The following is a 114,834-nucleotide window of genomic DNA, read 5'->3' as shown; positions in this document are numbered from 1 at the left end:
ATCTACCGGTCTTTCAGCCCGGCTACCGCTCAGCAGGACGCGCTGTCCAGCAACGTCAAGATCAACGGGATCGCCCGCAAGGTCGCGTCGTTCTCGACGGCCGATCTGGTCATCGTGGGTCAGGCTGGGACGACTATCACCAACGGCATCGCGAAGGACGCGAACGGCATCCAGTGGGCGCTTCCGGCGTCGGTTGTCATCCCGCCGGAAGGTCAGATCACCGTTACCGCGACCTGCCTGACCATCGGTGCTGTGTCCGCTGCTGCGGGCACGATCAACCAGATCGGAACGCCAACGCGCGGCTGGCAGACAGTCACGAACCCGGCTGCGGCGGCAGAAGGCGCGCCGGTCGAGAGCGATGCGGCCCTGCGCCAGCGTCAGACTGTATCGACTGCGCTGCCGTCGCGCACCGTGCTGGACGGAATCATCGGCGCCGTGTCGAACATCACCGGTGTGGCGCGCCTCGTGGCCTACGAGAACGACACGAGTGTGACAGACGCCAACGGCATCCCGTCGCACTCGATCTCGCTGGTGGTCGACGGCGGCGATGCAGACGCGATCGCCAACGCCATTGCCGTGAAGAAGACGCCAGGCTCGGGTACCTACGGGACGACCGCGGTTGTCACGACGGACGTCTACGGACGACCGATCACGATCCGATTCTTCCGGCCGACCGACGCGCCGATCACTGTCACGGTCAACGTGAAAGCGCTGGCCGGCTACACGAGCCAGACAGGCGACGGGATCAAGCAAGCGATCGCCGACTACATCAATGGCGTGGCCATCGGCGGCGGATTGTCGGGCAGCGTGGAATGGGCGGATGCCATCACCGCGGCGAACAGCGTCGGCGGAGGGGTGACGTTCAAGCTGACCGGCCTCTCGATGACAGGGCCGCGCGGTGCAGGCAACCCGGATGTCGCACTGCTGTTTAACGAGGCGGCGTCTTGCACGCCGGCAAGCGTGACCCTCAATGTGAGCTGACGCAATGGCAGAGCTGACGGATTACACCGGCCTTATCACGTCGGAGCACAATCAGCGGCCAAAGTTCATGGCGGTAGTCGCGGCGCTGGCGCAGCCGATGGTCGACCTGATGAACGTGCTTGGCAGCATGCCGGGCAAATTCGACCTGGACAAAGCAGTCGGAGTGCAACTGGATGACGTCGGCCGCTGGGTCGGCATTTCGCGGATCATCCGCACGCCGCTGACCGATGTCTACTTCTCACTGGACATAGACGGGCTCGGCTTCGATCAGGGCATCTGGAAAGGGCCGTTTGACCCGGACACGGGCCTCACGACGCTGGACGACGACACCTACCGCCTCGTGATCCGGGCCAAGATCGGCGCGAACCATTGGGACGGAACGATGGAGGGGTCCGTCGCCATCCTGAACAGCATATTCGGGGACGACACGCACGTCTTTATCCAGGACAACCAGGACATGACGATGACGATCGGCATTGCCGGTCAGCAGCCGTCGGCAGTGTTTCTGGCACTGGTGGCTGAGGGATACATCCCTCTCAAGCCGGAAGGCGTCCGGGTCAACCTGATCATCGTTAGCACCGACAACGCGCCGATCTTCGGATTCGACGTGCAGAACAACTTCATATCCGGCTTCGATTCAGGGGCCTGGGGCAAACCACTGTAAGGACAATCGATGGCAACGAGTGACTTTCTTCCCTTCGCCACGGGCGCCGGCGCCAATGTCATGTCCCAGGCCGACTGGGAAGCCCTGGCGCAGCGTCTGTCCGGCTTCCAGTCCGGCGTTGCGCAGTCGGCGCAGCTTAATAAGGCCTGGCGTCAGGCCAGCATCATGGCGGCCGTGCTGGCCCAGTTTATTGCCGACCAGTCCGGTGAAGATGCGGTCGACGACGGCACTACGGCAACGTTGCTCGCCAACCTGAAGGCTGCCGCCGGCGCATCCTCAGTCGGCGTCGTTGGCTCGATGCGCAACGGTCGAATGTCCGTGGCGGCGGCCAGTTCGACTGCCACGTTCACGGCGGACGAGATCATCGTCGAGACCGCGCTGGGCGGCCTGACCTATCGCCTTCCGAGCTTCAGTAAGACGATCAACCTGGCCACCACGGGCGCCGGCGGCATGGATACGGGCACAGCGCCGGCCAATGGGTACGTCGCGCTGTACGCGATCTACAACCCAACGACCGGCGCAAGCGCATTGCTGGCACGCAATGCCACTAGCTCTGCTCAGCCGGAGGTGTATGGGGGCGCCAACATGCCGGCTGGTTACACGGCGTCGGCGCTAGTGTCTGTATGGCCGACGAATGCCAGCGGACAGTTAGTCATCGGTATTCAAGACGGTCGTGAAATTGCACTTGCGCCGGTGACAGTAATCGCCTCCGACACCACGGCCTCCAGCATGACGCCGACCAATATATCGGTTGCATCGGTCGTACCGCGCAATGCGAAACATGTTTCTGGCAGCATCTCGATCACGGGTAGCGCTATTGGCGATTACCATTTGGATCTGTACTCCACCACCTATGGGGCTGGCCAGCGTCGCTTTTCTTGGAATAGCGGCGCAGCGGGTGGTCAGTTGCAGAACTTCTATGGACTGCTCATGGGTTCCGCCCAGAATATCGTCTACGCCGCTTTCGTTACATCTGGATCGACACTTTCGTATCAAATCATCATCTCCTCCTATGGGTTCTGATATGACGCTGTTGCACGTGCAATTCATAAACGAGAACCAGACTGAAATTCTGTCTTATCTGGCCTGCATCCAAGATGCTGCGACGTTCCCCAACCAAGGCGACCTCGAAGCGTCCGATCCCCGCTGGGCGGAGTATTTCAATGCTCGATCTCCATCCGATCGGATGAATCTACCGGCGCCAGAGCGTGAGCATGAGTAGGGCATTCGCTGTGCTAGAGTCTGCACTAGCGGCCACTCTATCAAGCAAGACATGGACCTGTTCAAACGTTTTCCCGAGGATCAACTCTTCGCAAATCTGTCTCTGTACGAGCCGTACACGCAGAACACGAAGGATCTAAGTCCGCGAGCTTTCCCTGGGCGAGCTGTCTATATCGTGACGGATCAGCACATCCCGCACGAGACGATCTCGTCCATGGGCGCGACAGTGGTATCGTCCCTCGATGGGCTTTCGTATGAAGAGGTTCGAGCTGGGGTCTTCTACCTGTACTTCGGGTGCGATTCAGACTCGTTGCCGACCCTTCGCAGAATAAAGGAGTGCGGTGGAGCATATGTTCCGCACCCCAATTTCGACAAGACGTCGTACCGATTCGTTAATCGGAAGGCCAATGATGCGCTGAAGGCAACATGGGCCCTTGAGGAACGCGTATCGCATCTCAATACATCCATTCACGAGAATATCTGCGAGGCACTAGAAATCACTTCGCATCTCGAAGGCGACTATGTAGAGATCGGTGTATTTCGTGGCGGGTCTGCCCTGACGGCCCTAAACTACCTCGAGCAGTTGAAGAAGGGAGGCGGTGCGCCAGCGCGAAGGGCATGGCTGCTCGACACTTTCGAAGGCTTTAACTACGAGCAGGCCAGGAAGAGCTCGGATGCTCTTTGGTCGGACACTCACAAGCTCTATGGTCGCAACGAGACCATGGCGCATTTGCGAGAGACGTTTGCTCACCTGTCGGTGCAAAACGAACTTGTCGTGAACAATATTTGCCAGGACGACCTTCCTGAAGCGATCAAATGCATCTCGGTGGCCAACATCGATGTCGATATGTACGAGCCTACGCTCGCTGCATACACAAAGGTGTCTCCTCTTGTCCAGGTTGGCGGGATCATCATCGCAGAAGACCCGACGTCGACGCCTGGCTTATATGGGGCTTTCATGACCATGGAAGAGTTCCTTGGAACCGAGGAGGGGAGGCGTTATTACAAGCTTTTCAAAAGCGGCCAATACTTCCTGATCAAAATGCGGTAAGCATATCTACTGCTGTTGGCAGCCGGCGGATATCTCAATGCCGGCGCCTTCTCCTAGAACCGATACCCCAGCGTCACCATGTGCGCGCCCTAGTGGCCGATCGCGATGTTCTTTGATGTTTGGATAGGTGATAGACGCGCCAGTCACGCGCGTCTGTTCCCCATTGGTTCAACGCCCGCCGCAGAGCGGGCTTTTTCTTTTCCGGGGTCTACATGCGACAACTCCATCCCGTCGAAGCCACGAGCTACGCCGGCGCGATCACCTCGATCGGCGCTTCCCTGACGCTGGCCGACATCGGCGTCATCGTCGGTATCGTGACGGCGCTCCTGACGTTCGGGCTCAATGCCTGGTACACGCGCCTGAAATACAAGCTTGAGGCGCAAGAGCGTGCGGCGCGCGACGAGCGCGAGCGGGAAGAACATGCCGCGCGCATGCGGGTCCTGGAGGCGCGCGATGAGCCCTGATCTCCGCCGCCGCGTCATCGCCGTTGGCATTGCAGCAGCGGTCCCGCTCGTGGCCGCATTCGAGGGTCTGCGCCAGACGGCATACCTTGATCCTGTCGGCATCCCGACGGCTTGCTTCGGCGCCACCAAGGGCGTTCGACTCGGCCAGGTCTACACCCGCGAGCAGTGCGACACCCTGCTGGCGCGAGATCTGTTGGCGGCCAATGCTGACGTCGATGCCTGCGTTCGTGTGCCGCTGACGGAAGGCCAGCGCACCGCGCTGGTGTCGTTCACCTACAACGTCGGTCGCGGCAATTTCTGCGGCTCGACGCTTGTGCGCAAGCTCAATGCCGGCGACTACGTGGGCGCGTGCAATGAGCTGCCGCGTTGGGTTTATGCAAAGGGCGTGAAGCTGCCGGGGCTGGTGAACCGTCGGGAGCAGGAGAGGGCGCTATGCCTGGGATGAGGATCGGAGCGGCCGATGTGCCGTGGCGCGCGGTCGCTGCAGTGGTGCTGGCCGGCGCGGCGTTCGGTGCCGGCTGGACGGCCAATGGCTGGCGCAAGGACGCCGAGATCGCGGAGCTGACCGCGGCTCGCGCGCGGGCGGACTTGACAACGGCGAATCAGGCGATCGGCGAGCTGCGGGCAGCTAGCGCCGACATCCGAGCCCGGGCCGACGAATACCGGGGGATCTCGACCCAGCTGGACGCCGCTGCCAGCGCCATCAGGAAGGAACTGAAGAATGCGAAGCCTCTGCCTGCTGATTGTCGCCCTGACGATTTCCGGGTGCGCAAGCTGTCCGACGCCGTCGACGCCGCCAAGCAAGCCGCCGCCGCTCGATAGCGCGCTGGCCGCGCCGTGCGTGGTGCCGGACGCGCCGGCGGTGGCCGACTATGACGTTTGGCAGGACTGGGCGGTGACAGTGCTGACTTCGCTAGGGGACTGTGCGTCCCGCCATCGGAAAACGGTGGAGGCGTGGCCTAAAGATTCTCAATAATTTCGCGCGTCACGCGTATCAGTTCGCCAACGTCCCGGATGTCAATATCAGCCCATTGGGCATGCATTGCCTTGTTTCTGATGCTAGCACCGGCCTTCCATCGCTTTGCTTTAATCTGGGTGATAGCAGTAACCTTCACTAGGCCGTCAATAATAGCTTCCAGGCTGACTCCGGCTTGTGCAACCTCATGCTTGTCGGCAGTGCGACGGACGGCGTCCTCGAACACGGCACTCACCAGAACGGATGATTCGGTTACCTTGCCGCTCCCGTGGTATACCTCAGCATGGTCGAGGAACTCGTCAAATGTCGTCGCGGTATAGTAGTACTCGGCTCGGCGCAAGAAACCACGTTGCAATTCATCCATAAGGGACTTGAGCAAGCCTGTTGCTGCGTCAATCGAGTGTACCGGAACCCCGTCCCCCCTAAGGTTCTCGTGCGCCATAATCGCGTCCATCTGACTCGAAAAATGTGAGTCCAAGGGCGCAGCAATGCGGACCAGGTTCTGGACAGATGAGAGGAATGCCCTGCCGTCCACGATGTCTCTTGTGTCGATCCAGTGCTTTCGGCGCCCCTGGGACCATCCAACGGAAGAAGCAAGCGCTTCACCTCGCCGCACGAGTTCTTGACAGCGCTCCTGTATTTCTTCAGCCTTCATTGTTCTCCTCGATCAGTTGCGGCGCCGTGTTGGTCTTTCTATCGATGGGCGCCGGCTCTGCTTCCATTCCATCCGCCGGACAACCCCAAGAAGCTCCTCGCCATCTCGGTGTCTCGGCACCGGGTTCGAGGTTCCCACACATGCCGCGGCCGCACAAAAACGCTAACCGCCGAGCGGGAGTCCTGGTTCCATATACTGACCGCGCGGATCGCCGGGAAAGCCTGTGAGCGGGCATACGGTGCGTTGACGATTGGCAGTCCAATCAACGAACAATGAAATCGCCTTGGTCAGTCGTGCAGCCGGAGATTGCAAGCGGCATGTTTGTCAGCGCCATAAGGTTCCGTTCCGATTTTTTGTCGAGGACCGTCGCAGAGGCCGGTTCTTGCCGCCCTGGGCCGGGGTCGTCCGCCGGCGCCGGAATTAGGCGAGGTTCACGATATAGGAAGGGGGTGAACCCGGCGTAGCCTCCGAAGCCGTTTTTTCCATTGACCTCACCACAGTACGCCCCTGGAACCTTTGATCGGCGAATATTCCGGAACTGCGCGGACGTTGGATCACGGAGTTCATATGAAACGGTGGCTACCATTCGGCCAAGTATGGCTCTGTCGATCCCTGCCCCGGACCCGTCAAGGACCGTCTGGCCGATCGCCAAACCGGCACTCATCAAAACTAATGCACAAAGCGCACGTTTTACGGCCATACGATCCTTCCTTGGCTCGCTTATTGGAACAACGTCAGTTCGACGTTGTCGGGCTTGAGCCTCAAAATCAGCATGTCGTAGTACCAGGCCAGCGCCCCGAACCCAACCGAAAATGCGAGGATCGTGAGCTTCTGACCAAGGCCGATGCGGTCCCCTGCGAAAAGGGTAACGATGAACCCCAGCAGGAATAGGCCAGACAGAAGCTTGCAGCCAAAGAGAAAGAGCCCGCGGAAGGTGCGCAGAAGGTGAAAGAGGACAGTCTTAATTGCTCTCATACGGATGTCGATAGTGTTGTGCGCCGAGAGTGGCGCTCATCTTTATCGGTCTGCCGTCATGAGGTCTCAACCCTCCCAAAGTGGGGCTTCCGACCCTCGTTTTGCCGCGGCTCGCCAAATCCAAAAAAAGTGCGCCTGCTGGGGGCAGACGCACAATGAGCCTGTTGGGGCAGGCCCAGCGCCATCGGTTGGGACCTTAGGCCACGTAATCGTAACCCGGTCGGGCCATGGCCCTCAACGGCGCCGCCGGCGCTTCCGTTCATTGATCCGCTCGCGCGCCTCCCGGTGCATCGCCTCGAACAGCTGGAGCTCTTCATCGGTCGGAATTTCCCCGCGCCACTTGCGCGAGCCGGGCGTGCCGCTGCTGTAGTCCGCCTCGATCTCCTCGAGCACGCATGGCTCCGCGGCAAAGTTGGCCAGGTAGGTGTGCGCCATCAACTGCGCGCCCGGCTGGCCGACCTCAACGAGCGCGATGAAGTAGTGCGCCGAGCTAACGCGCTGACGCAGGCGGGCGATTTCCCATAGCAGGTCGCGGACATCCGGCACGCGATTTCGCTCCCAGATGTCTCGCAGCTCTTCGGCCGTGAGCGCGGGCAGATCGGCCGGGCAATACCGATTGGTCATTGATCATGTCGCCGCGGCGCCTCACAGGAGAGGAAAGCGGGCGGACTCCTGGTCGAGCACTACTGGCCGGCCGACCGGAAAGCGGTGATGGCGTTCGTAGGCCTGGAAGGACAGGGCGTCCGGGATCCACCGGATGGCGTGCAGGTGGCGGGTCTCGACGCCGCGCACGAGGATGGCGCCGCGATCGACCGTCACGGCTTGGCAGGGCAGCAGCAGTTCGTCGCGGTCGTCACCGAAGAACTCGACTTCCAGGAAGATGGACTTGGCGGGGTAGGTGGCTGGCATCGTTGGGCTGGCTGACTACTGTATGGATGTACAGTATAGCGACCTTCTAACTAAGAACGCCAGTCCGGCCGGAAACCCGCATGCTGCCGTGCCTAAGATTTGAGCATGAAGTTAGAAGCAATCGCCGCGAAGCCTTGTACCATAACGGTTTGCGGGTGATTTAATAGCTGCATGGGGTGCAGGTGGTCGGAGGTTCAAATCCTCTCGCCCCGACCAAATTGAAGCCCGCGTAATCGGAAGATTACGCGGGCTTTTGCCTTTTGGCGGGGTAGCCCCTTCAAGCCGGCCGCGTCCCGACCCTGTCTACCCCTTGATGTCGCGCGGATGGTTGCCGAAGCTGTTTCGCTCGCGGATCTGGCCGTCGCGGCCGTGGATGATCAGCTCGACCTTTGCCTGCTGTGCTGCTTCGGTGCCGGATGCAATGGCATCCTGTTGGGTTTCGTAAGTCGGGCCGGTGCCGTCAGTGCCTTCAATCCGGACCGCCCATTTGCCGTCGGCTTCCGGCACGACGTGGACATTTCCTGCCATGGTTGCCTCCTTTGGGATGTTGTTCGAGTTGTACGCGAGGGCATCGGGGACCGGTATCGGGCCACGTCCGACACGGGGAAGCGAGCGGGCGAATGGCAAGGTGGCCATCGACTGTTGGCTTATTGATCGCCGCTCGTCATCGTCCATGGCCGTCGGAGGGTTGCAGCTCGTCCTCCGCCGAGGTCGTTGCGCACCGCTTCGGAGGCGTCGGCGTGCCACTGCCACGCCTCATGGATGGAGCAGACCCGAAGACGTGCACTGCAAACCTTCGATTTCCGCCCCAGTATCGACGATTCCCGTCACCGCCCGCTTCTTTGTTCGCGATCGGCTTGGCACCATGACAGCTCCCCAACCCCTGAAGGGAGGAACGTATGGACGAAAGCCATTCGCAAGAGCTGGTCAAGCATCTGAGAGAGATCGTCGAACGTCTCGACGACATGTCGTACTACGCTGCCTCGTCGACAAGTCAGCGCGTGCATTTCGCCGCGATGGCGATGCAGGGACTGGTCACCAGCATGTCGGGAGAAATGGAAGTGGAGGCTGCCGCGAAGCGGGCCGTTCAGTACGCGGACGCCTTGATTGCGGCATTGGAAGACGAGTAGAAGCGCGGCGAGGCAGTGCAAGAAAGCCCGCGTGGTCGCAGCCACGCGGGCTTTTTGTTGTGTAGGCGCGGGAGGCTTTCGCGAGGATCGGACGATCATGGCTTCGCGCTTGCGATGCGCTCGTCGGTTGTCTACAGAACCGCGCCCGTTTTCAGTATGAGAGGTGCCCGCCTCGAACTAATGTATCGGCAGGCAAGGGCGGGATGTGTAGGCCGGCAACAATGCCGCTGCCCCCATCAGCGGCAATGCGCCGGTCGCCGCGTCCCGCCCGAGCCTATTTCCTAGTCGGTTGCATTTGCCCGATACCTTCATTGGTATCGGGCTTTTTTCATTGGGCGTGCGCCATCCGAGGAAGGCGGTGCCTGGTGCCCGCCATCCCCCAGCGCCGCCCTGGCGTGGCGCCAAGACAAAACGCCCGATGAAATTCATCGGGCGTTCTCGGTACCGGCCTGACGGTCAACCCAAAGCGGGCATCGGGGTTACGGGTGCGTCGTTCTCGCGATCAGCCGCCAGCGAATGTGTCCCTGCAGTGCCCCATGAACATGGTGGTTCTGCGGCGGCAAGGGATGTTCGCGGGTTGAGATGGCGCTGGAACCGCAGCCCTCACATCGGTAGATGCCCGAGTACGGGGCTTGCGCGCCGGGCGCGAGGACGAGCTCGTAGGCGGGGTCTTCCTCTTGCGTGAAATAGCGTGTGTCGTTGCAGAACGGCATATCTCCTCCTTGGAAAGGGCCGGGCAGCCATTACGCCATCAGTCGGAGGAGCTTCTGTCGGATTCGAGTTTCCTTCTTTCACATTCGAATGCTGAGCCCTCGGCTTCGGAGAGCGGGCGCGCTCGCCGGGCTCACCGATACGCGTTCGGGCTCTCTGAGCGAATTCGGACGGCGGCCAAGGATGACGAATGGCAGCACAACAGGGCAACAAGGACGAGCCGCGTTGCGCGGCCTGGACACGTCCTTTTCGCGATGATCGGGTCTTCATCGCTTTCCGCTTCTGCCAGTGCCGACGCTTGTCTACAGAACCGAGCCCGTTTTCAGTGTGAGGTGTGACGCGCCGCTACTAAGGTATCGCGAGGCGAGGACGAGGTGCGTAGGCCGGCAACAGCGCCGCTGCCCCCAATCAGCGGCAATGCGCCGGTCGCCGTGTCCCGTCCGAGCCTATTTCCTGGTCGGTTGCATTTGCCCGATGCCTTCATGGCGTCGGGCTTTTTTATTGTTCGCTTCCACAGGCCGCGTTGCGAACACGGCGGCGCCGGACCCGCAGCATTATTTCCGCCCCTCGAACGTCGCCTCGAACGTCGTGGCCCGCGCCGTTTGCGGATCGAGCCGGCAGGTGAAGGTGAAATTGCGCCAACCGCTGCGGCCGCGTGCCTGGCCGTTTCCTTCGAGTACGGTATTGCCTTTCAAGCTCAGGCTTTGCGGCGTGTCGTCGCCGAGGAATACGCGATCGACCTTGGCATCGGTGCGCTTCAGTTCCTGCAGGGCCAGCGGGCGGCACATGACTTCGGCGACTTTCCTGGCGTCGCTCCATTGACTGGCGACATTGCGGTCCGCGGGCGTGCGCAAGGTGCCGATGGCGCGGTCGAGCGCCTGTCGTTGCGAGTCCGTCAATGGGCTGCTGTCCTGGGCGGCGGTGGGGTAAGCGGCCGTCGCGACGAGGGCGGCCAGCAGGGCGCGATGCAGTCGGTTCGAGCGTGCCATACGAAGTCCCATCGGTTTCGAATATCGGCGATTCTACGGCGATGCCGGCGGGGCGGCATCATTGCCGGTGTGGCACGCATCCAGCGTCAGTCGCATCCAGCGTGAGCCGCATCGCGCAGCGCAGATGCACCGGCAAGCCAAGTTCGCGTTCTTGCTCGAGCACGGCGGTGAGCCGTTCATCGAGGGCATCGCCTTCGATCGCGTCGAATCCCAGCCGGCCGTAGAACGGCCCGTTCCACGGGAGGTCGCGAAATGTGGTCAGCGTGACGGCCGCCAGTCGTTGCCGACGTGCATGCGCAATGGCCTGCGAGACCAGGGCGCGGCCGTAGCCCTGGCCCTGGCAATCGCGATGAACGGCGAGTTCCCAGATATGCAGCGCTTGCCCGAATCGCTCGGCGCTGATAAAGCCGCGCACTTTGCCGTTCTCGTCCTCCGCGACCCATTCAGTGCCCGCCGCAATGAAGCGAAGGTGGACTTCCGGGGACAGGACGTCGTCGTCCGCGATCCATGCCAATGCCGGGACGGTCCTGAACAGCTCGGCGGCGGAGCGTTCGATGTCCGGCAGCGATGACGCGTCGCCGCCGGTCGCAGCCCGGATCAGCGGCGTCATTGCTGGCGCATGCTGTTAGTAGTGTTCGACGGCATCATGCCTCGGCGCCGTCGTTCGGCGGCTGCGCGATCTCGCGGATCACGCGCGCCGGATTGCCTGCCGCGACCACATTCGGCGGAATATCGCGCGTGACCACCGCGCCTGCGCCGATCACGCTGTTCTCGCCGATCGTGACGCCCGCCAGCACGATGGCGCCGCCGCCGAGCCAGACGTTGTTGCCGATCACGATGGGTTTGGCGGCTTCGTATTTCTGCCGGCGCAATTCCGGATCCACCGGGTGTGTCGGCGTCAGCAATTGCACATTGGGCCCGATCTGCACGTCTTCACCGATCGTGATCGGCGCGACGTCCAGTGCCATCAATCCGTAATTGGCGAAGGTACGCGCGCCGACCGTAATGTACTTGCCGTAGTCGACGTAAAGCGGTGGCTTGATATTGACGTCCGGACCGACGGCGCCGAGCATTTCATGCAGGACCTGTTGGGCGCTGTCGAGGTCGACGGCATAGCGCGTCTCGTATTCGCGCGACAGGCGATACGCGCGGCGCGATGCGGCCTGCAATTCCGGGTCTTCGGCGATATAGAGATCGCCGGCAAGCATTCTTTCCTTCTGGCTGCGATGGTCGATGTGCTCGGTGTGCTCGGTGTTATCGGTGTCGGTACTCGACATGGGTAGGCTGAGGGTTCGTTGTCGCGCGGCCGATCATAGCAGGACGTTGTTGCGGACTTGGCCGAGAGGCATTCGATCAGGCAGGTTCGCCTGCGGCCTGCACGCCCGCCCGTCAATCGCCGCCATCGCCACCGCCGTCGGCACCACCGTCGCCCGCATCGTCCGCATCGCCCTCATGGCCACGGCCATCGCCGCCGTCATAGCGCGTGCGCTGCTGGACCTGTCCATCCGGCCCGTGAATGACCAGTTCGACCTGGTCCTTGCTGGCCTTTTCGCGTCCGGCCGCGATGGCTTCTTCCTGCGAAGGGTAGTGCGAGGTGGCGCCGTCGGTGTCTTCGACGGTCACCGCCCAGCCGCGGTCGGCGGGCAGCACGTGGACGGTACGGTTCATGGTCGTGTTCCATTGCCGGCAGCGGGCGGGGGCATGGCGGCCCTGGCCACCGCGCTGCCGGGGGTCAAGCCGCCAGGCTTTCCTGTTCGGTCAGGCGGCGGATTTCGCCGTCGGCCTCCTGGACCAGCAGGCCCACGCCGCGCCGCCGGGCGGCGGCCATGGCGAGCTGCAGGGCGTCATCGCGGCCGTCGTAGCGCAGGATCGATTGCGCCTGGCCTTCGACGGTCAATTCCCATCCGGTATGGGTGGCTTTCAATACGAAGTTGCGAGGCATGGTCTTCGGTCGAGAGCGGAGGGAACTTGCATCGTAGTGCATCGGGATGCCGCTCAGTATGCGAGTTCGTCCTACGTCATCCCTTGGACGCCGCCGGATCGTGGCCGAAGCTGTTGCGCATGCGGATCTGCCCGTCGCGCCCATGCACCAGCAATTCGACACGGTCGCGCCGCGCGGCGTCGGTGGCGACCTCGATGGCTTCTTCCTGGGTCTCGTGATGCGAGCTGGCGACGGGTTCGCCTTCGCGGCTGACATTCCAGCCGCTGCCATGCGGCGTCACATGGATATTGCGTCCTGCCATGGTGGCACCTCTTGATCGGAACTTTCTTCCTTTCTAGAGCGGGGGCGGGGCGCCTGGTATCGGTGGCTGTCCGACAGTAAGCGGACGCGGGATGGCGCGCGCGCCAAAGGCCGCGGAGGCGGCGCGTGGCGCAGCGGGGCTTCAGCCGTGCCACCACCGCCATGCAAGCAGCGCCGCCCCCAGCCACAGGGCCACCACCATCGCGGCGCCCCAGTAGCTGCGGGGCTTGCCACGCCGCTCGTCGAGCCACCGGCGGGCCTGCTCGCGGCAGGAGTCGGCCAGGGGCGCAGGCAGCGTGCGCAGCGCGCACCAGATCAGCGCGGGCAGCAGGACGATCTCGTCGAGGTAGCCGAGCACCGGCACGAAGTCGGGAATCAGATCGATGGGGCTGAACGCATAGGCGACGATCAACGCGCACAGGCCGCGGGTCAGCCAGGGCGTCGCGGGATGGCGGCAGGCGAACCACAGCGTCAGCACGTCGCGCCGCAGTCGTCCGGCCCACGCGCGCAAGGTCTCGAGCATGACGGGGATGGCACGGATGGCGGGAGAAAGAAGGGGCTGGAGCGGATAGCGCACGTTGGCGCGGCAGCGCGCATGCTAGCATGGCCCGATCGAGGTCACGGGAGAGAACATCATGGCCAAGCGCGAACGGCCCGCACGTGCGCTGCAGGACGAAGTAAGCCGGCGTATCCAGCGACTGGACGAGATCGTCGACGAGGGATTGAAGGTGCGGGTGCCCGTGCCGCAGCCGCATCCGCGCGATGCGCGCGGGCGCAATTGGGATATGCAGGGCTTCGGCCATGTGCGCGGCCATGAGCGCGCGATTCGCGCCGTGGTCGACAAGGTGCGCGACGAGTTCGATCTGTCCGACAACCCCGCCGCGCCAACGGATCCATTCGCGCCGGCATCGTGACAGGCGTCACGATCTGCGGACCCTGAGCGCAACCCGGGCGCAACTTCAGCGCAACCTCGGCGCAACCTCGGCGCACTTCCAAGCGCCGCCGCTCAAGCGCCCCCAAAGCGACCCCAAGCGCAGCCGAAGCGCAAATTCACCCTCTCATGCCGGCTCGTGTTCCGGCATATCGGTGCAGGGCCCGTTGCGGCAAGGGCGGGGCGAACCGCCGCCCAGAATGGTGGGCGCCAGCGCGGGCCCGCGCTCGCCCAGCGCGCGATACCGGTCCAGCAGCGACAGGTTCTCGCGGATATGCTGCTCGGAAAACATCGAGGTGATGACGATGCCGTGCTCGCCGGCGAGGCTCAGCGCGAAGTGCATCGCCAGCTCCTGTTCGGTCAGTTCCTCCAGCCCGAGCTTGCTGACGGCGTCCCGCACCGGCCGGCTGGCGGCGCTGGCCGCCAGGCTGTCGGGCCCGCCGCCATAGGGCCGCGACAGGAAACGCTGTCGCCCTGCGCCCATGCCGGCATGCAGCCGGTCGAGCACGTTCAGATTGGCCTCGAACAGCCACGCCGGCGCCTGCTGCGCCATCGGTGTGGCACTGATCTCCGGCGAATCGATGGTCACGCCCCACTGGCCGATCTTGCCGTCGCGCTGGGCCTCGTCGAGGAAGCGCTGCAGCTCGTCGGTCAGCACCTCCGGCGAAAGCGGTTCGTGAACCAGGTAGTAATCGATGCGCTCGCTGCGCAACTGGCGCAGCGATTGCTCCAGGCACGCGCGCGCATAGCCGACCTCATAGTTGCGCTGCGACAGCGCGGCACGCGAGGCGGCATGGACCATGCGGCGGCCCCCGGGCATGCGCTTGATCCAGCCGCGCGCCAGGCTCTTGGCCAGGCTCAGCGCGCGCGTATTGCGCGGGGGCACCACGCCGAACTTGCTGGTGACGGTGACGTGCTGGCGCTTGCCGGCGAGGAACTCGCCGAGCAGCGCCTCGGCTTCCCCAAAACCGTAGGACCGCGCGACGTCGAAATGACGGATGCCGTTGTCATACGCGACCGCCAGCGCCCGCAGCGATTCCTTCCTGCCCACCCGGCCCAGCATGGGAGCACAACCGAAACCCAATCGGCCCGACAATTCCTGGGAATGCTCACTCACCTTGGCGCTCCTGCGGTCGCTACGGCAACGGGCTCGTCGATCGGTTCGACGGACGGGGGATTCCGATCCGCCACGGGCGTCGCGTCGGTCGGCATGTCGTTAGGCATGCGGGCGTCGTTTCGGTTCTCGGTATCGTTTGCGGTATCGCTTGCCGCATCGCTCGCGTTCGGTCTGGCGAGCTGTGCCGCGATGTCGTCGGCGATACGCGCCGACAGCGCGACGATGGTCAGCGTCGGATTGGCCTGTCCGGACGACGGAAATACCGCGCTGCTGGCGACGTACAGATTGTCGGTGCCGAACACGCGGCAACGCGGGTCCACCACGCCGTCGCGCCAGTGCGCCGCCATGCGCGCGGTGCCGATCTGGTGGAAGCCGTCGGCGGCCTGCGCCAGCACCGCGTCGACGCGCTCGGCCTCCGGCATCCAGTATTCGAGCCGGCCGGCACCGGTCTTGCGCAGATGCCGGTCCAGCAACGCATGGCAGCGCACCACCGAATCGGCGTCCGCGTGCTGATAGCGCAGATCGATCCGCAGCCGCCGCATGCCGTGGCAGTCGGCGGTGTCGGCCAGCGTCACGCGGCTCTCGCGCGAGGGCAACTGCTCGGCATGGTAGTGCAGCGCATAGACATTGTTCGGGCTCGGCAGGAAGAAGCCGGGCAGCCGCGGCCGCGCGAAGTAGCGCCGATAGACGAAGGGCGGCACGAAGGTCGCGATCTTGGCGAGGTCCTTGCAGACGTTGCGGACATGGGCGCCGCGGTCCTTGCGCGCGCTGGCGTTGGCGACCAGCTTGGCGATCGCCGGCGGCGCCAGATAGCGGCTGATCACCGGCGTGCACAGCGCCAGGTAAGCGAACGACAGGATGCCGTTGCCGTGCGCGGGGTCCGCAGGAGGATGGTTGTCCAGCCACATCGCGGTATTCAGCAACTGCTGCTCGCGCTGCACGCGGGCCGGCACGGTGAAGCGCCGCCGCGCATAGAAGCCCTGCGCATCGCGCTCGAAATGGTAGATGGTGCGCGCCGCCTCCGAATCGAACCGCACGCTGGCGATCTTGCCGGAGATGTGGCCCATGTAGTGCCGGCCCAGCAGGCCGCTGCGATTGCCGAGGCGATCGCCGTGCCGCGCATTGACGTTCAGCAGCAGGCGCGTCGCTTCCAGCCCGCCGCAGGCCAGCACGAAATGGTCGGCGACGATGCGCGTGCGCGCGGCGCCGCGGGCCACCACGATGCTCGCGATATGCTCGCGGTCCGCGCTGGGTTCGATATCGACACAGGTGGCGCCGAGCAGCAGCTGCACGGTGGGCTCGCGCTCGAACCAGTCGCGATAGCGGCGCGCGAAGTTGGGTTCGCCGCTCCAGCGCTCCAGATCGGAGGCGATCACGTCGCCAGGCTGGAAGCGCGCGGTGATGGGCCGGCTCGCCGATTCGGCGGCGAGGCGAGCGAGCGTGAAGGCGGGCTGGCCGCAGTTGGTGTACTCGCAGGCGCGCGCATAGTACGGCGACAGTTCTTCGTAGCGGATCGGCCAGGCGGTGCCGGGCGCGTAGTCGCGCGGCTCGAAGTCGATCGGATCGAAGGGGATGCAGCGCCCGCCCCAGAGCCACGACGTACCGCCGAACGCGCGCCGCACGGCATCCTGCATCGTCGCATGGCGGCGCGCATCGGCGAGCTCGGCGTCGCACATCGCCTGCGCTTCGTCCTGGAAGGTTTCGCCGCCGCTTTCGACCAGCATCACGGCGATGCCGCGGCGGGCGAGCTCCATCGCGCAGGTGATGCCGGCAGGCCCTGAGCCGACCACGCAGACGGTCGTACGCAAGCTCGCTTGGTGCGAGGGGGGACGCAGTACCATGGGAGGTTCTCCGGCAGCCTGGCGATCGCGGGATGACGCGGCACGGCCTGCCGCGCGCCCGGGTGGGGCGCGAGAGGCATGGGCCGGTTCGACACGCACAATCTATGGGCCAGGGTGGCCAGCGTCCGTACGTTGCCACACGCAGTGTTGCGCTGCGCAAGAGCGCGTGCCAGCGTAGTGCGTGCGCGAGGGCCTGTGCGAAGGGGCATGCGATGGCCTTCGCGATTGTCTTGGCGATTGTCTTGGCGACTTTCTGCGCAAATGTTTTGGCGATTGTCTTCGCGATAGCCTGCGCAAAAGCCCGCGTAATTGTCTTTGCGATCTTATTCGCGATGGCCTGCGCGACGCCGCGCGCGATTCCCTCGTTGCAGGCGCTGCCGCTGCCCGACGCCTCAGGCCGCGTGCTCGAGCATGCCGATCTCGCGCGTGGCCACCGACAGCATCGACAGCCCGGTGGCACCGGCGGCGCGTTGGTCCGCCAGCATGCGGCCGAAGCGTTCCAGCGGTGCATGACGGGCCTGGCGCCAGCGCTCGATCAGGCCGTCGGCGCCTTCCTCGCGCGCGCTGGGGCCGGCCTGCTGCAGCACGCTGACGGTCAGCGCGCGCTTGAGGCGGTCCAGATCGTCGAGCGTGGTGGTGCGGGCCAGCAGATCCCAGTGCGTATCCGCGGGCAGCGCCTGTGCGCGTTCGCGCAGCCAGCCGAAGCTCAGATGCCGGTCCAGCGCGAAATACACGTCGGCGACCTGCGCCAGGCTGCGCTCGCAGCCCGAGGCCACCTCGGCGATATCGAGCGCGGCGACCGCGATATCGCCGGCGGCGACCTGCAGGGCCAGCGCGTCGTCGATGCCGAGCGCGGTCAGCGCCTCGCGCCGCTGGGTCAGCGCGGCGGCCTCGTGCTCGGCCAGCAGCGTCGGCAGCCGCGGCGTCAGCCAGACCGCGGCGGCGGCGTAGTCGGGACGCGTGCCCGCCGCCGCACCGTTGGTCGGGCGGCGCCGCAGCAGCCATAGCGTCGCGCCTTCGAGCAAGCGCGCGAGGCCGGCGAACATGCCGGCCTGCACCTCGTCGGCGACGCGGTTGTCGAGCGCATCGATGGCCTGCCACAGCCCCGTCAGCCCGAACACATCGCGGGCGGTCAGGCAGGCGCGCACGATATCGGCAGGCCGCGCGTCGGTCTCCTCCATCATCCGATGCACGAAGGTCGGGCCGACGCGGTTGACCAGCGTGTTGGTCAGATAGGTGGCAAGGATCTCGCGCCGCAGCGGGTGCCGCTGCATCGTGTCGGCGTAGCGCACGCGCAGCGGCTGCGGGAAGTAGTCGGACAGCAGGCCGGCCACCGTCGGGTCTTCCGGCACGTCGGAGGCGAGCAGCGCGTCGTACAGCCACATCTTGCTGTACGCAAGCAGCACCGCGCGCTCGGGCGAGGTCAGCCCGAGCCCGGCGGCCTTGCGCTCGACGATCTCCTCGTCGGGCGGCAGGAATTCGAGCGCGCGATTGAGCCGGCCCGCGCGCTCGAGCGCGCGCATCAGCCGGGCCTCGATATCGAGCAGTTCGGCGGCGCGGCGGTTGGCGATCGACAGCGCCTGGGTCTGGTAGTAGTTGTCGTGCAGCACCAGCGCCGCGACTTCGTCGGTCATCTCGGCCAGCAGCTTGTTGCGCTGCTTGTCGGTCATCTCGCCGTCGGCGACCACCAGCCCGAGCAGGATCTTGATGTTGACCTCGTGATCCGAGCAGTCGACGCCGGCCGAATTGTCGATCGCATCGGTATGGATGCGGCCGCCGGCGCGCGCGTATTCGATGCGGCCGAGCTGCGTGAAGCCCAGGTTGCCGCCTTCGCCGACGACCTTGCAGCGCAGGGCCGCGCCATTGACGCGCACGGCGTCGTTGGCGCGGTCGCCGACCTGCTGGTGGGTCTCGTCGGTGGCCTTGACGTAGGTGCCGATGCCGCCGTTGTACAGCAGGTCGACCGGCGCGGTCAGGATTGCCTGGATCAGCTCGGCCGGCGTCAGCGCGGTGGCGTCGATGCCGAGCGCGGCGCGCACCTGCGGCGTCAGCGCGATGGTCTTGGCGCTGCGCGGATGCACGCCGCCGCCGGCCGAGATCTTGCCCGCATCGTAGTCGGCCCAGCTCGAGCGCGGCAGCGCAAACAGCCGGCGCCGCTCTTCCAGGCTGACGGCCGGGTTCGGGTCCGGGTCCAGGAAGATATGGCGGTGGTCGAACGCGGCCATCAGCCGGATATGCGGCGACAGCAGCATGCCGTTGCCGAACACGTCGCCCGACATGTCGCCGATGCCGACGACGGTGAAGTCGGTCGTCTGGATGTCGGTGCCGAGCTCGCGGAAATGCCGCTTGACCGATTCCCAGGCGCCGCGCGCGGTGATCGCCATCTTCTTGTGGTCGTAGCCGACCGAGCCGCCCGAGGCGAAGGCATCGCCGAGCCAGAAGCCGTATTCCCCGGAGATCGCATTGGCATAGTCGGAGAAGCTGGCGGTGCCCTTGTCGGCCGCGACCACGAGATAGGGGTCGTCGTCATCGTGGCGCACCACCTGCGGTGGCGGCACCACCGCGCCGCCGGCGAGGTTGTCGGTGACATCGAGCAGGCCGCGCAGGAAGGTCTGATAGCAGGCCACCCCTTCGGCCATCCACGCATCGCGATCGGTGGGCGAGGGCGGGCGCTTGACGACGAAGCCGCCCTTGGAGCCGACCGGCACGATCACCGTGTTCTTGACCATCTGCGCCTTCATCAGCCCCAGCACCTCGGTGCGGAAGTCCTCGCGCCGATCGGACCAGCGCAGTCCGCCGCGCGCGACGCGGCCGCCGCGCAGATGCACGCCCTCGACGCGCGGCGAGTAGACCCAGATCTCGAACATCGGCCGCGGTTCGGGCAGGCCGGCGATGCGGGCCGGATCGAGCTTGAACGACAGGCACGGGCGGGGCGTGCCGTCGGCGCTCTGGCGGAAGCAATTGGTGCGCGTGGTGGCCTGGATCACGCCGAGGAACTGCCGCAGGATGCGGTCCTCGTCGAGATTGGGCACCTGGTCGAGCGCGGCGCCGATCGCCTCCAGCAACTGCGCGCAGCGCGCCTCACGCGCCGGCTCGGAACCTGGGTCGATGGCCGGATCGAAACGGGCGGCGAACAGCGCCACCAGCAGCGCCGCGATGCGCGGATTGCCGGTCAGCGCGCGCTCGATATAGGCGTCGCTGAAGGTCGAACCGACCTGCCGCAGATACTTGGCGTAGGCGCGCAGGATCGTGACTTCGCGTGCCGGCATCTCGGCCAGCAGCACCAGCCGGTTCAGGTCGTCGTTCTCGATCGCGCCATCCCAGGCGCGCGCGAAGGCGTCCTCGAACAGGTCCTTGGCGCGCGCCATGTCCAGTTCGGCGCCGCCGACCAGTTCGAGGCCGAAGTCATGGATCCACAGCGGCGCGCCCTCGTCGGGCTCGATCCGGTAGGGGCGCTCCTCATGCACGCGCACGCCCAGATGCTCGAGCATCGGCAGGCTGTGCGACAGCGCGATCGGCTCGCCGGCGCGATAGACCTTGAAGCGGAACGCGCGCGGCGGTGCCTCGATCGGCCGGTACAGGTTCATCGACAGGCCGCCGCGCCGGCGCGCCTGTTCCATCAGCTCGATATCGCGCACCGCGGTGCGCGCGGGGTAGTCCTCGCGATAGCCGGCCGGAAAGGAGTCGCCATAGCGGCGCAGCAGCCGATTGCCCTGTTCCTCGCCGGCCTTGTCGAGCAGCGCCACCGCGAGGTCGTCCTGCCAGCGGCGCGTCGCCGCGACGATGCGTTCCTCCAGCGCGCGCGTATCGACCTCCGGCATCGTGCCCGGCTCGCCGCGCACGGTCAGATGAATGCGCGCCAGCGGGGACTCGGACAGCTGCGGCGTGAACTCGCAGCTGGTGCCGCCGAACGCCTGCATCAGCAGCTTCTGGATGCGCTGGCGCAGGTCGGTGTTGTACTTGTCGCGCGGCACGAACACCAGGCAGGAGACGAAGCGGTCGAAGCGGTCGCGCCGCACGAACAGCCGGATGCGTTGATGCTCCTGCAGCCGCAGGATGCCCAGCGCGATCTCGAACAGCTCATCCTCGCTGGCCTGGAACAGTTCGTCGCGAGGATATTGCTCGAGGATCGTGACCAGCGACTTGTACAGATGGCCGCGCTGCAGGAAGCCTGCGCGCGCCAGGATATGGGCGCACTTGCGGCGCACCAGCGGGATCTCGCTGGTCGACACCATGTAGGTCGTCGAGGTGTAGAGCCCGAGAAAGCGCCGTTCGCCGAACAGCTTGCCTTCGGCGTCGAGCAGCTTGATGCCGATGTAGTCCAGATAGCCCGGCCGATGCACGGTCGAGCGCGAGTTGGCCTTGGTCAGGAAGATCGGCGCCTCGCCCTGGATGATGCTGGTGGCGGCGGGCGGCAGCGGCGTCAGCTCTTCGGCCGTGGGCGCACGGCGGCTCTCGCGCAGGATGCCCGCGCCCGAGCCCGCCACGCCGCGCAGCCAGAAGCGGCCATCCTGTTCGACCAGCTGGTAGTCGCGATGGCCCAGGAAGCAGAAGTGGTCGTCGACCATCCATTGCAGCAGCGCGCAGGCTTCGGCCGTATCGCCCTCGTTGCCGCCGGGCAGCCGCTGCAGGTCGGCGATGCTGGCGCGCGCGATGTCCAGCATCTTGGGCCAGTCCTCGACCGCCGCGCGCACATCGCCGAGGATGCGCGTGATGCCGGCTCGCAGCGCTTCCAGCTGGGCCGGTTCGCTGCAGCGATCGACCTCGAAGTGGATGAACGATTCGAGCCGCGATTCGGGGTCGGGCGCCTTGTCGCCGCCGAGCGCGATGCGCGCGATGCCGCCGTCCTGCCCGCGCCAGACGCGGAACACCGGATGGAAGGCCGAATGCAGCGTCAAGCCATGCCGGTTGATCTCCATCGTCACCGAGTCGACCAGGAAGGGCATGTCGTCGTTGACCATCTCGATCACGGTGTGGTCGGAATGCCAGCCGTGCTGCTCGAGATTGGGGTTGTAGACGCGGACCTGCGCGCGGCCCGGCACAAAGCGCTGGGCGGTCTGCCAGTGGGCCATCGCGGCGCCGTAGAGGTCGGCGATATCGCGTTCGGCCAGGTCCTCGGCGTCGGACACGTCGTAGTAGTGCCGCAGCAGCGGTTCGGCGATGGCGAAGGTGGCCTCGGGCAGCCGGGCCCGCGCGAACTCCACCAGGTCGGCCAGTCGTTGTTCGACGCGTTCTTCGCTGTCCGCTTGCATGATCTCTCCTTGGGGAAAGCCGCCGCCGGTCGCATCGGCGCGATGCGCTGCACCGCGTCCGGGCAGGCGAGTGCCGGTGCCTGCTCTTAATGTAGAGCAAAAACACAGAGGTGGCGGGAAAGGGGGGAGCGGAGGGAGGGCGTCAGGCCGGCGCTGCGAGCGGGCTGCGGAGAAGATGGGGGGAAGCCGGCCGGGGACGTCACGTCAGTCGGGGGAGGCCAGCGGAGGAGGTCATCCGGGAGAAGCCAGCGAGGGAGGCCAGCGTGATGCGACGGCGGGAAGACCAACCGTGGGCGGACCGCCGCCGACTGGGGCGGTCCGCCGATCCGTACAGGTACGGAAATTACTCGAGCGTGATCTTCTGCTCCTGCGCGATCTTCTTGCGCAGTTCCAGTTCGCGCTTGATCTGCGCGGCGAACTGCTGCGGCGTGTTGCCGTCCGGATAGGCGCCGCTCTCGGTCAGGCGGCGCTTGGCGGCCGGGTCCTGCAGGGCCTTGACCGCGGCGTCGTGCAGGCGCGCGACGATCGCGGGCGGCGTGCCGGCCGGCGCGACCAGCCCGTACCAGGCCATATTGTTGTTGTCCTTCATGCCTTCCTCGGCGAAGGTCGGCACATCGGGCAGGCCCTCGACGCGCTTGGGCGCCGCCACCGCCAGCGCGCGCAGCTTGCCGGCCTGGATATGCGGCATCGACGACGGCAGGTTGTCGAACTGACCGCTGACCTGGCCGGCCAGCGTGTCGTTCAGCGCCGGACCCGAGCCGCGGTACGGCACGTGGACCATGTCGGTCTTGGTGGTCAGCTTGAACAGCTCGCCGTCCAGATGCGAGATGCTGCCCTTGCCGGCCGACGCGTAGCTGTACTTGCCGGGCTCGGCGCGCAGCAGCGCGATGAATTCCTTCAGGTTCTTGGCCGGCACCTTCGGGTTGACCGTCAGCACGTTCGGCACGTTGACGAGGTTGGTGATCGGCGCGAAGTCCTTCAGCGGGTCGTACGGGTTCTTCGGATTGGTGGCCGGGTTGGTCGCCATCGTGCTGACCGTGGCGATGCCGATCGTGTAGCCGTCGGGGGCCGACTTGGCCAGCGCGTCGGCGCCGATCGCGCCGCCGCCGCCGCCACGGTTCTCCACCACCACGGGCTGGCCCAGCGCGCGGCCCAGCGCATCGGAAACCGCGCGGGCGACGATATCGGTGGTGCCGCCGGCGGCGAACGGAACGATCAGCCGCACCGGCTTGTTGGGATAGGCCTGGGCGTGCGCAACGCCGTGGGTCAGGCCGAATGCGGCCAGGCAGGCTGCCACGCTGGCGGTCAATGCGGATTTCAAGAATGCCTCCATCTGTTGCGTTGGCCGGCGCGTCGCGAAGGGCCAGGGCGCCGGTCGGGGTCGGGCGCGGTTCCGTAGTGCGGAACTTGGTTTCGTAATATGCCCGGACCGGCATTCAACCCGGAAAGGCGCGGCGGGGATATCCGTAACAACCCGTAACAGACGTCGGGTCACAGCCGCACGGAAAGAGGCAAACAGCAGGCAAACAAAAAGGCCGGGCTGCGATGCAGTCCGGCCTTTCGGGAATTCGCTGGTGGGGCGTGAGTGACTCGAACACTCGACCTACGGATTAAGAGTCCGCTGCTCTACCAACTGAGCTAACGCCCCAACGAAGTCCGCTATTCTAGCGTGGACTTTTTGGGTTTGCAAGTACCGAAGCGATCTCGGGGACGCTCGGCTGGGTCGCCGGGACGGCGGTCAACGTCCGCGCGGCTACAATGCCCCGCTGTCCGCGCGGCCCGCCGCCGCGCCGCCGTTCTCCGGAGACCTGGTCCGATGCATGCCCGCGTGTTGCGCTATCTGGATGAAGTGGTCCGCCGCGGTTCGATCCGCAAGGCGGCCGAAGCGCTGCACGTCGCGCCGACCGCCATCAACCGGCAGATCCTCGATCTGGAAGCCGAACTGGGCGCGCCGCTGTTCGAGCGCATCCAGCGCCGGTTGCGGCTGACGCCGCTGGGCGAGATGGTGCTGGCCCACGTGCGGCAGACGCTGCGCGAGCACGACGCGCTGCGCGAGCGCATCGCCGCCTACAACGCGGGGCAGCAGGGCATCGTCACGGTGGCCACCACCGCCGGGTTGGCGGGTTCCCTGTTGCCCGCGCTGGTTCACGACTTTCGCCGCCGCCACCCCGGCATCGCGGTGCGCGTGCTGGATCTCCCGGTGGCCGAGATCGTCGCCGCGCTGGCCGAGGGCGACGCAGAGCTCGGGCTCGGCTACGACCTGGCGCCGACGCCGGCCTTCGTCACGCTGGCGGCCGGCGAATGGCCGATTGGCGCGGTGGTCGCGCCCGGCCATCCGCTGGCCGAGCAATCGCCGGCGCTGCTGGCCGAATGCGTCGGCTATCCGCTGATCCTGCCCGTGGCGACGATGTCGATCCGCGGCCTGCTCGACGATGCCTTCGTCCGCGCGGCGATTCCGGTGCCCGCGGCGGTCGAGGCCGGCTCCACCGTGCTGATGCGCCGGCTCGTGATGCTGGGCGCCGGCATCGCGCTGCTCAATCCGCTCGATGCCATCGAGGAACTGGAGGCGGGCACGCTGGTGTTCGTGCCGTTGCGCGATCCGGCCTTGCCGCTGCAGCGGCTGACGCTGTTCGCGCGGGCGCGCGGCCCGCTGGATTCGGCGGCCTCGCTGATGGCCGAGCGGATCGGGGCCGCGCTGAAGGCGCTGTCCGGCGGCGGCGCGGGACATTAGCGTCGGCGTGGTCGTCAGGTGTGCGCGCGATGTGCACACCGTGGGCGCAAATCGGCGCTATCGCGCGTCCGGCCCCGCGCCGTAGACTGGCGCCCGCTATCTGACCCACCACGGAGACCGGAGACCACAAGATGACGCTGATCCTGACCCACGCCGACGTCCTGGTGACGATGGACGCGAACCGCCGCGAGATCGCCGACGGCGCGCTGGTCGCCGAAGGGCCGGCGATCCAGTGGGTCGGTGCGACCGCCGACCTGCCGGCCGCCTGGCGCGCGCGCATCGACGACGGCAGCGCGCAGGCGCTGGACATGCGCGGCCATGTGGTGCTGCCGGGCCTCGTCAACACGCACCATCACATGTACCAGAGCCTGACGCGCGCGGTGCCGGCCGCGCAGGACGCCGAACTGTTCGGCTGGCTCGGCGAGCTGTACATGCTGTGGGCCAACCTGACGCCGCGCATGATCGCCGCCTCGACCCGCACCGCGATGGCCGAGCTGATGCTGTCGGGCTGCACCACCACCAGCGACCATCTCTATCTGTATCCCAACGGCTCGCGGCTGGACGACGCGATCGAGGCCGCCGCGCAGATGGGCATGCGCTTTCATGCGGCGCGCGGCTCGATGAGCGTGGGACGCAGCAAGGGCGGGCTGCCTCCCGACGCGGTGGTCGAGCAGGAGGAGGCGATCCTGCGCGACAGCCAGCGGCTGATCGAGCAGTACCACGATGCCTCGCGCCACGCGATGCTGCGCGTGGTGCTGGCGCCATGCTCGCCGTTCTCGGTGTCGCGCGAGCTGATGCGGGAGTCGGCGGCGATGGCGCGCCACTATGGCGTCTCGCTGCATACCCATCTGGCCGAGAACGACAACGATGTCGCCTATTCGCTGGAGCGCTTCGGCATGACGCCGGCGCAGTATGCCGAGAACCTGGGCTGGGTCGGCCACGATGTCTGGCACGCGCACTGCGTCAAGCTGGACGCAGACGGCATCGCGCTGTTCGCGCGCACCGGCACCGGCATCGCCCACTGTCCCTGCTCGAACATGCGGCTGGCTTCGGGCATTGCGCCGGTGCGCGCGATGCGCGATGCCGGCGTGCCGGTCGGCCTCGGCGTCGATGGCAGCGCCTCCAACGATGGCGCGCACATGCTGGGCGAGGCGCGTCAGGCCATGCTGCTGCAACGGGTGGGCTATGGACCGGCGGCGATGGGCGCGCGCGAGGCGCTGGAGATCGCCACGCTGGGCGGGGCGCGGGTGCTGAACCGCGACGACATCGGCGCGCTGGCGCCGGGCATGTCGGCGGACTTCGTCGCGTTCGACATGTCGGCGGTCGGCTATGCCGGCGCCGGTCACGATCCGGTCGCCGCGCTGGTGTTCTGCACGCCGGGCACGGTGTCGACCAGCGTGATCAACGGCAGGGTGGTGGTGCGCGACGGCGTGCTGCTGAGCGCGGATCTGCCGGCGGTACTGGCGGAGCATCGCCGCCTGGCGCGGGAGCTGGCCGCGGCGCGGCGTTGAATCGGGTTGAATGTCCCACGCTGCCGTCCGGGATTGCGGTGTGGTTCACCGTCCGGCGGTACCGCCGGACGGTGGCGTCCGGAGCCATCGTCCAGGGCTGCCAATCGCTGCCCGAGGCGGGCCCAAACGGGGCCAAACGATTCGGGCCCAAACAAAAAGGCCGGCGCTGCGAAGCAGCCCGGCCTTTTCTACAATATTCGCTGGTGGGGCGTGAGTGACTCGAACACTCGACCTACGGATTAAGAGTCCGCTGCTCTACCAACTGAGCTAACGCCCCAACGAAGTCCGAGATTCTAGCATTATTTGCAAAGTTGTCAAATCCCGGCACGCTGAAACGCATCGGCGGCCGTGACAAAATTTGCGCTCGCCGATGGAACTCGGAATGGCCGCGGCAGTCTCGGCAGATGACCGATCTTCGCAAAGGACTTTTGTGCGACGTCGGCGGGACCCATGTTAGGATGCCCACTCACTTGCAATGGAGGGCTGTACCGATGGAGATCAAATTCCAGGAGCAAGATCGTTATGACATCAATAACGAGGGCTTGCTGTTTCACGCCATTGTCGACGGCCAGAAGGTGACCTGCGTGGTCACGCGCGAGGCATTGTGGGAAGGGTTCAGCGCCGACCAGGTGCTGTCGCTCGAAGAAGCATTCCGCGCCGGCCGCGATACCATCGAACGCGCCGCTGTCGTGTTGATCGAACAGGGCGTGCCGCAGCCCATCGTGGTCAAGCGCGCGCACGTGGCGCCCGTCTGAGCAGGGGCGCCCGCACCGGGCCGCTACGGTCCGGGCAACAGGGCGCGCTGCGGCTGGACCCAGTCTGGCGCCGGTTTCATACCGGCGTTTTTCATTTCCGCTTCGCGCATTCACGCCGCGCTTGTTTCCGCCGCGTTCATTCCCCCCGCGCTTGTTTCCGCTTCACGGCTTCGATCTCACCAGCCGCCGCTTCCGGCCCGGCCACGCCGTCCGCTGCGTCCGCTGCGTCCGCCTTCGTCACCTGTGCGGCCCGCACCGGTTGACCCGGAATTCCCGGGGCCGCCGCCTCATGCGGACACTCCTCGAACACCCGCACGGTACACGTGGCGCAGATCTTCGGATCCAGCGTGGGCACGATGCTGTGCAGGGCGTGCCGCTTGGTGGCGAAGATATGGTCGTCGCCCAGCTTGGTGATGAAGCCCGTCTGCGCCCAGGTCTGCAGCACCTGCGTGCGCGGGCGGTGGAAATAGAGATCGCCGCCCAGCGCGCGGCGCTCGGCCAGCTCCGCCTCCCACATTTCCGCGCCGGCCAGGTCGATGAAGTTCATGCTCTTGGTCATCGCCAGCAGCCGCGTCTGCGTCGGCATCTGCGCGCGCGCCTCGTGCAGCCTGTCGGTGACGTACTGCACGGCGCCGAAGAAGATCGCGCCCTCCATCCGGATCAGCTTCAGCTGCGGACATTCGGGCTGCGGGCGGCGTAGTTCGTCCAGCGGCGTGAAGCGGCGGTCGGGATCGTCGGCGTCGGGCACCAGCGTCCGCACCGCCGGGCGCGAGGTGCGATATAGATAAGCGACCAGCGACAGCACCGTACCCAGCAGCACCGCCATTTCGAGCCGGATCACCAGCGTGGCGGCGAAGGTGCCGAGCGCGATCGCGAACTCGGTGCGCGAGAGCCGCGCGATGCGGCGCAGGCGCGCGAAATCGAACAGGCCCCAGGCCACCAGCAGCAGCATCGCGGCGATCGCCGCCAGCGGAATCTGCGCCAGCAGCGGCGCGCTGACCGCGACCAGCGCTACCAGCAGCAGGGCGGAGAACACGCTGGCCAGCGGCGTCTGCGCGCCGGCCTCGAAATTCGGCATCGAGCGGTTCAGCGAGCCGCAGGAGATATAGGCCGAGAAGAAGCCGCCGGCGATGTTCGACAGCCCCTGTCCGATGAACTCCCGATTGGCGTCGATGTGCTGGCCCGACCGCAGCGCGACCGCCTTGGCGATCGAGATCGATTGCCCGAGCGCGACGATGGTCAGCGCCGACGCGATGCCCAGCAGATCGGACAGCCGGTCCCAAGGGATATCGGGAATGCGGAAGGGCGGCACCGCGGCCGGGATCGGACCGACCACGTCGACATGATGCGCGCCGCTCCAGCCGCTGCGGTTCAGCAGCCAGGCGCACAGGAAACCGGCCAGCAGCCCGAGCAGCATGAACGGCAGCCGGCGCGCGACCCGCTTGACCGCCAGCGTGACGGCCAGCGTCACCGCGCCCACCGCCGCCGCGCTCCAGTTGATGGTGGCGGCATGCTCGAACAGGTGGCGCACGACCCCGAAGGCGCTGGTGCCGGTCGGCACCTGCAGCCCGAACAGGTCCTTCAGCGCATACAGCGCGATCAGCGAGGCCGCGCCGCAGGTAAATCCGAGCAGCACCGACGGCGAGATGAAATTGGCCAGCGAGCCGAGCCGCAGCGTACCGACCGCAAGCTGCAGCACGCCGACCAGGATCGTGACGACCAGCGCCAGGTTGATGTACTCGGGGCTGCCGGCGAAGGCGATCGGGCTGAGCATCGCGAACAGCGCCAGCGAATTCGCATTGGTGGGGCCGGACATCACGTGCCAGCTGGAACCGAACAGCGCGGCCACGATGCAGGGCACCACCGCCGCGTAGATGCCGTATTGCGGCGGCAGCCCGGCCAGCGTGGCGAACGCCACGCCCTGCGGCAGCACCAGCACCGCGCCGAGCAGGCCGGCCAGCAGATCGGCGCGCAGCGTCGTCGCGCTGACGCGATGGCGCCAGGCCGGCAGCAGCCGTTGCCAGCCGCGGGCGGAGCGGCTCACCGCCGGCGCGGTCACCGGGCGGTCGCGGGAACGGCGTCCCGCGGCAGGTCGGTGGCGCCGGCGAGGGTCGTCAGGCGGGCGGGGAGAAAGACGAAGGAAGGGAACGGTTGCACGGCTTGCATGGCGGGCCCGAGGGGCTGCGCGCCGGCTCGTGGTCCGGCGCGTCGATGGTGTCTCTGCCCCGCATGATAAGCGATGCCACCGTCATTCGAAAAACATCGCCCCGGGGTGCGAGGTGTCCGGGGCGATGTCTGCGGGGCGTTGTCCCCAGGCCGATGGCGGCCCGATGAAGGGGGATGAAGGCGCATGAAACGGCCGCTGCAGCCATCGCCGCAACGGCCTTCGCGTTCACCCCAGCCGCATCGTGGCGACGACCGGCGTATGGTCCGACGGCTGTTCCCAGGTGCGCGGCGTACGGTCGATCGTGCAGTCGGTGCAGCGCTCGCGCAGCGCCGGCGACAGCAGGATATGGTCGATCCGCAGGCCGGCATTGCGGCGGAAGGCCAGCATGCGGTAGTCCCACCACGAGAAGCTCTTCTCCGGCTGCTCGAACAGCCGGAAGGCGTCGGCAAAGCCCAGTTCCAGCAGCGTCTGGAAGGCGGCGCGCTCCGGCGGCGAGACCAGGTTCTGGCCTTCCCACTTCTTCGGGTCGTGCACGTCGCGATCCTCGGGCGCGATATTGAAGTCGCCCAGCAGCGCGAGCTTCGGATAGCGCTGCAGTTCGTCGCGCAGCCACGCGGTCAGCGCCTCGAGCCAGCGCAGCTTGTAGGCGAACTTGTCGCTGTCGGGCGCCTGGCCGTTGGGGAAATACGCGCAGACCAGGCGCACGTCGCCATAGGTGCCGGCGACCACGCGCTGCTGCGCGTCCTCGAACCCCGGGATATTGCGCACCACGTCGGTGGCGGCCGGCATGGTGGTGTTGCGCGCCAGGATCGCCACGCCGTTATAGGTCTTCTGGCCGACGAAGATGCTGTGGAATCCGGCGCTCTCCAGTTCCGCCAGCGGGTACTTGTCCTCGGGCAGCTTCAGTTCCTGCAGGCACAGCGCGTCGATCGGCGTATCGGCGTTCTCCTGCGCGATCAGCCAGTCGAGCACCTGCGGCAGCCGGATCTTCAGCGAGTTGACGTTCCACGAGGCGATCCGCAGCGTGGCCGGCGCGGTGGCGGGCACCGGCGGCGGCAGCGTGCTGCCCGGGGCAGGCACCGCCGCGGCGCCGTCGATGCCGGCCAGCAGGTCGTCGGGCGCGCCGCTCATGCCGCCATCCCGCCGTGGCGCAGCAGCGCATCGATCTGCGGCGGCCGGCCGCGGAACGCCGTGAACGACTCCATCGCCGGACGGCTGCCGCCGACCGACAGGATCTCGCGGTGATAGCGCGCGCCGGTCTCGCTGTCGAGCACGCTGCCGGTCAGCTGCGCCGCTTCCTCGAAGGCGGCGTAGACATCGGCCGACAGCACCTCGGCCCACTTGTAGCTGTAGTAGCCCGCCGCATAGCCGCCGGCGAAGATATGGCTGAAGGTATTGGGCCAGCGCGACAACGGGTACTGCGGCACCACGTGGATGCGGTCGTTGATCTCGCGCGACAGCTCTAGCACCGACTTGTCGCCGTCCGGATCGAAGTCCGTGTGCAGGTGCATGTCGAACGCCGAGAACACGATCTGGCGCAGCGTCATCATGCCGTTCTGGAAATTCTTCGCGGCCAGCATGCGCTCGAACAGCGCGCGCGGCAGCGGCTCGCCTGTGTCGACGTGCCGCGTCATGTCGGCCAGCACCTCGTATTCCCAGCAGAAGTTCTCCATGAACTGCGAGGGCAGCTCGACCGCATCCCATTCGACGCCGTTGATGCCCGACACGCCCAGCTCGCCGACCTGGGTCAGCATATGGTGCAGGCCGTGGCCGAACTCATGGAACAGCGTGATGACCTCGTCGTGCGTAAACAGCGCCGGCTTGTCGCCGACCGGTGCGGAGAAGTTGCAGGTCAGGTAGGCGACCGGCGTCTGCACGCTGCCGTCGCCGCGCTCGCGGCGGCCGCGCGCGTCGTCCATCCACGCGCCGCCGCGCTTGCCTTCGCGCGCGTACAGGTCCAGATAGAACTGCGCGAGCAGCGTGCCGTCCGGGCTGGTGACGCGGTAGAAGCGCACGTCCTTGTGCCAGGTCTGCGCCTCGTCCGGCGCGATGCGCACCGAGAACAGCTTCTGCACGACGCCGAACAGGCCTTCGAGCACCTTGGGCTCGGGGAAGTATTGCTTGACCTCGTGTTCCGAGAAGGCATAGCGCTGCTGGCGCAGTTTCTCGGACGCATAGGCGACGTCCCACGGCGCCAGCTCGGCCAGGCCCAGTTCCTTGCCGGCGAATTCGCGCAGCTCGGCCCAGTCGCGCTCGGCATAGGGGCGGGCCTTGGCGGCGAGTTCGTCGAGGAAGCGCAGCACTTCCGCCGGCGAATCGGCCATCTTGGGCACCAGCGACACCTCGCCGTACGAGCCGTAGCCCAGCATGCGGGCTTCTTCGCGGCGCAGCGCCAGCTGCTCGCGCATATTCGCGGTGTTGTCCCAGTCGGCCTGGCCGGTGCCGTACTGCGGGCTCAGCTCGGAGGCGCGCGTGACGTTGGCCTCGTACAGCGTCTGGCGCAGCGCGCGGTCGTCCGCGTACTGCAGCACCGGGAAATACGAGGGGAAATGCAGCGTGAACTTCCAGCCTTCCTTGCCGTCCTTGGCCGCGGCCTCGCGCGCCGCTTCCAGCGTGTCGGGCGGCAGGCCGGCCAGGCGCGCCGGGTCCTCGATCACCAGCGAGTAGGCGTTGGTCGCGTCCAGCACGTGGTCGGAGAAGGCCTTGCCCAGCTGTGCCTGCTGTTCCTGGATCTCGGCAAAGCGCGGCTTCTGGTCCTCCGGCAGCTCGGCGCCGCCGAGGCGGAAGCCGCGCAGCTCGTTGTCGAGCAGCTGCTTGCGGGCCGGGCTCAGCGCCGCGTATTCGGGGCTGGCGGCCAGCGCCTTGTACTTTTCGTAGAGCGCCAGGTTCTGGCCCAGCGAGGACCAGAACTCGGTCATGCGCGGCAGGTTTTCGGCGTGGGCCTGGCGCAGCGCCGGCGTGTCGGCGACCGAGCTCAGGTGGCCGACCACGCCCCAGGCGCGGCCCAGCGGCTCGGTGGCCTGCTCGAGCGTGTCGACGGTATCGGCCCACGTGGCGGGCCGGGCCGGATCCTCGACCAGCGCGACGGCGCGTTGCGCCGCTTCAAGCAGCACGTCCAGCGCCGGGCCGATATGCTCGGGGCGGATCTCGGCGAAGCGGGGCAGGTCGCTGAAGTCCAGCAGCGGGTTGGCGTTCTTGTCGGCTTGGTCCATGGCTTGTTCGTTCGCGTTGGCGTTGGGGTTGACGGTCGGATATTCCGCAGCTGGGGGCATCTGCGCGGTTTTCCAGCGTGGCTTCGCAGCGAGGGAGGGCGGCGCGTTGTCCGGCGGGTCGTCCAGCGGATCGGCCAGGGGCTTGCCCAGGGGTTTTGCCCAGCCGTTTTGCCCAGTGTACCGGCGCTCGCCTCAGCCTGCCGCGCGCTCGGCCGCCTCCAGCGTATTGACCAGCAGCATGGTGATCGTCATCGGACCGACGCCGCCCGGGACCGGCGTGATATAGCCGGCCACTTCGCGTACCCCGGCGAAGTCCACGTCGCCGCACAGCTTGCCGGCGTCGTCGCGGTTCATGCCGACATCGATCACCACCGCGCCGGGTTTGACCATGTCCGCCGTGATCAGGTTGCGGCGGCCGACCGCGGCGACGATCACGTCCGCCTGGCGGGTATGGGCGCCGAGGTCGCGCGTCTTGCTGTTGCAGATCGTCACGGTGGCGCCGGCTTGCAGCAGCAGCATCGCCATCGGCTTGCCGACGATGTTGGAGGCGCCGACCACCACCGCCTGCGCGCCGCGCAGCGGATACTGGATCGACTCGAGCATCTTCATGCAACCATAGGGGGTGCAGGGGCGGAACAGCGGCGCGCCGGTCATCAGCGCGCCGGCGTTGGCGACGTGGAAGCCGTCGACATCCTTCTCCGGGGCGATCGCCTCCAGCACCTTGTGGCTGTCGATGTGCCTGGGCAGCGGCAACTGCACCAGGATGCCGTGGATCTTCGGATCGCGATTCAGTTCGTCGATGCGGGCCAGCAGGTCGGCCTCGGACAGGTCCGCGGGATAGCGGTCCAGCGACGAGTAGAAACCGTTGTCCTCGCACGCCTTGACCTTGTTGCGGACATAGACCTGGCTGGCCGGGTCCTCGCCGACCAGGACCACGGCGAGCCCGGGCTGGTGACCGCGCTCGGTCAGGCGGGCGGCGCGCAGGGCGGCTTCGGAACGGATTTGCTTGGCAAGGGCGTTGCCGTCGATCAATTGGGCGGGCATGGGCTTGAGGCGCAGGAGCGGCAGAGGTGAAAGACGCGGGTGGAGATGCGACCGGCGTGGTTGCCTGCAGGGCAGGGCGGGAAGGGACGGTGCGCAAAACAGCGATTATAAAGCGTCGGCACCGGTGGCCGGGGGGCGTGCCCGCCGGCGCGCCCCGGCCGTCCCGTCCGGCCAAAGGGCACCGTCAGAGGGCGCCGCAAGAGGGAGCCGTCAGCGGGCGCCGTCAGAGGGCGCCGTCATTGGGATGACGGACGGGACGGCGGAGGAACCGCCGGCATGCACCCCGCCCGTTCAGGCGCCGAACCATGCATCGAAGCTTGCCCTGGCCTGCTCCCATGGCGCGCGCTCATGCGGCGCGTCCGGCGGGGCGGCAAACCACTGCGCGAGATAGCCCACGGCATAGGACCATTGCGCCCGCGGCAAGCTGATGGCGAGGTCCCATGCCGCCTGCCTTGCGCGGTCGAAGCGTGGCTGGCGTCCGCCCTGCCCGGCAGCCTCCCGCTCGCTCTCCAGGGCCAACAGCCTGCCGAGCAAATGCGCCAGCCATTCGCGCCGTTCCGGTCCGGACAATCGGGTGCGCACGATCGCGGCAGCGAGCGGGACCGCGGACCTTGGCCAGCGGTCCTGCAATCCCTGTCCCGGCGCATTCCACTTCTCCAGCCGGCGGAACGGGCGCAGGTCCGCCAGACAGAGGCGCAGATCGTCCGCATCGAGGGGCTCGATCAGCTTCCATGCCCGCTGGACCCGTTCGGCGTCGTGATCCGTCACCGCGTCGAGCTGGTGGGCAAACAGGGCCGCCGCGGCAAGCGTTGCGGGCCTCCGGCACTGCGGAATCGCTTCGAGCTGCCCGATCCAATAGTCGGCGAGTATCCGCCCAGCAGCTTCGACCCGTCCTCGAAGCGCGGGCCTGCAGCCCCACTGGCCGGTCCATTTCGCGCCCCGTTCGCAGACGGTACGGACGAGGTCGGCAAGCTCGCCGAAGTGACCCGTCTGCGCAAGCGGATCCGCCAGTGCCGACAGGTCGACGAGATCCTCCAGACCCGACCACCTCCCGTCGTCCAGCCATTGCCGCACGGCGCTCACCTGCTGCGCCGGCGCAAGGCCTCGGATGACCTTGACGACGCGACGCCTCGCGGCTGGCCGGCCGGCCTGCGCCCAGCGCGCGAGTGCGCCATATTCGCCGTGGTCGCGCGCCAAGGCTGCGGCGCCGGCAAGCGTCGATTCGGTCAGGCCCGATGCGTTGATCGCGTCCCGGCCGTAGTACAGCGCCTCCTTCAGCAGTGCGGAACGGGTCGAAGGCGGCAACGCCGTTGCGTCCAGCGCGACGGATTGCAAGCGCAGCAGCCGGGTGGGATCGGGCGCGGGCGACTGGCAAATCGGCAGGACCGAGCCCAGCAATCGCAGCGTTTCTGCGTGCTCGCCCCGCAGCGCCGCGTCCCACAAGGTGTCCCATGTCGCCAGATCCGGCACGAAGCGCAACAGCGCGGCACGGAGATGGAGCCGCTGCGGCTCGGTCAAGGCCGCAGCCTGCATCCGCTGCGCGATGTCGCCGAGCAATTCGGTTCGTTGCGTGCGGCTGACATGCTGGAACGGACCTGGGGAAGCCTCGGTGCCCAGCAGACAGGCGATGGCGTGAAACGGTCCATCGCCCGGCAGGGAAAAGACCGTATCCAGCAGCAGCGTCGAATGTCGCGACGCCGTTGCGGCGTCGATGCCGAAGAATGCGTGCTGTCCGTCGATGCCGGGAAGGCAGCCGGCAAGCGCGGCGATCAAGCGACCGCGTTGCGCGGGATCGGCCTCGTCCCGCGCCACGCACTGGAGCAGGGCGCGCCACGGGGCCGCAGCGTCCTGGTCGTTGGCGCAGGCGCGTGCGAAAGCCGCCGTGCCGACCGACAGCGCTTCGGCCTGCTCGGCAGCGGGGAACGCCCGAGCCAGCGCCAGCGCCGCGGAAGCGTCCGGCAGCAACTGGCTGGCGATGCCGCACGGCTTCGCGCGGTTCTCCAGCGCGAGGGCTGTGCGCCTGAGCCTTGCCGATAGCGCAAGCGGTTCGGCCGCGATCATGGCGACGCAGTCGAGCAAGGTGTCGAGGCTCACCACGGCCGCACGTTCGTCGATGCAACTCTCCAGTGTGTTCAGCGGCACCGTCCGAAGCGGCGCGGGCAGCCGCAGGGTCTGTTCCAGCAGCAGCCGGAAACCGGCGTCGTGTCCGGATCGCGGCAGGCCGCGAAGCCGGCCGACCAGCGTGCCCAGAACCGCCGCGCGCGAGGCGGGTGGCAGGCCGCCGAATGGCTGGGCCGATCCATCGGACAGGACTGCCGCCAGCTCGCCAACGGTCCATACGCTGGCGGCGCGCCGAAGCGCCAGATCGTGGCGTGCATGTCGCTCGAGCCGGGTTTGCAGACCCTTCGAAACCTGCCGTTCCAGGCAGAGCCTGGATTGCGGCGGCAGCAGCGCGAGGATGAAGTCGTGCACCGGTGCGGGCAGCAACTCCAGGCCGGACATGGTGGCCGGCTGCGGAACCGGCTCGGATGGCGGGGTGCCGTCGGCGAGGCAAGGGGCAACGGTCTGGCGGGCGGGGCTGGCTTGCATGACGGGTCTCTTCGGCGAACCGGCGGTGGACGGCCGGAATGGCGCCCGACTGCCGCGGTTCGCGGGCCCGGCATTCTGTCGGCGGATGTGGAGGGCCGCGATCCGGAAGCGGCCGCGCCTTTCGGTTCTCGGTCCCGCCGCATGCCGTGCGCGGAATGTCCATTGGGGGAGAAAGAAGGCCTACCCTACTCGACAGCGACAGCGACAGCGACAGCGACAGCGACAGCGACAGCGACAGCGACAGCGACCGCCGCGCCGCCCTAGCGCCGATATGCGTCGAACTGGGCCACGGCCTGCTGCCAGGCCCTGAGCGCCGACGGATCGCGCGAGGCGGGGGCAAACCAGGCCGCGATCGTGCCGTGCACAGCGTCGATGGCCTCCCTCGGCAGGGCGCTCGCGATACGCCACAGCGCCTGCCGGACCGTATCGAAGCGGTTGCGCTCCAAGTCCGGACGGAAATCACCCATCCGGCCTTCGGCCTCGACCAGCCGCGCCAGCCAGCGGCGGCGCTCGGGCGCGGTGAAGCGCGTGCGAACCAGCTCGGCGGCGCGCAGCAGCGTCGGCCTGGCCCAGCACTCGCCCAACAGCAGGTCGCCGTCGCCGGGCAGCTTGCGGGATGCCTGCTTGAGCCGGTACAGGATCTCCATCGCGGTACGCACCGCCGGCGCATCGAGCCGGTCGATCAGGTCCCAGGTGCGATCGATCAGCGGCGATGCAGCGGCCTGCAGCCACAGGCCGCTGGTCAGTTGGGCGACCTCCGCCAGCAGCTCCGGCGGGCGAGCGGCGGGGGCGGACGCCTCCAGCACGCCGAGCATGTCCGCGGCCAGTTCCGGCAAGGCGTCGTGCGCCGCCGAGGGCAGCAGCGTCGGCCCGGTTTCCAGCAGGCGGCTGCAGCGCCGGGTCCAGGCAGTGGACATCTCGCCCAGTTCCTCCCAGCAGCCCATCGCTTGCAGTTGCCGTGCCAGCGGCAGCGGCACGGGCAGCAGTTCGTCGACCCAACCGCGCAGCGCCAGCCATTGCGAGAAGGCACGCGCCTGCACCGGCGGCGGCAATTTCCAGATGACGGACAGGATACGGTCGGCCGGCTGGTCGTCATCGGTGGCCACCCATTGCACGAGCGGCAGCAACTGGTGGTGGCGCAGGGCCAGTTCGCCGATCGCATCGAACATGGCTTCGGCGTCGGCCGTGCCGGGCGCGCAGAAGAGCCCGGCCTGGCACATCAGCGCGGCGCGCTGCTCGGGCGTCGGCGCGGTGGCCGTCAGGCAGTAGTCTTGCGCGCGCCGCCACGCATGGACCGGATCGCAAGGGTGCCAGCGCTGGACATGGACCAGCAGCATCGCCAGCGACGGCAGCGACCGCCGTTCGACCTCGTCCCATAGCGCGTGCCATGCCGGAACCTGCTGCGCGGGCGGCAGATAGGGAATCAGTTCGGCGCGTACGTGCAGCTGCTGCGCCGTCTGCATGCGCGATGCCTTCAGATGGGCGAGCAGCGACGCGATCGCCGGCTCGGCGCGCTCGGGGTCGCTGAGCAGCGTGGCCGTGGCGGTGCGGATGGCCGCGCGGGCGGCCGCGAAGCCGGCGTCGCCGGGCAGCGCCGCCGCGCCATGGAGCACCACGCTCCAGCGCTGCAACGCCTCGTCCGGTGAAGGCGCCCGGCCGTGGTACTCGCTCGCGGTGCGGCCGCCGGGCAGCAGCGTCAGCAGGGCGCAGAACAGGCGCGCGGCAAAGGCGGCATCGCGGCCGATCTCGCCGGCGGCGGCCGCCAGCAGTGCCGACCAGTCCGCCGCGTAGGCGGCGTGATCGCGCGAACCGGCCATCAGCGCGCACAGCAGCTGCTCGAATCCCTGGCGCTGCTCGCAGGCGGGCAAGGCGCGCGCCACGGCCAGTGCGCGGGTGGCGTCGGGCAACAGCGTCGTCGCCAGCCGCCGGACCGATGGCGTGGGCCGGGGTCCGACGGCGCGGCGCAGGGCCGCGACGCGCGCCCGTGCGCCGACCGCCAGCGGCACCATCGCAACCGCCTGCGCCAGGCGCATCCACTGCGCTTCGTCGAGCTCGCCGCTGGTGAGCGGGTCCGCGATGCAGGCGGCCAGCGCGTCCAGCACCGGCCCGGCCGCGCCGGACACCGTATCGAGTCGGTCGAGTACCGCTTCGATGGCGCTCCAGCGTTCGCCACGCGGCAATTCGGGCAGGCGCGCCAGCATGCCGGCCATTACCTGGGCGCGTCCGAACACAGGCAGGCTGGACTGCGGCAGGACGCCCAGCTGCGCCCGCAGCGATGCCGCGGACCAGATGTCGGTCACCTGCATCAGCGCGCCGTCGATGGCGGCGCGAGCCCGCAGGCTCCGGCTCAGCGCATGGCAGGTCTTGCGCTCCAGCGTGACGCGGTCATGCAGGGACAGGAAGTCGAGCACGTGCTCGAGGATCGATTGCGGCAGCAGCGTCAGCCATGGGCGCGCGGTTTCGGCTGCTACCGCGTGGCCGGCAGGTGCGCTGAAGGCGTTCGACGAGGACGGTGAGGACGGTGAGGACGGTGAGGACGGTGAGGACGGTGAGGACGGTGCGAGTGGCGAAGGGTTCAGCATCGGTCGGCTCCGGCAGGGGAAGAGCGGGAGCGGCCAAGCCGGAACGGCAACGGCGGACCGCGCCCGGGGAACCGAACGATGCTCGGCGGCCGTCGCGCACGCTGTCGCGGAACCGCCGGAACGCTAGCTTTTTCGAGGACCGGCCAGCGTCCGGCGTGGTGCCGGGCGCTGGCCTGAAGGGATGGGGAGGAACGAGGTGAGGGAGGACGGCAGCCTGGGAAGAGCGAGCGGATCTGACGTAAAGGATCCGCCGGCGCCGATCAGCTGTTGCGCGACAGCGCGAGCCGCAGCAGGTCGGCCACGGTGTTGACGTTGAGCTTTTCCATGATGTTGGCGCGATGCGCTTCCACCGTCTTGATCGAGATGCCCAGATCGTCGGCGATCTGCTTGTTCAGGCGTCCGGCGACGATGCGCTCGAGCACCTGCTGTTCGCGCGTGGTCAGCTTGCCCAGCAGGTCCTGCGCGGCGCGCTGCTCGCGTGCGGCCGAATGGTCCGCCCTGGCCTTCTGCAGCATGCGCTCGACCAGCGCGCGCAGCTCGGATTCGTCGAACGGCTTCTCGATGAAGTCGATCGCGCCCTTCTTCATCGTCGATACCGCCATCGGCACGTCGCCGTGGCCGGTGATGAAGACGATCGGCAGATGGATGTTCTCCGCGATCATGCGCTCCTGCAGTTCGGGGCCGCTCATGCCGGGCATCCGCACGTCCAGGATCAGGCAGGAGACCTGGTTGGCATCGTAGGCGGCCAGGAATTGCTCGGCGCTGGCGAAACTGCGAACCTGGTAGCCATTGCCCTCCAGCAGCCAGGTCAGCGAGTCGCGCATCGCTTCATCGTCGTCGACGATGAAGACGGTCTCGCCGCGGTGGGGAGTGGGGTTTGGCGCTACGGTCATGAAGTCTCCTGATGCTGCGTCTGTGCGATTCGGCTAGTGTAACTCCGGCCGCCTGCGCCGCACACCCGCCACGGCGGGGGCAGCGGGGCGGCCGGTTCTCCGATGGTCTTGCCGATCCGGCCCTGCCGATCTGCCCTCATCGAGGGCGCTCACTGATCGGCAACCTCCGGCTCCAGCGGCAGCATGATTTTAAACGTACAGCCGATGCCGTCCGCATTGTTTTCGACCCACAGCCGGCCCTGGTGCGACTCGATGATCGAGCGGCAGATATTCAGGCCCATGCCCATGCCGTCAGACTTGGTGCTGAAGAAGGGCTCGAACAGCCGTTCCTTGGTGGCCTCGTCCACGCCCGGACCCTGGTCGATCACGTCGATGCAGACGGTCTGGCCGAGCTCGCCCTGGTCGATGCGGGCGTGCAGCCGCACCACGCCCGCGGCGCGCATCGCCGGCAGGCCCGACATCGCCTCGACCGCGTTCTTCAGCAGATTGACGAGGACCTGCTCGATCAGCACCGGGTCGACATAGAGCGTGACCGGCGGAGGCGGCAGCCGGGTCAGGATCGTCACGCGGCGGCGCGTGGCTTCGATATCGGCCAGCCCCACCGCGTCGGCGACGATATCGTGCAGCGCGGTCTCGCGCCGCTGCGGCTGGCTGCGTTTGACGAAGCCCCGGATGCGGCTGATGATCGTGCCGGCGCGCACCGCCTGGGCCGAGGTCTTTTCCAGGATCGGCATCAGGTCCTCTGGCGTGCTGCGCCCCGAGCGCAGCCGCGCCACCGCGCCCATGCAGTAGTTGTTGATGGCCGCCAGCGGCTGGTTCAGTTCGTGCGCCAGCGACGAGGCCATCTCGCCCATGGTGGTCAGGCGGCTGGTGAACTGCAGGCGTTCCTCGTGCTGGCGGGCCATTTCCTCGGCCGCCTTGCGCACCGTGATGTCGGTGGCGATCTGCATCTGCGCCAGATGGCCGTCGACCCACTGGATATAGCGGCGCCGCACCTCGAACCACTTCTGCATGTCCGGCACGAAGATCTCGCGCGCGTCGGACGCATACGGCATCAGCTCGGAGGCCGGCAGGCCGGCATAGGCGTCGACGAAATCGGTATGGTCGCTGGTGACCTGTTCCTGCTCGACCTCGCCACCGGCGAGCTTCAGATGGCCCTCGGGCTCCCAGCCGAACAGCTGCCGGTAATAGCGGTTGGCGAACAGCAGCTCCGGCTTGTCGGTGGCGAGCACCGACACCGCGGCATCCAGACTTTCCAGCACGGTGGTGAAGCGGTCGTGCGCGGCGGCCAGTTCCTCGCGCGCGCGCTTGGGCTCGGTGATATCCGTCATCGAGCTCATCCAGCCGGTATGGCGGCCGCGGCTGTCGATCAGCGGCGACACATACATGCGGGCGAAGAAGCTGGTGCCGTCGCGGCGCATCACGCGCATCTCGTAGCCGCCGGTGGGCGACTTGCCCTGCAGCGTCAGATCGATCTGTCGCTGCATCTCCTGCTGGTCGTTGGGCGGCCAGTAGGGGAAGGGCGGCACGCGCCCGACCAGCTCGTGCTCCTGCCAGCCGGTCATGCGGCAGAAGGCCGGGTTCACATAGGTGATGCGCCCGTTCAGGTCGAGCGCGCGCAGCCCGATCAGCATCGAGTTTTCCATCGCGCGGCGGAACGAGGTCTCGGCCAGCAGCGCGCGCTGCGCCTCGGAGCGGCGGCTGGTATGCCGCCACATGCTCCACAGGCTCCACAGCAGGAAGCACGACAGCCCGACCACCAGCCACAGCAGCATGTTGTTGGGCAGGTTCGACGCGGGCGGATAGGCATCGGCGCGCAGCGACAGGGAATGGCCCGGCGGGTCGAGCAGCACCTCGTAGGACAGCGCGGTGGCGGGCACCGGCCGCAGCGAGGTGCTGGCGCGCAGCTGGTTGTTCTTGTCGATCAGCGAGAAGCGGTAGCGCTCGGTCAGCTCGGGCGGCAGCAGATGGGTCAGGATGCCGTTGATCGAATAGAGCGCGCCCAGCGTGCCGAGGAACTCGTTGTCGCGCACGATCGGCACCTGCATCAGCATGAAGCTGTCGCCGCGTTCGTTGACGAGCGGGCGCGAATAGACCACGCGCTGGGTCTCGCGCGCGGTGTCGAAGGTGTCGAGCACATCGGGCTCGAGCGGCTGCTCCGGCGTCTCGCGCAGCCGCGCGGCGAATTCCGACGTGGAAGGCAGCGACCAGCGCGCGCGCCGCGTGGCGTCGAGCCAGTTGATGAAGACGATTTCCGGGTTCTCGCGCAGCACCTCCTGCGCGGCGGTGCGATAGGCGCGCTGGTCGAGCTGCGCGGCGGCGATGTCGCGCGCCAGCGAGGCGAGCTGATCCTGATTGCTCAGCAGCGACAGCCGCACGCGTTGCTGCGCCCAGGCGGCGTCGCGATACAGCGCGTCGCGTTGTTGCTGGCGCTCGGTCTCGTGCAGGGACCACAGGATCACGCCCATCGCGCCGGAGAACAGCACGATCGCCACCAGCGGGATGAACATGAACCAGCTGGTCGCGACCAGGTTGCGCCAGCGCAGCCACCACAGGCCGCGCGGCGGGCCCGTGAAGGAGCGGCCGTCGGCGGCCTCGTCGGCGGGGCCCAGCCCCTCGAGCGCGTCCAGCGGCGTCAGCGCGCTCAACTGGTCGATCGCGCCGGGGCCGCCGCCAGGGATCCCGGCGCCGCCGGCATCGCGGGAGGCATCGGCGGCGGGGGGAATCATCGGCAGGCGGAGGGCCGGCAGCAGCCGGCGGACGAGGCGGTGGATGGACAGCATGATGGGATTGACGACTGACCGGGCAGTGTAGCTCGATTGCTGCAGTGCGTCGCTTGGGGAAAGCGCCTATGCGGCACGCGCCGCGCTCCGTCTGCCCGCGGGCCGCGTGGGGGCGCGGCTGGCGGCCTCGTGGTGCGTTGCGGCAATATTTCGCATCATGAGAAACGATACCGTAATTTGAAAATTTCGCTTGTGCTGAGAAATCGCCTTCCATAGAATCGGTGCCGACCGAACGATGCGGGAGGAAGGCGGTCGGACCTTGTCCGGGTGTCAGCGACACGCCGGCGACAGGCCAGCCCATCCGCCCATCCACGCCTCGCTCCGCACCCCCGTCAGACAGCGCCAGGCCAGCCACCCACGAAAGCGGCCGTTGCTGGCGCACGCATTCCACAGGAGACGATCCATGTCAGCCGTACCAGAGCAGATCCTCGGCGCAGCCGGCGCCAACGACGCCGACCCGCAGGAAACCCAAGAATGGCTGGAGGCCCTGCAGGGCGTGATCGGCGCGGAAGGTAGCGAGCGCGCGGCCTTCCTGATCGACAAGCAGATCGAATATGCCCGCGTCAATGGCGTCACCCAGCCGTTCCACGCGGAAACCCCGTACATCAACACGATCCCGGTCGAGCAGCAGGCGCGCATCCCGGGCGACCAGGACATCGAGCACCGCATCCGTTCGTACTCGCGCTGGAACGCGATGGCGATGGTGCTGCGGGCCAACAAGCACACCAACGTCGGCGGCCACATCTCGTCGTACGCGTCGGCGGCCACGCTGTACGACGTCGGCTACAACCACTTCTGGCATGCGCCGTCGGACAAGCACGGCGGCGACCTGGTCTTCGTGCAGGGCCACTCGGCTCCGGGCGTCTATTCGCGCGCCTTCCTGCTGGGCCGGCTGACCGCCGAGCAGCTCGACAACTTCCGCCAGGAAGTCGACGGCAAGGGCATCTCGTCGTACCCGCACCCGTGGCTGATGCCGGACTTCTGGCAGTTCCCGACCGTGTCAATGGGCCTGGGCCCGATCATGGCGATCTACCAGGCCCGCTTCATGAAGTACCTGCAGAGCCGCGGCCTGGTCAACACCGAGGGCCGCAAGGTCTGGGCCTTCCTCGGCGACGGCGAGACCGACGAGCCGGAATCGCTGGGCGCGATCGGCATGGCCGGCCGCGAGCAGCTGGACAACCTGGTCTTCGTCATCAACTGCAACCTGCAGCGCCTGGATGGTCCGGTGCGCGGCAACGGCAAGATCATCCAGGAACTGGAGTCGGAATTCCGCGGCGCCGGCTGGAACGTGATCAAGGTCGTCTGGGGCAGCCGCTGGGATTCGCTGCTGGCGCGCGACACCAAGGGCCTGCTGATGAAGCGCATGATGGAGTGCGTCGACGGCGAGTACCAGACCTTCAAGGCCAAGGACGGCGCCTACGTGCGCGAGCACTTCTTCAACACGCCCGAGCTCAAGGCGATGGTGGCCGACTGGTCCGATGACGACATCTGGCGCCTGAACCGCGGCGGCCACGATCCGCACAAGATCTACGCCGCCTACAAGGCCGCCACCGAGCACAAGGGCCAGCCGACGCTGATCCTGGCCAAGACCATCAAGGGCTATGGCATGGGCGATGCCGGCCAGGCGATGAACATCACGCACCAGCAGAAGAAGATGCCGGTCGAGGCGATCCGCCGCTTCCGCGACCAGTTCAACCTGCCGGTGCCGGACGACAAGCTGGAAGAAGTCCCGTACCTGACCTTCGAGGAAGGCTCGAAGGAACTCGAATACATGCGCGCCCGCCGCATGGAGCTTGGCGGCTACCTGCCGACGCGCCGCCAGAAGGCCGATCCGCTGCCGGTGCCCGACCTGTCGGCCTTCTCGGCGCTGCTCAAGGCCACCGGCGAGGGCCGCGAGGTCTCGACCACGATGGCCTTCGTGCGGATCCTGAACACGCTGCTCAAGGACAAGCAGATCGGCAAGCATGTGGTGCCCATCGTCCCGGACGAGTCGCGCACCTTCGGCATGGAAGGCCTGTTCCGCCAGATCGGCATCTGGAACCAGCAGGGCCAGAAGTACGTGCCGGAAGACCATGACCAGCTGATGTTCTACAAGGAATCGCAGACTGGCCAGGTGCTGCAGGAAGGCATCAACGAAGCCGGCGCGATGTGCGACTGGATCGCGGCCGCCACGTCGTACTCGACGCACGGCGTGCAGATGATCCCGTTCTACATCTACTACTCGATGTTCGGCATCCAGCGGATCGGCGATCTGTGCTGGGCCGCCGCCGACATGCGTTCGCGCGGCTTCCTGCTGGGCGGCACCTCGGGCCGGACCACGCTGAACGGCGAAGGCCTGCAGCACGAGGACGGCCACTCGCACGTGTTCCACGCGGTGATCCCGAACTGCATCTCGTACGACCCGACCTTCCAGTACGAACTGGCGGTGATCATGCAGGACGGCCTGCGCCGCATGTACGCCGAGCAGGAGGACGTGTACTACTACCTGACGGTGATGAACGAGAACTACGAGCATCCGGAAATGCCGGCTGGCGTGGAAAAGGACATCGTCAAGGGCATGTACGCCTTCCGCAAGGGCGCCGAGAACAGCAACGCCCCGCGCGTGCAGCTGCTCGGCTCGGGCACGATCTTCCGCGAGGTGATCGCCGCCGCCGAACTGCTGAAGAAGGACTGGGGCGTCGAGTCGGACCTGTGGAGCTGCCCGAGCTTCACCGAGCTGGCCCGCGAAGGCCAGGCCGCCGAGCGCTGGAACCTGCTGCATCCGACCGAGACGCCGCGCGAATCGCACGTGACCCAGTGCCTGAAGTCGGTGCGCGGTCCGGTGATCGCGTCGACCGACTACGTGCGCGCCTTCGCCGAGCAGATCCGCCCGTTCGTGCCGCGCCGCTACGTGGTGCTGGGCACCGACGGCTTCGGCCGCTCGGATACCCGCGAGAAGCTGCGCCACTTCTTCGAGGTGGACCGCCACTGGGTCACGCTGGCCGCCCTGAAGGCGCTTGCGGACGAGGGCGCCATCCCGCGCGACAAGGTCGCCGAGGCCATCAAGAAGTACAACCTCGACCCGAACAAGCCGAACCCGATGACGGTCTGATCCGGCTGTCACTCCCGCGAACCCCCGGGCACGGCAACGCCGCGCCCGGGTCGCCCGGGCCTTGCCTGGGCGTTGTCCAGTAAATGGCCGGGGCGCCGCGGCGTGACAAGGCACGTGCGTCAAAGTAATCTCGACGCTCTTGTTGCTTGTTGTCACGCGCGCCGTCCTGTCCAGGAGACACTGAATGAGTCAAGCGATTGAAATCAAGGTGCCGGATATCGGCGACTACGACGCCGTTCCCGTCATCGAAGTCCACGTGAAGCCGGGCGATACGATCAACGCCGAGGATGCGCTGGTCACGCTGGAATCGGACAAGGCAACGATGGACGTGCCCTCGCCGCAGGGCGGCACGGTCAAGGAAGTCAAGGTCAAGGTCGGCGACAACGTGGCCGAGGGCTCGGTGCTGGTGATGCTTGAACCCGCGGGCGCCGCTGCTCCTGCGCCGGCTCCCGCTCCGGCCGCCGCGGCTCCGGCCCCGGCGCCTGCCGCTGCAGCGACCCCGGCACCGGCTCCCGCCGCTGCGCCGGCTTCCGCGCCGGCCGCTGCCGGTGGCGGCACCGTCGAGGTCAAGGTACCCGACATCGGCGACTACGACGGCGTGCCCGTCATCGAGGTCCACGTGAAGCCCGGCGACAGCGTCAATGCCGAGGATTCGCTGATCACGCTCGAATCGGACAAGGCGACCATGGACGTGCCGTCGCCGTCGGCCGGCGTGGTCAAGGAAGTCAAGGTCAAGGTCGGCGACAACGTGTCCGAAGGCACGCTGATCGTGATTCTGGAAGGCGCCGGTGGCGGCGCTGCTGCCGCGGCCTCGCCCGCTGCTGCCCCGGCGCCTGCCGCGGCGCCCGCTCCCGCTGCGGCCGCTGCCCCCGCACCGGCCGCTGCGCCGGCTCCTGCCGCCGCCGCTCAGGCCCCGGCCGCTGCGCAGGCCGCGCCGGCAGGCGTCAGCGGCAAGGCCGCGCACGCCAGCCCGTCGGTGCGCAAGTACGCGCGCGAGCTGGGCGTCGACGTGTCGCGCGTGCCCGGCTCCGGTCCCAAGGGCCGCATCACCCATGAGGACGTGCAGCGCTACGTCAAGGGCGTGATGACTGGCCAGGCCGCGGCCCCGGCGCAAGCGGCCGCCGCGGGCGCCGGTGGCGGCGAGCTCGGCCTGCTGCCGTGGCCGAAGGTCGATTTCACCCGCTACGGCGAGATCGAAAGCAAGCCGCTGTCGCGCATCAAGAAGATTTCCGGCGCGAACCTGCATCGCAACTGGGTGATGATCCCCCACGTCACGAATCACGACGAGGCCGACATCACCGAGCTCGAGGCCTTCCGCGTGCAGCTGAACAAGGAATACGAGAAGCAGGGCGTCAAGGTGACGATGCTGGCCTTCATGATCAAGGCCACGGTCGCCGCGCTGAAGAAGTTCCCGAACTTCAACGCCTCGCTCGACGGCGACAACCTCGTTCTCAAGAAGTACTTCAACATCGGCTTCGCCGCCGATACGCCGAACGGCCTGGTCGTGCCGGTGATCAAGGACGCCGACAAGAAGGGCGTGATCGAGATCGCGCAGGAAATGGCGGAACTGGCCAAGCTCGCGCGCGACGGCAAGCTCAAGCCCGACCAGATGCAGGGCGGCTGCTTCTCGATCTCGTCGCTCGGCGGCCTCGGCGGTACCTACTTCACGCCGATCATCAATGCGCCCGAAGTGGCCATCATGGGCGTCTGCAAGTCGTATCAGAAGCCGGTCTGGGACGGCAAGCAGTTCGTGCCGCGCCTGACGCTGCCGCTGTCGCTGTCGTGGGACCACCGCGTGATCGACGGCGCCGAGGCGGCCCGCTTCAATACCTACTTCGGTCAGCTGCTGGCCGATTTCCGCCGCATTCTGCTGTAAGCGGCCCGGCCACAGGAGCAAAGCATGAGTGTGATCGAAGTCAAGGTGCCGGACATCGGCGATTTCGACGCGGTAGAGGTGATCGAGGTCCTGGTCAAGCCGGGCGACACGATCGAGCAGGAGCAGTCGCTGATCGTGCTGGAGTCGGACAAGGCCAGCATGGACGTGCCGTCGTCGGCGGCCGGCAAGGTCGTCGAGGTCAAGGTCAAGGTCGGCGACAAGGTGGCCAAGGACACGGTGATCTGCACGGTCGAGGCGCAGGCCGCGGCGCCTGCACCGGCATCGGCATCGGCATCGGCTCCCGCGGCTGCCAGCCCGGCCCCCGCGCCGGCTCCGGCCGCATCGCCGGCTCCCGCACCCGCATCGGCACCGGCGCCGGCCGCGGCAACGCATGCCGGCGGCGCCGACATCCAGTGCGAGATGCTGGTGCTGGGCGCCGGCCCCGGCGGCTATTCGGCGGCGTTCCGCAGCGCCGACCTCGGCATGAATACCGTGCTGGTCGAGCGCTATGCCAGCCTCGGCGGGGTTTGCCTGAATGTCGGCTGCATCCCGTCGAAGGCGCTGCTGCATAACGCCGCGATCATCGACGAGGCCAAGGCGCTGGCCGCGCACGGCATCGTGTTCGGCGACGCGAAGATCGACCTGGACGGCCTGCGCAAGTACAAGGAATCGGTGGTCGGCAAGCTGACCGGCGGCCTGGCCGGCATGGCCAAGGCGCGCAAGGTGCAGGTCGTGCGCGGCGTCGGTACCTTCCTCGACCCGCATCATCTCGAGGTCGAGGAAACCAGCGGCGACGGCAAGGACACCACCGGCAAGAAGACGGTGATCCGCTTCGACAAGGCCATCATCGCGGCCGGCAGCCAGGCGGTGAAACTGCCGTTCATCCCGGAAGATCCGCGCATCGTCGACTCGACCGGCGCGCTGGAACTGCGCGAGATTCCCAAGCGCATGCTGGTGATCGGCGGCGGCATCATCGGGCTGGAAATGGCCACCGTCTACAGCACGCTGGGCGCCGGCATCGACGTCGTCGAAATGCTCGACGGCCTGATGCAGGGCGCGGACCGCGATCTGGTCAAGGTCTGGGAGAAGATGAACAAGCATCGCTTCGACAAGGTGATGCTCAAGACCAGGACCGTCGGCGTCGAAGCGAAGCCGGACGGCATCTACGTCAAGTTCGAGGGCGAGCAGGCCCCGGCGGAAGCGCAGCGCTACGACCTGGTGCTGGTGTCGGTGGGCCGCGCGCCCAACGGCAAGCGGATCGGCGCGGAGAAGGCCGGCGTCGCGGTGACCGACCGCGGCTTCATCGAGGTCGACAGCCAGATGCGCACCAACGTGCCGCACATCTTCGCGATCGGCGACATCGTCGGCCAACCGATGCTGGCCCACAAGGCCGTGCACGAGGCGCACGTTGCCGCGGAAGCCGCGCACGGCGAGAAGGCCTACTTCGATGCCAGGCAGATTCCGTCGGTGGCCTATACCGATCCGGAAGTGGCCTGGGCCGGCCTGACCGAGGAACAGTGCAAGGCGCAGGGCATCAAGTACGGCAAGGGCGTATTCCCGTGGGCCGCTTCGGGCCGCGCGATCGCCAACGGCCGCGACGAGGGCTTCACCAAGCTGCTGTTCGACGAGGAAACCCACCGCATCATCGGCGGCGGCATCGTTGGCACACACGCGGGCGACCTGATCGGCGAAGTGTGCCTGGCGATCGAAATGGGCGCCGACGCGGTGGATATCGGCAAGACCATCCACCCGCACCCGACGCTCGGTGAGTCGATCGGCATGGCGGCGGAGATCTACGAGGGCGTCTGCACGGACGTCCCGCCGCCGCGCAAGCGCTGAACGGCTGGTTGTAGCAGCACAGACAGGGCCCGCCGGGATGGCGGGCCTTGTTCTATTTGATAACGCAATTAACCGCCAGAATTAGCGAAAGGCCATCGATGGCTGCGCCCCGAGCTGGCAGGGAAGGGCGGTCGGCCACCAGGGCACCAGGGCACCAGGGCACCAGGGCACCAGGGCACCAGGGCACCAGGGCACCAGGGCACCAGGGCACCAGAGCACCAGAGCACCAGAGCACCAGAGCACCAGAGCACCAGAGCACCAGAGCACCAGAGCACCAGAGCACCAGAGCACCAGAGCACCAGAGCACCAGAGCACCACGCCACCACGAAAATTCCGGCCCCGTCAGACCGGCGAGCCGGCCATAGTGCCGAAGCCAATAAAAAAGCCCGGCACGAATGCCGGGCTTCGGAGGTCAGCGTGGACGCCCGGTGCCCCGCGAGGGGACACCAGCCAGCGCGATCAGGCTGCGGTGGTCTTCTTGCCAGCCGTGCGGGCGGTGGCGCTCGCTTGCTGGGCGGCCTTGGTGGCGGCGGTGGCGGCCGCCTGGAAATTGCTTTCGGCGATTTCCACGGCTTGCTTGGTGGCCTTCTGGACCGACTCGTAGGCGTTGTTGGCGGCCGAGATGGCCGACTTCACGATCGCCACGGTCGATTCCGAACCGGCGGGTGCGTTCTTGGCGAAGTTGTCGACCAGGCTCTGCACATTGCGCGAGCTTTCGGCCAGCTGGGCTTCGGCGACGCGGGTGAATTCCGACTGCGTATCGGCCGCGATTTCATACACGTGGCGGCTGTAGGCCACGGCCTTTTCGGCGACCGGCTGGATCAGCGAAACCTGCAGCGCGACCAGTTCCTGGGCATCGCGGGCGGTCAGCGTGCGCTTGGCGTGCTCGACGTTTTCGGCCAGGGTGGTCTTGACGACTTGCATGTTCAGTTCGACCAGCTTTTCCATGCCTTCGAAGGCCTTGGTGGTCAAACCGAACAGGGTTTCCAGATTGGCCTTGTGGGCGGCGGCAACTTGTTCGGGGGTAAAGGACATGCTGGTCTCCATCAGAATGAAGTCGAGTTCAAGCGAACTCAAAAATAGGTCGCCTAGATGTCAAGGCCGTGAAGTTGCGGTGGCCAGCCCAGGCGCGTGAATGGTTTTGTGCGTTCCGCTCCAGGGGCCGATCGGCCGGTCCGGAAACCGTCTGTCGGATAATGGTGCGTCGCAACAATTCCGTATTGTATGGACCATGTCTGGTGTGTCAAGCGGTTTTTGTGCATCGCACAACCAGCCTCGGGTAAACCCCCTGGCGACTTCGCCACATTGCCACCGTTGGGTCACTTGAGGGGCCGCCGGACACGTGACGAACAGGGCGGTGCTACCATCGCGCATTCCGTCATTGCGGGGCAGGGCAGTATCCGCGCGCCCACCCGCCGCGCGGGCCCGCCCGTCTCGACCCATCTTGCCGATGTCCCGCCCCGCCGCCCCCCGTCTCCGTCCGAGCATCGCGATTCCCGCTTTTGCCGATCCCTTCGTGGTTGCCATACGCATGCAGGGGCGCCCATGAGGCCGGCCGTGGAAACCACCCCGGGCCGCGCCGCATCCGCCGGCGCCAACGTGTGGCTGGTGTCGATGCCCTGGCTGTTCGTGCTGATCTGGAGCACGGGCTTTATCGTCGCCAAGTACGGCATGCCGCATGCCGAGCCGATGACCTTCCTGTTCCTGCGCTTTGCCGGCGTGGTGGTGCTGATGGTGCCGTTCGTCGCGCTGGCGCGCGTGCCGCTGCCGCGGCGCGACGGCCGTGTCGACTGGGCCATGATCGGCCGCATTGCGCTGGCGGGGCTGCTGCTGCAGACCGGTTACCTGGGCGGCGTCTGGGCCGCGGTCAAGCTCGGCATGCCGGCCGGCATGGCGGCGTTGATCGTCGGCATGCAGCCGCTGCTGACGGCGCTGATTTCGCTGCGCCTCGGCGAGCGTCTGCGCGGCTGGCAGTGGGCCGGCCTGCTGCTCGGCATCGTCGGCGTGGGGCTGGTGGTGGCCGGCAAGCTGTCGGTCGGCGCGGCGACCCCGTTCAGCGTGCTGCTCGCCGTCGGCGCCTTGCTGTCGATCACCGTCGGCACGCTGTATCAGAAGCATCGCTGCCCGGTGTTCGATCTGCGCATGGGGTCGCTGATCCAGTTCACCGCGGCGGCGCTGGCCTGCCTGCCGTGGATGTTCCTGTTCGAGACGCGCGAGGTCGACTGGAACGCCGAGATGATCGGCGCGCTGGCCTGGTCGATCGTGGCGCTGTCGATCGGCGCGATCTCGCTGCTGTTCGTGCTGATCCGGCGCGGCGCCGCGACCAGCGTATCGAGCCTGATGTACCTGACGCCGCCGACCACCGCCGTGATGGCCTGGCTGCTGTTCGACGAACGCTTTCCGCCGATGGCCGCCGCCGGCATGGCGCTCGCCGCGGCCGGCGTCGCGCTGGTGATGCGCGGCGCGGCGCCGCCGTCCCGCCGCGCTTGAACGGCCGGTCCGCAACCTTCCTTCCGCTTACCGTTACCGCCTGCCATGAAGCCGCAAGCCCAGACCCGCGACTGCTATCGCCACTTCCTGCCGATCACGACGCGCTGGATGGACAACGATGTTTATGGCCACGTCAACAACGTTGTCTACTACAGTTATTTCGACACCGTGGTGAATCGCTACCTGATCGAGCGCGGCGTGCTCGACATCGAGGCAGGGGACACCATCGGACTGGTGATCGAGACGCAGTGCAACTACTTCGCCTCGCTGAGCTTTCCCGAAACGGTGGTCGCGGGTCTGCGCGTCGCGCGGCTCGGCAACAGCAGCGTGCGCTACGAGGTGGGGCTGTTTCGCGAGGGCGATGACAGCGCCGCCGCGCAAGGGCACTTCGTGCATGTCTATGTCGATCGCCGGACGCGCCGCCCGGTGGCCTTGCCAGAGCCGCTGCGCAAGGCGCTGGAGCCGCTGCTGGTGGCGGCTGCGGATCGGTAGGAGCGTGAACGTGAACGCGCGCAGGTGCCGTGCCGGCCTGTCCCTCGCGCCCGGTATCGGGGGCGGGGCAGGGAGCGCGCCGCGCGGCGAATGTTGCGGTGCGGATGTGAACCGGAACCCGGTTTCGCGCGTTGCTGATCCAGATGACGCGGCCGCTCTCCCGCCGACCCCTCAATTTCTCGCCAGATCTGACGTTAGTGAGGCATGCGCGTGCGCAGGGCGGAAGATTGCCGGGCCGGGAGGCCGCGTCATGCAGATTTCCATGTGCTGCAAGCGTCTTATTTTTCGTATTACGGAAATGTCTGTAATGGAAACTTTAAGTCCGCTGTGTAAGTCATTAATCTTGCTAACAAATTCTTTTTTTTCTACACTGGCGCCATTCCCGATGCGCGCCCGAGAATCATGTCCCGGTTCGACCTCCCATTTCTGAGATTTCTCGGCACCCTGCCTCTGCCCACCGTGGCGGCGTCCATGCTGGTGTCGGCGGCGCTGATTGCCGCGCCCATGGCGGAGGCGGCGAGTCAATCGTCCAAATCCGCTAAAAAGACCGAAAAGGTCGTCAAAGTCCAAAAATCTTCGGCTAAATCGTCCGCCAAATCGTCGACCAAGTCGGCCAAGGCGAGCCGCTCGTCGAAGGGTTCGACAGTCGCCAAGACCAGCAGCCGCAAGGTCATCGTCTCCAAGAATGGCAAGCGCAAGGTCATTCTGGTCCAGCGTCAGGCCGCGCCCGTGCGCGCCGCCTACACGCCGCCGTCGCGTCCGTCGCTGGGCGAGGCGCTGGGACTGCGCGATACCGATGATGCGCTGTCGCTGCGCTCCAGCGTCGCGCTGGTGATGGACCAGAACACCAACGAAGTCCTGTTCCAGAAGAACGCGGCCGCGGTGCTGCCGATCGCTTCGATCACCAAGCTGATGACCGCGCTGGTGGTGATGGACGCGCGCCTGCCGATGGACGAGGTGCTGACCATCACCGAGGAAGATCGCGACACCGAGAAGCACAGCAGCTCGCGTCTGCGCTTCGGGACGCAGCTGACCCGGCAGGAGTTGCTGCTGCTGGCGCTGATGTCGTCCGAAAACCGTGCCGCCTCCGCCCTTGGCCGCCACTATCCGGGCGGCCTGCCGGCTTTCGTGCAGGCGATGAACCGCAAGGCGCGCGAGCTGGGCATGAACGACTCCCACTTCGTCGATTCGAGCGGCCTGTCGAGCAGCAATGTCTCGTCGGCGCTGGACCTGGCCCGGCTGGTCAAGGCGGCCTACCGCAATCCGACCATCCGCGCGTTCTCGACGCAGACCGAGCATGAGGTCAACGTGCTCGGCCGCACCCAGCATTACGTCAGCACCAATCGCCTGGTGCGCGGCGGCAACTGGGACATCGGCCTGCAGAAGACCGGCTTCATCTCCGAAGCCGGACGCTGCCTGGTGATGCAGGCGCGTGTCGGCGGCCGCGACGTGGTGATGGTGTTCCTGGATTCGTCCGGCAACCTGACCCGCTTCGCCGACGCCAACCGCGTGCGCGACTGGCTCGAGCATTCGCCGCCGTCGGCGCCGAACCGCTTCCCGAGCACGCCGAACCTGACGCAAGGCCCGGCCAATTCGCCGCACTATGTGCTGACGTCGCAGCAGGCCCGCGGCATCTGAACGGCAGCGCGGGCAAGCCCCTGCTGCAACGAAAGCCCGCAACGAAGCCCGCAACGAAAGACGCGCCCCTCGAGGGCGCGTCGTCGTTTCTGGAGCCCGCGGCCGCTTGGCCGGCTGCCTGGCCTGGCAGCAGTCAGCCGATCAGAGCAGCTTGCCCGGATTCATGATGCCCGCCGGATCGAGCAGCCGCTTGATGCCGACCATCAGCCGCAGTTCGAGCGGATCCTTGTAGCGGTGGAAATACTCGCGCTTGAGCTGGCCGATGCCATGCTCGGCGCTGATGCTGCCGCCATGGCGCATGACCTCGTCCAGTACCTCGGCCGTGACGGCCTCGCCGTGGGTCGTCGCCCAGTCCTGGGGCGCGCCGGCGGGACGCGACAGGTTGTAGTGCAGATTGCCGTCGCCGAAGTGGCCGAACACGAAGGGGCGGATCGCCGCGTCCAGCTGCTGCAGCCGCGCCGCCATCCGCTCCATGAATACCGGGATCGATTCGATCGGCAAGGAGATGTCGTGCTTCAGGTGCGGGCCGTCGGCGCGCTGCGCTTCGGAGATTTCCTCGCGCAGCTTCCACATCGCCTCGAGCTGGCTCAGCGAGGCCGACACCGCGGCGTCCAGGCACAGCCCTTGTTCCAGCGCGTCGCCGATCGTCGCTTCCAGCAACGAGTTGAGCCCCGCCTCGTCGGTGGTGTCGGCCAGTTCGACCAGCACATAGGCGGGATGGCGGTCGGCGAACGGTGCCTGCACGCCTTGGGCATGCGTCAGCACCAGATCCAGGCAGGGTCCGGTGAAGAATTCGAATGCCTGCAGCCGCGCGCCGCAGCGCGAATACAGCAGCGAGAACAGCTGCAGCGCCTGCTGCGGCGATTCCACCGCGGCCAGCACCACGGCGCGCTGATCGGTGCGCGGCAGCAGCCGCAGCGCCACGGCGGTGATCACGCCCAGCGTGCCTTCGGACCCGATCAGCAGCTGCTTCAGGTCGTAGCCGGTGTTGTCCTTGCGAAGCGTGCGCAGTCCGTGGAAGACCTCGCCGTCGGGCAACACCGCTTCCAGCCCCAGCACCAGCTCGCGCGCCATGCCGTAGCGCACCACGTTGACGCCGCCGGCATTGGTCGCGAGGTTGCCGCCGATCTGGCACGAGTCCTCGGCGGCCAGCGACAGCGGCAGCTGGCGGTCGGCGTCGTGGGCGGCGCGGCGCAGATTGCCGAGGATGCAGCCGGCCTCGGCCACCATCGTGTTGGCGATGGTATCGACCGAGCGGATCGCGTTCATCCGGTCCAGGCTCAGCACCACGTTGGCGGGGCGATCGTCGGGCGTGGCACCGCCACACAGGCCGGTATTGCCGCCGCGCGGCACCACCGGCACGCGCCACTGCTGGCACAGCGCCAGGCAGCGCGCGACTTCGTCGGTATTCCGGGGCCGCACCACGGCCTGGGCATCGCCCCGGTAGATCCCGCGCCAGTCGCTCAGCCAGGGCGCAATCGCCTGCGCATCGGTGGTCACCACAACGGGTCCCAGCGCCTCGAGCAGGCGCGGCAGAAAACCGGAGTCTTGCATCTCGTCGTGTGCTGTCTGTCGATATCGGGAAGGGGTGGAGCGCGCGGAACCGCGCTCCGGGGCGTGGCATGAGGGGCGGCGGCACGGGCCGCGGCACGGCCGGCGGCAGGGGCGGCGCGAGGCTGCGCGCCGCTGCATGTCGCTACCCGTCGCTATCCGTCGCTACACGTCACTATCGGCGGTATAGCCCATGCCGCGCGAAATCTGCAACGCCGTTTCCTTCAGGTTCTGCAGCCAGCTGTCCTGCAGCCGGTCCGCCGGCGCCGACAGCGACAGGCCCGCCACCAGCCGGCGGGAGTCGTCGTAGATGCCTGCCGCGATGCAGCGCACGCCGAGCTCCAGCTCCTCGTTGTCGCGCGCATAGCCGTTGGTGCGGACCCAGTTCAGTTCGCGCTCCAGCTTGGAAAGGTCGGTGATCGAGGTGCGGGTATGGCCGGCCAGGCCGGTGCGCGTGGCGTAGTTGCGCACCCGCGCGACCTCGTCCGCGGCGAGGAACAGCTTGCCGACCGAGGTCAGATGCAACGGGGCGCGGCCGCCGATCGCGCGCACCACCTGCATGCCGGAGCGCTCGCTGTAGGCGCGTTCGATATAGACGATCTCGTCGCCCTGGCGCACCGACAGGTTGACGGTCTGGCCGGTGACGCGGTGCAGCGCGCGCATCGGCGCCAGCGCCGCCTCGCGGACCGAGAGCCGGGCCTTGACCAGATTGCCGAGCTCCAGCAGGCGCATGCCGAGCCGGTAGCTGCCCGGATCGGAGCGGTCGACGAAGCGGCACGCGACCATGTCGTTGAGGATGCGGTGCGCCGTCGAGGGATGCAGCCCGGTAGCCTGGGAGAGTTCCTTCAGACTGACCGGATCGGCATGCCGCGCGAGCGCATCGAGCAGCGTCATCATGCGTTCGATCACCTGGATCGACGTCTTGCCGGGTTCCTTCTCTGCTTCAGCCATGGGGAAATTGTTGCCATGCGGCATATTAAGCGACTGCCTGATTCTATCTCGCATCGTGAAAATTTCAATACGTGAAATGTCATAGTCGGGCATTCCGCACATTGAAGGCCCTAAATTGGGGCGCCGACAGGTATCGGAAGGCGCCGGCGGGCGACAAAAACCGACCGTCGCGGCTCGCCGCAGTGGCGAACCCGCGGCGCAAAAGCGCATAATTGCGAGGTTTTGGGTCTGGAAAAAGGTAAGGAAACCATGCGAGTCGGTCTGTTCGTCACCTGTCTGGTGGACCTGATGCGGCCTGAGATCGGCTTTTCGGTGCTCAAGCTGCTCGAGAAGGCCGGCTACGAGGTCATGGTCCCCGAGGCCCAGACCTGCTGCGGCCAGCCGGCCTACAACTCCGGCGAGCGCGCCGCCTCGCGCGACCTGGCCGAGAAATTCCTGCGCGAGTTCGAGATGTTCGACTACGTGGTGGTGCCGTCGGGCTCCTGCGGCGGCATGATCCTGCATCACTACGGCGACCTGCTGCGCAACGATCCCGAACTGAACGGCCGCTACGAGCGCCTGCGCACGCGGGTCTACGAGCTGACCGATTTCCTGGTCAACGTGGCGCGCATCGACACGCTCGACAGCAGCTTTTCCGGCCACGTGACCTACCACGACTCCTGCTCCGGCCTGCGCGAGCTCGGCGTCAAGCAGCAGCCGCGCGCCTTGCTGGGCAAGCTGCCCGGCGTGCAGCTGACCGAGATGAAGGACTGCGAGGCCTGCTGCGGTTTCGGCGGTACCTTCTCGGTCAAGTACGGCGATATCTCGACCGCGATCGTCGACGAGAAGTGCGCCAATATCGCCGCCAGCGGCGCCGACGCGGTGGTGCTCGGCGACCTCGGCTGCATCCTCAATATCGAAGGCCGCCTGCGCCGGACCGGCGATACGCGCACCCGCGTGCTGCATATCGCCCAGGTCCTGGCCGGCGACGCCTGAACCCCGCATCGACCGCGGATCCACGCGCATCCCGCAAGAGGCCCCCACGCATGCAAGTCCACAGCATGGAATTCAAGGCGCGCGCCGGCCAGAAGCTGGCCGACCAGCGCCTGCAGCAGAACCTGAAGAAGCTGTCGACCAAGTTCGTCACCGCGCGCGCGGCGGCGATCGAGGACATCGACTTCGCCGCCACGCGCGAGGCGCTGAAGGAGCGCCGCGACCGTGCACTGGCCAACCTCGACGTCTGGCTGGCGACCTTCGAGGAGAACGCCACGCGCCGCGGCGCCACGGTACTGTTCGCCGAGACGACCGCCGACGCGGCACGGCTGGTTGGCGAGATCGCGCAGCGCCACGGCGTGCGCAAGGTCATCAAGAGCAAGTCGATGGTGACCGAGGAGATGCGGCTCAACGAGGTGCTCGGCGAGCTGGGCGTGCAGAGCATCGAGACCGATCTGGGCGAATACATCCTGCAGATCAACGACGCCGAGCCGCCGTCGCACATCATTGCGCCGGTGGTGCACAAGGACAAGGACGAGATCGCCGATCTGTTCGCCAGGGTCCACCAGAAGCCGCGGCTGACCGAGATCCCCGACATGACCCGCGAAGCCCGCGAGGTGCTGCGCCCGGAGTTCCTGTCGGCCGATATGGGCGTGACCGGCGGCAACTTCCTGATCGCGGAAACCGGCTCGGTGGCGGTGGTGACCAACGAGGGCAACGAGGGCATGTGTACCGTGATGCCGCGCGTCCACGTGGCCGTTACCGGCATCGAGAAGGTGCTGCCGACGCTGGAGGACCTGGCCACCGTGATGCGGCTGCTGCCGCGTTCCGCCACCGGGCAGGCGATCTCGAACTATTTCTCTCTGCTGACCGGCCCGCGCGCGCCCGGCGAGCAGGATGGCCCGGAGCATATGTACTTCGTGCTGGTCGATGGCGGCCGTACCGGCCTGATCGGCGGCGACTTCCAGGAGATGCTGCGCTGCATCCGCTGCGGCGCCTGCATGAACCACTGCCCGGTCTACCAGAAGATCGGCGGCCACGCCTATGGCTGGGTCTATCCGGGTCCGATGGGCAGCGTGCTGACGCCCAGCTATGTGGGCCTGGGCAATGCCATCGACCTGCCGCAGGCGGCCACGCTGTGCGGCGAGTGCAACCGCGTCTGCCCGGCGTCGATCCCGCTGTCTGACCTGCTGCGCAAGCTGCGCGAGAAGCAGATGGAGCGCGGCATGCGGCCCTGGCAGGAGCGCTGGGCGCTGCGCGCCTGGGGCTATGTCGCCAAGCGGCCGGGCCTGTACGCGCTGGCGACGCGGCTCGGGGCAGGCCTGCTGGCCCGCATGGGCCGCAACGACGGACGGATCGGCAAGCTGCCGCTCGGCGGCCGGGGCTGGACCGATACGCGGGACATGCCGGCACCGAGCGGCCGTACCTTCCGCGACCTCTACAAGGAAAGGAGGGCGAAGGCATGAGCGAACCGGCAAAACCATCCCATCGGGGCAATCAGGCCGATCCGAGCCATCACGTGGCGGATCACGCAAGCAATCACGCGAATCAGGCGCCGCTGCGCGCCATGCGCGAAGCTCTGGACCGCCATCGCGCCGGGGCGTTGCCCGCCGAGGCCCTGGTGCGCGCCTGGCGTGAACAGGCCCCGGCACTGACGCTGCCGCCGGTGTTCGGCCAGGCGATGGAGGAACTGCTGCGCCGGCTCGAGATGTCGGCGGTATTCGCGCAGGACAGCTGCTCGTTCTCCAGCACCGCGGTGACGGACCAGCTGGGGCGATGGCTGGCGAAGGCGGCGACCGCCTGAGCCACCCCACCCACATAGCCACGCAGCAGCTACGCAGAAACCCAGGCAGAAACTCAGGCAGAAACCCAAACAAGCAAAAAACCCCGGCCGAGGCCGGGGTTCTTGCATGGCGAAGCAGGCGACGAATCAGCTCAGCAGCAGCGCGTCGTCGTCCAGCTGCTCGTGCCGGCTGCGCTCGAACATGCGCAGCAGGTCCGGCACGTCGAGGCCCTTGCGTTCCTCGCCCGACACGTCGAGCACCACCTGGCCCTGGTGCAGCATCACGGTGCGCTGGCCGTAGTCCAGCGCCTGCCGCATGCTGTGGGTCACCATCATCGTGGTCAGCTTGTTTTCCTCGACGATGCGGGCCGTCAGCTCGAGCACGAAGGCCGCGGTCTTCGGGTCCAGCGCCGCGGTGTGCTCATCCAGCAGCAGGATGCGCGAGGGCTGCAGCGACGCCATCAGCAGGCTGACCGCCTGGCGCTGGCCGCCGGACAGCAGGCCGATGCGGTCGGTCAGCCGGTTTTCCAGCCCCAGGTTCAGCAGCCGCAGCTTCTCGCGGAACAGCTCGCGCGACGAACGGTTCAGCGCAGGGCGGAAGCCCCGGCGCGAACCGCGCGCCATCGCCAGCGCCATGTTTTCCTCGATCGTCAGCGCTTCGCAGGTGCCCGCCATCGGGTCCTGGAACACGCGGGCGACCAGCGGCGCGCGGTCCCAGGCGGGCTTGCGCGTGACGTCGTTGCCGTCGATCGTGATGGAGCCGGCGTCCACCATCTGGTCGCCGCTGATGGCGTTCAGGAAGGTCGACTTGCCGGCGCCGTTCGAGCCGATCACGGCGACGAACTGGCCCGACGGAATCTCCAGGCTCAGTCCGCGCAGCGCGCGCGTCTCGATCGGCGTGCCGGGGTTGAAGGTCAGCTTCAGGTCTTGTGCGCGCAGCATGTCAGCCTCCATTCGCCTTGCGGCCGAACAGCTTCTTGCGCGTGGCCGGCAGCACCAGCGCGACCGTCACCAGCAGCGCGGTGACCAGGTTCAGGTCCTGTGCCTTCAGGCCGATGAAATCGCTGTTCAGCGCCAGCGCGATGAAGAAGCGGTACAGGATCGCGCCAAGCACCACGGCCAGCGTCGTCAGCACCAGCCGGCGGGCCGGCAGGATGGTCTCGCCGATGATCACCGCGGCCAGGCCGATCACGATGGTGCCGATGCCCATCGAGATGTCGGAGCCGCCCTGGGTCTGCGCGAACAGCGCGCCGGCCAGCGCGACCAGCGCGTTCGACAGCGCCATGCCGGCCAGCGTGGCGCGGCCGGTGGCGATGCCCTGCGCGCGCGCCATGCGCGGATTGGCGCCGGTCGCCCGCATCGCCAGCCCGAGTTGCGACGAGAAGAACCAGTCCAGGCCGAGCTTGGCGACGATCACGATGACCACCAGCACCAGCGGGCGCAGCATGAAGTCGGGCAGCCATTCCGGCTGCAGCACCGTGAACATCGTCGGCTCGGTGATCAGCGGCACATTGGGCCTGCCCATGATGCGCAGGTTGATCGAGTACAGCGCGATCATCATCAGGATCGACGCCAACAGATCCATGATCTTGAGCCGGACATTGAGCCAGCCGGTGATCAGCCCGGCGATCGCGCCGGCGACGATGGCGAGCGCGGTGGCGAGGAACGGGTCCTGGCCCATGGCGATCAGCGTGGCCGCGACGGCGCCGCCCAGCGGAAAGCTGCCATCGACGGTCAGATCGGGGAAATTGAGGATGCGGAAGGAGATCAGCACCCCGAGGGCGACCAGGCTGAAGATCAGGCCGATCTCCAGCGCGCCCAGAAGGGAGAAGAGGGACATGGTGAATCCTGTTGCGGTATGCGCGCCCGCCGGTGGCCGGGCGTGCTGACTGGCGCGGACGCCGCCGGCGGATCATGCGCCTGGGCGGGCCGCAGGCTGCAACCAGCGGCGTCGGCGCGCGGCCCGGTAGGGCGTGGCGCCGGCCCGTCGCCCGCTGCACGGCATGCCGGCAGCCGGGCGGCGGGTCGTCACTGCGTCATTACTTGATGACCTGCTTGGCTTCCTTGATCAGGTCCTGCGACAGCGTCACGCCTTGCTTCTCGGCGGCCGTCGTGTTGACGAACAGCTCCAGCTTGTCGCTGGTCTCGGACGGGATCGCGCCCGGCTTCTCGCCCTTCAGGATGCGCACGACGATCTTGCCGGTCTGCACGCCCAGGTCGCCGTAGTTGATGCCCAGCGCCGCGATCGCGCCGCGCTTGACGCTGTCGGTATCGGCGGCCACCAGCGGCACCTTCGATTCATTGGCGACCTTGACCAGCGCCTCGTAGGCCGACACCACGTTGTTGTCGGTATTCGTGTAGATCACGTCGACCTTGCCGACCAGGCTCTTGGCGGCCGGACCGATGTCGACGGTACGCGGCGCGGCGGCTTCCTTCAGCGTCAGGCCTTCCTTGGCCAGCAGCGACTTCAGTTCCTTGACGACAACGACCGAGTTGGCCTCGCCCGGGTTGTAGACCATGCCGACCGTCTTGGCCTTGGGCACCACGCGCTTGATCAGCGCGACCTGCTTGTCCAGCGGCAGCTTGTCGGACACGCCGGTCACATTGGTGCCGCTGGCCTGCCAGCCCTTGACCAGTTGCGCCGCGACCGGGTCGGTGACGCCCGAGTAGACGACCGGCACGGTCTTGGTCGAGGCCACCACGGCCTGCGCGGCCGGCGTCGCGATGGCGACGATCGCGTTGGGCTGGTCGCCGACGAACTTGCGGGCGATCTGCGCGGCGGTGCCGGTATTGCCCTGGGCGCTCTGGTATTCCCACTTCAGGTTCTTGTCGGCGTCGTAGCCGGCCGACTTCAGTTCGGCGCGCACGCCGTCGCGGATCGCGTCCAGCGCGGGGTGATCGACGATCGAGAGCACCTTGACGGTCTGCGCGTTCACCGCGCCGCCGTGCAGCAGGGCCAGCGCGACGGCGCCGGCGAGCAAGGTCTTGGTCGAAGTTTTCAGCATGGTCATGGTCGAATCTCCCCTCGAATATTTGGTTGTGGGTTTCGGTTGGGTCGGCCGCCCCTCTGCCTCGGTGGTTCCAGTGGATCGCCGGCTGGCGCGCGTGGTTCGCGCACCGCCAACGGGGGCGGCGTCAAGCCCGCGAGGATACCATTTCCCCGGCCCGCGGTGCCCTGTTGCGGCGCGGTGCGGGACCCCCACCGAGGTCGGGTTTCGCTGCGGATTCATTGCCCTGTTGTTGCCCGTTATTGCGCCCTTGCCGCGCCCTTGCCGCGCCCTCGTTGCGTCCTTGCTGCGCCGTCAATGCGCCGTCAATGCGCCGTCAATGCGCCGTCAATGCGCCTTCAATGCGCGGTCATTGCGCGGTCATTGCGCCGGGTTGTGGATCTCGGCATGGATCCGCTCGATGCCGGCGAGCACCTCTTCCGGCAGCTGCACGCCCCAGGCGTCGATGTTCTCCTGCAGCTGCGCCAGCGTGGTCGCGCCGATGATGGTGCTGTGCGCGAACCAGCGCGAGTAGCACCAGGCCAGCGCCAGCGTGGCCGGCGACAGGCCGTGCGCGCGCGCCAGCTCGACGTAGCGGGCGCTGGCCGCCAGCGTTTCGGGCCGCATGTAGCGCGGGCTCCAGTCCGCGGGGAAGCGCGTCAGCCGGCCAGCCGCCGACGGATCGAAGGTCGGCTGGGAGGCGTTCGCGCGCAGATACTTGCCGGTCAGCTGGCCGAAGGCGAGCGGGCTGTAGATCAGCAGGCTGACGCCGGTGCGGTAGCAGGCCTCGTCCAGGCCCTGCTCGAAGCTGCGATTGACCAGGTTGTAGGGGTTCTGCACGGTGGCGATGCGCGGCAGCCCGTGCAATTCGGCCTGCTTGACGAATTCGGCGATGCCCCACGGCGTTTCGTTCGACACGCCGACATGGCGGATCTTGCCGGCGCGCACCAGCTGGGCCATTGCATCGAGCTGCGCGGCGATGCTGGTGCAGGCGCGCTCGCGCGACGGGTCGAACTGCTTCTGGCCGAAGATCGGCGCGTTGCGTGCCGGCCAGTGGATCTGGTACAGGTCGATGTAGTCGGTCTGCAGGCGCTTGAGCGATTCGTCGACCGCGGCGCGGATGCTCTGCGGCGTCAGGTCGCCGCCGTTGCGGATCCACGGCATGCGCGCCGGGCCGGCGACCTTGGTGGCCAGCACGATGCGGTCGCGCGGCTGGCGCTTGAGCCAGCTGCCGACGATCTGCTCGGTGCGGCCATAGGTCTCGGCGCGCGGCTTGACCGGGTACATCTCGGCGGTGTCGATGAAGTTGATGCCGCGCGACAGCGCATAGTCCAGCTGCTGGTGGCCTTCGGCCTCGGTGTTCTGTTCGCCGAAGGTCATCGTGCCGAGGCAGATGCGCGAGACCTGCAAATCGCTCTGGCCTAGTCGGATCGTTTCCATGCGTGTTCCTCTATATGGGGCGGGAGGAAAGGAAGCGGTGTATCCATCCGAGATCCATCCGACATCCATCCCGCATCAAGCGTTCATCATGTTGCGCGTCGATCCCGCATCAAGCGCGTATCGAGCGCCTATCGAGCCCGTATCAAGCGCGCAGCGCGGCCGCGCATTCCTTGACCAGCGCCGGGCCGCGGTAGATCAGCCCGGTGTAGAGCTGCACCAGCTGCGCGCCCGCGTCGATCTTGGCGCGCGCCTGCGCGCCGTCGAAGATGCCGCCGACGCCGATGATCGGCAGCGCGTCGCCGACCACCGCGCGCAGCGCGCGCACCACCGCGGTGGACGCATCGAACACCGGCCGGCCCGACAGGCCGCCGGCTTCCTCGGCATGCGGCAGGCCCTTGACCGCCTCGCGCGAGATCGTCGTGTTGGTGGCGATCACGCCGTCGATCCGGTGGCGCACCAGCGCGTCGCCGATATTGCCGATCTGGTCGGCGTCGAGGTCCGGCGCGATCTTCAGCGCCAGCGGCACGTAGCGGCGATGCTGGTCGGCCAGCCGCTGCTGCGCGGTCTTCAGCGCCGACAGCAGGCCGTCCAGCTCGCTGGCGCCCTGCAGTTGCCGCAGGTTCTTGGTGTTCGGCGACGAGATATTGACGGTGACGTAGCTCGCGTGCGGATAGACGCGTTCCAGGCAATACAGGTAGTCGTCGACCGCGCGCTCGATCGGCGTATCGGCGTTCTTGCCGATGTTCAGCCCGAGCACGCCGCCCTCGGCCTTCCAGCGCGACGCGTTGACGTTGGCGACGAAGGCGTCGACGCCGCCGTTGTTGAAGCCCATCCGGTTGATCAGCGCCTCGGCCTTCGGCAGCCGGAACATGCGCGGGCGCGGATTGCCGGGCTGCGGGCGCGGCGTCACCGTGCCGACCTCGATAAAGCCGAAGCCGAACGCGGCCAGGCCGTCGATATAGGCGCCGTCCTTGTCCAGGCCCGCCGCCAGTCCGACCGGATTCGGGAAGCGCACGCCCATCACGGTGCGCGGATCGTCTTCGATGCGGTTGCCGAGGCAGCCGGCCAGTCCAAGGCGTTGCGCGCGGCGCAGGTTGTCGAGGGTCAGATGGTGAGCGTCCTCGGCGTCCATCGAGAACAGGGCGGGACGAAACAGGGGATAGAGCGCGTTGAGCACGGCGGAAATCGGCAGGGAGTCGGGGCAGGGAATCGGAGACCGGGCGGCCACGGGCGACCAAGCGGAGAGCGGCGGGGCGGGTCCGGCGATGCACCGCGGGCGGGTGGCGGCGCGGTCAGGGCGATATTGTAACGGCAGCGGCGCTTGGGGCGCCGGGGAGGCCGGCGCGGGGGGAGATACCGTGGTGACGCCGTGAAGCGGTGAAGCGGTGATGCGCGGCCGTGGATCGCGCGGTAGAGCGTGAAGGCGTGATGCGCGTGCCGAGCCGCGCGCTCAGGCGCCCTCGGACTCGAACGGCCGCCACTGGTTGCCTACCAGCACCTGCAGCGGCTGGAAGCGCGCCTTGTAGGCCATCTTGCGGCTGTTGGCGATCCAGTAGCCGAGGTACAGATGCGGCAGGCCCAGTTCGCGGGTCTGCTCGATCTGCCACAGGATGTTGTAGGTGCCGTAGCTGGTCTTGGGCTGCAGCGGATCGTAGAAGGTGTAGACCGACGACAGGCCGTCGTCGAGCACGTCGATCATGCTGACCATGCGCAGCTTGCCGGGCTCGGCGGCGTCGGGCGGATCGCGGAATTCGACCAGCCGCGAATTGACGCGGCTCTGCAGCAGGAACTGCTCGTACTGGTCGCGGCTGTCCTGGTCCATGCCGCCGCCGGCGTGCCGCATCGACTGGTAGCGCAGATACAGCGCGTAGTGTTCCTCGACGTAGGTCAGCGGCGCGACCAGCGCCTGCAGATGGCGGTGGCGCTGCCAGGCGCGGCGCTGGCTGCGATCCGGCTCGAACTGGTCGACCGCGAGCCGGCACGGCGTGCAGGCATGGCAATCGTCGCAATAGGGGCGGTAGGTGAAGACGCCGCTGCGCCGGAAGCCGGCGCGCACCAGGCGGGAATAGACGTCGGCATTGATCAGGTGCGCGGGGGTGGCCACCTGCGAGCGGGCCATGCGGCCTTCGAGATAGCTGCAAGCGTAGGGCGCCGTTGCATAGAACTGCAGCGCGGAAAGGGGCAATTCCTTGAGCTTGCTCATGATCGGATGCTGCCGTCGGGTGCTGCCGCGGTCGGAGCGCGGGGCGCTAGCGCTCGGCCTGGCGCGCCCGTGTCCACCATTCGAGCACCGTCTTGTCGAACCGCCACGGCACGATCTGCGGCTGCGCGGTCGCCGTGCGCAGATGCGCGACGAACTCGCTGCGCGGAATCGGCCGCGCGCCCAGCGAGGCGAGGTGCTCGGTTTCCTGCTGGCAGTCTATCATCGTCACCCCGTGGCCGGCGAGGAAGCCGCACAGCGCCGCCAGCGCGATTTTCGAGGCGTCGGTGCGGCGCGCGAACATCGACTCGCCGTAGAACATGCGGCCCAGCGCGACGCCGTACAGCCCGCCGACGCGCTCGCCGCGATACCAGGTCTCGACCGAATGGGCCATGCCGCGCGCGTGCAGCGCGCCGTAGGCCTCGACGATCTCCGGCGTGATCCACGTGCCGTGCTGCCCCGCGCGCGGCGTCTCGGCGCAGGCGCGCATCACCGATTCGAAATCGTCGTCCACGCGGATCTGCCAGTCGTCCTCGCGCAGCACGCGCTTGAGCGTCTTGCGCAGGCTCAGCGAGACCCGCAGCGCGGTGGGATCGAGCACCATGCGCGGATCGGTGCTCCACCACAGCACCGGCTGGCCCTGCGCGTACCAGGGAAAGATGCCGTGGCGGTAGGCCAGCAGCAGGCGCTGCGGGGTCAGGTCGCGGCTCGCGGCCAGCAGGCCGGGGGCTTCGGAGTCGGGGCCCAGCGCGGCATCGACCGGGGGAAACGGATCGTGCGGGTCGAGCCAGGCGATCATGCGCGAGAGGAGGCGAGGGCGCGGGCGACGGCGCGGTGGAAGGCGCGGTTGAACGGGGCGGGGAGCGCGATCGTCACGGAGGTGGCGCGGTGGCAGCGTGGATGTTGGCTCTGCATGCGGCGCTGAGGGGGGCTCGGAAGGCGGCCCGGAAGGCGGCCCGGAAGGCGGCCCGCGCGTTCAGGGCTCCACCGTCGCGCGCGCCGCCAGCGGGCGCATCGGCTTGTCGATATCGAGCGTATGCAGCCGGAAGCTGCCATCCGCGATACGACCGGCCGCGCGGTCGGCGAAGAAGCAGTGCAGGGTGTGGATCACGGTGGGGAAGGCCAACTCGTCCCAGGGTACGTCCGCCTCGTCGACCAGCTTGACCTCGAGGCTTTCCTCGCCCGGCGCGATATCGAGGTCTTCCAGCCTGGCCAGATAGAACAGATGGACCTGATGCACGTGCGGCACGTTCAGCATCGAGAACAGCTCGCCGATCTGCACGCGCGCGCCGGCTTCCTCCAGCGTTTCGCGGGCGGCGGCCTGGGCGGTGGTCTCGCCGATCTCCATGAAGCCGGCCGGCAGCGTCCAGAAGCCGTAGCGCGGCTCGATCGCGCGCTTGCACAGCAGGATCTTGTCTTCCCAGACCGGAACCGTGCCGACCACATTGCGCGGATTGACGTAATGGATGGTGCCGCATTGATCGCAGAGATGGCGCGGCCGGTTGTCGCCATCGGGGATGCGCAGCACGACCGCATGGCCGCAGTTCGAGCAGAATTTCATGGATTCGGTCCGGGAGGAATGGGCGCAGTTTATCACCGGCCCTGAGGCGGCACGACCGTGGAGCCGTGACCCTGGCGCGCGCTCGAATGAGCGGCAGCGAACTGCGGAAAGCACGCAGAAACAAAAAAGCCGCCCGGTGAATCGGGGCGGCTGCTTTTTGCTGAGTTCTTTTTGCTGTTTCGATCGGTTGGTTGCGGGGGCAGGATTTGAACCTGCGACCTTCGGGTTATGAGCCCGACGAGCTGCCAGACTGCTCCACCCCGCGTCCGTCGAAGAAGTGATTATAGGGCAAGCGCTTTCGCAATGCAACAGGAGATATGAGCGAAAGTATCGTGGGCCGCATTTCAAGCGCTTGCAGGGGCCGCATTGCCGTTCGGGCGTTCCCACAGCACCGCCTCGAACTCGAAATTCTCGCGTTGCAGCAGATCGTCGCGTTGCCAGATCACGCGGTCGGGCCGCACCGTCAGCATCCACGTGGTGGTGACCAGCGGCGCGGGCGAGGAGAAGGCCAGCGGCGTCAGCACGGCGGCGCAATGGCCCTGGCCGGGATCGCGCACCGAGCGGTAGCGGATCAGCCCGAGCCCGGCCTCGCGGGCGACGCGGGCGAAGGCCTGGCAGCCCTCGTAGTGGACCGGGTCCTGCCATTGCGCGGCATCGCGCGCGAACGGCGCCTCGTCCAGCGCGACGCCGTCGGTGCGCACGCCGACCTGGAACAGCGTCTGCGCGCGCGCATCGATGCGCGGCAGGGCGGGACTGTCGCGCAGGAAGCGCCAGCGCCAGTAGCCCAGCTCCGCGCAGGCGGTGCGGATCTCGTCCGCGCCGTAGAACACACCCGGATCGTGCGCCGCGCGAAAGCGCGAGCCCCATGGCGACGGCGGATAGCGGAACGGCGTGAACAGCAGGTAGTGCAGATGGCGGGCGTAGGAGGGAACCGCCGGTTTGCCGGCATCGAGCACGGCCTCCAGCACAGCCTGCTCTTCGAGGCTGTCGACCAGCGGCATCGTGGAAACCACATGCTGGGCTTCCACCGCCCGCCACAACGTGAGCGCAAACGGCTTGCGCTCAGATGCGACCGCGGGTGGCGTCCAGATAGTGAACGACACGAACCAGGCCTTCGGTAGTACGGATCAGTTCGAGCGGCTTGCCGCCCAGCGCGAGATTGTCATTGGCCAGCCATAGCCGGGCCTGGTCGCCATGCCCGAGGATGGCATCGAGGGAGCGGAACAGGCGCACGAACAGCACGCCGAACTCCCATTCCTTGCGGTGGTTGTCCAGCACGTAGTGGCCCGAGGCCATGCGCGAGACGGAGGCCGTGCTGATGCCCAGCACGCTGGCGACCACGGCCTGGCTGATACCGAGGAAGCCGGCCGCGCGCATCACGGCCTTGGTCAGGGTTGCCCCGGCATCCGGGGCCCCGGCGGGAAGCTGCTGCCGAAGTTGCTTGGTCTGCATCGCCATGCTCCTGTTTCCTTGGAAACATTATAGGCCACTTGTTTCGCAAGGGAAGCAGGAAAACCACTTTTGCGGGGATTCCTTGCGTACGCCCGTTCGACCGCCGCCTTTCCGGCGCCGTTCCCGGGCCGCGCCGCGGCGGAGCAATCCGGCGGACACGCAGCCGGACGGGCAGCAGGGCGATGAAATATAGTGCGAGCCGGCCGCCCAGGCCGTCGCTCAGGTGCCGGGCGCAACGGCCGCCGAGGCCGGTAGCTCGGCGCCGGCGCCAGCCGCCATCGAGCCGTGGCTCAGGCGCCGGCGTCCTGCAGCACCGTCTGCAGCGCCTGCAGCGACGCGTCCAGACTCTGCCCGCTGGTGTCGATCACCGCGTCGGCGCGCGCGTAGAGCGGCGTGCGGGCCTGCAGGATGCGGCGCAGGTCGGCCATCGCCTCGCTGTTGCCCTGCATCGGCCGCATGTCGCCCTGGGCGACCACGCGCGCCATGTGTTCCTCGGGCGAGGTCTTGACCCAGACCGTGTAGCAGTTGGCGAGCAGCAGATTGAAGGTGGCCGGCTCGGACACCAGGCTGCCCGGCGTCGCCAGCACCAGCCGCTCGTGCTCGCGCAGCACGCGTTCCAGCGCGCGCAGTTCGTAGCGGCGGTAGGCGGCCTGGCCGTACAGCGAATGGATTTCCGACAGCGTGGCGCCGGCCTCCTGTTCGATCGCGCCGTTCAGCTCGACGAAGGGCAACTCGCGCGCCTCGGCCAGCGCCCGGCCCAGCGTCGATTTGCCGGCGCCGCGCAGGCCGATCAGCGCGATTCGCTGATGGCGCGCGTCGAAGGGGGCGGACGGTGCGAGGGCATTGCGGCAGGCCTCGCGCACGCGGGCCAGATCGGCGGGCGGCAGTTGCGCGAGCCATTGCAGAAGCTGGCCGAATTCGGCGGCGCGCGCGCCGTTGCCGCCGTCGGCCTCGGCCAGCACCACCGGCAGCGGCACGTTCAGCGCGGCCGCAACCTGCCGCAACAGCAGCACGGAGGCGTTGCCGGTACCGGTTTCGAGATTGGCCAGATAGCGCTCCGAGACCCCGGCCCCGCGCGCCAGATCCTTGCGCGACATGCCGCGGGCCGCGCGCAGCGAGCGGATGCGCTCGCCCAGCTGGGTCAGGTACGGATCGCGCTCGCCGGGCTGGCGGGGCTCGGCGTCGGACAAAGGCGCAGTGGCTTCGGTGGCGCGGCGCATGGCGGGCAAGGGTTGGGAAGGAGGGAAGCAGCGACAGGCGTTGGGTGCGGCATTATAGGGCACATGGACGGCATACCCCGGGTTCACCCCAAGCCTTTTTCGCTGCCATATAGTGCATTCCTGAGCTTGCATCTTAGTCGATGTGCAATAAAATGCATCAACAACGATAAGGTGCCGCCGCAAATTGCCGCCGGGGCGTGCACCAACGGCCGACAAGAGGCCGCCTTCGGGCCGCCCAAGGAGTGAGACATGACGTCCCCGACCGCTTTGCCGGCGCGCTACAACGCCGCCGCCGATCTGCTGTCGCGCAATCTGGATGCCGGCCGGGGCGACAAGCTGGCCTATCGCGACGACACCGCGACGCTGACCTACGCCGAGCTCGATGCGCGCAGCCGAGGCTTCGCCGGCGCGCTGCTGGCGGCCGGGCTGCGGCCCGAGGAGCGGCTGCTGCTGTGCGCGCTCGACACCATCGATTTCCCCGTGGCGTTTCTCGGCTGCCTGCTGGCCGGCGTGGTGCCGGTTGCCGTCAATACGCTGCTGACGGTGGACGATTACGCCTACATGCTCGAACACAGCGGCGCGCGTGCCGCCGTGGTGTCCGCGCCGCTGCTGCCGGCCCTGCGCGAAGCGGCGCAACGCGCCGGGGTCGAGCCGCTGTGGATCGTCGCGGCGCCGCTGCCCGACGATGGACACCTGCCGCAAGGCGAGGCGCCCGCGGCGGCGACCGTGGCGGGGCTGGCCGGCAGCGGTACGCCGCTGGCGCACCCTGCGGCCACCGGACCGGACCACATGGCGTTCTGGCTCTATTCGTCGGGCTCGACCGGCCGGCCCAAGGGCACCGTCCATACCCACGGCAACCTGTTCCATACCGCCGACCTCTATGCCCGCCAGGTGCTGGGCCTGCGCGAGGACGACGTGGTGTTCTCCGCAGCCAAGCTGTTCTTCGCCTACGGGCTCGGCAACGCCTTGACCTTTCCGCTGTCGGTCGGCGCCACCACGCTGCTGATGGCCGAGCGGCCGACGCCGCAGGCGGTGTTCCGCCGCCTGACCGGGCAGCGGCCGACGGTGTTCTGTGGCGTGCCGACGCTGTTTGCCGGCATGCTGGCCGCCCCCGACCTGCCGGCGCGCGAAGCGGTCGCGCTGCGCGTCTGTACCTCCGCCGGCGAGGCGCTGCCGCGCGATATCGGCGAGCGGTTCCGCGCCCATTTCGGCTGCGACATCCTCGACGGCATCGGCTCGACCGAGATGCTGCACATCTTCCTGTCGAATCGTCCCGGCGACGTCCGCTACGGCACTACCGGCAAGGCGGTGCCCGGCTACGAGCTGAAACTGCTGGACGACGCCGGCCAGCCCTGCGCGCCCGGCGAGATCGGCGACCTGTACATCAAGGGGCCGTCGGCCGCGCTGATGTACTGGGGCAATCGCGACAAGACCCGCGATACCTTCGTCGGCGAATGGACCCGCAGCGGCGACAAGTATCTGTGCGATGCGGACGGTTACTATGTCTATGCCGGGCGCAGCGACGACATGCTGAAGGTCGGCGGCATCTATGTCTCGCCATTCGAGGTCGAGGCGGCGCTGGCGCGCCATCCCGCGGTGCTGGAGGCGGCGGTGATCGGCGTCGAGGACGCCGACCGTCTGGTCAAGCCCAAGGCCTACGTGGTGCTGCGTCCCGGCCACGAATGGCACGACGGCATGGAGGCCGAGCTGCAGGCCTTCGTCAAGAGCAGCCTGGCGCCGTACAAGTATCCGCGCCGGATCGAATGCGTGGCCGAGCTGCCCAAGACCGCGACCGGCAAGATCCAGCGCTTCCGCCTGCGGCAGCGCGAGCGGCAGGCACGCGAGGGCGCGACCGACGCGGAGCAGGCGCGCACGTCCGCGACCGACGCGGCGGGCGCCGTTCCGTCGCCATCCGCGCCATGAGACAGGGTAAGCCGCGATATCCCCGCGGCCCGCGCGTCATTACACTCGGGCGCGAGCCGGTCGGCCCGGTCGCTTCGATAGCCCCGGAGGCACCGCCAGCCTCGGTGGCCGCGGCGCCGGGTTCCACTGCATTGACGCCATCCATGGCGGGGTTTATAACGGCGAAAACTTCAAACCTAAAATAATTGGCGCCGCACCGCCGCGATGCCACGCCCGACCGCAGGCCGCGCCGCATGCAACTTCGCAAGCAACCACGCGGTCTCGGCGGGCAGGCATGGCGCAATGGAACGGACGCCGTCGCACCGTCGCGCGAGCGACCCGCTGAACCACCAGGAGGAGACATCCATGCATCGCTTCATCTCGCGCCGCCTGGCGCCGGCCTGTGTTGCCGTCGCCGCGCTGACGCTGGCGGGCGCCGCCACGGGGCAGCCCGCGCCATCCGCGGCGGCCGGCAAGATCAAGGTCGGCTTCATGCTGCCCTACACCGGCACCTACGCGGCGCTCGGCACGGCGATCGAGAACGGCTTCCGCATGTACGTGCAGGAGCAGGGCGGCCGGCTGGGCGGGCGCGAGGTCGAGTACTTCAAGGTCGACGATGAATCGGATCCGGCCAAGGCGCCCGAGAACGCCAACAAGCTGGTCAAGCGCGACCAGGTCGACGTGGTGGTCGGCACCGTGCACTCGGGCGTGCAGATGGGCATCGTCAAGGTCGCCAAGGAAAGCAACACGCTGCTGATCATCCCGAACGCCGGGGCCGACGAGGCCACCGGTCCCCTGTGCGGGCCCAACATCTTCCGCTCCTCGTTCTCGAACTGGCAGCCCGGCTATGCGATGGGCCAGGTGGTGGCCGAACGCGGCATGAAGCGGGTCGTCACGCTGACGTGGAAGTACGCGGCCGGCGAGCAGTCGGTGCGCGGCTTCAAGGAGGCGTTCGAGGCCAAGGGCGGCAAGATCGTCAAGGAACTGAGCCTGCCGTTCCCCAACGTCGAATTCCAGGCGCAGATCACCGAGATCGCCTCGCTCAAGCCCGATGCCGTGTTCGTCTTCTTCGCCGGCGGCGGCGCGGTCAAGTTCGTCAAGGACTGGGCCGCGGCGGGCCTGAAGGACAAGATTCCGCTGTATGCATCGGGCTTCCTGACCGACGGCACGCTCGAGGCGCAGGGCGCCGCCGCGCAAGGCCTGGAGACCACGCTGCACTACGCCGACGGCCTGCAGAATCCGCGCGACAAGCAGTTCCGGCTCAATTATGCGAAGGCTTACAAGCTGCAGCCCGATGTCTATGCGGTACAGGGCTACGACGCCGCGCAGATGCTGGCCGCCGGCGCCAGCGCGGTCAAGGGCGACATGAGCCGCAAGGCGGACGTCTACAAGGCGATCGCCGCGGCGCGCATCGACAGCCCGCGCGGCACCTTCACGCTGTCGCGCGCCCACAACCCGGTGCAGGACTTCTATCTGCGCAAGGTCGAGGGGCGCGAGAACAAGGTCAGCGGCATCGCGGTGAAGGCGCTGGCCGATCCGGCGCGCGGCTGCCGCCTGTAATGTGGGGCTGACCGCGCCAGTCGGCCACTCGATCGCCTGCCTCCTGCATGCCTTAACGGCCGCGGCATACCGGCTCGCGCCGGCCGCGGCCCCGTCAACGACCGATCGCCTCGCATGGACCTCGTCTCCTTCCTGATCCAGTGCCTGAACAGCGTGCAGTACGGCCTGCTGCTGTTCCTGGTCGCCAGCGGCCTGACGCTGATCTTCGGCATCATGGGCGTGATCAATCTCGCCCACGGCAGCTTCTACATGCTGGGCGCCTATCTGGCCTTCACGCTGGCGAGCATGACCGGCAGCCTGTTCATCGCGCTGCCGCTTGGCATCGTGCTGGCGGTCGCGTTCGGCTATCTGCTCGAGTGGGTGTTCTTCAGCTATCTGTACGAACGCGACCACCTGCAGCAGGTGCTGATGACCTATGGACTGATCCTGGTGTTCGAGGAGATGCGCAGCATCCTGGTCGGCGACGACGTGCATGGCGTGCCGGTGCCTCCGCTGCTCGACGGCGCGCTGCCGATCGGCAACGAGATGACCTATCCGGTCTACCGGCTGTTCATCTCGGCGGTGTGCCTGCTGGTGGCCGCGGCGATGTACTACGTGATCCGCCGCACGCGGCTGGGCATGACGATCCGCGCGGGCGCCAGCAATCGCGAGATGGTGCAGTCGCTGGGCGTCAACATCGGCCGGCTGTACCGGCTGGTGTTCGCGCTCGGCGTCGCGCTGGCGGTGCTGGCCGGCATGATCGCCGCGCCGGTGTCGTCGGTCTATCCCGGCATGGGCAGCCAGGTGCTGATCGTCTGTTTCGTGGTGGTGGTGATCGGCGGCATCGGCTCGGTCAAGGGCGCGATGGTCGCCGCGCTGCTGCTCGGCTTCGTCGATACCTTCGGCAAGGTCTTCTGGCAGGAGGCGGCGGGCGTGCTGGTCTATCTGCTGATGGCGATCATTCTGCTCTGGAAACCCCAGGGCCTGTTCAAGGCGGGCTAGCGCGATGGCATCGACACCTCCGACCGATCTCGGCGCCGACATCGGCGCGGCCTTCGACCTGCAGCGGCGCGCCAACCTGCGCTGGACCACGCTGGCGTGGGCGATCGCCTTCGCGGTGCTGGCGGCGCTGCCGCTCGCGCTGGGCGGCGAGGGCAACAAGTTCTACATCGACCTGCTCAGCAAGGTCATGATCATGGCGATCTTCGCGCTGTCGCTGCAGCTGCTGATCGGCTATACGGGGCTGGTCAGCCTGGGCCACGCGGCGTACTTCGCCACCGCGGCCTATGCGACCGCGATGCTGGCGCCGCAGTCCGAGCCGGGCAATGGCTGGTGGCTGCTGGTGGCGGCGGTCGCGGCGGCGTCGGTACTGGCGCTGCTGGTCGGCATGCTGGTGCTGCGCACGCGCGGCATCTACTTCATCATGGTCACGCTGGCGTTCGCGCAGATGGTGTACTTCATCTTCCACGACACCAAGATCGCGGGCGGCAGCGATGGCACCTATATCTATTTCCGGCCCGAGTTCGGCGTGTTCGGCGCGCGTCCGCTCGGCATCGACGATCCCGTGCATTTCTACTGGCTGGTGCTGGGCGCGCTGATCTTCACCGTGGCGGCGCTGGCGATGGTGCTGCGCTCGCGCTTCGGCCACGCGCTGATCGGCATCCGCCACAACGAGCAGCGCATGCGCGCGGCCGGCTTCGCCACCTACCGCTACCAGCTTGGCGCCTTCGTCGCCGGCGGCGCGTTCGCCGGGCTGGCGGGCTATCTGTATGCGATCCAGTTCGGCTTCGTCAATCCGGAGATCGCGTCGTGGCACCAGTCGGGCAACGCGATGCTGATGGTGATCCTGGGCGGCGTCGGCAGCCTGGCGGGCGCGGTGATCGGCGCGTTTTCCTTCGTGCTGCTGGCCGAATGGTTCAGCACGCTGACCAAGCACTGGCAGCTGCTGATGGGCGGCTTCATCATCGCCGCGGTGGCGCTGCTGCCGGGCGGACTGGTCGGATTGGCCGCGCTGTTGCGGCGCCGGCTGGGTGGCGGCGTGGGCCGCGGAGCCGGAGGCAGGGCCGAAGGCAAGGCGGGCGGCAAAGTGAGCGACATGCGGGGAGAGCGGCGATGAACGCGCGCCATGGCAACGAACCGGTGCTGCGCGCGGCCGGACTGACGCGCCGCTTCGGCGGCCTGACCGCGGTGTCCGGCGTCGATCTGGCGTTGGACCTGCATCAGATCCACGCCGTGATCGGCACCAACGGCGCCGGCAAGTCGACGCTGATCAATCTGCTGTCGGGCGAGCTCGCGCCCAGCGCGGGCCAGCTGTTCCTGCACGGCAACGACGTCACCGGCTGGCCGCAGCCGCGGCTCGTCTGCGCCGGCGTGGGACGCAGCTATCAGCGCAACAACGTGTTCGCACCACTGAGCGTGCGCGAGAACTGCCGCCTCGCGGCGCAGTCGCGCGCGCAGCGTGCCTGGCGGCTGTGGGAAAGCGCGCAGTCCTGCCGCACCGCGCGCGCGCTCGGCGACGAGGCGATGGAACGAGCCGGTCTCGCGGATTGCGCGGCGCTGCCAGCCATGGCCCTGTCGCACGGCCAGAAGCGCCAGCTCGAGGTCGCGATGTGCCTCGCTACGCAGCCGGTGGCGCTGCTGCTCGACGAGCCGCTGGCCGGCATGGGCGCCGAGGAATCGGCGCGCATGCTGGCGCTGCTGCGCGACCTGCGCGAGGGTCACGCGATCCTGCTGGTCGAGCACGATATGGACGCGGTGTTCGCGGTCGCCGACCGCATCACCGTGATGGTCAACGGCGTGGTGATCGCCTCGGGCGAACCGGCCGCGATCCGGGCCAATCGCGAGGTCCAGCAGGCCTACCTGGGCGACGACGAGGGCGCCGGCGAGCTTGCCGATGTCGCGGACGACGCCAATCCCCATGGCGCAGGCGCCGGCGCGGCCGCCGGCACGCGCAAGGAGTGCGCAGCGTGAAGCCGATGATCGAAGCCACCGGCGTGCAGGCCTGGTATGGCACCAGCCATGTGCTGCGCGGTGTCGACTTTCGCGTCGACGCGGGGGAGACAGTCGGCCTGCTGGGGCGCAACGGCATGGGCAAGAGCACGCTGCTGCGGACGCTGCTCGGCCACGTGACGCAGCGCGCCGGCACCATCGTGGTCGCTGGCCGCGACGTGTCGCGCGCGCGGCCATACGATGTCGCGCGCCTGGGCGTGGCCTACGTGCCCGAAGGCCGCGGCATCTTCCCCAACCTGTCGGTGCGCGAAAACCTGCTGATGGCGGCGCGCAAGGGCTGCAACGGCCGCAATGACTGGGGCGAGACGAGGGTGCTCGACCTGTTCCCGCGGCTCAGGGAGCGGCTGGACCACGGCGGCCAGCAGCTGTCCGGGGGCGAGCAGCAGATGCTGTCGATCGGCCGCGCGCTGATGACCAACCCCGACTGCCTGATCCTGGACGAGGCGACCGAAGGGCTGGCCCCGAAGATCGTGCGCGAGATATGGGACGTGATCGCCGCCGTGCGCGGCACCGGCATCTCCACCGTGGTGGTCGACCGCAACTATCGCGCCGTGCTGGCACAGGCCGACCGCGTGGTGGTGCTGGAGAAGGGCCTGGTCGCGGCCAGCGGCCCCGCGGCCGAGCTGGCGGCCACGCCCGGCCTGCTCGAACGGTATCTCGGCGTCTGACCACCGCGATGGTCGTCTGCACCCGCGGCGGTATCTGGCGCGGCGAAGAAGGAATACATGGCAGACATGGGCAGGGCCGACAAGGCGGACAGTCAGGCATGGCGGAAACCGAACGGCGCGAATACCGCGGGTCGCGCCGTTTTTCTATGGCGGGCACGCCACACCTCGGGCTTGACCGAGCGCCGCTTCGCTCGCATCCTTGCGTTCCTGGGTAGGGCGAACGCCGGCCAGCCAACGTCTTCACGCGCCACCCGCGGCGCGCCCGACACGGTCTCAAAAAGATTCCTGATGACGCTGCCGGCCCGTTTCCACTAGAATGGCGCCCGATTGTGCATTGCAAAAAAATCCTCGAACGATGCGGCCGGCCGCGGCATAGTGGGCCTCCCGCTCCGAATCCATGACACAACCCACCACGAGCCATTATTTCGTCGAGACGCCCAGCATGCGCATGCTGGTACTCGCGGCGATCGGTGTCGTCTTCGGCGATATCGGCACCAGTCCCCTCTATGCATTGAAGGAGTGCTTCAGCGCCGAGCATGGCATTCCGTTCAGTCCCGAAGCGGTGATGGGCGTGATCTCGCTGCTGTTCTGGGCAATGATCCTGGTGGTGTCGATCAAATACGTGGTGTTCGTGATGCGCGCGGACAACGACGGCGAGGGCGGCGTGCTCGCGCTGATGGCGCTGGCGCTGCGCAGCGCCGCACCGCGCACGCGGCGGGCCAAGGTGCTGATGATGCTGGGCATCTTCGGCGCCTGCATGTTCTACGGCGATGCGGTGATCACGCCGGCCATCTCGGTGCTCTCCGCCGTGGAAGGCATCGAGATCGCGACGCCCGCGCTGTCGCACTACGTCATTCCGATCACCCTGGCGATCCTGCTGGTGCTTTTCCTGCTGCAGCGGCGCGGCACCTCGTCGGTGGGCAAGCTGTTCGGTCCGATCATGATGGTGTGGTTCCTGTCGCTCGGCGGGCTGGGCATCTACCACCTGATCGAGTCGCCCGCCATTCTGTCCGCGATCAATCCGCTGTACGGCGTGCGCTTCCTGATCGAACATTCGCTGCAGGCATTCATCGTGCTCGGCGCGGTGTTCCTGGTGCTGACCGGCGCCGAGGCGCTGTACATCGACATGGGCCATTTCGGTCCCGCGCCGATCCGCCGGGGCTGGTTCGCCATCGTGATGCCCTGCTTGATGCTGAACTACTTCGGCCAGGGCGCGATGCTGCTGGGCGACCCCAGCGCGGTGCGCAATCCGTTCTACCTGATGGTGCCCGACCTGCTGCTGATCCCGATGGTGCTGCTGGCCACCTGCGCCGCGGTGATCGCCTCGCAGGCGGTGATTTCGGGCGCGTTCTCGCTGACCAGCCAGGCGATCCAGCTCGGCTTCATTCCGCGCATGCGCATCCGCTACACCTCGGAAGCCGAGATCGGCCAGATCTACCTGCCGGTGATCAACTGGGTGCTGCTGGTGGCCGTCGTGCTGGTGGTGCTGGCCTTCAAGAAGTCGGAGAACCTGGCCGCCGCCTACGGCATCGCCGTGACCACGACGATGGTGATCACCACGCTGCTGTCGATCGTCGTGATGCGCCACGTGTGGAAATGGCCGCCGGCGGTGGTGGGAGCGGCGGGCGCCGCCTTCCTGGTGATCGACCTGTCGTTCCTGTCGGCCAATCTGCTGAAGATCGCGGAGGGCGGCTGGTTCCCGCTGCTGCTGGGCAGCGCCGCCTTCTTCCTGCTGATGACGTGGTACGGCGGCCGCAAGCTGCTACGCGCGCGCAGCCTGGAGGAGGGCATTCCGCTCGAGCCCTTCATGGCCGGCCTGCTGGCCCATCCGCCGCACCGCGTCGAGGGCACCGCGGTCTTCCTGACCGGCAACACCGAATTCGTGCCGGTCTCGCTGCTGCACAACCTGAAGCACAACCGCGTGCTGCATGAGCGCGTGGTGTTCCTGAGCTTCGTCACACGCGACATTCCCTATGTCGACGACGATCACCGGCTCAGTTGCAAGGACCTCGGCGGCGGCGTCTTCATCCTGAAGTCCGAGTACGGCTTCAAGGAAACCCCCGACGTGCACAAGGTGCTCGACCTGTCCAAGCGCAAGCTCGACATGGAGTTCGAGCTGATGGAGACCTCGTTCTTCATCGCGCGCGAGTCGGTGATCCCGTCGCGCCTGCCCGGCATGCCGATGTGGCGCGAGACGCTGTTCGCGTGGATGCATCAGAACGGCGCCAAGCCTTCGGACTTCTTCCGCATTCCGGCCAACCGGGTGGTGGAGCTGGGTACCAAGGTCGAGATCTGACCGCGGCGGCGCGCCCACGGAGGCCGCCGATCGGATCAGCAAAAAGCCTGCATGCGGCGCTGCCGCTTGCAGGCTCTTTTGTTTGGTCCGTGGTCGCAGCGGGGCCGCCGCGCGGGCGCAGGCGTGGGCCGCGCAGGCGCGCGGGCCCTCGGGCGGCACCAGGGCCGCCCGTATCTGCTTAACGCTTCAGCTTGGCAAATGCCGCCGCCATCGCGCCGGCGGGTTCGGCTTCGCGCCGGCCGCCGCCCTGGAAGCCGCGGCTCGGGCGGTTGCCGCCGCGCTCCGGGCGCTCGCCGCCGGCGGCGCGATTGCCGCCTTGGCCCGGCTCGTCGTCGAGGCGCATCGACAGGCCGATGCGGTTGCGCTTGACGTCGACCTCCATCACCTTGACCTTGACGATCTGGCCGGCCTTGACGACCTCGTGCGCGTCCTTGACGAACTTGTTCGACAGCGCCGAGATATGGACCAGCCCGTCCTGGTGCACGCCGATATCGACGAAGGCGCCGAAGGCGGCGACGTTGGTCACCACGCCCTCGAGCACCATGCCGGGCTGCAGGTCCTTGATGTCCTCGACGCCGTCCTGGAAGGTGGCGGTCTTGAACTCCGGGCGCGGGTCGCGGCCCGGCTTTTCCAGCTCGCTGAGGATGTCGCGCACGGTCGGCAGGCCGAAGGTGTCGTCGGTGAACTGCGTCGGCGACAGCCCGCGCAGCGCGTCGCGGTTGCCCATCACGTCGCGCAGGTCCTTCTTGATATGGTCGAGGATGCGCTTGACCACCGGGTAGGCCTCCGGGTGGACCGACGAGCGGTCCAGCGGATTGTCGCCGTCGTTGATGCGCAGGAAGCCGGCCGCCTGCTCGAAGGTCTTGTCGCCCAGCCGCGGCACCTTCTTCAACGCGTCGCGGTTGGGGAAGGCGCCATTGGCATCGCGGAACTCGACGATATTGCGCGCCAGCACGCTGTTCAGGCCCGATACGCGCGCCAGCAGCGGCACCGAGGCGGTATTGACGTCGACGCCGACCGCGTTCACGCAGTCCTCGACCACCGCGTCGAGCGTGCGCGCCAGTTCGCGCTGGTTGACGTCGTGCTGGTACTGGCCGACGCCGATCGACTTCGGATCGATCTTGACCAGTTCGGCCAGCGGGTCCTGCAGCCGGCGCGCGATCGACACCGCGCCGCGCAGCGACACGTCGAGATCGGGGAATTCCTTGGCCGCCAGCTCCGAGGCGGAATAGACCGAGGCGCCGGCCTCGCTGACGACGATCTTGGTCAGCTTCAGTTCGGGCGCCTGGCGCATCAGGTCCTGCACCAGCTTGTCGGTCTCGCGGCTGGCCGTGCCGTTGCCGATCGACACCAGCGAGACGCCGTGCTGCTTGGCCAGGCGCGCCAGCGTGGCCAGCGAACCGTTCCAGTCGCGGCGCGGCTCGTGCGGATAGATCGTCGCGGTTTCCAGCAGCTTGCCGGTCGCATCGACCACCGCGATCTTGCAGCCCGTCCGGATGCCCGGGTCGATGCCCATCACCGCCTTCGGGCCGGCCGGCGCGGCCAGCAGCAGCTCATGCAGATTGCGGCCGAAGATCTTGATCGCCTCGCTCTCCGCGCTCTCGCGCAGCTGCGTCAGCAGCTCGGTTTCGAGGTGCGGCTGCACCTTGACGCGCCAGCACCAGCGGCAGACATCGCCCAGCCATTTGTCGGCGGGCCGGTTCAGGTTCTGGATGCCGACATGGCGCGCGATCATCGCCTCGCACGGGTGGGGCACCAGCGCGTCCTGTTCCTCGCCCAGGCCCAGCTTGATCATCAGCACGCCGGCATTGCGGCCGCGGAACAGCGCCAGCGCGCGGTGCGACGGGATCGTGCGGATGGTCTCGCTGTAGTTGTAGTAGTCGCGGAACTTCTCTTCCTCGGCGGTTTCCTTGCCTTCGACCACCGACGAGGTCACCACGCCGTTGGACCACAGATGCTCGCGCAGCTTGCCCAGCAGCTCGGCGGTCTCGCCGAACTGCTCCGACAGGATGTCGCGCGCGCCGTCCAGCGCGGCCTTGACGTCGGGCACGCCGCCGTCGGCGGTGGGCTTGCCGTTGACGTATTTGGCCGCCTCGGCCTGCGGGTCCAGCGTCGGGTCGGCCAGCAGCGCCTGCGCCAGCGGCTCCAGGCCGCATTCGCGCGCGATCTGGGCGCGGGTGCGGCGCTTGGGCTTGTAGGGCAGGTACAGGTCTTCCAGCGCCTGCTTGGTGACCGCGGCTTCGACCGCGGTGCGCAGCTCGGGGGTCAGCTTGCCCTGTTCCTCGATCGAGGCCAGGATCGCGGCACGGCGTTCCTCCATGTCGCGCAGGTACAGCAGCCGTTCCTCGAGCGCGCGCAGCTGCGTGTCGTCGAGGTTGCCGGTGACCTCCTTGCGGTAGCGCGCGATGAACGGCACGGTGGCGCCTTCGTCGAGCAGTTCGACGGCCGCCGCCACCTGGCGGGGTTGGACGGACAGCTCGGCCGCGATGAGCGACACGATCTTTTGCGTGACGGAAGCTGGCAGGTTGGACATCGGAAAAACACTCAGTCGAAAGCGGGGCATTTTGCCACAAGCGAACGGCGCGTCATCCGGCATGCGGTACGCACGGGGATCGATTCTGAATCGCCCTGCCGGGCAGGCCGCGCGCGGGCGCGGCGGCATGCCCCGATGGTAGAATCCGCCCATGAACCTCAAGCCACAACGGGCCGCTCTGCCGGCATGTTTTCCGGCCGCCGATCGCGCGGCAACGATGCCTGACGGCAGGCTGCCCAAGGTCTCGATGTCGGCGCGGACGCTGGCGCCGATATTGGCGCGGACCCTGGCCCTGGCGTGCCTGGCCGTGCCGCTGCCCGCCGCGCTGGCGCAGGGCCCGGCTTCGGCCCCGGCCGCCGGCTCCACGCCGGCCTCCACCTCTGCCTCCGCCTCGGGCGAACTGCAAGCGCCGCGCGACTTCGACGCCGAGCGCAAGGCCGTGGCCGACTCGCGCGCCTGGACCAACTACCGCTTCGCGACCGCCGAGCGCGCCTGCTACGACAAGTTCTTCGTCACCAACTGCATCGAGCGCGCCAAGGAAACCCAGCGCACCGAGCTGGCCGTGCTGCGCGAACGCGAGCTGGAGATCGGCGAGGCCGAGCGTGCCTTCAAGGCCGCCAAACGCGATCGTGAACAGGCGCTGCGCCAGGCCGAGTACGAGGCCAGCCAGCCGCAGCGCGCTGCCGACGAACAGGCCAATCGCGCCGAGTTCGAACGCAAGCAGCAGGAGCAGAAGCTGCGCGACGCGCAGCGCCAGGCCGAGGCGCCGCAGCGCGCCGCCAATGCCGCCGAGTACCAGCAGAAGCAGGCCGACTACGACGCGCGGATGCGCGAGGCCCGCGAGCGCGGTGCCGAGCAGGCCCGCCAGCGCGCCGAGAACGTCAAGGCGTACGAGGCCAAGCAGCAGCAGGCGATCCAGCGCCAGCGCGAGGTCGAGGAGCGCCGCGCCAAGGCGAGGGAAAAGCAGAGCAGCGGCGAGTCGCCGCGGCCGTTCGGCTTCTGATGATGGACGTCGCCGGTGGGGGAGGCCAATGGACGATGGACCGCGATCTGAACACCCTCGAACGCCAGATCATCGAATTGCAGATCGAGCACCGCGATCTGGACTATCTGATCGACCGGCTGTCCGGCGAGGCCGGCCACGATGAACTGCAATTGCGCCGGCTCAAGAAGCGCCGGTTGAAGCTGAAGGACGCCATCACGCTGCTGCAGCTGCAGCTCGAGCCCGACGTACCCGCCTGATCCCCCGGTCCGCGATCCCGCGGGCCGCCATGCCAGCGCCGCCGGCCACCGCCTGCGGCGCACCGAATTCCTGCCAGCCTTGTCCGATTCCGATCTCTCCCATCCCGGCGACGATGCCGCCGGTCCCGCCATCCAGCCGGACGCCGCCGACGCGCGCGCCGCGGCGCTGGCGCGCATCTTCGCGCCGACCGGCACGCTGGCGCAGGCCATCGACGGCTATCGGCCGCGCGATGCGCAGGCGAAGATGGCCGCCGCGGTGGCCGATGCGATCGAGGCGCACGACACGGTGATCGTCGAGGCCGGCACGGGCACCGGCAAGACCTTCGCCTACCTGGTGCCGGCGATGCTGTGGGGCGGCAAGGTGATCCTGTCGACGGGGACCAAGAACCTGCAGGACCAGCTGTTCCTGCGCGACATCCCGACCGTGCGCCGCGCGCTCAATGTGCCGGTCTCGGTCGCGCTGCTCAAGGGCCGCGCCAACTACGTCTGCCATTACCACATGGAGCGGGCGCAGTTGAACGGGCGGCTGGCGTCCAGGCAGGACGCGGCGTGGCTGCGCGAGATCGCCAACTTCGCCAAGACCACCTCGTCCGGCGACAAGGCCGAACTGGCCAGCGTGCCGGAGAACGCGCCGGTATGGCAGCTGGTGACCTCGACCCGCGACAACTGTCTCGGCACCGAATGCCCGCACCACAAGGAGTGCTTCGTGATGCGGGCACGCAAGGAGGCGCAGCAGGCCGACCTGGTGGTGGTCAACCATCATCTGTTCTTCGCCGACGTGGTGCTGCGCGATACCGGCATGGCCGAGCTGCTGCCGGCGGCGAATACGGTGATCTTCGACGAGGCGCACCAGCTGCCGGAGACCGCGACGCTGTTCTTCGGCGACAGCCTGTCGACCAGCCAGCTGCTGGAACTGGCGCGCGATACGGTCGCCGAGGGCCTGTCGCATGCGCGCGATGCGGCCGACTGGGTCGGCATCGTGGCGCCGCTCGAGCGCGCCACGCGCGATCTGCGGCTGGCCTTCGGCAAGGACAATGTACGGCTGGCGCTTGGGCAGATCGAGGCCGACGCCCGCATCGGCGAGCCGTTCTTCGACACGCTCGACGCGCTGGAGAAGGCGTTGAGCGATGTGGTGGCGCTGCTGCAGGGCCAGGCCGAGCGCGCCGAATCGCTGGAGCAGTGCCATCGCCGCGCGCTGGAGCTGGCGCAGCGGCTGGCAGCCTGGCGCGACGACAGCCCGGCGCCGCAGCCGGCGGTTGAGGCGGGCGGGACGGGCGCCGAAGCGGTGCAGCCGGCGTTGGCGGCGTTGTCCGAGTCGGCGTTGTCGGGGTCCGCGTCTTCGGGGGGCGCATTGTCGGAGCCCAATGCAGCGCGTGGGGAATCGATTGCAGGGGCGTTGCCCGATGCGGCTGCCGATGCCGCTTCAGGGTCTGCGTCCGCGTCCGCTTCGGCATCCGACGCGGCGGCCGCCTCCACGCCGGCCTGGAACCCGCCCGAAACGGTGCGCTGGGTCGAAGTGTTCTCGCATACCGTGCAGCTGCATCGCACGCCGCTGTCGATCGCGCCGATCTTCTCGCGTCAGCGTGCCGGCCATCCTCGCGCGTGGATCTTTACCTCGGCGACGCTGTCGGTCAAAGGCAATTTCGCCCACTATGCCGCGCAGCTGGGGCTCGACAAGGATCGTTCGCTGTCGCTGCCCAGCCCCTTCGACTACGGCGAGCAGGGCCTGCTGTATGTGCCGCGCGACCTGCCGGCGCCGCAGTCGCCGCAGTTCACCGATGCCGTGGTGGCCGCCGCCTTGCCGCTGATCGAGGCGGCCGGCGGGCGCACCTTCCTGCTTTGCACCACGCTGCGCGCGGTGCAGCGCGCCTCCGATCTGCTGTACGAGGCGTTCGCCGAGCGCGGGCTGCAGCTGCCGATCCTGGTGCAGGGCCAGGCCAGCCGCACCGAGCTGCTCGACCGCTTCCGCGAGCTCGGCAATGCGGTGCTGGTCGGCAGCCAGAGCTTCTGGGAGGGCGTCGATGTGCGCGGCGAAGCGTTGTCGCTGGTGGTGATCGACAAGCTGCCGTTCGCGCCGCCCGACGATCCGGTGCTGGCCGCGCGCATGGAGGCGCTGCAGAAGAAGGGGCTGAGCCCGTTCGCCGTGCACCAGCTGCCGCACGCGGTGATCACGCTGAAGCAGGGCGCCGGCCGGCTGATCCGCTCCGAGACCGATCGCGGCGTGCTGGTGATCTGCGACACGCGGCTGGTCGAGAAACCCTACGGACGCCAGATCTGGCAGAGCCTGCCGCCATTCAAGCGCACGCGCGAGCGGGACACGGTGGTGGCGTTTCTGGAAGGGTTGAAGAAGGCGTAGCAGAAGGCGTAGCGGCGCGGCGGCGAGCGCGGTCCGGTGCCGCGCTCAAACACGAGCGGTAGCCGCCTTCAAGAAAAGCGGCCCGGTGCCGCCTCGGAACACGACCGGGTGCCGCCTCCAAGCGAGGCATGGCTACCGCCTTCAAACGGGGTCCGGTACCGCCTCCGAAAACAAAAAGCCCGGTTCGGTGAATCGAACCGGGCTTTTCTCATGCCTGTCGCAGTGGCGTCAGATCGTTCAGAACAGCTTCCACCACGGCTTGTCCTTCTCGCGGCGCTCGCCGTACTTCATGAAGTCGCTGTTGGGGAAGTTCATCTCCATCACGCGCAGCGTGTCGTCGCGCAGGTCCTTCATGCCCAGGGCCTCGTACGAACGGATCATGATGTACAGCGCCTCCTCGTTGGCCGGCGCGCCATCGTATTCCTTCAGCGCCTGCTGCGCGCGGTTGACCGCCGCCAGGTAGGCGCCGCGGCGATAGTAGTAGCGCGCCGCGTGGACTTCGTGCTGGGCCAGCGAATTGACGATGTACTGCATCCGCGCTGCGGCGTCCGGCGTGTAACGGCTTTCGGGGAAGCGCGTGACCAGCGTATGGAAGGCGTCGTAGGCCGCGCGCGCCGCCTTCGGATCGCGCTCGCTCAGGTCCTGGCCCGAGAAGCGGCCGAGCCAGCCGAGGTTGTCGTTGAAGTTGATCAGCCCCTTCAGGTAGTACGCGTAATCGACGCTGGGGTGATTCGGGTGCAGCTGGATGAAGCGGTCGACCGAGGCCAGCGCGGCGGCGGTTTCGCCGTCCTTGTAGTTGGCATAGGCCGTATCGATCTGCGCCTGCTGCGCGAACCGGCCGAACGGATAGCGGCCCTCGAGTTTTTCGTACAGCTTGACCGCGCGCGGATAGTCGCCGCTGTCGAGGGCGTCCTTGGCTTCCGAATATAATTTGTTGGCTGACCAACCCGCCGTTTCGTCGGGTTGTTCCGAGAGCAGGCCGCATGCCGACAGCATGACGCAGCCGCCCGCGAGCAGAATCGCTCCAAATCTTGCGCGCCAACTGGCGCGTCTCATGCTCATCGATTGCATGGGCAACCTATTCCGGATGAAAAAAAGCGTCAAGCATTATAGCCCAAGCCCCTCGGTCGCCAGCCCGCAAGCGGCCCTCGACGGGGAGGCCGCACGCGATGCGGCGGTCGAAACCGAGCTGGAAGATTTCGACGAGCTGCCCGCGGCCGCACTTGTCGAGGCGGAAAGCGGCGCCGACATGGTCCCCGTGGTGCTGGAAGTCGACAGCGCCGCACACGGAGAACGGCTCGATAAATTATTGGCCCGCCAGCTCAGCGAATTCTCGCGCAGCCGCATCCAGCAGTGGATCGACAGCGGCGCGGTGACCGTCGACGGCGCGGTGCGCCGGCCGCGGGACAGCGTGCAGATGGGGCAGCGCATCGAGGTCAGGCCGCAGGCCGCGCCTGAAACGCTGGCCTTCACGCCCGAGCCGGTGCCGCTGCAGATCGTCTACGAAGACGCGGCGCTGCTGGTCATCGACAAGCCGGCCGGCCTGGTGGTGCATCCCGCCGCCGGCAACTGGAGCGGCACCGTGCTCAACGGGCTGCTGCATCGCGATCCGGCCGCTGCCTCGCTGCCGCGCGCGGGCATCGTCCATCGGCTCGACAAGGAAACCTCGGGCCTGATGGTGGTGGCCCGCACGCTGACCGCGCAGACCGATCTGGTGCGGCAGCTGCAGGCCCGCACGGTCAAGCGGACCTATCTCGCGCTGGTATGGGGCGAGGCGCCCGACGAGGGCACCATCGATGCGCCGATCGGACGCGATCCGCGCGAGCGCACCCGCATGGCGATCGTGCACACATCGAGCGGCAAGCCCTCGCGCACGCATTTCCGCACGCTCGGCGTGGCGCCGCTCGGACGCGGTTGTGTGTCGATGGTGATGTGCCAGCTCGAGACCGGACGCACCCATCAGATCCGCGTGCATTTCGAATCGATCGGTCATCCGCTGCTGGGCGACCCGGTCTATCACCGCGCCACCCAGCGCGGCCAGCGCCCGGCCATCAAGGCGCCGCTGCCGGTGCCGTTCGAACGGCAGGCGCTGCATGCCTATCGGCTCGGGCTGGTGCATCCGGTCAGCGGCAAGCCGATGTCGTGGCGTGCGCCGGCGCCGGACGATTTGCAGGCGCTGATCGACGCGCTCGACTTCACCACGCTGGAAGAGCGCGATCGCTACGACGACGAGGACGACGACGATTGGGACGGCGTGTTGTTCGAGGGCGATGAGGATGGCGATGACGAAGATGACGACGATGGCGAGGGGCGCGCATGACGGGCGCTGACGACGGCCGCCTGGCGCAGTTGGTCCCTGACTGGCCCGCGCCCGCGCGGGTGCGCGCGTTGTCCACCACGCGCATCGGCGGCGTCAGCCGCGGCCCATACGGACTGGCGGATGGCAGTGCGGGTGGACTCAATCTCGGCACCCATGTCGGCGACGATGCCGACGCGGTGGCGGAGAATCGCCGGCGCCTCCAGACGTGGCTGCCGTCCGCGCCGCGCTGGCTGGAACAGGTGCACGGATGCGCGGTGGTGACGGCCGATGGTGTCGAAGGCCTCGATGGCGGCCAGGGCAGCGATGGGGTCAATGGCGTCGATCGGGTCGCTGAGGACTATGGCTCAGAGGCCGGCAATCGCCCGGCACCGGACGTGCCGCCGCGCGCCGATGCCAGCATCAGCACGACGCCGGGGCAGGTCTGCGCGGTGATGACGGCGGACTGCCTGCCGGTCCTGCTGTGCGATCGCGCGGGCACGGTCGTCGGTGCCGCGCATGCGGGCTGGCGCGGCCTGTGTGCCGGCGTGATCGAGGCCACGCTGGCCCGCATGGACCGGCAACGCCCGGACACCGGATCGCCGCCGCAGTGGCTCGCATGGCTCGGTCCCGCGATCGGGCCCGATGCCTTCGAGGTCGGCGCCGAAGTCCGTTCCGCGTTTCTCGAGCGGGCCTTGACGCACGAGCGCGATGCCGTGGAGCAGGCGTTCCGGCCCGGCGCGCCCGGCAAATATCTGGCCGACCTGTACGCGCTCGCCCGCATCCGGCTCGCGCGCGCCGGCTGTGTCGACGTCTACGGCGGCGATGCGTGCACGGTCAGCGATGCGCAGCGCTTCTACTCGTATCGGCGCGATGGCGTGACGGGACGCATGGCGAGCCTGGTCTGGCTCGAGCCGGCATCGAAGGAAAAATAAGAAGCGGCCGGGCAAGGGGCAGCGCAGGAAGCGGCCGGGCAAGGGTGGAGGGCAGCCGCACCGAATGCAGCTGCTCTATTGTCCGGACGACATGACATTTGATGTCACGACGCGCCGCCGTCCCGCGGTGTCGCTGGCGCAGGCTTGGCGGCCCGCTGTGCCGCTGGTGTTGCGACGTCTTCGGTTGCCCGCTTTGCAGCCGGTCCCGCTGGCGGTTCCGCAGCCGGCGCTGCTCCCCGTTCCGCAGCCTGTTCCGCGGCCCGCCGCCGCTTCCGCCGTCCGGGCGTGCCGAGGATATAGAGCAGCAGCGCGACCGGCCCCACGCCATACAACAGGAACGTGGCGATCGCGGCCACCACCGTGTGTTCGGTGATGGCCATCATCAGCGCGACGTAGAGCCAGCCGATCGCGACGATATACATCGGAATTTCATCCTCTTCGTGGACACTGCCGGGCGCGTCATCGCCGGCCGCGGAGCGCCTTTGCGTCAAGACGTTTCCCGCATTGACAGCGTCATCGTTGCAAGGCAACAATGCCCCGGACGGCGAGTAACTGTGCGGCCCGCAGCGCCCCGCACCACGGTATGCCGTGGAAAGCGCGCTGGCCGTCATTCGGCAAGCATACCGCACGCGCTCCGTGGCCGGAGGAGCGCGACGCGTGCCGGTTCTCCCGGAGCGAATCGCAGCACGGCGCTCCGGGCCGGCTCACCCATCAGACGGCAGAGAGACACGACATCATGGCGACCGGCAAAGGCGCGGCAGCTTCCGGACAGGAAGAAAAGACCACACCGTTTTCATCGACGCCGGGGCCATTCGATCCAGCGACATGGCTGGAGTGGTCCAGGCAGGCCCAAGCCAATGGCCGCGCGGCCGGCGGCATGCCGGGCGCGGAAGCGTTTGCCGCGCTGGGTGGGTTCCCCGGCGGCGCATTTCCCGGCGGCGCATTCCCCGGTGCCGGATTTCCCGGCGCTGCATTTCCCGGTATCAAGATTGCCCCGGCCCAACTGGCCGAGATCCAGCAGCGCTTCATGCAGGGCTTCACCGACCTGTGGCGCGCGATGGCGGCCGGTGACCAGCAGCAGGTGCAACTGACCGACCGGCGCTTTGCCGGCGATGCCTGGCGCAGCAACGCGCCGTATCGCTATGCCGCCGCCTTCTATCTGCTGACCGCGCGCGCGATGAGCGAGATGGCCGACGCCGTCGAGGCCGATGCCAAGACGCGGCAGCGCATCCGCTTCGCCGTGACGCAGTGGGTCGACGCGATGTCGCCGGCCAATTTCCTCGCGACCAATCCCGAGGCGCAGCGGCGGCTGATCGAATCGAACGGCGAATCGCTGCGCGCGGGCCTGCGCAACATGCTGGAGGACCTGACGCGCGGCAAGATCTCGCAGACCGACGAATCCGCCTTCGAGGTCGGCCGCAATGTCGCGGTCACCGAGGGCGCGGTGGTCTACGAGAACGAGTACTTCCAGCTGCTGCAGTACAAGCCGCTGACCGCCAAGGTGCATGCGCGCCCGCTGCTGATGGTGCCGCCCTGCATCAACAAGTACTACATCCTCGACCTGCAGCCCGAGAGCTCGCTGGTGCGCCATATCGTCGAGCAGGGCCATACCGTGTTCCTGGTGTCGTGGCGCAATCCCGATGCGAGCATGGCGGCGCGTACCTGGGACGACTACATCGAACACGGCGCGATCCGCGCGATCGAGGTGTCGCGCGCGATCAGCGGGCAGGACCGCATCAACGTGCTGGGCTTCTGCGTCGGCGGCACCATCGTGTCGACCGCGCTGGCGGTGATGGCCGGCCGCGGCGAGCGTCCCGCGCAGAGCCTGACGCTGCTGACCACGCTGCTCGATTTCTCCGACACCGGTGTGCTCGACGTCTTCGTCGACGAAGCCCACGTGCAACTGCGCGAAGCGACGCTCGGCGGCGCGGCCGGCGCGCCCTGTGCCTTGCTGCGCGGCATCGAGCTGGCGAACACGTTCTCGTTCCTGCGGCCGAACGATCTGGTCTGGAACTACGTGGTCGACAACTATCTGAAGGGCAATACGCCGGTGCCGTTCGACCTGCTGTTCTGGAACGGCGACGCGACCAACCTGCCGGGTCCCTGGTATTGCTGGTATCTGCGCCATACCTACCTGCAGGATGAGTTGAAGGTGCCGGGCAAGCTGACCGTCTGCGGCGTGCCGGTCGACCTGGGCAAGATCGACGTGCCGACCTATCTGTACGGTTCGCGCGAGGACCATATCGTGCCGTGGACCGCGGCGTATGCATCGACGCGGTTGTTGTCCAACGACCTGCGCTTCGTGCTGGGTGCCTCGGGCCATATCGCCGGGGTCATCAATCCGCCGGCGAAGAAGAAGCGCAGCCATTGGCTCAACGACGACCTGCCCGACAGTCCGAACGACTGGTTGGCCGGCGCGACCGAGGCGCCGGGCAGCTGGTGGCCGGACTGGTTCGCCTGGCTCGGCAAGCACGCCGGCGCGAAAAAGGCGGCACCGACCCAGTACGGAAGCCGCGACTATCCGGCCATCGGGCCGGCGCCGGGCCGCTACGTCAAGGCCAAGGCCTAGGCAACCGGGGCAACGCGAGAGGGGGAGAGCACCGGACCGGCAAGCCGCCCAGGGCGACCGCCTTCATCGGCCGCTTCCCGTCCGCGCCCCGGCATCGACATCGACATCGACATCGAAACCGACAGACAGCGACATCGACATCGACTTCCTGAATCCGCAGTATCCGTATTCCATTGAGAGGACTGAACATGACTGACGTTGTGATCGTATCGGCCGCACGCACCGCGGTAGGCAAATTCGGCGGCTCGCTGGCCAAGGTGCCGGCACCCGAACTGGGCGCCATCGTCATCAAGGCCGCGCTCGAGCGCGCCGGCGTCAAGCCGGAGCAGGTCAGCGAAGTAATCATGGGGCAGGTGCTGACCGCCGGCTCGGGACAGAACCCGGCGCGCCAGGCGGCGATCAAGGCCGGGCTGCCGCATATGGTCCCCGCGATGACGATCAACAAGGTGTGCGGCTCGGGCCTGAAGGCCGTGATGCTCGCCGCCAACGCGATCGCCTCGGGCGATGCCGAGATCGTCGTGGCCGGCGGCCAGGAGAACATGAGCGCGGCGCCGCACGTGCTGCCGGGCTCGCGCGACGGCTTCCGCATGGGCGACGCCAAGCTGATCGACACGATGATCGTCGACGGCCTGTGGGACGTCTACAACCAGTACCACATGGGCATCACCGCGGAGAACGTGGCCAAGGAATACGGCATCTCGCGCGAGGCCCAGGACGAGTTCGCGGTCAGCTCGCAGAACAAGGCCGAGGCCGCGCAGAAGGCCGGGCGCTTCGACGAGGAAATCGTCCCCGTGATGATCCCGCAGCGCAAGGGCGAGCCGCTGGCCTTCGCTACCGACGAGTTCGTGCGCCACGGCGCCACGCTGGAGAGCATCGCGGGCCTGAAGCCGGCCTTCGACAAGGCCGGCACCGTGACCGCGGCCAACGCCTCGGGCATCAACGACGGCGCCGCCGCGGTGGTGGTGATGTCGGCCGCCAAGGCGCGCGAGCTGGGCCTGACTCCGCTCGCCACGATCCGCGCGTTCGCCAACGCCGGTGTCGATCCGAAGGTAATGGGCATGGGCCCGGTGCCGGCCTCGCAGCGCTGCCTGTCGCGCGCAGGCTGGAGCGTGCAGGACCTGGACCTGATGGAGATCAACGAAGCCTTCGCCGCGCAGGCGCTGGCGGTGCACAAGCAGATGGGCTGGGACACCGACAAGGTCAATGTCAATGGCGGCGCGATCGCGATCGGCCATCCGATCGGCGCCTCGGGCTGCCGCATTCTGGTGACGCTGCTGCACGAGATGAAGCGGCGCGATGCGAAGAAGGGCCTGGCGTCGCTGTGCATCGGCGGCGGCATGGGGGTGGCGCTCGCCGTGGAACGGTGAGGAGGGGTGTGCCGGCGGGCAGGGTGTGGATGCGGGCGGCATGGCGCCGTCCGTGCGGCGCGCCGGCGTCGATAACAAGAATCTGATCAGGAGTGGATATGACTCAGCGCATTGCATACGTAACGGGCGGCATGGGCGGCATCGGCACCGCGATCTGCCAACGCCTGGCCAAGGAAGGCTATCGCGTGGTCGCGGGCTGCGGCCCCAATTCGCCGCGCCGTGAACGCTGGCTGGAACAGCAGAAGGCGCTCGGCTTCGACTTCATTGCCTCCGAAGGCAATGTGGCCGACTGGGATTCGACCAAGGCCGCGTTCGACAAGGTCAAGGCGGAGGTCGGCGAGGTCGATGTGCTGATCAACAATGCGGGCATCACGCGCGACGTGGTGTTCCGCAAGATGACGCGCGCGGACTGGGACGCGGTGATCGACACCAACCTGACCTCGCTGTTCAACGTCACCAAGCAGGTGATCGATGGCATGGCGGATCGCGGCTGGGGCCGGATCGTCAATATCTCGTCGGTCAACGGGCAGAAGGGGCAGTTCGGCCAGACCAACTACTCGACCGCGAAGGCCGGCCTGCATGGCTTCACGATGGCGCTGGCGCAGGAAGTGGCGACCAAGGGCGTGACGGTCAACACGGTGTCGCCGGGCTATATCGCTACCGATATGGTCAAGGCGATCCGCCAGGACGTGCTCGACAAGATCGTGGGTACGATCCCGGTCAAGCGCCTGGGCCAGCCGGAGGAGATCGCCTCGATCTGCGCCTGGCTGGCCTCCGAGGAATCGGGCTTTGCCACCGGTGCCGACTTCTCGCTGAACGGCGGCCTGCACATGGGCTGATCCGTCGGGCTGACCGTGCCGGGCCGGCGATCTGCCGGCCCGGCACGGTCGGGCACGGCGCGATACTGGCCCGACGCGACGCCAACATCGCGGCGGCCGGTGTTGCGCTGCGTTGGACGCGCCGCAGCACCGTGCCGGCGCGTGCGCGCGTCCGGCGCTCGCACCTCTCTTTTTTCCCCGGCTTTTTCCCCTGTTTACCCGGCGATTTCGCGCGTTTGCTTGCGGGTTTTCCTTAGCGCCCGCGCCTTTTCACAGTGCCTTGTTAAGCATAGAATCAGGAAATCAACGCCGTCGGCACCAATTTGGGACATCCGGAAATTCGACATGGATCGCGCCCTTGGCCGGCGGGTCGGCCCCGCGCCGCAAGCGTTGCCGGATTGCGCACTGCACGGCATGCGGTGCAACAGCAAACGATCGACCGTGCCGCACGAGCATGGGCTGCGGCGTCAGCGCACCGGCAGCGGATTACAAAAGGATAGAGCACCGATGGCCACCACCAAGAAAGGCGCAGAGCGACTGATCAAGAAATATCCCAATCGCCGGCTCTACGACACGCAGACCAGCACCTATATCACCCTGGCCGATGTCAAGCAGCTCGTGATGGACAACGAGGAGTTCAAGGTCGTCGACGCCAAGTCGGGGGACGAACTGACGCGCAGCATCCTGCTGCAGATCATCCTCGAGGAAGAAACCGGTGGCGTGCCGATGTTCTCCAGCGCGATGCTGTCGCAGATCATCCGCTTCTATGGCCACGCGATGCAGGGCATGATGGGCACCTACCTGGAGAAGAACATCCAGGCCTTCATCGACATCCAGAACAAGCTGGCCGAAAACTCCAAGGGCCTGTATTCGGGCGAGGCCTTCAGCCCCGACATGTGGTCGCAATTCATGAACATGCAGGCGCCGATGATGCAGGGCATGATGAGCAACTACATCGAGCAGAGCAAGAACCTGTTCGTGCAGATGCAGGAGCAGATGCAGAACCAGGCCAAGAACATGTTCGGCAATTTCCCGTTCAACCAGCCGGACAACAACAAGAAGACCGGCCAGGGCTGAACGGCGACGGCGTCCACTGCAGTAGCTTTGCAGTAACGGCGGGCCGCGGCGCCCGCCTGCCGACGCGGTGGTCTCGGGGTAGAATCGCGGTCGTTCCGCCGCCACGGCCGTCTTCGGGATGGCAGGTCGCGGCCCAAGACAGCGCGCGCCACCCAAAGGCGCGCCCCCCACACCGCGAAATCCATGTCGTCTCAGTCGTCCTCTCCGTCCTCGTCTTCCGCCGGCGCCGTCACTGGCGCGGCCGCCACCACGCCGAAGGTGGGCTTCGTATCACTCGGCTGCCCCAAGGCCCTCGTCGATTCCGAACAGATCATCACCCAGCTGCGTGCCGAGGGTTATGCCATCAGCGGCACCTATGACGGCGCCGACCTGGTGGTCGTCAATACCTGCGGCTTCATCGACGAGGCGGTGCAGGAGAGCCTGGACGCGATCGGCGAAGCGCTGACCGAGAACGGCAAGGTGATCGTCACCGGCTGCCTCGGCGCCAAGAAGGATGCCGGCGGCAACGATATCGTCACCAGCGTGCATCCGAAGGTCCTCGCCGTCACCGGCCCGCATGCGCTGGGCGAGGTCATGCAGGCCGTGCACACGCACCTGCCCAAGCCGCACGATCCCTTCATCGATCTGGTGCCGCCGGCCGGCATCAAGCTGACGCCCAAGCACTACGCCTATCTGAAGATTTCAGAGGGCTGCAATCACCGCTGCTCGTTCTGCATCATCCCGTCGATGCGCGGCGAGCTGGTGTCGCGTCCGGTCGCCGAGGTGATGCTCGAGGCCGAGAATCTGTTCAGGTCCGGCGTCAAGGAACTGCTGGTGATCTCGCAGGACACGAGCGCCTACGGCGTCGACGTCAAGTACCGCACCGGCTTCTGGAACGGCCGCCCGCTGAAGACGCGCATGACCGAACTGGTCGGCGCGCTCGGCGAACTGGCGCGCGAATATGGCGCCTGGGTGCGCCTGCATTACGTCTATCCGTATCCTCACGTCGACGAGATCATCCCGCTGATGAACGACGGCCATGTGCTGCCGTATCTGGACGTGCCGCTGCAGCACGCGCATCCCGACGTGCTCAAGCGGATGAAGCGCCCGGCCAATGCCGAGAAGACCATGGAGCGGATCCGCGCCTGGCGCGAGATCTGTCCGGACCTGACCATCCGCAGCACCTTCATCGCCGGCTTCCCGGGCGAGACCGAGGCCGAATTCCAGACGCTGCTCGACTTCATCGCCGAGGCCGAGCTGGACCGCGTCGGCTGCTTCGCCTACTCGCCGGTCGAGGGCGCCACCGCCAACGATCTGCCCGGCGCGCTGCCCGATGAGGTCCGCGAGGAGCGCCGCGCGCGCTTCATGGAAGTCGCCGAGGCCGTGTCGGCCCGCCGCCTGGAGCGCAAGGTCGGCCAGACGCTGCGCGTGCTGGTCGACGAGGTCAACCAGGATGGCGGCATCGGCCGCTCGGCGGCCGATGCGCCGGAGATCGACGGCCTGGTCTATATCGATCCGCCGGCCAAACCCTATCAACGCTACAAGACCGGCGAGTTCGTTTCGGTGCGAATCACCGGCGCCGACGGCCACGACCTGTGGGGCGAGGCGGTGGCGTAACGCCACCGGCATGCCAGCCGGGGCCTAATCGCCGCACCGACATTAGGTAAAAGTACGATCGTTCGGAAAATGGACCGCAGGGCTATACTTTGCGGTGCAACATTACCCAATGGAGACAGACATGACCCGTGAAGTGGTGGTGGTCAGCGGCGTACGGACCCCGATCGGAACCTTTGGCGGCAGCCTGAAAGACCTGTCGCCGACCGAGCTTGGCGCGATGGTGGTGCGCGAGGCCCTTGCCCGCGCCAGCGTGCAGGGCGACGAAGTCGGCCACGTGGTGTTCGGCAACGTGATCCAAACCGAGCCGCGCGACATGTATCTGGCGCGCGTGGCGGCGGTGGAGGGCGGAGTGTCGATCGACGCGCCGGCCCTGACGGTCAACCGGCTGTGCGGCTCCGGCCTGCAGGCCATCGTCAGCGCGGCGCAGACCGTGATGCTGGGCGACGCCGATGTCGCCATCGGCGGCGGCGCCGAGAGCATGAGCCGCGCGCCGTACCTGGCCCCCGCGGCACGCTGGGGCGCGCGCATGGGCGACGCGAAGCTGCTCGACATGATGCTCGGCGCGCTGCACGACCCCTTCCATTCGATCCACATGGGCGTCACGGCCGAGAACGTCGCGCGCGAGTACGACATCAGCCGCGCGCAGCAGGACGAGGCCGCGCTGGAATCGCATCGCCGCGCCTCGGCCGCGATCCGCGAAGGGCGCTTCAAGGAGCAGATCCTTCCCGTCACGCTGAAGTCGCGCAAGGGCGACGTCGTGTTCGACACCGACGAGCATGTGCGCCACGACGCCAAGGCCGAGGACATGTCGAAGCTCAAGCCGGTCTTCGTCAAGGAGAACGGCACCGTGACGGCCGGCAACGCGTCGGGCCTGAACGACGGCGCCGCCGCGGTCGTGCTGATGGAGCGCAGCGTCGCCGAGCGGCGCGGCCTGAAGCCGCTGGCGCGGCTGGTGTCGTATGGCCACGCCGGCGTCGACCCCAAGACCATGGGCATCGGCCCGGTGCCTGCCACGCGCAAGGCGCTCGAGCGCGCCGGCCTGTCGGTCGCCGATCTGGACGTGATCGAGGCCAACGAGGCGTTCGCCGCGCAGGCCTGCGCGGTCAACAAGGCGCTCGGGCTCGATCCGCTGAAGGTCAATCCGAACGGCTCCGGCATCTCGCTGGGCCACCCGATCGGCGCCACCGGTGCACTGATCACGGTCAAGGCGCTGTACGAGCTGCAGCGGGTGCAGGGCCGCTATGCGCTGGTGACGATGTGCATCGGCGGCGGCCAGGGCATCGCGGCGATCTTCGAGCGGATCTGACCATGAGCCGGCGGCGCGTGGCAGGCCTGGTTGCAGCGATCGGTGCGGCCGGGGCCGCGGCCGCCGCCGTGCTGGCGTGGTCCGCGCCGGCCGCCGCGGCCGGCGACACGGTGCTGTCGACCGCGTCGCCGCCGCGTGCCGGCAATGGCGTCGGCAATAGCGTCGGTAATGGCGTCGGTAATGGCGCCCGCACAGGCATCGGCACCGCCGACAGCAATGGCAAGTCGCCGGCGCAACGCCAGCGCGACGCCGCCCGCGGCATGCCGGCGGTGCCGGCCCTGCCGCCGCCCCAGCCTTATCCTTCCGGCCAGCAAATGCCCGTCTATGTCGGCCCCGACGGCGTGGTCGCGGTGCCCTCGATCGACATGACGCCAAACAGCGGCGTGGTCTACGGACCGCCGCCGCCGCGCTCGGGGATCGTCGAAGACCGCAAGCGTTAAGCGGCTCAAGGGCTCAAGGGGCTCAAGGGGCTCAAGGGGCTCAAGGGCTCAGGGGCTCAAGGGCTCAAGGGGGCAAGCGGCTTGAGCAGATCAAGCGGTCACGCCGCACAAGCGGGTCAAGCACGTCAAGCCGATCAAGCAGGTTAAGCGCGGCGGGCCGCGCAGCGGCCATCGGCCCCCATGGCGGCGCCGCCGTCATTGCTGGTAAGCTCGGAGGCTCTATCCGCACTCGCCAGACAAGGAATCCGCCGTGTCCGACCGTCCCCTGACCGATACGAACGCCGCTTCCCCGAACGACAACGATCCCGCCGCAACGCCCGACTGCTACGTGCAGACGCTGGCGGTGCAGCCGCCCCTGCAGGTTCCCCCCGGTTTCGCCTCCTTCTCCCAGCCGACCCAGCGCGGCTCCACCGTGGTGTTCCGCAATCTCGCCGAGTTGCGCGCGCATGGCGACGGCGCCACCACCTACTGGCGCTACGGCATCCACGCGACGCCGACCAGCGAGGCGCTGTGCCAGCATCTGGCGATGCTCGAAGGCGCCAGCCACGCCTTGCTGCTGCCGTCGGGCCTGGGCGCGATCTCGCTGGTCTATTTCGCGCTGCTGAAGGCCGGCGACGACGTGCTGGTGCCGTACAACGTCTACGGTCCCAATAGGGAGCACGGCGAATGGCTGGCGCGCGATTTCGGCATCACCGTGCGGCCCTACGATCCGATGATCGGCGCCGGCATCGCCGAGCTGATCCAGCCCAATACGCGGCTGATCTGGATGGAGGCGCCGGGCTCGGTGACGATGGAGGTGCCCGACAGCGAGGCCATCGTCGCCGCCGCCAGGGCGCGCGGCGTGCTGACGGCGATCGACAACACGTGGTCGGCCGGCATCTATTTCCGGCCCTTCGACAAGGGCATCGATATTTCCGTGCAGGCGCTGACCAAGTACCAGTCGGGCGGCAGCGACGTGCTGATGGGCGCGGTGTTGTGCCGCGACGAGAAGCTCTACCAGCGCATCAAGGGCGTGCGCATGCTGATGGGCTGGGGCGTGTCGGCCGACGACTGCTACCTGGTGCTGCGCTCGCTGCCGAGCATGCCGGTGCGGCTCGCGGCGCACGACCGCGCCGCACGCGAGGTCGCCGAGTGGCTGGCCCAGCGGCCGGAGGTGGCCAGGGTCCTGCATCCGGCCTTGCCCGACTGCCCCGGCCACGCCTTCTGGCGCCGCGACTTCTCCGGCGCCAGCGGCCTGTTCGCGGTGGTGCTGCGCGCGCGCTATCCGCGCGCCCAGGTCGACGCCTTCGTCGAAGCGCTGCGGCTGTTCTCGATCGGCTGGTCGTGGGGCGGGGCGCACAGCCTGGCGGTGCCATACCACGTGCAGACGATGCGCCCGGCGGGCAGCTGGCCGCCCGCCGGCTGGCAGGATGCCGGCGAGCTGGTGCGGCTCTATATCGGGCTGGAGGATACGCGCGACCTGATCGCCGATCTGAAGGCGGCGATGGAGGCGAAGCTGGTCGGTTGAAAGGGGACGCGGAACTTCCGCGACCGAAGCCACGTCGACCGCGCGAAAGGGGAAGACCCAGCGCCTTGCCCAAGGGCGCTTGGCATCCCGCCTTCGCGGGACCACCAGGCAAACCCTCCGCCGGCCCGCGGTCGCAGCCTCAAAAGCTGAACGTCGCGCTGGCCCGCACCGTGCGCGGCGCGCCCTGGGTCAGGATGAAGCCGTAGCTCGGCAGCCAGTACTTCTCGTTGGTCAGGTTGTCGACCACCAGCCGGAACACCGCGGGCGTCTTGCCCAGCTTCGTCGAATAGCGGATGCCCGCATCGAAGGTGTGGTACGCCGGCACCCAGTTGCTGTTGTTGGCCTCGAGCGCCATCTTCGACACGTACTGTCCGCCGGCGCTCAGCACCAGGCCCGGCACCGGCGGCACCGCGTACTCGACATAGGCGGTGGCCTTGAAGGTCGGCGCGCTGTAGGCGCGCTTGCCCAGCACGTCGGGCGAGGCCTCGACATTCTCCGAATCGAGCAGCGTGACACCGCCCATCAGCGTCCAGTCGCGCGCCAGCTTGCCGCGCGCCGACAGCTCGATGCCGCGGTAGCGGGTCTCGCCGTCCTGCGTGTAGACGTTGTCGTTGCGCAGGTAATTCAGGCCGCGCTGGATCTGGAACAGCGCCGCGTTCAGCGTCCAGTCCTCCAGCTCGGCCTTGGCGCCGATCTCGTACTGGCGGCTCTTCAGCGGGCCGAACACCTCGCCCGCGTTGCGCGCGGTCAGCGGCGCGGAGCCGCCGGCCTCCAGCGATTCGACATAGCTGCCGTACAGCGTCAGCGGCTGCACCGGCTTGTACATCAGCGCGAGGGTCGGCGTGACCGGCGACTTCTTGTAGGTGCTCGAGATCGCGCCCTCCGGCGTGTAGCCGGTCTGGTCGTAGCGGGTGTAGCGCAGGCCGGCCAGCACCGACCATTGCTCGTTGAACTTGATGGTGTCGCTGAAGAAGACCGACTTCTGGTCGATCCTGGAGGCGCGGTACAGCACATCCGACGACGGCACGCGCGACAGCGGCAGCCCGGTCGGCACGAACTGGCCCGGATCGTACAGATTGCCGAAGCCGATGATGCCGCCGCCGCTGAAGCTGCCCCAGTTCTGCACCAGGCTCTGCCACGACAGGCCCGCGGCGATGTCGTGCTCGATGCCGCCGGTGCGGACCTTGCCGGTCGCCATCGTCTGGGCGTGCTGGTAGTGGTAGCGCGAATACGAGCTGTACTGGTTCTCGGCGTAGTTGCCGGCGTTGTCCAGCAGCAGGATCGCGCTGTCGGCATTGCCGCGGTTCTGCTGCGTGAAGCGGTACGAGGTGCGCAGGTTCCAGTCGTCGGCGAAGCCCCAGTTGAGCTCGGTCCCGATGCTCTTGATCTCGGTCTCGTAATAGGTGCCCTTGCTGGCCACGCGCTGGCTGCCGTCGAGCGTGCGGGGCGTGTTGACAAACTCGGTCACCGGCGCGCCGAAGTCCTGGCCCGGAATGATGCCGTAGTAGGCGCCCTTGACGTTGCGCTGCTGGTAGAGCCCGTCGAGGGACCAGCGCAGGTTGGGGCTCAGCCTGGCATCGAGCGCCACCGAGGCGGAATCGCGCTTGATATGGCCGCCGTCGACGAAGGTATCGCCTTCCTCGTGCACGAAGCCGACGCGCGCGCCGAACATGTCGTTGGCGCCGAAGCGGCCGCCGACGTCGATCGCCTCGCGCAGCACGCCGTCGGAAACGTAGCCGAGCGACGCGCTGCCGGCGAACTTCGAGGTGGGACGCTTGGTGACGAAGTTGGCGATGCCGCCGGGCGCGCCGAAGCCGTACATGAAGCCGCCCAGGCCCTTGAGCAGCTCGACGCGTTCGAAGTGTTCGAGCGGCACGTCGCTGCCCCAGTTCGGGATGGCGAGGCCGTCGATCTTGTAGCCCTCGAGCAGGTCGAGATGCAGGCCGCGGATGGTCAAACCCGCCGACTCGCCGATATAACCGTCGCCGATCGGCGCCACCGACGGATCGCCGCGGAACACGTCGCCCAGCGTGATGGCCTGGCGGTTCTCGATCAGTTCCTGCGGCACCACCGAGACCGAGAACGGCGTGTCCTGCAGCGGCTTGTCACCGAGGGCGCCGGTGCTGGCATCGCGGGCGCGATAGGCGGGCTCGCTGCCCGCGGTGACATGGACGGTCGGCAGCTCGGCTTGCGCGGTAGCGGTCGCCGTGGGGCTTGCGGTGGTGCTGGCAGTGGCGCCGGCAGTGGCGCCGGCAGTGGTGCTGGCAGTGGTGCTGGCAGTGGTGCCCGCGGCGGTCTGCGCGAGCACCGGCGCGGCGGCGCCGCCGACGGCGACGATCAGGGCCAGCTGGCGCGCCAGCGGTGTCAGCGCGGGGCGGCTGCGGCGGGGGGTGGACATGGCTCGTTTCCTCTTCGTTTGTTGTGCGAACGCGCACGGCTCCCCGGACGCCGCGGAGAACCGCGTGCGCCTGAGGGCAATGCAAATTGGGTTGGGGGGGGGTTCTAGTGGGGCGGGGCGCTGCGAATGGCGCCGGCCAGGGCGCCGATCAGATCGCCAATCGGGGCGCCGACCAGTCCCGCCGCGCCTCGGGTGGAGCGGTTGGCGAGATCGGCATCATCTGCACGATCGGCATGCTGGGCGCGATCTGGATGAACGACATGATCGGCACGATGGACATGATCGGCACGGCCGGCGCGGCAAGCGTCACGGTGCGTCGACCACCGGCGGGGCCGACGGGCCCGGATCGCCGCGGCTCGGGCGCGGCGCCCATACCGAATCGGCGGCGCCCGTACGGGCACGGCGCTGCGTGGCACGCGCCAGCGCGACGAAGCCGACCGCGAACACCAGCGCGCCGATGTCGAAGCCGGCCACGGCCCATTCGCCTTGCTGCACGCTGCGCAGCAGATGGTCGCCGGTCAGGATCGCGTTGGCCACCGGCACCACCAGGTAGGCCAGCGCCGCCACGTACAGCAGCTCGATCGCCGCGCGCACCGGCGGCCGCAGCAGCGCCCAGGCCAGCGCGGCGAAGAACACCGGGAAGTAGACGAAGGAAGACGGACGCTCCGGCCACAGCAGCGCGCCGGTGAAGGCCACCGCCACGCCGACGCAGCAGCCGATGCAGACGCCGACGGTGGCCTGCGCCAGCAGCCGGTGCACGCGCGGCTGCTCGGCCTGGCGCGCCTTGCGGCGCGATTCGATCCACAGCAGGTTGCCCGAGTAGAACAGGAAGGCCCCGGCCAGCCCGGCGATCAGATAGACCAGCCGCAGCGCCAGGTCGCCGTAGGTGCCGAAATGCAGCGCGAACAGGGCGCTGTACAGCCCATGGTTCGCGTCGCGTCCGCTGGCGGTCTGGTTGGCGATCACGCGGCCGCTGTCGGGCTGGCCGGCGGCGGCGTGGATGCCCACCGAGCCGAAGTTGCCGAGCGCGCGCTCGCTGTCGCCACGCACCTCGATCAGCGCATTGGCGTCGCCCACGCGCTGGTAGCGCACCGAATTTGGCTTGAAGCCCTCGCCGGCGGTGCGCTGCGCGATCTCGATCAGCTCGCGCGCCGGCATCAGGGGCGCCGGCTTGCCGGCCGCCTGCACCTCGGGCACCGACGACATCGCGGTGGGCAGCGCCGACATCAGCTTGCCATCGAAGGTCAGCACGTTGAAGGCCATCGCCAGCGTCATCGACACGCAGAACAGCGCGCCGGTGATCGCGATGACCAGATGGAAGGGCAGGCTGAACAGGCCGATCACGTTGTGCGCGTCCATCCAGAAGCGCTTCAGGTTGCGGCCCGGGCGCACGGCGAACAGGTCCTTCTTCAGCCGCGGCAGGTGCAGCAGCACGCCGGACACCAGCGCCAGCCCGTACAGCACCGACACCACGCCCATGAAATGCATGCCGGCCTGCATCGGCAGGCCCAGCGTGTAGTGCAGCGCGTTCAGGAAGTTCGACAGCTCGCCGCGCACCCCATCGAGCGAGGTGTCCTGCGGCGAGGTCCGGCCCGCGCCGAGCTTCTCCTCATTGGTGGTCTGCCACTCGCCCTTGCCGTCCATCCAGTAGGCGGTGGTGTGCGGCTCGCCCTCGGTCGGCAGGCCGATATAGACGCTGGCCGCCGCCTCGGGATGGGCCTTGACCAGCGCGGCGACGAAGCGGTCCAGATCCTCGGGCGACGGCTTGGCGGCGGCGTGGGTCTCGCCGCGGATGCGCGCCGGCGACTGCCACTCGTGCAGCTCGTGGTGGAACACCGTGATCGCGCCGGCGAAGAACGCGATAAACAAGGCCCAGCCGGCCATCAGGCCGACCCAGGTATGCAGCGTCTGGTAAACGCGCAGCGTTGCAGCCTTCATGGGGTACTCCTTACGCGGCCGCGCCGGGCACGGCCATCAGCCGCAATCCCCACAACGCACCGAAACAGACGAGGTTGGCCGCGCCCAGCCAGAGCCAGGCGGCGCGGCTGCTGGAAAACAGCAGGCTGGTGCTGATGATGGCGACCCACAGCGGCAGGCTGGCGGTCACCGCGCCGATGATGCCGCTCTGCCAGCCGCCCGGCAGCCACAGGATGGCGAGCGTGCAGACCGCCAGCGACAGCGGGAAGCCGAGCAGCGTGCCGGCCAGCCATTTGGTGCCGATGCCGCCGTTCATGCCGCCTCCTCGCCGCCGCGGCGCTTGTGCAGATAGCAGCCGAGGAAGGGCCACAGCGACAGGCCGGTGCCAAGCGTGGCCAGTGTCGCGGCGATGGCCGAAGGCCAGCTGTGCTCGACCGACCAGCCCACGGCGCCCGAGCACGTCAGCACGATGCCGAGCCACACCATCATGCGGCGTTGGGGCGGCTGGCGCAGCAGCACCTGATTGGGACCGGCCAGATACAGGCAGGCAGCGCCCGCCAGGCCGAGGAGAGCGGCAAAGAGTTGCATCGCAAGATTTTGTTACCGAATTCAAAACACAAATGGTAATGATTCGTATTTGGCGATGCAAGTTATTGATATTGTTTGCAATGTATTGATAGACGGGGGAGGCGTGCTGGCGGCGGAGGTTGCCCTCTCCCCGCCCTCTCCCGCGGGCGGGAGCGGGAGAACCCAGCCGACACAGGCGGGAGAGGGAGAACCTAGCCCGCACAGGCGGGAGCGGGAGAACCCAGCCGGCACAGGCGAACCGAGCGCGATCGGCATCACCGATGGCAACGGCAAACCGAGCTCCCCTCGCCCGCTTGCGGGAGAGGGGCTGGGGGAGAGAGCGGTAAGGCGGTGGAGGACTACCGGTGGACTACCGGGGGACTACCGATGGGACTACAGGGTGGACCGGCAGCACAGCCGACCGCGCCAAATCAATCCGCGAACAGATTCAGCAACCCATCCAGCCCGACATGGTTGAACGCCACGCTGGCCTGCGCGCGTACCACGGGCTTGGCGCGGAAGGCGACCGACAGGCCGGCGATCGCCATCATCTTCAGGTCGTTGGAGCCGTCGCCCATCACGATCGCCTGCCGCGGATCGGCGCCGATCGCCTCGCAGGCTTCGCGCACGGTGCGGGCCTTGACCTCGGCATTGACGATTTCGCCTTCGACGCGGCCGGTCAGCTTGCCGTCGACGATCTCCAGCGTATTGGCGCGGGTGAAGTCCAGGCCCAGCCGGGCCTTGAGTTTTTCGGTGAAGTGGACGAAGCCGCCCGACACCAGCAGCGTGCGCAGGCCCGCCGCGCGCGCGGCCCCCAGCATGCGCTCCGCGCCCGGCGACAGCCGCAGCCGTTCCTCGTAGACCCGGTCCAGCACGCTGGCATCCAACCCCTTGAGCAGCGCGACGCGGCGCCGCAGGCTTTCGTTGAAGTCGGTGATCTCGCCGCGCATCGCGGCCTCGGTGATCGCCGAGACCTCGGCCTTCAGCCCGCAGAAATCGGCGATCTCGTCGATGCACTCGATCGTGATCAGCGTCGAATCCATGTCCATGGCCACCAGCCGGAAGTCGGACAGCTTCCGGTGCGTCGGCAGCACGGCCCAGTCGAGCCGGCGCGGCTCGCAGAACGCCTCCAGCGCATCGCGCAGCCGCGCGTCGAGCGGCGCGCAGGCCTCGGCGGTGGCGACGGTGTCGCCGCGCAGGCTCAGTCCGGGCGCGTCGGCAAGGATGCGCAGCGCGTCGATATCCGCGGAGGCGATGGGTTGCAGGCTTTGGACGATCAGGGGCATGAGAGAAGTTGGAATCTTGCGTCGTCCCCGCGCAGGCAGCGATCCAGCGGCTTGTCCGGCCGGCAGCGGCGCCGAAGCCGCCGGGCCCCCGCATGCGCGGGGACGACGGTGCAGGGCACGGGGGACGGTGAAAGGACGCTATTGTAATCGCCCCGCGCCCGCCCCTGCGTCATGCCGATCAGCGCTGCGCCATCGTCATGAAGTCGACCGTCAGGTTCGACAGCGCCCGCACGCCGTTGATCAGCGCCGGCTCATCGACGTAGAACTCCGGCGAGTGGTTCGACGGCGCCTTGGTGACATCGGTGCCCTTGGGCGTCACGCCGAGATTGAAGAACAGCCCCGGCACCTTCTCCTGGTAGAACGAGAAGTCCTCCGACGCGGTCGCCTTGGGCGCCAGCATCCAGTTGCCGTCGCCGGCCACGCGCTTGAGCGTCGGCGCCATCTTCTCGGTCAGCGCGGGCTGGTTGACGGTGGCGTTGTAGAGCTCGACCACGCGGAAGGTGGCCTCGGCCCCGGTGCTGGCCGCGATCGACTCGGTGGTGCGTTTCATGCGCGCATGGATGTCCTTCTTCATGCCTTCGTCATAGGTGCGGATGGTGCCCATCATCTCGACCTTCTCCGGCACGATGTTCATGCGGTTGCCGCCGTGGATCGTGCCGACGGTGATGACCGAGGGCTCGAGCATCGCATTGACCTGCCGGCTCTGGATGGTCTGCAGGCCGAGCACGATCTGCGACGACACCACGATCGGATCGATGCCGCCCCACGGACGCGCGCCATGGGTCTGGCGGCCCTTGACGTCGATCCAGAACTGGTCGGCCGCCGCCATCGCCGGGCCGCTGCGCCAGGCCAGCTTGCCCGACTCGATGCCGCTGCTGACATGCAGGCCGAAGATCGCATCGACCTTCGGGTTCTCCAGCACGCCCTCGGCCACCATCTGCTTGGCGCCCCAGATATTGGTGCCGTCCGGTTCGATGTCCGCCGGGCTTTCCTCGGCCGGCTGGAAGATGAATTTCACCGTGCCGGGCAGCTGGTCCTTCATGCCGGCCAGCACCTCGGCGGTCGCCATCAAAATCGCGACGTGGGTGTCGTGGCCGCAGGCGTGCATCACGTCGACCTCCTTGCCGAGGTACTTGCCCTTGGCCTTCGAGGCGAACGGCACGTCGACGCGCTCCTTGACCGGCAGCGCGTCCATGTCGGCGCGCAGCGCCACCACCGGCCCCGGCTTGCCGCCCTTGAGCAGGCCGACCACGCCGGTCTTGGCCACGCCGGTCTTGACCTCCATGCCGAGCTTGCGCAGATGATCGGCCACCAGCTTCGCGGTGCGCGTCTCGTAGTTGCCGAGTTCGGGATGCTGGTGGATGTCGCGGCGCCAGGCGATCAGGCGCGCCTCGGCTGCCTTGGCGCGCGCCTCGATCTGCGCGTGCAGCGCGGGATCGCCGGTGCTCGCCTGGCCCGGCGAGGCCGCGGACGGCGTTGTAGCCGATGTGGCCGGCGGCGCGGTCTGCGCCAGCGCAGGCGAGACCAGTGCCGAGCCGCACAGCAGGCTGGCCGCGGCGGCCAGCGCCGGGATGGCGGCCGGCAGCGGCAGGAAGCGTCGGGAGCGGGCGAAAGCGGGGGAGCGGCGTGCTGCCATGTCGAGTTCTCCTTTGATGTCGTTGTGGTCGGTGTTGCTGCCGATACGGCGGCCGACATTGCGGTCGACGTTGCGGCTCGCGTTGCAACGGGGCCTCTGCGTGCCCCTTGTCGATGCGGCCGGGCCATCGGCGGCCCGGCCGTTCAGGCCATCGGTGAGAAGGCGCGATGCGCCTCCGGGAGTGGATGTCTTTGGTGTGCTGGCGTGCTGGTGCGCCGCCGTGCCGGCGTGCCGGCGCGAACCGTCAGGCCGCGATGCGCAGGCTGTCGACGACCTTGTGCAGGAAGGCCTCGCATTGGGCGAGCTGCTCCAGCGCGACGAACTCGTCGGCCTTGTGGGCCTGCTGGATGTCGCCGGGCCCGCAGACCACGGCCGGGATGCCGGCGCGCTGGAACAGGCCGCCCTCGGTGGCGTAGGCCACCTTGCTGATCGCGTTGTCGCCGGTCAGCGCGCGCACCAGCTGCGTGATGGCGTCGCGCTCGGCGGCGTCGAGCGCCGGCGCCGCGGCGATGCGCGTGATGCTCAGGTCCGCGTCGGCATGCTCGGCGCGCATGCGGGGCAGCAGCACGTCGTTGGCATAGGCCTCGATGCGCGCGCGGATCGCTTCCGGATCGACGCCCGGCAGGTTGCGGTACTCGAATACGAACTCGCACAGCGCCGGGATCGTGTTCAGCGCGATGCCGCCCTGAATGGTGCCGGTCGACGCGGTGGTGAAGGGCACGTCGAAGGCCTCGTCGTACGGGCCCTTGGCGCGGAACTCGTCGGCCAGGTCGCGGATGAAGCAGATCAGCCGCGCCGCGTATTCGATCGCATTGACGCCGCGCGGCGTCAGCGACGAATGCGCGGCCTGGCCCCTGACGCAGCAGCGATAGGCGTTGATGCCCTTGTGGGCGACGATCACCCGCATGCTGGTCGGCTCGCCGACGATGCAGCCGGCCGGCTGGATGCCACGCTCGCGCAGGTCGTCGATCAGATAGGGCGCGCCCATGCAGCCGACCTCCTCGTCGAACGACAGCGCATAGTGCACCGGTTCGCGCAGCCGTGCCTGCAGCAGCGCGGGCAGCAGCGCGAGACTGGTGCCGATGAAGCCCTTCATGTCGCAGGCGCCGCGGCCGTAGAGTTTGCCGTCGCGCAGCGCCGGGCGGAACGGATCGGTGCTCCAGTCCTGGCCGTCCACCGGCACCACGTCGGTATGCCCCGACAGCACGATGCCGCGCTGCTCGCTGCCGTCGGCGGCGGGCACGGTCACATGCAGGTTGGCCTTGTTGCGCTGCGGGTTGTAGCTCAGGTGGGGCTTCAGGCCTTGGGCCACGAAGTGGTCGCGCACCGTTTCGATCAGGCCGAGATTGGACTCGCGGCTGGTGGTGTCGAACTCGATCAGCCGGCGGGTCCAGTCGAGGGCGGAGTGTTCGGGGGCGTCGGCGAGGGCGTCCGTGGTGGCGTCGGTGAGGGCGTCGGCGGGGGCAGGGGTATGGGCTGACATGCGGCAGGATCACGCTGAGGGATGTCCGATCCTACACCCGGATATGTGCCGGGGTCCACTTTGCCGCTCCGCGAGCCCTCTCCCCCGACCCCTCTCCCGCTGGGCGGGAGAGGGGAGCCTGCTGCCGGCGTCGGCTTATGCCGAAGCGCCGCAAACCGGCTCCCTTTCCCGCATGCGGGAGAGGGTCGGGCAGAGGGTCGGCGAGGGGGTCGGCAAGAGGGTCGGCAAGAGGGTCGGCAAGAGGGTCGGCAAGAGGGTCGGCAAGAGGGTCGGCAAGAGGGTCGGCAAGAGGGTCGGGCAGAGGGCCGGCGAGAGGGTCGGGCAGAGCGTCGGCGAGAGGGCAACCGGCCTCCGCCGCCCCTCAAGCCAGCTGCCGCAGCGTCTGCTTGATCGTCTGCGCGCGCACCGCCACGTCGGGCATTTTCGCCTCGATGCGCAGCTTGTCCTGTCCGGCCAGCTTGATATGCCGGTTCTTCTGCACCAGGTCGATGATGCGGATCGCATCGATCGGCGGATTCGGCACGAACTGCACGCTGATCGAGGCCTCGCCGGCGTCGATCTTGCGCACGCCCAGCGGCACCGCCGCGATGCGCAGCCGGTGCGTTTCGATCAGCGCCTGCGCCTGCGCGGGCGGGCGGCCGAAGCGGTCGACCAGCTCCTCGTGGATATCGTCGACCTGCTCGGGACGCTCGCAGTTGGCCAGCCGCTTGTACAGCGACAGCCGCTCGTGCACGTCGGTGCAGTAGTCGCTCGGCAGCAGCGCCGGCGTGCCGAGGTTGATCTCGGTGGTGGCCGCCAGCGGCGCCATCAGGTCCGGCTCCTTGCCCGCCTTCAGCGCCTTGACCGCGGCGTTCAGCATGTCGGTGTACAGCTGGAAGCCGATCTCGTGGATCTCGCCCGACTGCTTGTCGCCCAGCACCTCGCCGGCGCCGCGGATTTCCAGGTCGTGCATCGCCAGGTAGAAGCCCGAACCGAGCTCCTCCATCTGCTGGATCGCCTCGAGCCGGCGCTGTGCCTGCCTGGTCAGCCCTTCCGGATCGTGCACCAGCAGATAGGCGTAGGCCTGGTGGTGCGAGCGGCCGACGCGGCCGCGCAGCTGGTGCAGCTGCGCCAGGCCGAACTTGTCGGCGCGGTGGATCAGGATCGTGTTGGCCGACGGCACGTCGATGCCGGTCTCGATGATGGTCGTGCACAGCAGGATGTTGGCGCGCCGCGCGACGAAATCGCGCATCACGCGTTCCAGCTCGCGCTCGTGCATCTGCCCGTGCGCCACCGCGATGCGTGCCTCGGGCACCAGCTCGGCCAGCCGCGCGCGCTTGTTCTCGATGGTCTCGACCTCGTTGTGCAGGAAGTAGACCTGGCCGCCGCGCTTGAGCTCGCGCAGGATGGCCTCGCGCAGCACGCCGTCTTCCTCGCGCCGCACGAAGGTCTTGATCGCCAGCCGCTTCTGCGGCGCGGTGGCGATCACCGAGAAGTCGCGCAGCCCTTCGAGCGCCATGCCCAGCGTGCGCGGGATCGGCGTCGCGGTCAGCGTCAGCACGTCGACCTCGGCGCGCAGCGTCTTCAGCGCTTCCTTCTGGCGCACGCCGAAGCGGTGTTCCTCGTCGATGATGACCAGCCCCAGCCGCTGGAAGCGCACGTCGTCGGACAGCAGCTTGTGCGTGCCGATCACGATATCGACGGTGCCGTCGTTGATCTGCTTGATTGCCGCGTCGACCTCCTTCTTCGTCTTGAAGCGCGACAGCTCGACGATCCGCACCGGCCAGTCGGCGAAGCGGTCCGACAGCGTCTGGAAATGCTGCTCTGCGAGCAGCGTGGTCGGCGCCAGCATCGCCACCTGCTTGCCGCCCATCACCGCGACGAAGGCCGCGCGCAGCGCCACCTCGGTCTTGCCGAAGCCGACGTCGCCGCAGACCAGCCGGTCCATCGGCTTGCCCGAGGTCATGTCGGCGATCACCGCGGCGATTGCCGCGGCCTGGTCAGGCGTTTCCTCGAAGCCGAAGCTCTCGGCGAAGGTCTCGTAGTCCTTCGGCGACAGCGCGAAGGCATGGCCCTCGCGCAGCGCGCGGCGCGCGTACAGGTTCAGCAGTTCGGCCGCGGTATCGCGGATCTGCTGCGCGGCGCGGCGCTTGGCGCGTTCCCACTGGCCGGAGCCGAGGGAATGCAGCGGCGCGGTATCCGGATCGGCGCCCGAATAGCGCGAGATCACGTGCAGCTGGTGGACCGGCACATACAGCTTGCTGCCCTTGTCGTAGTCCAGATGCAGAAATTCCTCGTCGCCCTGGCCCATGTCGAGCGTGACCAGGCCCTGGTAGCGGCCGATGCCGTGTTCGCTGTGCACGACCGGGTCGCCGATCTTCAGCTCGGCCAGGTCGCGCACCATCGCGTCGACGCTGCTGGCCTGCTCCTGCTTGCGGCGGCCGGCGCGGCGCGCGGTATTCGCATAGAGCTCGGCCTCGGTGACGAAGGCCAGGCCCGGCTGGCCGTCCATCGGCGGCAACGCGAAGCCGCTCTGCAGCGGCGCCACCGCGATCCCGAACGGCGCGTCGCCGGCGAGGAAGGCCGCGCAGTCCTCGACCGGATGCGGACGCAGGCCGCTGTCGGCGAACAACTGCAGCAGCGTCTCGCGGCGGCCCGCCGAATCGGCGCACATCAGCACGCGCGCCTGCTTGCGCAGCAGCAGCGCCTCGAGATTGACCAGCGGGTCCTCGGCGCGGCGATTGACCGAGACGTCGGGCAGCGGGGCCGACAGCGGAGCGGCGTCGGCGCCGGCCGGGCCCTGCTGCAGCACCAGCCGCGCCAGCGGCTTGGCGGCGCTGAAGAACTGCTCCTCGCTCAGGAACAGCTGCGCGGGCGGCAGCAGCGGCCGCTCGCGATCGTGCCGCATGAAGTCGTAGCGCTGCTGCGTATCGGTCCAGAAGCGGCGGATCGCCTCGTCGATCGCGCCGACATAGGCCAGCTGCGTGCCGGCCGGCAGGTAGTCGAACAGCGTCGCCGCCGCGTCGAAGAACAGCGGCAGGTAGTACTCGATGCCGGCCGACGGCACGCCGTTGCCGATGTCCTTGTAGATCGGCGACTTGCTCGGGTCGCCCTCGAACACCTCGCGCCAGCGGCCGCGGAACGCGGTGCGCGCGGCCTCGTCGAGCGGAAACTCGCGGCCGGGCAGCAGGCGCACCTCCTTGACCGGATAGAGGCTGCGCTGCGTGTCCGGATCGAACGCGCGGATGGTCTCGATCTCGTCGCCGAACAGGTCGATCCGGTACGGCAGCGCCGAGCCCATCGGGAACAGGTCGATCAGGCCGCCGCGCACGCTGTATTCGCCGGGCCGCATCACGGCGCTGACATGCTCGTAGCCGGCCAGCGTGAACTGCGCCTTCAGCGCGGCCTCGTCAAGCCGTTCGCCCTGCTTGAAGAAGAAGGTATAGGCGGCGAGGAACGCCGGCGGCGCGAGCCGGTACAGCGCGGTCTGCGCGGGCACCAGCATCACGTCGCACTGGCCGGTCTGGATGTCGTGCAGCGTCGCCAGGCGCTCCGACACCAGGTCCTGGTGCGGCGAGAAGCTGTCGTAGGGCAGGGTCTCCCAGTCGGGCAGCACGCGCACGCGCAGCTCCGGTGCGAACCACGGGATCTCGTCGGCCAGCCGCTGCGCGTCGACCGCGTTGGCGCACATCACCGCCAGCATCGGCATCTGGCCGTGGTGGGCGCGGGCATAGGCGGCCAGGGCCAGCGCATCGGCCGAGCCGTGCAGGCCGGCGACCTGATGGCGCTGGCCGGCCTTGACCAGCGGCAGCTGAGTGGAAACGGGGAGCGCGGAAGGCGATTTGGCGTCGGACATAAAGCGGTTCGGTTCAAACGACGACACCCCGCCGGCAGCGCGGGCGGGGGTGTCGAGAAGAGGGTCGTATTATAGAATGCGCAGCGCCCGGCCATCCGGCGTCGCATACCGGCGCCGCATTCCCGGTGCAATGCTCGCTGCGCGCCGGCTGCATTCCGGCTGCACGCCGGCTCCACGCCTGGTGCATACCGGCCGCTTTCGTGCCTTCCCTTGATCCGTCAGTCCGCCGCATGTCCGAACGACGTTTTGCCCTGATTCCCTGTGCCGGCAGCGGCAGCCGCGCGGGCGCCGGCCTGCCCAAGCAGTATCGCGAGCTGGCCGGCCATCCGATGATCTGGTACGCGCTGGCCGCGTTCTCGGCGTGCGAGTCGATCAGCGCCACCGCGCTGGTGCTCGCGCCCGACGATCTGCCGCTGGAGGCGCGCTTCGGCTCGGCGGCCTTTGCCGGCCTGCGCTTCGATACCGCCTTCGTCGGCGGCCAGTCGCGCCATGAATCGGTGCTCAACGGGCTGCGGCATCTGGTCCAGCTGGGCGCCGAGGATCAGGACTGGGTGCTGGTGCACGATGCCGCGCGGCCGGGGCTGACGCCGCTGATGATCGAGACGCTGATCCGCGCGGTGGAAGGGGACGATGGCGACGGCCCCGACGCGGCGATCGGCGGCATCCTGGCGGTGCCGGTGCCCGATACGCTCAAGCGTGCCGAGGCCGAGCCGCAGCCGAGCGAGCCGTCGCAATCTTCCCAGCCGTCCCAGCCCTCGCAGTCCTCGCACTCCTTGCAGCGCTCGCAGCCGTCCCGCATCGGCGGCACCGTGCCGCGCGAAGGGCTGTGGCAGGCGCAGACGCCCCAGATGTTCCGCGTCGGCGTCCTGCGCCAGGCGCTGGAAGACGCGCTCGCCAGCGGCGCGGTCGTGACCGACGAGGCCAGCGCGATCGAGCGGCTGGGCCTGAAGCCGCGGCTCGTCAACGGCTCGCTGCGCAATTTCAAGGTGACCTATCCCGAGGACTTCGCGCTTGCCGAAGTCCTGCTCGGCGGCCCGTCCGCCGCCCCTTCTGCTGGTTCTTCTGGAGACCGATCGCGATGATGCCCTTCGATATCCGCGTGGGACAAGGCTACGACGTGCACGCGCTGGTGCCGGGCCGCAAGCTGGTGCTCGGCGGCGTGGAGATCCCCCACGATCGCGGCCTGCTCGGCCATTCCGACGCCGATGCCTTGCTGCACGCGATCACCGACGCCCTGTTCGGGGCCGCGGGGCTGGGCGACATCGGCCGGCATTTCCCCGATACCGATCCGGCCTTTGCCGGCGCCGACAGCCGCGCGCTGCTGCGCGAGGCCGTGCGGCGCGTGCGCGAGGCCGGTTTCGAAGTCGGCAATGTCGATGCGACGGTGATCGCGCAGGCGCCGAAGCTGGCGCCGCATATCGGGGCGATGGTGGCCAATCTGGCCGAGGATCTGGGTATCGCGGCCGGGCGCTGCAACGTCAAGGCCAAGACCAACGAGAAGCTGGGCTTCGAAGGGCGCCAGGAAGGGATCGTCGCGCAGGCGGTGGTGCTGCTGTGGCGCGGCGCGATCGTCGCGCCGCAGGACTGAGCAGGCTGCGGGGGGGCATCGTCTCACCGGCAGGACCGAGCAGGCCGCGCGGCGCCGTCGTCGCGCCACAGGACTGGACGTGCTGCGCGGCGCCGTCGTGCGGGCCTGCCGGCCGTTACAGGCCCGGCTGCGGCGCGTCGGCTTCCTTCGGCTCGATCGCGTAGACGTAGTCGACCAGCCGTTCCAGCGGGCCGGAGCGCGCACCGGCCTCGGTCCGTTTGACGAAGCCCATCTGCTGGCACAGGCGGTTGGCGGCGCCCATTTCCGGCATGGTGCGCACCACCAGCGCCTGCGCGCCGATATCGCGCGCACGCTCGATGCAGATCTGCATCAGCGTGCGGCCGAGACCCAGGCCGCGCGCCTGCGGGCTGACCGACAGCAGCCGCGCCTCGGGCAGGGCCAGCGTCACCGTGCTGCCGTCCAGGGCCTGCAGCGTCGCGCCGGGATGGCAGAACAGCACCGCGCCGCTGATGCCGTGATCGGTCTCGGCAACCCACCATTCCATATCGGAAGTATTGGTCGCCAGCACCGAGCGCATGCCCTGCTGGAACGACGCGCGGCAGTCCTCCATGATTTCGAGCTCGTACTGCGCATACGCTTCCTGCGTGACCGCGGCGATCTGGCCCCAGTCGGAAGCCGTGGCGAGACGATAGTGGAAATGCGGCGAGGAGGGCGAGGGCAGTTGGCTCATGATGGTCCGCGAAGCAGAATCTGCCTCGATTGTAGGCCGGACCGTGCACAAATGCAGT

94 protein-coding genes and 3 tRNA genes (1 of these 97 only partly in view) are annotated in these 114,834 nt (G+C 67.9%); 43 read left to right on the top strand and 54 right to left on the bottom strand.

Going from position 1 to position 114,834, the window contains the following annotated elements:
* The 7 genes from K7G19_RS07180 to K7G19_RS07150 form a co-directional block, all read left to right on the top strand.
* Positions 1-981, top strand: partial view of a baseplate J/gp47 family protein gene (locus K7G19_RS07180; RefSeq protein WP_226106581.1) — the 3' portion only. 201 nt of this gene lie to the left of the window's left edge; only the last 981 of its 1,182 coding nucleotides appear in the window; its start codon lies off the left edge, out of view; it ends in the stop codon at positions 979-981.
* Positions 982-985: 4 nt separating this feature from the next.
* Positions 986-1,645 (top strand): DUF2612 domain-containing protein, encoded by a 660-nt coding sequence (locus tag K7G19_RS07175; protein ID WP_226106580.1) that lies wholly within the window; start codon positions 986-988, stop codon positions 1,643-1,645.
* 9 nt (positions 1,646-1,654) lie between these two features.
* The gene (locus K7G19_RS07170; protein ID WP_226106579.1) at positions 1,655-2,668 is read left to right on the top strand and encodes a hypothetical protein; all 1,014 of its coding nucleotides are present in this window, start codon (positions 1,655-1,657) and stop codon (positions 2,666-2,668) included.
* 250 nt (positions 2,669-2,918) lie between these two features.
* Positions 2,919-3,917 (top strand): TylF/MycF family methyltransferase, encoded by a 999-nt coding sequence (locus K7G19_RS07165; RefSeq protein WP_226106578.1) that lies wholly within the window; start codon positions 2,919-2,921, stop codon positions 3,915-3,917.
* 212 nt (positions 3,918-4,129) lie between these two features.
* Entirely contained in the window at positions 4,130-4,381 is a 252-nt protein-coding gene (locus K7G19_RS07160; protein WP_226106577.1) for an HP1 family phage holin, read from the top strand.
* Positions 4,371-4,826 (top strand): lysozyme, encoded by a 456-nt coding sequence (locus tag K7G19_RS07155; protein ID WP_226106576.1) that lies wholly within the window; start codon positions 4,371-4,373, stop codon positions 4,824-4,826. The genes K7G19_RS07160 and K7G19_RS07155 overlap by 11 nt, the downstream gene beginning before the upstream one ends.
* A complete protein-coding gene (locus K7G19_RS07150) occupies positions 4,814-5,203 on the top strand; it encodes a hypothetical protein (RefSeq protein ID WP_226106575.1) in 390 nt (129 codons plus the stop codon). The genes K7G19_RS07155 and K7G19_RS07150 overlap by 13 nt, the downstream gene beginning before the upstream one ends.
* 137 nt (positions 5,204-5,340) lie before the next feature.
* Here K7G19_RS07150 and K7G19_RS07145 read toward each other — a convergent pair whose 3' ends face one another.
* The 5 genes from K7G19_RS07145 to K7G19_RS25055 all read right to left on the bottom strand — a co-directional run bounded on the left by K7G19_RS07145 (position 5,341) and on the right by K7G19_RS25055 (position 8,571).
* Entirely contained in the window at positions 5,341-6,012 is a 672-nt protein-coding gene (locus tag K7G19_RS07145; protein WP_226106574.1) for a hypothetical protein, read from the bottom strand.
* Between the two features lie 720 nt (positions 6,013-6,732).
* Positions 6,733-6,987 carry a hypothetical protein gene (locus K7G19_RS07140; RefSeq protein WP_226106572.1) on the bottom strand — a complete coding sequence of 85 codons (255 nt, stop codon included), beginning with the start codon at positions 6,985-6,987 and terminating at the stop codon, positions 6,733-6,735.
* 234 nt (positions 6,988-7,221) lie between these two features.
* Positions 7,222-7,611 carry a hypothetical protein gene (locus K7G19_RS07135; protein WP_226106570.1) on the bottom strand — a complete coding sequence of 130 codons (390 nt, stop codon included), beginning with the start codon at positions 7,609-7,611 and terminating at the stop codon, positions 7,222-7,224.
* Positions 7,612-7,632: 21 nt separating this feature from the next.
* Complete coding sequence (locus K7G19_RS07130) at positions 7,633-7,896, bottom strand: hypothetical protein (RefSeq protein ID WP_226106568.1); 264 nt, start codon at positions 7,894-7,896, stop codon at positions 7,633-7,635.
* A 303-nt stretch (positions 7,897-8,199) separates the two neighbouring features.
* Complete coding sequence (locus K7G19_RS25055; RefSeq protein WP_322784861.1) at positions 8,200-8,571, bottom strand: DUF2188 domain-containing protein; 372 nt, start codon at positions 8,569-8,571, stop codon at positions 8,200-8,202.
* Between the two features lie 224 nt (positions 8,572-8,795).
* Between K7G19_RS25055 and K7G19_RS07120 the strand changes: the two genes are divergently transcribed.
* The gene (locus K7G19_RS07120; RefSeq protein WP_149319211.1) at positions 8,796-9,026 is read left to right on the top strand and encodes a hypothetical protein; all 231 of its coding nucleotides are present in this window, start codon (positions 8,796-8,798) and stop codon (positions 9,024-9,026) included.
* A 1,265-nt stretch (positions 9,027-10,291) separates the two neighbouring features.
* On the opposite strand, the gene K7G19_RS07115 is transcribed toward K7G19_RS07120, so the two are convergent.
* The 7 genes from K7G19_RS07115 to K7G19_RS07085 form a co-directional block, all read right to left on the bottom strand.
* A complete protein-coding gene (locus K7G19_RS07115; protein WP_226106567.1) occupies positions 10,292-10,726 on the bottom strand; it encodes a hypothetical protein in 435 nt (144 codons plus the stop codon).
* 58 nt (positions 10,727-10,784) lie between these two features.
* Complete coding sequence (locus tag K7G19_RS07110) at positions 10,785-11,336, bottom strand: GNAT family N-acetyltransferase (protein ID WP_226106565.1); 552 nt, start codon at positions 11,334-11,336, stop codon at positions 10,785-10,787.
* 34 nt (positions 11,337-11,370) lie between these two features.
* A complete protein-coding gene (locus K7G19_RS07105) occupies positions 11,371-12,003 on the bottom strand; it encodes a sugar O-acetyltransferase (RefSeq protein WP_226106563.1) in 633 nt (210 codons plus the stop codon).
* 112 nt (positions 12,004-12,115) lie between these two features.
* Positions 12,116-12,394: a DUF2188 domain-containing protein gene (locus K7G19_RS07100; RefSeq protein WP_226106561.1), complete on the bottom strand. Its 279-nt coding sequence runs from the start codon at positions 12,392-12,394 to the stop codon at positions 12,116-12,118.
* Between the two features lie 64 nt (positions 12,395-12,458).
* Positions 12,459-12,710, bottom strand: coding sequence for a DUF2188 domain-containing protein (locus K7G19_RS07095; RefSeq protein ID WP_187829258.1), 252 nt, complete (start codon positions 12,708-12,710; stop codon positions 12,459-12,461).
* A gap of 34 nt (positions 12,711-12,744) precedes the next feature.
* Positions 12,745-12,969 carry a DUF2188 domain-containing protein gene (locus K7G19_RS07090; protein WP_149319205.1) on the bottom strand — a complete coding sequence of 75 codons (225 nt, stop codon included), beginning with the start codon at positions 12,967-12,969 and terminating at the stop codon, positions 12,745-12,747.
* Between the two features lie 141 nt (positions 12,970-13,110).
* Positions 13,111-13,491, bottom strand: coding sequence for a YkvA family protein (locus K7G19_RS07085; protein WP_226106559.1), 381 nt, complete (start codon positions 13,489-13,491; stop codon positions 13,111-13,113).
* A 112-nt stretch (positions 13,492-13,603) separates the two neighbouring features.
* Here K7G19_RS07085 and K7G19_RS07080 point away from each other — a divergent pair, with 112 nt between their 5' ends.
* Positions 13,604-13,882: a hypothetical protein gene (locus tag K7G19_RS07080; protein WP_149319204.1), complete on the top strand. Its 279-nt coding sequence runs from the start codon at positions 13,604-13,606 to the stop codon at positions 13,880-13,882.
* A 144-nt stretch (positions 13,883-14,026) separates the two neighbouring features.
* On the opposite strand, the gene K7G19_RS07075 is transcribed toward K7G19_RS07080, so the two are convergent.
* The 5 genes from K7G19_RS07075 to K7G19_RS07055 form a co-directional block, all read right to left on the bottom strand.
* On the bottom strand, positions 14,027-15,016 hold the full coding sequence (locus tag K7G19_RS07075) for an aldo/keto reductase (protein WP_150082182.1): 990 nt from the start codon (positions 15,014-15,016) through the stop codon (positions 14,027-14,029).
* Positions 15,013-16,857: an FAD-dependent oxidoreductase gene (locus tag K7G19_RS07070; RefSeq protein ID WP_226106556.1), complete on the bottom strand. Its 1,845-nt coding sequence runs from the start codon at positions 16,855-16,857 to the stop codon at positions 15,013-15,015. Before K7G19_RS07070 ends, K7G19_RS07075 begins: the two co-directional genes overlap by 4 nt.
* A gap of 392 nt (positions 16,858-17,249) precedes the next feature.
* Complete coding sequence (locus tag K7G19_RS07065; protein ID WP_226106555.1) at positions 17,250-22,109, bottom strand: NAD-glutamate dehydrogenase; 4,860 nt, start codon at positions 22,107-22,109, stop codon at positions 17,250-17,252.
* 343 nt (positions 22,110-22,452) lie between these two features.
* Positions 22,453-23,442 (bottom strand): Bug family tripartite tricarboxylate transporter substrate binding protein, encoded by a 990-nt coding sequence (locus K7G19_RS07060; RefSeq protein ID WP_370639505.1) that lies wholly within the window; start codon positions 23,440-23,442, stop codon positions 22,453-22,455.
* Positions 23,443-23,681: 239 nt separating this feature from the next.
* A tRNA-Lys gene (locus K7G19_RS07055) sits at positions 23,682-23,757 on the bottom strand.
* Between the two features lie 168 nt (positions 23,758-23,925).
* Here K7G19_RS07055 and K7G19_RS07050 point away from each other — a divergent pair.
* Both K7G19_RS07050 and K7G19_RS07045 read left to right on the top strand, forming a co-directional pair.
* Positions 23,926-24,840 (top strand): LysR family transcriptional regulator, encoded by a 915-nt coding sequence (locus K7G19_RS07050; RefSeq protein ID WP_226106554.1) that lies wholly within the window; start codon positions 23,926-23,928, stop codon positions 24,838-24,840.
* A 131-nt stretch (positions 24,841-24,971) separates the two neighbouring features.
* Positions 24,972-26,351 (top strand): 8-oxoguanine deaminase, encoded by a 1,380-nt coding sequence (locus K7G19_RS07045; protein ID WP_226106553.1) that lies wholly within the window; start codon positions 24,972-24,974, stop codon positions 26,349-26,351.
* Positions 26,352-26,552: 201 nt separating this feature from the next.
* On the opposite strand, the gene K7G19_RS07040 is transcribed toward K7G19_RS07045, so the two are convergent.
* Positions 26,553-26,628, bottom strand: a tRNA-Lys gene (locus K7G19_RS07040).
* Between the two features lie 214 nt (positions 26,629-26,842).
* Here K7G19_RS07040 and K7G19_RS07035 point away from each other — a divergent pair.
* The gene (locus tag K7G19_RS07035; protein ID WP_006579010.1) at positions 26,843-27,106 is read left to right on the top strand and encodes a DUF1488 domain-containing protein; all 264 of its coding nucleotides are present in this window, start codon (positions 26,843-26,845) and stop codon (positions 27,104-27,106) included.
* 136 nt (positions 27,107-27,242) lie between these two features.
* On the opposite strand, the gene K7G19_RS07030 is transcribed toward K7G19_RS07035, so the two are convergent.
* The 8 genes from K7G19_RS07030 to K7G19_RS06995 form a co-directional block, all read right to left on the bottom strand.
* A complete protein-coding gene (locus tag K7G19_RS07030; protein WP_370639504.1) occupies positions 27,243-29,150 on the bottom strand; it encodes a SulP family inorganic anion transporter in 1,908 nt (635 codons plus the stop codon).
* Between the two features lie 348 nt (positions 29,151-29,498).
* A complete protein-coding gene (gene xth / locus K7G19_RS07025; protein WP_226107048.1) occupies positions 29,499-30,296 on the bottom strand; it encodes an exodeoxyribonuclease III in 798 nt (265 codons plus the stop codon).
* A gap of 104 nt (positions 30,297-30,400) precedes the next feature.
* The gene (locus K7G19_RS07020) at positions 30,401-32,485 is read right to left on the bottom strand and encodes a M3 family metallopeptidase (protein ID WP_226106552.1); all 2,085 of its coding nucleotides are present in this window, start codon (positions 32,483-32,485) and stop codon (positions 30,401-30,403) included.
* Positions 32,486-32,677: 192 nt separating this feature from the next.
* Positions 32,678-33,529, bottom strand: coding sequence for a bifunctional methylenetetrahydrofolate dehydrogenase/methenyltetrahydrofolate cyclohydrolase FolD (folD, locus tag K7G19_RS07015; protein WP_149318916.1), 852 nt, complete (start codon positions 33,527-33,529; stop codon positions 32,678-32,680).
* A gap of 291 nt (positions 33,530-33,820) precedes the next feature.
* Positions 33,821-36,118: a hypothetical protein gene (locus tag K7G19_RS07010; protein WP_226106551.1), complete on the bottom strand. Its 2,298-nt coding sequence runs from the start codon at positions 36,116-36,118 to the stop codon at positions 33,821-33,823.
* A 260-nt stretch (positions 36,119-36,378) separates the two neighbouring features.
* A complete protein-coding gene (locus K7G19_RS07005) occupies positions 36,379-38,700 on the bottom strand; it encodes an F-box protein (protein ID WP_226106550.1) in 2,322 nt (773 codons plus the stop codon).
* Between the two features lie 260 nt (positions 38,701-38,960).
* Positions 38,961-39,593 (bottom strand): response regulator transcription factor, encoded by a 633-nt coding sequence (locus tag K7G19_RS07000; RefSeq protein ID WP_006578226.1) that lies wholly within the window; start codon positions 39,591-39,593, stop codon positions 38,961-38,963.
* 149 nt (positions 39,594-39,742) lie between these two features.
* Positions 39,743-42,376 (bottom strand): PAS domain S-box protein, encoded by a 2,634-nt coding sequence (locus K7G19_RS06995; RefSeq protein ID WP_226106548.1) that lies wholly within the window; start codon positions 42,374-42,376, stop codon positions 39,743-39,745.
* 403 nt (positions 42,377-42,779) lie between these two features.
* Here K7G19_RS06995 and aceE point away from each other — a divergent pair, with 403 nt between their 5' ends.
* The 3 genes from aceE (at position 42,780) to lpdA (ending at position 49,182) form a co-directional block, all read left to right on the top strand.
* Positions 42,780-45,467, top strand: coding sequence for a pyruvate dehydrogenase (acetyl-transferring), homodimeric type (aceE, locus tag K7G19_RS06990; RefSeq protein WP_149318912.1), 2,688 nt, complete (start codon positions 42,780-42,782; stop codon positions 45,465-45,467).
* A 184-nt stretch (positions 45,468-45,651) separates the two neighbouring features.
* Positions 45,652-47,343, top strand: coding sequence for a dihydrolipoyllysine-residue acetyltransferase (gene aceF, locus K7G19_RS06985; protein WP_226106546.1), 1,692 nt, complete (start codon positions 45,652-45,654; stop codon positions 47,341-47,343).
* Positions 47,344-47,367: 24 nt separating this feature from the next.
* Positions 47,368-49,182, top strand: coding sequence for a dihydrolipoyl dehydrogenase (lpdA, locus tag K7G19_RS06980; RefSeq protein WP_149318910.1), 1,815 nt, complete (start codon positions 47,368-47,370; stop codon positions 49,180-49,182).
* Between the two features lie 459 nt (positions 49,183-49,641).
* Here the strand turns inward: lpdA and K7G19_RS06965 are convergent, their stop codons facing one another.
* Positions 49,642-50,217 carry a phasin family protein gene (locus K7G19_RS06965; RefSeq protein ID WP_149318958.1) on the bottom strand — a complete coding sequence of 192 codons (576 nt, stop codon included), beginning with the start codon at positions 50,215-50,217 and terminating at the stop codon, positions 49,642-49,644.
* Between the two features lie 579 nt (positions 50,218-50,796).
* Here K7G19_RS06965 and K7G19_RS06960 point away from each other — a divergent pair.
* The 3 genes from K7G19_RS06960 (at position 50,797) to pbpG (ending at position 53,802) form a co-directional block, all read left to right on the top strand.
* Positions 50,797-51,672 (top strand): DMT family transporter, encoded by an 876-nt coding sequence (locus K7G19_RS06960; protein ID WP_370639521.1) that lies wholly within the window; start codon positions 50,797-50,799, stop codon positions 51,670-51,672.
* A 45-nt stretch (positions 51,673-51,717) separates the two neighbouring features.
* A complete protein-coding gene (locus K7G19_RS06955) occupies positions 51,718-52,164 on the top strand; it encodes a thioesterase family protein (protein WP_226106542.1) in 447 nt (148 codons plus the stop codon).
* A gap of 402 nt (positions 52,165-52,566) precedes the next feature.
* Positions 52,567-53,802, top strand: coding sequence for a D-alanyl-D-alanine endopeptidase (pbpG, locus tag K7G19_RS06950; protein ID WP_150083100.1), 1,236 nt, complete (start codon positions 52,567-52,569; stop codon positions 53,800-53,802).
* 141 nt (positions 53,803-53,943) lie between these two features.
* Here pbpG and K7G19_RS06945 read toward each other — a convergent pair whose 3' ends face one another.
* Entirely contained in the window at positions 53,944-55,356 is a 1,413-nt protein-coding gene (locus K7G19_RS06945; RefSeq protein ID WP_226106540.1) for an FAD-binding oxidoreductase, read from the bottom strand.
* A gap of 162 nt (positions 55,357-55,518) precedes the next feature.
* On the bottom strand, positions 55,519-56,304 hold the full coding sequence (locus K7G19_RS06940; protein ID WP_006578410.1) for an IclR family transcriptional regulator: 786 nt from the start codon (positions 56,302-56,304) through the stop codon (positions 55,519-55,521).
* 249 nt (positions 56,305-56,553) lie between these two features.
* Between K7G19_RS06940 and K7G19_RS06935 the strand changes: the two genes are divergently transcribed.
* The 3 genes from K7G19_RS06935 to K7G19_RS06925 all read left to right on the top strand — a co-directional run bounded on the left by K7G19_RS06935 (position 56,554) and on the right by K7G19_RS06925 (position 59,080).
* Positions 56,554-57,279, top strand: a complete 726-nt coding sequence (locus K7G19_RS06935; protein WP_226106538.1) for a (Fe-S)-binding protein — start codon at positions 56,554-56,556, stop codon at positions 57,277-57,279.
* 50 nt (positions 57,280-57,329) lie between these two features.
* Positions 57,330-58,742, top strand: coding sequence for a LutB/LldF family L-lactate oxidation iron-sulfur protein (locus K7G19_RS06930; RefSeq protein WP_149318904.1), 1,413 nt, complete (start codon positions 57,330-57,332; stop codon positions 58,740-58,742).
* A gap of 101 nt (positions 58,743-58,843) precedes the next feature.
* Positions 58,844-59,080 carry a hypothetical protein gene (locus tag K7G19_RS06925; RefSeq protein ID WP_226107047.1) on the top strand — a complete coding sequence of 79 codons (237 nt, stop codon included), beginning with the start codon at positions 58,844-58,846 and terminating at the stop codon, positions 59,078-59,080.
* 126 nt (positions 59,081-59,206) lie between these two features.
* Here K7G19_RS06925 and K7G19_RS06920 read toward each other — a convergent pair whose 3' ends face one another.
* The 12 genes from K7G19_RS06920 to K7G19_RS06865 all read right to left on the bottom strand — a co-directional run bounded on the left by K7G19_RS06920 (position 59,207) and on the right by K7G19_RS06865 (position 69,919).
* Positions 59,207-60,001 (bottom strand): ABC transporter ATP-binding protein, encoded by a 795-nt coding sequence (locus tag K7G19_RS06920; protein WP_149318903.1) that lies wholly within the window; start codon positions 59,999-60,001, stop codon positions 59,207-59,209.
* Between the two features lies 1 nt (position 60,002).
* Positions 60,003-60,899: an ABC transporter permease gene (locus K7G19_RS06915; RefSeq protein ID WP_053821985.1), complete on the bottom strand. Its 897-nt coding sequence runs from the start codon at positions 60,897-60,899 to the stop codon at positions 60,003-60,005.
* A gap of 199 nt (positions 60,900-61,098) precedes the next feature.
* Positions 61,099-62,070, bottom strand: a complete 972-nt coding sequence (locus K7G19_RS06910) for an ABC transporter substrate-binding protein (protein ID WP_149318902.1) — start codon at positions 62,068-62,070, stop codon at positions 61,099-61,101.
* Positions 62,071-62,427: 357 nt separating this feature from the next.
* On the bottom strand, positions 62,428-63,486 hold the full coding sequence (locus K7G19_RS06905; RefSeq protein ID WP_150083092.1) for an aldo/keto reductase: 1,059 nt from the start codon (positions 63,484-63,486) through the stop codon (positions 62,428-62,430).
* A gap of 142 nt (positions 63,487-63,628) precedes the next feature.
* Positions 63,629-64,663, bottom strand: a complete 1,035-nt coding sequence (locus K7G19_RS06900; protein WP_150083090.1) for a quinone-dependent dihydroorotate dehydrogenase — start codon at positions 64,661-64,663, stop codon at positions 63,629-63,631.
* Positions 64,664-64,936: 273 nt separating this feature from the next.
* Positions 64,937-65,689, bottom strand: a complete 753-nt coding sequence (locus K7G19_RS06895; RefSeq protein ID WP_149318899.1) for an arginyltransferase — start codon at positions 65,687-65,689, stop codon at positions 64,937-64,939.
* Positions 65,690-65,735: 46 nt separating this feature from the next.
* Positions 65,736-66,485, bottom strand: coding sequence for a leucyl/phenylalanyl-tRNA--protein transferase (gene aat, locus K7G19_RS06890; protein WP_149318898.1), 750 nt, complete (start codon positions 66,483-66,485; stop codon positions 65,736-65,738).
* 177 nt (positions 66,486-66,662) lie between these two features.
* Positions 66,663-67,247 (bottom strand): NUDIX hydrolase, encoded by a 585-nt coding sequence (locus tag K7G19_RS06885; protein WP_226106535.1) that lies wholly within the window; start codon positions 67,245-67,247, stop codon positions 66,663-66,665.
* Between the two features lie 188 nt (positions 67,248-67,435).
* A tRNA-Met gene (locus tag K7G19_RS06880) sits at positions 67,436-67,512 on the bottom strand.
* Between the two features lie 79 nt (positions 67,513-67,591).
* Positions 67,592-68,350, bottom strand: a complete 759-nt coding sequence (locus tag K7G19_RS06875; protein ID WP_149318897.1) for an RES family NAD+ phosphorylase — start codon at positions 68,348-68,350, stop codon at positions 67,592-67,594.
* The gene (locus K7G19_RS06870) at positions 68,310-68,705 is read right to left on the bottom strand and encodes an antitoxin Xre/MbcA/ParS toxin-binding domain-containing protein (RefSeq protein ID WP_370639503.1); all 396 of its coding nucleotides are present in this window, start codon (positions 68,703-68,705) and stop codon (positions 68,310-68,312) included. Before K7G19_RS06870 ends, K7G19_RS06875 begins: the two co-directional genes overlap by 41 nt.
* A gap of 284 nt (positions 68,706-68,989) precedes the next feature.
* On the bottom strand, positions 68,990-69,919 hold the full coding sequence (locus K7G19_RS06865) for a helix-turn-helix transcriptional regulator (protein WP_226106532.1): 930 nt from the start codon (positions 69,917-69,919) through the stop codon (positions 68,990-68,992).
* Between the two features lie 249 nt (positions 69,920-70,168).
* On the opposite strand from K7G19_RS06865, the gene K7G19_RS06860 reads away from it, so the two are divergent.
* From K7G19_RS06860 to K7G19_RS06830, 7 genes are all read left to right on the top strand, one after another.
* A complete protein-coding gene (locus K7G19_RS06860; RefSeq protein ID WP_226106529.1) occupies positions 70,169-71,842 on the top strand; it encodes a benzoate-CoA ligase family protein in 1,674 nt (557 codons plus the stop codon).
* A gap of 345 nt (positions 71,843-72,187) precedes the next feature.
* Positions 72,188-73,381 carry an ABC transporter substrate-binding protein gene (locus tag K7G19_RS06855; RefSeq protein WP_149318894.1) on the top strand — a complete coding sequence of 398 codons (1,194 nt, stop codon included), beginning with the start codon at positions 72,188-72,190 and terminating at the stop codon, positions 73,379-73,381.
* Between the two features lie 114 nt (positions 73,382-73,495).
* A complete protein-coding gene (locus K7G19_RS06850) occupies positions 73,496-74,362 on the top strand; it encodes a branched-chain amino acid ABC transporter permease (RefSeq protein WP_149318893.1) in 867 nt (288 codons plus the stop codon).
* Between the two features lie 4 nt (positions 74,363-74,366).
* Positions 74,367-75,476, top strand: coding sequence for a branched-chain amino acid ABC transporter permease (locus tag K7G19_RS06845; RefSeq protein WP_223819571.1), 1,110 nt, complete (start codon positions 74,367-74,369; stop codon positions 75,474-75,476).
* A complete protein-coding gene (locus K7G19_RS06840; protein WP_226106527.1) occupies positions 75,473-76,330 on the top strand; it encodes an ABC transporter ATP-binding protein in 858 nt (285 codons plus the stop codon). The genes K7G19_RS06845 and K7G19_RS06840 overlap by 4 nt, the downstream gene beginning before the upstream one ends.
* 5 nt (positions 76,331-76,335) lie before the next feature.
* Entirely contained in the window at positions 76,336-77,037 is a 702-nt protein-coding gene (locus tag K7G19_RS06835) for an ABC transporter ATP-binding protein (protein ID WP_226107045.1), read from the top strand.
* 397 nt (positions 77,038-77,434) lie between these two features.
* Positions 77,435-79,333 (top strand): potassium transporter Kup, encoded by a 1,899-nt coding sequence (locus K7G19_RS06830; RefSeq protein ID WP_150083078.1) that lies wholly within the window; start codon positions 77,435-77,437, stop codon positions 79,331-79,333.
* 178 nt (positions 79,334-79,511) lie between these two features.
* On the opposite strand, the gene K7G19_RS06825 is transcribed toward K7G19_RS06830, so the two are convergent.
* A complete protein-coding gene (locus K7G19_RS06825) occupies positions 79,512-81,866 on the bottom strand; it encodes a Tex family protein (RefSeq protein ID WP_150083076.1) in 2,355 nt (784 codons plus the stop codon).
* A gap of 151 nt (positions 81,867-82,017) precedes the next feature.
* On the opposite strand from K7G19_RS06825, the gene K7G19_RS06820 reads away from it, so the two are divergent.
* The 3 genes from K7G19_RS06820 (at position 82,018) to K7G19_RS06810 (ending at position 85,464) form a co-directional block, all read left to right on the top strand.
* Positions 82,018-82,869 carry a hypothetical protein gene (locus tag K7G19_RS06820; RefSeq protein WP_149318887.1) on the top strand — a complete coding sequence of 284 codons (852 nt, stop codon included), beginning with the start codon at positions 82,018-82,020 and terminating at the stop codon, positions 82,867-82,869.
* Between the two features lie 35 nt (positions 82,870-82,904).
* The gene (locus K7G19_RS06815) at positions 82,905-83,108 is read left to right on the top strand and encodes a DUF465 domain-containing protein (RefSeq protein WP_149318886.1); all 204 of its coding nucleotides are present in this window, start codon (positions 82,905-82,907) and stop codon (positions 83,106-83,108) included.
* A gap of 70 nt (positions 83,109-83,178) precedes the next feature.
* Complete coding sequence (locus K7G19_RS06810) at positions 83,179-85,464, top strand: ATP-dependent DNA helicase (RefSeq protein ID WP_370639520.1); 2,286 nt, start codon at positions 83,179-83,181, stop codon at positions 85,462-85,464.
* 237 nt (positions 85,465-85,701) lie between these two features.
* Here the strand turns inward: K7G19_RS06810 and K7G19_RS06805 are convergent, their stop codons facing one another.
* The gene (locus tag K7G19_RS06805) at positions 85,702-86,535 is read right to left on the bottom strand and encodes an outer membrane protein assembly factor BamD (protein ID WP_149318885.1); all 834 of its coding nucleotides are present in this window, start codon (positions 86,533-86,535) and stop codon (positions 85,702-85,704) included.
* A 16-nt stretch (positions 86,536-86,551) separates the two neighbouring features.
* Between K7G19_RS06805 and K7G19_RS06800 the strand changes: the two genes are divergently transcribed.
* On the top strand, positions 86,552-87,784 hold the full coding sequence (locus K7G19_RS06800; protein ID WP_149318954.1) for an RluA family pseudouridine synthase: 1,233 nt from the start codon (positions 86,552-86,554) through the stop codon (positions 87,782-87,784).
* Entirely contained in the window at positions 87,781-88,695 is a 915-nt protein-coding gene (gene pgeF, locus K7G19_RS06795; RefSeq protein ID WP_226106524.1) for a peptidoglycan editing factor PgeF, read from the top strand. Before K7G19_RS06800 ends, pgeF begins: the two co-directional genes overlap by 4 nt.
* Positions 88,696-88,799: 104 nt before the next feature.
* Here the strand turns inward: pgeF and K7G19_RS06790 are convergent, their stop codons facing one another.
* The gene (locus K7G19_RS06790) at positions 88,800-89,117 is read right to left on the bottom strand and encodes a hypothetical protein (RefSeq protein WP_226106521.1); all 318 of its coding nucleotides are present in this window, start codon (positions 89,115-89,117) and stop codon (positions 88,800-88,802) included.
* 314 nt (positions 89,118-89,431) lie between these two features.
* On the opposite strand from K7G19_RS06790, the gene phaC reads away from it, so the two are divergent.
* The 8 genes from phaC (at position 89,432) to K7G19_RS06750 (ending at position 99,375) form a co-directional block, all read left to right on the top strand.
* Positions 89,432-91,264, top strand: a complete 1,833-nt coding sequence (gene phaC, locus K7G19_RS06785; protein ID WP_226106519.1) for a class I poly(R)-hydroxyalkanoic acid synthase — start codon at positions 89,432-89,434, stop codon at positions 91,262-91,264.
* Between the two features lie 188 nt (positions 91,265-91,452).
* On the top strand, positions 91,453-92,631 hold the full coding sequence (locus K7G19_RS06780) for an acetyl-CoA C-acetyltransferase (protein ID WP_149318882.1): 1,179 nt from the start codon (positions 91,453-91,455) through the stop codon (positions 92,629-92,631).
* A 98-nt stretch (positions 92,632-92,729) separates the two neighbouring features.
* Positions 92,730-93,470 (top strand): 3-ketoacyl-ACP reductase, encoded by a 741-nt coding sequence (locus K7G19_RS06775; RefSeq protein ID WP_149318881.1) that lies wholly within the window; start codon positions 92,730-92,732, stop codon positions 93,468-93,470.
* 486 nt (positions 93,471-93,956) lie between these two features.
* On the top strand, positions 93,957-94,526 hold the full coding sequence (phaR, locus tag K7G19_RS06770) for a polyhydroxyalkanoate synthesis repressor PhaR (protein WP_023264416.1): 570 nt from the start codon (positions 93,957-93,959) through the stop codon (positions 94,524-94,526).
* 183 nt (positions 94,527-94,709) lie between these two features.
* Positions 94,710-96,122, top strand: coding sequence for a 30S ribosomal protein S12 methylthiotransferase RimO (rimO, locus tag K7G19_RS06765; protein ID WP_255650720.1), 1,413 nt, complete (start codon positions 94,710-94,712; stop codon positions 96,120-96,122).
* A 121-nt stretch (positions 96,123-96,243) separates the two neighbouring features.
* Positions 96,244-97,428 (top strand): beta-ketothiolase BktB, encoded by a 1,185-nt coding sequence (bktB, locus tag K7G19_RS06760; protein WP_149318879.1) that lies wholly within the window; start codon positions 96,244-96,246, stop codon positions 97,426-97,428.
* A gap of 2 nt (positions 97,429-97,430) precedes the next feature.
* A complete protein-coding gene (locus K7G19_RS06755; RefSeq protein ID WP_226106517.1) occupies positions 97,431-97,868 on the top strand; it encodes a hypothetical protein in 438 nt (145 codons plus the stop codon).
* Between the two features lie 265 nt (positions 97,869-98,133).
* Positions 98,134-99,375 (top strand): cystathionine beta-lyase, encoded by a 1,242-nt coding sequence (locus tag K7G19_RS06750; RefSeq protein ID WP_150083124.1) that lies wholly within the window; start codon positions 98,134-98,136, stop codon positions 99,373-99,375.
* Positions 99,376-99,514: 139 nt separating this feature from the next.
* Here the strand turns inward: K7G19_RS06750 and K7G19_RS06745 are convergent, their stop codons facing one another.
* The 9 genes from K7G19_RS06745 to mfd form a co-directional block, all read right to left on the bottom strand.
* The gene (locus tag K7G19_RS06745) at positions 99,515-101,773 is read right to left on the bottom strand and encodes a TonB-dependent siderophore receptor (protein WP_226106515.1); all 2,259 of its coding nucleotides are present in this window, start codon (positions 101,771-101,773) and stop codon (positions 99,515-99,517) included.
* A gap of 148 nt (positions 101,774-101,921) precedes the next feature.
* A complete protein-coding gene (locus K7G19_RS06740; protein WP_187829241.1) occupies positions 101,922-102,083 on the bottom strand; it encodes a hypothetical protein in 162 nt (53 codons plus the stop codon).
* Positions 102,080-103,711, bottom strand: a complete 1,632-nt coding sequence (locus tag K7G19_RS06735) for a PepSY domain-containing protein (RefSeq protein WP_226106513.1) — start codon at positions 103,709-103,711, stop codon at positions 102,080-102,082. The genes K7G19_RS06740 and K7G19_RS06735 overlap by 4 nt, the downstream gene beginning before the upstream one ends.
* Positions 103,712-103,721: 10 nt before the next feature.
* On the bottom strand, positions 103,722-104,006 hold the full coding sequence (locus K7G19_RS06730) for a hypothetical protein (RefSeq protein ID WP_149318875.1): 285 nt from the start codon (positions 104,004-104,006) through the stop codon (positions 103,722-103,724).
* Positions 104,003-104,278: a hypothetical protein gene (locus tag K7G19_RS06725; protein ID WP_149318874.1), complete on the bottom strand. Its 276-nt coding sequence runs from the start codon at positions 104,276-104,278 to the stop codon at positions 104,003-104,005. The genes K7G19_RS06730 and K7G19_RS06725 overlap by 4 nt, the downstream gene beginning before the upstream one ends.
* Positions 104,279-104,688: 410 nt before the next feature.
* On the bottom strand, positions 104,689-105,543 hold the full coding sequence (gene serB, locus K7G19_RS06720; RefSeq protein WP_149318873.1) for a phosphoserine phosphatase SerB: 855 nt from the start codon (positions 105,541-105,543) through the stop codon (positions 104,689-104,691).
* Positions 105,544-105,721: 178 nt separating this feature from the next.
* Positions 105,722-107,179 carry an amidohydrolase gene (locus K7G19_RS06715; protein ID WP_226106511.1) on the bottom strand — a complete coding sequence of 486 codons (1,458 nt, stop codon included), beginning with the start codon at positions 107,177-107,179 and terminating at the stop codon, positions 105,722-105,724.
* 244 nt (positions 107,180-107,423) lie between these two features.
* Positions 107,424-108,662, bottom strand: coding sequence for an acetylornithine deacetylase (argE, locus tag K7G19_RS06710; protein WP_226106509.1), 1,239 nt, complete (start codon positions 108,660-108,662; stop codon positions 107,424-107,426).
* A gap of 361 nt (positions 108,663-109,023) precedes the next feature.
* Positions 109,024-112,497: a transcription-repair coupling factor gene (gene mfd / locus K7G19_RS06705; protein WP_149318872.1), complete on the bottom strand. Its 3,474-nt coding sequence runs from the start codon at positions 112,495-112,497 to the stop codon at positions 109,024-109,026.
* A gap of 230 nt (positions 112,498-112,727) precedes the next feature.
* Here mfd and K7G19_RS06700 point away from each other — a divergent pair, with 230 nt between their 5' ends.
* Both K7G19_RS06700 and ispF read left to right on the top strand, forming a co-directional pair.
* On the top strand, positions 112,728-113,579 hold the full coding sequence (locus K7G19_RS06700; RefSeq protein WP_226106507.1) for a 2-C-methyl-D-erythritol 4-phosphate cytidylyltransferase: 852 nt from the start codon (positions 112,728-112,730) through the stop codon (positions 113,577-113,579).
* A complete protein-coding gene (gene ispF / locus K7G19_RS06695; RefSeq protein WP_150083058.1) occupies positions 113,576-114,085 on the top strand; it encodes a 2-C-methyl-D-erythritol 2,4-cyclodiphosphate synthase in 510 nt (169 codons plus the stop codon). Before K7G19_RS06700 ends, ispF begins: the two co-directional genes overlap by 4 nt.
* A gap of 115 nt (positions 114,086-114,200) precedes the next feature.
* On the opposite strand, the gene K7G19_RS06690 is transcribed toward ispF, so the two are convergent.
* A complete protein-coding gene (locus tag K7G19_RS06690) occupies positions 114,201-114,776 on the bottom strand; it encodes a GNAT family N-acetyltransferase (RefSeq protein ID WP_053821940.1) in 576 nt (191 codons plus the stop codon).
* Positions 114,777-114,834 lie beyond the last annotated feature (58 nt).

Source organism: Cupriavidus sp. DB3 (genome assembly GCF_020418465.1).
Lineage (GTDB): Bacteria > Pseudomonadota > Gammaproteobacteria > Burkholderiales > Burkholderiaceae > Cupriavidus > Cupriavidus cauae.
The sequence above is the reverse complement of the archived record's forward strand: the minus strand, read 5'-3'. Positions and strand labels throughout refer to the sequence as shown.

What these genes read in the sequence shown, in the direction of transcription:
- K7G19_RS07175 (WP_226106580.1), top strand. Translation starts at nt 986, where the DNA reads ATGGCAGAGCTGACGGATTACACCGGCCTTATCACGTCGGAGCACAAT.
- K7G19_RS07170 (WP_226106579.1), top strand. Translation starts at nt 1,655, where the DNA reads ATGGCAACGAGTGACTTTCTTCCCTTCGCCACGGGCGCCGGCGCCAAT.
- K7G19_RS07165 (WP_226106578.1), top strand. Translation starts at nt 2,919, where the DNA reads ATGGACCTGTTCAAACGTTTTCCCGAGGATCAACTCTTCGCAAATCTG.
- K7G19_RS07160 (WP_226106577.1), top strand. Translation starts at nt 4,130, where the DNA reads ATGCGACAACTCCATCCCGTCGAAGCCACGAGCTACGCCGGCGCGATC.
- K7G19_RS07155 (WP_226106576.1), top strand. Translation starts at nt 4,371, where the DNA reads ATGAGCCCTGATCTCCGCCGCCGCGTCATCGCCGTTGGCATTGCAGCA.
- K7G19_RS07150 (WP_226106575.1), top strand. Translation starts at nt 4,814, where the DNA reads ATGCCTGGGATGAGGATCGGAGCGGCCGATGTGCCGTGGCGCGCGGTC.
- K7G19_RS07145 (WP_226106574.1), bottom strand. Translation starts at nt 6,012, where the DNA reads ATGAAGGCTGAAGAAATACAGGAGCGCTGTCAAGAACTCGTGCGGCGA.
- K7G19_RS07140 (WP_226106572.1), bottom strand. Translation starts at nt 6,987, where the DNA reads ATGAGAGCAATTAAGACTGTCCTCTTTCACCTTCTGCGCACCTTCCGC.
- K7G19_RS07135 (WP_226106570.1), bottom strand. Translation starts at nt 7,611, where the DNA reads ATGACCAATCGGTATTGCCCGGCCGATCTGCCCGCGCTCACGGCCGAA.
- K7G19_RS07130 (WP_226106568.1), bottom strand. Translation starts at nt 7,896, where the DNA reads ATGCCAGCCACCTACCCCGCCAAGTCCATCTTCCTGGAAGTCGAGTTC.
- K7G19_RS25055 (WP_322784861.1), bottom strand. Translation starts at nt 8,571, where the DNA reads ATGGACGATGACGAGCGGCGATCAATAAGCCAACAGTCGATGGCCACC.
- K7G19_RS07120 (WP_149319211.1), top strand. Translation starts at nt 8,796, where the DNA reads ATGGACGAAAGCCATTCGCAAGAGCTGGTCAAGCATCTGAGAGAGATC.
- K7G19_RS07115 (WP_226106567.1), bottom strand. Translation starts at nt 10,726, where the DNA reads ATGGCACGCTCGAACCGACTGCATCGCGCCCTGCTGGCCGCCCTCGTC.
- K7G19_RS07110 (WP_226106565.1), bottom strand. Translation starts at nt 11,336, where the DNA reads ATGACGCCGCTGATCCGGGCTGCGACCGGCGGCGACGCGTCATCGCTG.
- K7G19_RS07105 (WP_226106563.1), bottom strand. Translation starts at nt 12,003, where the DNA reads ATGTCGAGTACCGACACCGATAACACCGAGCACACCGAGCACATCGAC.
- K7G19_RS07100 (WP_226106561.1), bottom strand. Translation starts at nt 12,394, where the DNA reads ATGAACCGTACCGTCCACGTGCTGCCCGCCGACCGCGGCTGGGCGGTG.
- K7G19_RS07095 (WP_187829258.1), bottom strand. Translation starts at nt 12,710, where the DNA reads ATGCACTACGATGCAAGTTCCCTCCGCTCTCGACCGAAGACCATGCCT.
- K7G19_RS07090 (WP_149319205.1), bottom strand. Translation starts at nt 12,969, where the DNA reads ATGGCAGGACGCAATATCCATGTGACGCCGCATGGCAGCGGCTGGAAT.
- K7G19_RS07085 (WP_226106559.1), bottom strand. Translation starts at nt 13,491, where the DNA reads ATGCTCGAGACCTTGCGCGCGTGGGCCGGACGACTGCGGCGCGACGTG.
- K7G19_RS07080 (WP_149319204.1), top strand. Translation starts at nt 13,604, where the DNA reads ATGGCCAAGCGCGAACGGCCCGCACGTGCGCTGCAGGACGAAGTAAGC.
- K7G19_RS07070 (WP_226106556.1), bottom strand. Translation starts at nt 16,857, where the DNA reads ATGGTACTGCGTCCCCCCTCGCACCAAGCGAGCTTGCGTACGACCGTC.
- K7G19_RS07065 (WP_226106555.1), bottom strand. Translation starts at nt 22,109, where the DNA reads ATGCAAGCGGACAGCGAAGAACGCGTCGAACAACGACTGGCCGACCTG.
- K7G19_RS07060 (WP_370639505.1), bottom strand. Translation starts at nt 23,442, where the DNA reads ATGGAGGCATTCTTGAAATCCGCATTGACCGCCAGCGTGGCAGCCTGC.
- K7G19_RS07050 (WP_226106554.1), top strand. Translation starts at nt 23,926, where the DNA reads ATGCATGCCCGCGTGTTGCGCTATCTGGATGAAGTGGTCCGCCGCGGT.
- K7G19_RS07045 (WP_226106553.1), top strand. Translation starts at nt 24,972, where the DNA reads ATGACGCTGATCCTGACCCACGCCGACGTCCTGGTGACGATGGACGCG.
- K7G19_RS07035 (WP_006579010.1), top strand. Translation starts at nt 26,843, where the DNA reads ATGGAGATCAAATTCCAGGAGCAAGATCGTTATGACATCAATAACGAG.
- K7G19_RS07020 (WP_226106552.1), bottom strand. Translation starts at nt 32,485, where the DNA reads ATGGACCAAGCCGACAAGAACGCCAACCCGCTGCTGGACTTCAGCGAC.
- folD (WP_149318916.1), bottom strand. Translation starts at nt 33,529, where the DNA reads ATGCCCGCCCAATTGATCGACGGCAACGCCCTTGCCAAGCAAATCCGT.
- K7G19_RS07010 (WP_226106551.1), bottom strand. Translation starts at nt 36,118, where the DNA reads ATGCAAGCCAGCCCCGCCCGCCAGACCGTTGCCCCTTGCCTCGCCGAC.
- K7G19_RS07005 (WP_226106550.1), bottom strand. Translation starts at nt 38,700, where the DNA reads ATGCTGAACCCTTCGCCACTCGCACCGTCCTCACCGTCCTCACCGTCC.
- K7G19_RS07000 (WP_006578226.1), bottom strand. Translation starts at nt 39,593, where the DNA reads ATGACCGTAGCGCCAAACCCCACTCCCCACCGCGGCGAGACCGTCTTC.
- K7G19_RS06995 (WP_226106548.1), bottom strand. Translation starts at nt 42,376, where the DNA reads ATGCTGTCCATCCACCGCCTCGTCCGCCGGCTGCTGCCGGCCCTCCGC.
- aceE (WP_149318912.1), top strand. Translation starts at nt 42,780, where the DNA reads ATGTCAGCCGTACCAGAGCAGATCCTCGGCGCAGCCGGCGCCAACGAC.
- aceF (WP_226106546.1), top strand. Translation starts at nt 45,652, where the DNA reads ATGAGTCAAGCGATTGAAATCAAGGTGCCGGATATCGGCGACTACGAC.
- lpdA (WP_149318910.1), top strand. Translation starts at nt 47,368, where the DNA reads ATGAGTGTGATCGAAGTCAAGGTGCCGGACATCGGCGATTTCGACGCG.
- K7G19_RS06965 (WP_149318958.1), bottom strand. Translation starts at nt 50,217, where the DNA reads ATGTCCTTTACCCCCGAACAAGTTGCCGCCGCCCACAAGGCCAATCTG.
- K7G19_RS06960 (WP_370639521.1), top strand. Translation starts at nt 50,797, where the DNA reads ATGCCCTGGCTGTTCGTGCTGATCTGGAGCACGGGCTTTATCGTCGCC.
- K7G19_RS06955 (WP_226106542.1), top strand. Translation starts at nt 51,718, where the DNA reads ATGAAGCCGCAAGCCCAGACCCGCGACTGCTATCGCCACTTCCTGCCG.
- pbpG (WP_150083100.1), top strand. Translation starts at nt 52,567, where the DNA reads ATGTCCCGGTTCGACCTCCCATTTCTGAGATTTCTCGGCACCCTGCCT.
- K7G19_RS06945 (WP_226106540.1), bottom strand. Translation starts at nt 55,356, where the DNA reads ATGCAAGACTCCGGTTTTCTGCCGCGCCTGCTCGAGGCGCTGGGACCC.
- K7G19_RS06940 (WP_006578410.1), bottom strand. Translation starts at nt 56,304, where the DNA reads ATGGCTGAAGCAGAGAAGGAACCCGGCAAGACGTCGATCCAGGTGATC.
- K7G19_RS06935 (WP_226106538.1), top strand. Translation starts at nt 56,554, where the DNA reads ATGCGAGTCGGTCTGTTCGTCACCTGTCTGGTGGACCTGATGCGGCCT.
- K7G19_RS06930 (WP_149318904.1), top strand. Translation starts at nt 57,330, where the DNA reads ATGCAAGTCCACAGCATGGAATTCAAGGCGCGCGCCGGCCAGAAGCTG.
- K7G19_RS06925 (WP_226107047.1), top strand. Translation starts at nt 58,844, where the DNA reads ATGCGCGAAGCTCTGGACCGCCATCGCGCCGGGGCGTTGCCCGCCGAG.
- K7G19_RS06920 (WP_149318903.1), bottom strand. Translation starts at nt 60,001, where the DNA reads ATGCTGCGCGCACAAGACCTGAAGCTGACCTTCAACCCCGGCACGCCG.
- K7G19_RS06915 (WP_053821985.1), bottom strand. Translation starts at nt 60,899, where the DNA reads ATGTCCCTCTTCTCCCTTCTGGGCGCGCTGGAGATCGGCCTGATCTTC.
- K7G19_RS06910 (WP_149318902.1), bottom strand. Translation starts at nt 62,070, where the DNA reads ATGACCATGCTGAAAACTTCGACCAAGACCTTGCTCGCCGGCGCCGTC.
- K7G19_RS06905 (WP_150083092.1), bottom strand. Translation starts at nt 63,486, where the DNA reads ATGGAAACGATCCGACTAGGCCAGAGCGATTTGCAGGTCTCGCGCATC.
- K7G19_RS06895 (WP_149318899.1), bottom strand. Translation starts at nt 65,689, where the DNA reads ATGAGCAAGCTCAAGGAATTGCCCCTTTCCGCGCTGCAGTTCTATGCA.
- aat (WP_149318898.1), bottom strand. Translation starts at nt 66,485, where the DNA reads ATGATCGCCTGGCTCGACCCGCACGATCCGTTTCCCCCGGTCGATGCC.
- K7G19_RS06885 (WP_226106535.1), bottom strand. Translation starts at nt 67,247, where the DNA reads ATGAAATTCTGCTCGAACTGCGGCCATGCGGTCGTGCTGCGCATCCCC.
- K7G19_RS06870 (WP_370639503.1), bottom strand. Translation starts at nt 68,705, where the DNA reads ATGGCGATGCAGACCAAGCAACTTCGGCAGCAGCTTCCCGCCGGGGCC.
- K7G19_RS06865 (WP_226106532.1), bottom strand. Translation starts at nt 69,919, where the DNA reads ATGCGCCGCGCCACCGAAGCCACTGCGCCTTTGTCCGACGCCGAGCCC.
- K7G19_RS06860 (WP_226106529.1), top strand. Translation starts at nt 70,169, where the DNA reads ATGACGTCCCCGACCGCTTTGCCGGCGCGCTACAACGCCGCCGCCGAT.
- K7G19_RS06855 (WP_149318894.1), top strand. Translation starts at nt 72,188, where the DNA reads ATGCATCGCTTCATCTCGCGCCGCCTGGCGCCGGCCTGTGTTGCCGTC.
- K7G19_RS06850 (WP_149318893.1), top strand. Translation starts at nt 73,496, where the DNA reads ATGGACCTCGTCTCCTTCCTGATCCAGTGCCTGAACAGCGTGCAGTAC.
- K7G19_RS06845 (WP_223819571.1), top strand. Translation starts at nt 74,367, where the DNA reads ATGGCATCGACACCTCCGACCGATCTCGGCGCCGACATCGGCGCGGCC.
- K7G19_RS06840 (WP_226106527.1), top strand. Translation starts at nt 75,473, where the DNA reads ATGAACGCGCGCCATGGCAACGAACCGGTGCTGCGCGCGGCCGGACTG.
- K7G19_RS06835 (WP_226107045.1), top strand. Translation starts at nt 76,336, where the DNA reads ATGATCGAAGCCACCGGCGTGCAGGCCTGGTATGGCACCAGCCATGTG.
- K7G19_RS06830 (WP_150083078.1), top strand. Translation starts at nt 77,435, where the DNA reads ATGACACAACCCACCACGAGCCATTATTTCGTCGAGACGCCCAGCATG.
- K7G19_RS06825 (WP_150083076.1), bottom strand. Translation starts at nt 81,866, where the DNA reads ATGTCCAACCTGCCAGCTTCCGTCACGCAAAAGATCGTGTCGCTCATC.
- K7G19_RS06820 (WP_149318887.1), top strand. Translation starts at nt 82,018, where the DNA reads ATGAACCTCAAGCCACAACGGGCCGCTCTGCCGGCATGTTTTCCGGCC.
- K7G19_RS06815 (WP_149318886.1), top strand. Translation starts at nt 82,905, where the DNA reads ATGGACCGCGATCTGAACACCCTCGAACGCCAGATCATCGAATTGCAG.
- K7G19_RS06805 (WP_149318885.1), bottom strand. Translation starts at nt 86,535, where the DNA reads ATGCAATCGATGAGCATGAGACGCGCCAGTTGGCGCGCAAGATTTGGA.
- K7G19_RS06800 (WP_149318954.1), top strand. Translation starts at nt 86,552, where the DNA reads ATGAAAAAAAGCGTCAAGCATTATAGCCCAAGCCCCTCGGTCGCCAGC.
- pgeF (WP_226106524.1), top strand. Translation starts at nt 87,781, where the DNA reads ATGACGGGCGCTGACGACGGCCGCCTGGCGCAGTTGGTCCCTGACTGG.
- K7G19_RS06790 (WP_226106521.1), bottom strand. Translation starts at nt 89,117, where the DNA reads ATGTATATCGTCGCGATCGGCTGGCTCTACGTCGCGCTGATGATGGCC.
- phaC (WP_226106519.1), top strand. Translation starts at nt 89,432, where the DNA reads ATGGCGACCGGCAAAGGCGCGGCAGCTTCCGGACAGGAAGAAAAGACC.
- K7G19_RS06780 (WP_149318882.1), top strand. Translation starts at nt 91,453, where the DNA reads ATGACTGACGTTGTGATCGTATCGGCCGCACGCACCGCGGTAGGCAAA.
- K7G19_RS06775 (WP_149318881.1), top strand. Translation starts at nt 92,730, where the DNA reads ATGACTCAGCGCATTGCATACGTAACGGGCGGCATGGGCGGCATCGGC.
- phaR (WP_023264416.1), top strand. Translation starts at nt 93,957, where the DNA reads ATGGCCACCACCAAGAAAGGCGCAGAGCGACTGATCAAGAAATATCCC.
- rimO (WP_255650720.1), top strand. Translation starts at nt 94,710, where the DNA reads ATGTCGTCTCAGTCGTCCTCTCCGTCCTCGTCTTCCGCCGGCGCCGTC.
- bktB (WP_149318879.1), top strand. Translation starts at nt 96,244, where the DNA reads ATGACCCGTGAAGTGGTGGTGGTCAGCGGCGTACGGACCCCGATCGGA.
- K7G19_RS06755 (WP_226106517.1), top strand. Translation starts at nt 97,431, where the DNA reads ATGAGCCGGCGGCGCGTGGCAGGCCTGGTTGCAGCGATCGGTGCGGCC.
- K7G19_RS06745 (WP_226106515.1), bottom strand. Translation starts at nt 101,773, where the DNA reads ATGTCCACCCCCCGCCGCAGCCGCCCCGCGCTGACACCGCTGGCGCGC.
- K7G19_RS06735 (WP_226106513.1), bottom strand. Translation starts at nt 103,711, where the DNA reads ATGAAGGCTGCAACGCTGCGCGTTTACCAGACGCTGCATACCTGGGTC.
- K7G19_RS06730 (WP_149318875.1), bottom strand. Translation starts at nt 104,006, where the DNA reads ATGAACGGCGGCATCGGCACCAAATGGCTGGCCGGCACGCTGCTCGGC.
- K7G19_RS06725 (WP_149318874.1), bottom strand. Translation starts at nt 104,278, where the DNA reads ATGCAACTCTTTGCCGCTCTCCTCGGCCTGGCGGGCGCTGCCTGCCTG.
- serB (WP_149318873.1), bottom strand. Translation starts at nt 105,543, where the DNA reads ATGCCCCTGATCGTCCAAAGCCTGCAACCCATCGCCTCCGCGGATATC.
- K7G19_RS06715 (WP_226106511.1), bottom strand. Translation starts at nt 107,179, where the DNA reads ATGGCAGCACGCCGCTCCCCCGCTTTCGCCCGCTCCCGACGCTTCCTG.
- argE (WP_226106509.1), bottom strand. Translation starts at nt 108,662, where the DNA reads ATGTCAGCCCATACCCCTGCCCCCGCCGACGCCCTCACCGACGCCACC.
- mfd (WP_149318872.1), bottom strand. Translation starts at nt 112,497, where the DNA reads ATGTCCGACGCCAAATCGCCTTCCGCGCTCCCCGTTTCCACTCAGCTG.
- K7G19_RS06700 (WP_226106507.1), top strand. Translation starts at nt 112,728, where the DNA reads ATGTCCGAACGACGTTTTGCCCTGATTCCCTGTGCCGGCAGCGGCAGC.
- ispF (WP_150083058.1), top strand. Translation starts at nt 113,576, where the DNA reads ATGATGCCCTTCGATATCCGCGTGGGACAAGGCTACGACGTGCACGCG.
- K7G19_RS06690 (WP_053821940.1), bottom strand. Translation starts at nt 114,776, where the DNA reads ATGAGCCAACTGCCCTCGCCCTCCTCGCCGCATTTCCACTATCGTCTC.